This is a genomic window from Flagellimonas okinawensis (assembly GCF_029194005.1).
GTDB classification, from domain to species: Bacteria; Bacteroidota; Bacteroidia; order Flavobacteriales; family Flavobacteriaceae; genus Flagellimonas; species Flagellimonas okinawensis.
This window is the reverse complement of record NZ_JARFVA010000004.1, coordinates 57672-173014: the sequence shown is the minus strand read 5'-3', so window position 1 is coordinate 173014 and position 115343 is coordinate 57672. Positions and strand designations below refer to the sequence as shown.

103 protein-coding genes, 1 tRNA gene and 2 riboswitches (2 of these 106 cut by a window edge) are annotated in these 115343 nt (G+C 41.7%); of the genes, 34 read left to right on the top strand and 70 right to left on the bottom strand.

What is annotated here, in order from left to right; all coding sequences use genetic code 11:
• Together PY091_RS12810 and PY091_RS12805 are read right to left on the bottom strand one after the other, a co-directional pair.
• Positions 1–88, bottom strand: the beginning of a protein-coding gene (locus tag PY091_RS12810; protein WP_275650056.1) for a DinB family protein. Its footprint begins 398 nt before the window's first position; only the first 88 of its 486 coding nucleotides appear in the window; it begins with the start codon at positions 86–88; its stop codon lies off the left edge, out of view.
• A 66-nt stretch (positions 89–154) separates the two neighbouring features.
• The gene (locus tag PY091_RS12805; RefSeq protein ID WP_275650055.1) at positions 155–598 is read right to left on the bottom strand and encodes a YHS domain-containing (seleno)protein; all 444 of its coding nucleotides are present in this window, start codon (positions 596–598) and stop codon (positions 155–157) included.
• Positions 599–806: 208 nt separating this feature from the next.
• Between PY091_RS12805 and PY091_RS12800 the strand changes: the two genes are divergently transcribed.
• On the top strand, positions 807–3203 hold the full coding sequence (locus tag PY091_RS12800) for a hybrid sensor histidine kinase/response regulator (RefSeq protein ID WP_275650054.1): 2397 nt from the start codon (positions 807–809) through the stop codon (positions 3201–3203).
• Between the two features lie 249 nt (positions 3204–3452).
• Here the strand turns inward: PY091_RS12800 and PY091_RS12795 are convergent, their stop codons facing one another.
• The 3 genes from PY091_RS12795 to PY091_RS12785 all read right to left on the bottom strand — a co-directional run bounded on the left by PY091_RS12795 (position 3453) and on the right by PY091_RS12785 (position 7130).
• Complete coding sequence (locus PY091_RS12795) at positions 3453–6125, bottom strand: TonB-dependent receptor (RefSeq protein ID WP_072878800.1); 2673 nt, start codon at positions 6123–6125, stop codon at positions 3453–3455.
• Positions 6122–6826 carry a GLPGLI family protein gene (locus tag PY091_RS12790; RefSeq protein ID WP_163636617.1) on the bottom strand — a complete coding sequence of 235 codons (705 nt, stop codon included), beginning with the start codon at positions 6824–6826 and terminating at the stop codon, positions 6122–6124. The genes PY091_RS12795 and PY091_RS12790 overlap by 4 nt, the downstream gene beginning before the upstream one ends.
• 91 nt (positions 6827–6917) lie before the next feature.
• Positions 6918–7130, bottom strand: coding sequence for a hypothetical protein (locus tag PY091_RS12785; RefSeq protein ID WP_072878802.1), 213 nt, complete (start codon positions 7128–7130; stop codon positions 6918–6920).
• Positions 7131–7282: 152 nt separating this feature from the next.
• Here PY091_RS12785 and PY091_RS12780 point away from each other — a divergent pair, with 152 nt between their 5' ends.
• The gene (locus tag PY091_RS12780; protein WP_275650053.1) at positions 7283–8452 is read left to right on the top strand and encodes an IS4 family transposase; all 1170 of its coding nucleotides are present in this window, start codon (positions 7283–7285) and stop codon (positions 8450–8452) included.
• A gap of 381 nt (positions 8453–8833) precedes the next feature.
• Here the strand turns inward: PY091_RS12780 and PY091_RS12775 are convergent, their stop codons facing one another.
• Positions 8834–9031, bottom strand: coding sequence for a hypothetical protein (locus PY091_RS12775; RefSeq protein ID WP_072878803.1), 198 nt, complete (start codon positions 9029–9031; stop codon positions 8834–8836).
• Between the two features lie 20 nt (positions 9032–9051).
• Here PY091_RS12775 and PY091_RS12770 point away from each other — a divergent pair, with 20 nt between their 5' ends.
• Positions 9052–10791: a vitamin K epoxide reductase family protein gene (locus tag PY091_RS12770; protein WP_072878804.1), complete on the top strand. Its 1740-nt coding sequence runs from the start codon at positions 9052–9054 to the stop codon at positions 10789–10791.
• Here PY091_RS12770 and PY091_RS12765 read toward each other — a convergent pair.
• From PY091_RS12765 to PY091_RS12755, 3 genes are read right to left on the bottom strand one after another with little or no spacing between them, the layout of a single operon-like run.
• Positions 10761–11591 carry a carboxypeptidase-like regulatory domain-containing protein gene (locus PY091_RS12765; RefSeq protein ID WP_275650052.1) on the bottom strand — a complete coding sequence of 277 codons (831 nt, stop codon included), beginning with the start codon at positions 11589–11591 and terminating at the stop codon, positions 10761–10763. The two genes, PY091_RS12770 and PY091_RS12765, sit on opposite strands and share 31 nt — an antisense overlap.
• Positions 11592–11599: 8 nt before the next feature.
• Positions 11600–11752 (bottom strand): hypothetical protein, encoded by a 153-nt coding sequence (locus tag PY091_RS12760; RefSeq protein WP_275650051.1) that lies wholly within the window; start codon positions 11750–11752, stop codon positions 11600–11602.
• Positions 11753–11807: 55 nt separating this feature from the next.
• On the bottom strand, positions 11808–13289 hold the full coding sequence (locus PY091_RS12755) for a carboxypeptidase-like regulatory domain-containing protein (protein WP_072878806.1): 1482 nt from the start codon (positions 13287–13289) through the stop codon (positions 11808–11810).
• A 361-nt stretch (positions 13290–13650) separates the two neighbouring features.
• Here PY091_RS12755 and PY091_RS12750 point away from each other — a divergent pair, with 361 nt between their 5' ends.
• The gene (locus PY091_RS12750; protein WP_072878810.1) at positions 13651–15840 is read left to right on the top strand and encodes a peptidase domain-containing ABC transporter; all 2190 of its coding nucleotides are present in this window, start codon (positions 13651–13653) and stop codon (positions 15838–15840) included.
• Positions 15841–16911: 1071 nt separating this feature from the next.
• On the opposite strand, the gene PY091_RS12745 is transcribed toward PY091_RS12750, so the two are convergent.
• Positions 16912–18072, bottom strand: a complete 1161-nt coding sequence (locus tag PY091_RS12745) for an erythromycin esterase family protein (RefSeq protein ID WP_083569616.1) — start codon at positions 18070–18072, stop codon at positions 16912–16914.
• Between the two features lie 929 nt (positions 18073–19001).
• On the opposite strand from PY091_RS12745, the gene PY091_RS12740 reads away from it, so the two are divergent.
• The 5 genes from PY091_RS12740 (at position 19002) to PY091_RS12720 (ending at position 22611) form a co-directional block, all read left to right on the top strand.
• Positions 19002–19349, top strand: a complete 348-nt coding sequence (locus PY091_RS12740; protein WP_275650050.1) for a plasmid mobilization protein — start codon at positions 19002–19004, stop codon at positions 19347–19349.
• Positions 19339–20388, top strand: coding sequence for a relaxase/mobilization nuclease domain-containing protein (locus tag PY091_RS12735; RefSeq protein ID WP_275650049.1), 1050 nt, complete (start codon positions 19339–19341; stop codon positions 20386–20388). Before PY091_RS12740 ends, PY091_RS12735 begins: the two co-directional genes overlap by 11 nt.
• An 11-nt stretch (positions 20389–20399) precedes the next feature.
• Positions 20400–20690 carry a hypothetical protein gene (locus tag PY091_RS12730; protein WP_275650048.1) on the top strand — a complete coding sequence of 97 codons (291 nt, stop codon included), beginning with the start codon at positions 20400–20402 and terminating at the stop codon, positions 20688–20690.
• A gap of 134 nt (positions 20691–20824) precedes the next feature.
• Positions 20825–20998, top strand: coding sequence for a hypothetical protein (locus tag PY091_RS12725; RefSeq protein WP_275650047.1), 174 nt, complete (start codon positions 20825–20827; stop codon positions 20996–20998).
• Positions 20995–22611: a recombinase family protein gene (locus tag PY091_RS12720; protein ID WP_275650190.1), complete on the top strand. Its 1617-nt coding sequence runs from the start codon at positions 20995–20997 to the stop codon at positions 22609–22611. Before PY091_RS12725 ends, PY091_RS12720 begins: the two co-directional genes overlap by 4 nt.
• On the opposite strand, the gene PY091_RS12715 is transcribed toward PY091_RS12720, so the two are convergent.
• The 15 genes from PY091_RS12715 to mraZ form a co-directional block, all read right to left on the bottom strand.
• A tRNA-Arg gene (locus PY091_RS12715) sits at positions 22565–22638 on the bottom strand. The genes PY091_RS12720 and PY091_RS12715 overlap by 47 nt on opposite strands.
• 10 nt (positions 22639–22648) lie before the next feature.
• A complete protein-coding gene (locus PY091_RS12710) occupies positions 22649–23101 on the bottom strand; it encodes a GatB/YqeY domain-containing protein (protein ID WP_275650046.1) in 453 nt (150 codons plus the stop codon).
• Positions 23102–23201: 100 nt separating this feature from the next.
• Positions 23202–25184 carry a cell division protein FtsZ gene (gene ftsZ / locus PY091_RS12705; RefSeq protein WP_275650045.1) on the bottom strand — a complete coding sequence of 661 codons (1983 nt, stop codon included), beginning with the start codon at positions 25182–25184 and terminating at the stop codon, positions 23202–23204.
• Between the two features lie 27 nt (positions 25185–25211).
• Positions 25212–26543 (bottom strand): cell division protein FtsA, encoded by a 1332-nt coding sequence (ftsA, locus tag PY091_RS12700; RefSeq protein WP_275650044.1) that lies wholly within the window; start codon positions 26541–26543, stop codon positions 25212–25214.
• 3 nt (positions 26544–26546) lie between these two features.
• Positions 26547–27266, bottom strand: coding sequence for a cell division protein FtsQ/DivIB (locus PY091_RS12695; RefSeq protein ID WP_275650043.1), 720 nt, complete (start codon positions 27264–27266; stop codon positions 26547–26549).
• A complete protein-coding gene (murC, locus tag PY091_RS12690) occupies positions 27256–28605 on the bottom strand; it encodes a UDP-N-acetylmuramate--L-alanine ligase (protein ID WP_275650042.1) in 1350 nt (449 codons plus the stop codon). The genes PY091_RS12695 and murC overlap by 11 nt, the downstream gene beginning before the upstream one ends.
• On the bottom strand, positions 28602–29690 hold the full coding sequence (murG, locus tag PY091_RS12685) for an undecaprenyldiphospho-muramoylpentapeptide beta-N-acetylglucosaminyltransferase (RefSeq protein ID WP_275650041.1): 1089 nt from the start codon (positions 29688–29690) through the stop codon (positions 28602–28604). The genes murC and murG overlap by 4 nt, the downstream gene beginning before the upstream one ends.
• On the bottom strand, positions 29677–30882 hold the full coding sequence (locus tag PY091_RS12680) for an FtsW/RodA/SpoVE family cell cycle protein (RefSeq protein ID WP_275650040.1): 1206 nt from the start codon (positions 30880–30882) through the stop codon (positions 29677–29679). The genes murG and PY091_RS12680 overlap by 14 nt, the downstream gene beginning before the upstream one ends.
• 3 nt (positions 30883–30885) lie before the next feature.
• Positions 30886–32220, bottom strand: coding sequence for a UDP-N-acetylmuramoyl-L-alanine--D-glutamate ligase (gene murD / locus PY091_RS12675; protein ID WP_275650039.1), 1335 nt, complete (start codon positions 32218–32220; stop codon positions 30886–30888).
• A 1-nt stretch (position 32221) separates the two neighbouring features.
• Positions 32222–33442: a phospho-N-acetylmuramoyl-pentapeptide-transferase gene (gene mraY / locus PY091_RS12670; RefSeq protein WP_275650038.1), complete on the bottom strand. Its 1221-nt coding sequence runs from the start codon at positions 33440–33442 to the stop codon at positions 32222–32224.
• Positions 33443–33450: 8 nt separating this feature from the next.
• On the bottom strand, positions 33451–34914 hold the full coding sequence (locus PY091_RS12665; protein ID WP_275650037.1) for a UDP-N-acetylmuramoyl-L-alanyl-D-glutamate--2,6-diaminopimelate ligase: 1464 nt from the start codon (positions 34912–34914) through the stop codon (positions 33451–33453).
• Positions 34911–36920: a penicillin-binding protein gene (locus tag PY091_RS12660; RefSeq protein ID WP_275650036.1), complete on the bottom strand. Its 2010-nt coding sequence runs from the start codon at positions 36918–36920 to the stop codon at positions 34911–34913. The genes PY091_RS12665 and PY091_RS12660 overlap by 4 nt, the downstream gene beginning before the upstream one ends.
• Positions 36920–37240, bottom strand: a complete 321-nt coding sequence (locus PY091_RS12655) for an FtsL-like putative cell division protein (protein ID WP_275650035.1) — start codon at positions 37238–37240, stop codon at positions 36920–36922. Before PY091_RS12655 ends, PY091_RS12660 begins: the two co-directional genes overlap by 1 nt.
• 41 nt (positions 37241–37281) lie before the next feature.
• Positions 37282–38184, bottom strand: a complete 903-nt coding sequence (rsmH, locus tag PY091_RS12650) for a 16S rRNA (cytosine(1402)-N(4))-methyltransferase RsmH (RefSeq protein ID WP_275650034.1) — start codon at positions 38182–38184, stop codon at positions 37282–37284.
• On the bottom strand, positions 38177–38632 hold the full coding sequence (gene mraZ / locus PY091_RS12645; RefSeq protein ID WP_275650033.1) for a division/cell wall cluster transcriptional repressor MraZ: 456 nt from the start codon (positions 38630–38632) through the stop codon (positions 38177–38179). Before mraZ ends, rsmH begins: the two co-directional genes overlap by 8 nt.
• A gap of 264 nt (positions 38633–38896) precedes the next feature.
• Here mraZ and PY091_RS12640 point away from each other — a divergent pair, with 264 nt between their 5' ends.
• The 5 genes from PY091_RS12640 (at position 38897) to PY091_RS12620 (ending at position 42403) form a co-directional block, all read left to right on the top strand.
• On the top strand, positions 38897–39661 hold the full coding sequence (locus PY091_RS12640; RefSeq protein WP_275650032.1) for an alpha/beta fold hydrolase: 765 nt from the start codon (positions 38897–38899) through the stop codon (positions 39659–39661).
• Positions 39662–39663: 2 nt separating this feature from the next.
• Complete coding sequence (gene yihA / locus PY091_RS12635; RefSeq protein ID WP_275650031.1) at positions 39664–40278, top strand: ribosome biogenesis GTP-binding protein YihA/YsxC; 615 nt, start codon at positions 39664–39666, stop codon at positions 40276–40278.
• Positions 40279–40386: 108 nt separating this feature from the next.
• The gene (locus PY091_RS12630) at positions 40387–41115 is read left to right on the top strand and encodes a pirin family protein (RefSeq protein WP_275650030.1); all 729 of its coding nucleotides are present in this window, start codon (positions 40387–40389) and stop codon (positions 41113–41115) included.
• A 100-nt stretch (positions 41116–41215) separates the two neighbouring features.
• On the top strand, positions 41216–41878 hold the full coding sequence (locus PY091_RS12625; RefSeq protein WP_275650029.1) for an SH3 domain-containing protein: 663 nt from the start codon (positions 41216–41218) through the stop codon (positions 41876–41878).
• A gap of 27 nt (positions 41879–41905) precedes the next feature.
• A complete protein-coding gene (locus tag PY091_RS12620; protein WP_275650028.1) occupies positions 41906–42403 on the top strand; it encodes a hypothetical protein in 498 nt (165 codons plus the stop codon).
• A gap of 4 nt (positions 42404–42407) precedes the next feature.
• Here the strand turns inward: PY091_RS12620 and gldC are convergent, their stop codons facing one another.
• Together gldC and gldB are read right to left on the bottom strand one after the other, a co-directional pair.
• A complete protein-coding gene (gene gldC / locus PY091_RS12615; RefSeq protein WP_275650027.1) occupies positions 42408–42743 on the bottom strand; it encodes a gliding motility protein GldC in 336 nt (111 codons plus the stop codon).
• The gene (gene gldB, locus PY091_RS12610) at positions 42744–43733 is read right to left on the bottom strand and encodes a gliding motility lipoprotein GldB (RefSeq protein WP_275650026.1); all 990 of its coding nucleotides are present in this window, start codon (positions 43731–43733) and stop codon (positions 42744–42746) included.
• A 66-nt stretch (positions 43734–43799) separates the two neighbouring features.
• Here gldB and nadE point away from each other — a divergent pair, with 66 nt between their 5' ends.
• Together nadE and PY091_RS12600 are read left to right on the top strand one after the other, a co-directional pair.
• The gene (nadE, locus tag PY091_RS12605) at positions 43800–44588 is read left to right on the top strand and encodes an NAD(+) synthase (protein WP_275650025.1); all 789 of its coding nucleotides are present in this window, start codon (positions 43800–43802) and stop codon (positions 44586–44588) included.
• Positions 44589–44747: 159 nt separating this feature from the next.
• Complete coding sequence (locus PY091_RS12600; RefSeq protein WP_275650024.1) at positions 44748–45377, top strand: response regulator; 630 nt, start codon at positions 44748–44750, stop codon at positions 45375–45377.
• Between the two features lie 68 nt (positions 45378–45445).
• On the opposite strand, the gene dnaG is transcribed toward PY091_RS12600, so the two are convergent.
• Positions 45446–47419, bottom strand: coding sequence for a DNA primase (gene dnaG, locus PY091_RS12595; protein WP_275650023.1), 1974 nt, complete (start codon positions 47417–47419; stop codon positions 45446–45448).
• A 131-nt stretch (positions 47420–47550) separates the two neighbouring features.
• Between dnaG and PY091_RS12590 the strand changes: the two genes are divergently transcribed.
• From PY091_RS12590 to PY091_RS12575, 4 genes are all read left to right on the top strand, one after another.
• Complete coding sequence (locus PY091_RS12590) at positions 47551–49380, top strand: Xaa-Pro dipeptidyl-peptidase (RefSeq protein ID WP_275650022.1); 1830 nt, start codon at positions 47551–47553, stop codon at positions 49378–49380.
• A gap of 1 nt (position 49381) precedes the next feature.
• Positions 49382–50092: a hypothetical protein gene (locus PY091_RS12585; protein ID WP_275650021.1), complete on the top strand. Its 711-nt coding sequence runs from the start codon at positions 49382–49384 to the stop codon at positions 50090–50092.
• Positions 50093–50174: 82 nt separating this feature from the next.
• Complete coding sequence (locus tag PY091_RS12580) at positions 50175–50708, top strand: flavodoxin domain-containing protein (protein ID WP_275650020.1); 534 nt, start codon at positions 50175–50177, stop codon at positions 50706–50708.
• 10 nt (positions 50709–50718) lie between these two features.
• Complete coding sequence (locus PY091_RS12575; protein WP_275650019.1) at positions 50719–51030, top strand: phosphoribosylpyrophosphate synthetase; 312 nt, start codon at positions 50719–50721, stop codon at positions 51028–51030.
• Here PY091_RS12575 and PY091_RS12570 read toward each other — a convergent pair whose 3' ends face one another.
• Positions 51031–51660, bottom strand: coding sequence for a 2OG-Fe(II) oxygenase (locus tag PY091_RS12570; RefSeq protein ID WP_275650018.1), 630 nt, complete (start codon positions 51658–51660; stop codon positions 51031–51033). It lies immediately after the preceding gene.
• A gap of 107 nt (positions 51661–51767) precedes the next feature.
• Between PY091_RS12570 and PY091_RS12565 the strand changes: the two genes are divergently transcribed.
• Entirely contained in the window at positions 51768–52010 is a 243-nt protein-coding gene (locus PY091_RS12565; protein WP_275650017.1) for a zinc-ribbon domain-containing protein, read from the top strand.
• Positions 52011–52059: 49 nt separating this feature from the next.
• On the opposite strand, the gene PY091_RS12560 is transcribed toward PY091_RS12565, so the two are convergent.
• The 13 genes from PY091_RS12560 to rsgA form a co-directional block, all read right to left on the bottom strand.
• Complete coding sequence (locus PY091_RS12560) at positions 52060–53130, bottom strand: hypothetical protein (RefSeq protein ID WP_275650016.1); 1071 nt, start codon at positions 53128–53130, stop codon at positions 52060–52062.
• A gap of 87 nt (positions 53131–53217) precedes the next feature.
• On the bottom strand, positions 53218–53931 hold the full coding sequence (locus PY091_RS12555; RefSeq protein WP_275650015.1) for a hypothetical protein: 714 nt from the start codon (positions 53929–53931) through the stop codon (positions 53218–53220).
• Positions 53932–53935: 4 nt separating this feature from the next.
• Entirely contained in the window at positions 53936–54511 is a 576-nt protein-coding gene (locus PY091_RS12550) for an RNA polymerase sigma factor (RefSeq protein ID WP_275650014.1), read from the bottom strand.
• Between the two features lie 110 nt (positions 54512–54621).
• Entirely contained in the window at positions 54622–55596 is a 975-nt protein-coding gene (locus PY091_RS12545; protein WP_275650013.1) for a polyprenyl synthetase family protein, read from the bottom strand.
• A gap of 185 nt (positions 55597–55781) precedes the next feature.
• Positions 55782–56822, bottom strand: a complete 1041-nt coding sequence (gene rlmN / locus PY091_RS12540) for a dual-specificity RNA methyltransferase RlmN (protein WP_275650012.1) — start codon at positions 56820–56822, stop codon at positions 55782–55784.
• 74 nt (positions 56823–56896) lie between these two features.
• Entirely contained in the window at positions 56897–57946 is a 1050-nt protein-coding gene (queA, locus tag PY091_RS12535; protein WP_275650011.1) for a tRNA preQ1(34) S-adenosylmethionine ribosyltransferase-isomerase QueA, read from the bottom strand.
• A gap of 87 nt (positions 57947–58033) precedes the next feature.
• Positions 58034–59263 (bottom strand): 3-phosphoshikimate 1-carboxyvinyltransferase, encoded by a 1230-nt coding sequence (locus PY091_RS12530; protein WP_275650010.1) that lies wholly within the window; start codon positions 59261–59263, stop codon positions 58034–58036.
• A gap of 69 nt (positions 59264–59332) precedes the next feature.
• Positions 59333–59659 carry a nucleotide pyrophosphohydrolase gene (locus PY091_RS12525; protein WP_090293531.1) on the bottom strand — a complete coding sequence of 109 codons (327 nt, stop codon included), beginning with the start codon at positions 59657–59659 and terminating at the stop codon, positions 59333–59335.
• A 44-nt stretch (positions 59660–59703) separates the two neighbouring features.
• Entirely contained in the window at positions 59704–61665 is a 1962-nt protein-coding gene (locus PY091_RS12520; protein WP_275650009.1) for a DUF3857 domain-containing protein, read from the bottom strand.
• Between the two features lie 10 nt (positions 61666–61675).
• Positions 61676–63685 carry a transglutaminase domain-containing protein gene (locus PY091_RS12515; protein ID WP_275650008.1) on the bottom strand — a complete coding sequence of 670 codons (2010 nt, stop codon included), beginning with the start codon at positions 63683–63685 and terminating at the stop codon, positions 61676–61678.
• Positions 63682–65583 (bottom strand): DUF3857 domain-containing protein, encoded by a 1902-nt coding sequence (locus PY091_RS12510; protein WP_275650007.1) that lies wholly within the window; start codon positions 65581–65583, stop codon positions 63682–63684. The genes PY091_RS12515 and PY091_RS12510 overlap by 4 nt, the downstream gene beginning before the upstream one ends.
• Before the next feature lie 80 nt (positions 65584–65663).
• The gene (dtd, locus tag PY091_RS12505) at positions 65664–66116 is read right to left on the bottom strand and encodes a D-aminoacyl-tRNA deacylase (RefSeq protein WP_275650006.1); all 453 of its coding nucleotides are present in this window, start codon (positions 66114–66116) and stop codon (positions 65664–65666) included.
• On the bottom strand, positions 66117–67055 hold the full coding sequence (gene rsgA / locus PY091_RS12500; RefSeq protein ID WP_275650005.1) for a ribosome small subunit-dependent GTPase A: 939 nt from the start codon (positions 67053–67055) through the stop codon (positions 66117–66119).
• Between the two features lie 95 nt (positions 67056–67150).
• Here rsgA and PY091_RS12495 point away from each other — a divergent pair, with 95 nt between their 5' ends.
• Positions 67151–67591 (top strand): hypothetical protein, encoded by a 441-nt coding sequence (locus tag PY091_RS12495; RefSeq protein ID WP_275650004.1) that lies wholly within the window; start codon positions 67151–67153, stop codon positions 67589–67591.
• A 68-nt stretch (positions 67592–67659) separates the two neighbouring features.
• Here the strand turns inward: PY091_RS12495 and PY091_RS12490 are convergent, their stop codons facing one another.
• The 5 genes from PY091_RS12490 to PY091_RS12470 form a co-directional block, all read right to left on the bottom strand.
• The gene (locus PY091_RS12490; protein WP_275650003.1) at positions 67660–68334 is read right to left on the bottom strand and encodes a head GIN domain-containing protein; all 675 of its coding nucleotides are present in this window, start codon (positions 68332–68334) and stop codon (positions 67660–67662) included.
• A gap of 131 nt (positions 68335–68465) precedes the next feature.
• Entirely contained in the window at positions 68466–69548 is a 1083-nt protein-coding gene (locus tag PY091_RS12485) for a bifunctional 3-deoxy-7-phosphoheptulonate synthase/chorismate mutase type II (protein WP_275650002.1), read from the bottom strand.
• Positions 69549–69556: 8 nt separating this feature from the next.
• Positions 69557–70417, bottom strand: a complete 861-nt coding sequence (locus tag PY091_RS12480; protein WP_275650001.1) for a prephenate dehydrogenase — start codon at positions 70415–70417, stop codon at positions 69557–69559.
• 3 nt (positions 70418–70420) lie between these two features.
• Positions 70421–71563 carry a pyridoxal phosphate-dependent aminotransferase gene (locus PY091_RS12475; RefSeq protein WP_275650000.1) on the bottom strand — a complete coding sequence of 381 codons (1143 nt, stop codon included), beginning with the start codon at positions 71561–71563 and terminating at the stop codon, positions 70421–70423.
• A complete protein-coding gene (locus tag PY091_RS12470) occupies positions 71563–72390 on the bottom strand; it encodes a prephenate dehydratase (RefSeq protein WP_275649999.1) in 828 nt (275 codons plus the stop codon). The genes PY091_RS12475 and PY091_RS12470 overlap by 1 nt, the downstream gene beginning before the upstream one ends.
• A gap of 376 nt (positions 72391–72766) precedes the next feature.
• Between PY091_RS12470 and gldA the strand changes: the two genes are divergently transcribed.
• Both gldA and PY091_RS12460 read left to right on the top strand, forming a co-directional pair.
• Positions 72767–73660, top strand: coding sequence for a gliding motility-associated ABC transporter ATP-binding subunit GldA (gene gldA, locus PY091_RS12465; RefSeq protein ID WP_275649998.1), 894 nt, complete (start codon positions 72767–72769; stop codon positions 73658–73660).
• A 96-nt stretch (positions 73661–73756) separates the two neighbouring features.
• A complete protein-coding gene (locus PY091_RS12460; protein ID WP_275649997.1) occupies positions 73757–75208 on the top strand; it encodes a pyridoxal phosphate-dependent decarboxylase family protein in 1452 nt (483 codons plus the stop codon).
• Here the strand turns inward: PY091_RS12460 and PY091_RS12455 are convergent.
• From PY091_RS12455 to metK, 18 genes are all read right to left on the bottom strand, one after another.
• A complete protein-coding gene (locus tag PY091_RS12455; RefSeq protein ID WP_275649996.1) occupies positions 75205–76290 on the bottom strand; it encodes a serine hydrolase domain-containing protein in 1086 nt (361 codons plus the stop codon). The two genes, PY091_RS12460 and PY091_RS12455, sit on opposite strands and share 4 nt — an antisense overlap.
• Positions 76291–76364: 74 nt before the next feature.
• Positions 76365–77168, bottom strand: a complete 804-nt coding sequence (locus PY091_RS12450; RefSeq protein ID WP_275649995.1) for a head GIN domain-containing protein — start codon at positions 77166–77168, stop codon at positions 76365–76367.
• A gap of 7 nt (positions 77169–77175) precedes the next feature.
• Positions 77176–78276 (bottom strand): acyloxyacyl hydrolase, encoded by a 1101-nt coding sequence (locus tag PY091_RS12445; RefSeq protein ID WP_275649994.1) that lies wholly within the window; start codon positions 78274–78276, stop codon positions 77176–77178.
• Positions 78277–78295: 19 nt separating this feature from the next.
• Positions 78296–79249 carry a methylenetetrahydrofolate reductase [NAD(P)H] gene (gene metF / locus PY091_RS12440; RefSeq protein ID WP_275649993.1) on the bottom strand — a complete coding sequence of 318 codons (954 nt, stop codon included), beginning with the start codon at positions 79247–79249 and terminating at the stop codon, positions 78296–78298.
• 3 nt (positions 79250–79252) lie between these two features.
• Positions 79253–81931 (bottom strand): methionine synthase, encoded by a 2679-nt coding sequence (metH, locus tag PY091_RS12435; RefSeq protein ID WP_275649992.1) that lies wholly within the window; start codon positions 81929–81931, stop codon positions 79253–79255.
• A gap of 9 nt (positions 81932–81940) precedes the next feature.
• Positions 81941–82942: a homocysteine S-methyltransferase family protein gene (locus PY091_RS12430; protein WP_275649991.1), complete on the bottom strand. Its 1002-nt coding sequence runs from the start codon at positions 82940–82942 to the stop codon at positions 81941–81943.
• A gap of 108 nt (positions 82943–83050) precedes the next feature.
• Positions 83051–83164: riboswitch (SAM riboswitch) on the bottom strand.
• 112 nt (positions 83165–83276) lie between these two features.
• Entirely contained in the window at positions 83277–84338 is a 1062-nt protein-coding gene (locus PY091_RS12425; RefSeq protein ID WP_275649990.1) for an NAD(P)/FAD-dependent oxidoreductase, read from the bottom strand.
• A 70-nt stretch (positions 84339–84408) separates the two neighbouring features.
• Positions 84409–85185 carry a uroporphyrinogen-III C-methyltransferase gene (gene cobA / locus PY091_RS12420; protein WP_275649989.1) on the bottom strand — a complete coding sequence of 259 codons (777 nt, stop codon included), beginning with the start codon at positions 85183–85185 and terminating at the stop codon, positions 84409–84411.
• A complete protein-coding gene (locus PY091_RS12415) occupies positions 85178–87268 on the bottom strand; it encodes a HEPN domain-containing protein (RefSeq protein ID WP_275649988.1) in 2091 nt (696 codons plus the stop codon). Before PY091_RS12415 ends, cobA begins: the two co-directional genes overlap by 8 nt.
• A 73-nt stretch (positions 87269–87341) precedes the next feature.
• Entirely contained in the window at positions 87342–88589 is a 1248-nt protein-coding gene (locus tag PY091_RS12410) for a sulfate adenylyltransferase subunit 1 (protein ID WP_275649987.1), read from the bottom strand.
• Positions 88590–88603: 14 nt separating this feature from the next.
• Entirely contained in the window at positions 88604–89515 is a 912-nt protein-coding gene (gene cysD, locus PY091_RS12405) for a sulfate adenylyltransferase subunit CysD (protein WP_275650189.1), read from the bottom strand.
• 93 nt (positions 89516–89608) lie between these two features.
• Positions 89609–90232 carry a phosphoadenosine phosphosulfate reductase domain-containing protein gene (locus tag PY091_RS12400; protein WP_275649986.1) on the bottom strand — a complete coding sequence of 208 codons (624 nt, stop codon included), beginning with the start codon at positions 90230–90232 and terminating at the stop codon, positions 89609–89611.
• Between the two features lie 11 nt (positions 90233–90243).
• Positions 90244–90507, bottom strand: a complete 264-nt coding sequence (locus PY091_RS12395) for a DUF2061 domain-containing protein (RefSeq protein ID WP_275649985.1) — start codon at positions 90505–90507, stop codon at positions 90244–90246.
• Between the two features lie 179 nt (positions 90508–90686).
• Positions 90687–91094, bottom strand: a complete 408-nt coding sequence (locus PY091_RS12390) for an RrF2 family transcriptional regulator (RefSeq protein WP_275650188.1) — start codon at positions 91092–91094, stop codon at positions 90687–90689.
• 56 nt (positions 91095–91150) lie between these two features.
• Positions 91151–92323 carry a trans-sulfuration enzyme family protein gene (locus PY091_RS12385; RefSeq protein WP_275649984.1) on the bottom strand — a complete coding sequence of 391 codons (1173 nt, stop codon included), beginning with the start codon at positions 92321–92323 and terminating at the stop codon, positions 91151–91153.
• The gene (thrA, locus tag PY091_RS12380; protein WP_275649983.1) at positions 92320–95706 is read right to left on the bottom strand and encodes a bifunctional aspartate kinase/homoserine dehydrogenase I; all 3387 of its coding nucleotides are present in this window, start codon (positions 95704–95706) and stop codon (positions 92320–92322) included. The genes PY091_RS12385 and thrA overlap by 4 nt, the downstream gene beginning before the upstream one ends.
• Before the next feature lie 81 nt (positions 95707–95787).
• A riboswitch (SAM riboswitch) is annotated at positions 95788–95890 on the bottom strand.
• A 111-nt stretch (positions 95891–96001) separates the two neighbouring features.
• Positions 96002–97936, bottom strand: a complete 1935-nt coding sequence (locus PY091_RS12375) for a CocE/NonD family hydrolase (RefSeq protein WP_275649982.1) — start codon at positions 97934–97936, stop codon at positions 96002–96004.
• A 103-nt stretch (positions 97937–98039) separates the two neighbouring features.
• Positions 98040–99293: a methionine adenosyltransferase gene (metK, locus tag PY091_RS12370; protein ID WP_275649981.1), complete on the bottom strand. Its 1254-nt coding sequence runs from the start codon at positions 99291–99293 to the stop codon at positions 98040–98042.
• A 324-nt stretch (positions 99294–99617) separates the two neighbouring features.
• Here metK and PY091_RS12365 point away from each other — a divergent pair, with 324 nt between their 5' ends.
• From PY091_RS12365 to PY091_RS12355, 3 genes are all read left to right on the top strand, one after another.
• Positions 99618–100235, top strand: coding sequence for a deoxynucleoside kinase (locus PY091_RS12365; protein ID WP_275649980.1), 618 nt, complete (start codon positions 99618–99620; stop codon positions 100233–100235).
• A 17-nt stretch (positions 100236–100252) separates the two neighbouring features.
• Entirely contained in the window at positions 100253–101005 is a 753-nt protein-coding gene (locus PY091_RS12360; RefSeq protein ID WP_275649979.1) for a phosphatase PAP2 family protein, read from the top strand.
• Between the two features lie 139 nt (positions 101006–101144).
• Complete coding sequence (locus PY091_RS12355) at positions 101145–101864, top strand: energy transducer TonB (RefSeq protein ID WP_275649978.1); 720 nt, start codon at positions 101145–101147, stop codon at positions 101862–101864.
• Positions 101865–101914: 50 nt separating this feature from the next.
• Here PY091_RS12355 and PY091_RS12350 read toward each other — a convergent pair whose 3' ends face one another.
• The 4 genes from PY091_RS12350 to PY091_RS12335 form a co-directional block, all read right to left on the bottom strand.
• A complete protein-coding gene (locus tag PY091_RS12350; protein WP_275649977.1) occupies positions 101915–104317 on the bottom strand; it encodes a sodium-translocating pyrophosphatase in 2403 nt (800 codons plus the stop codon).
• A 116-nt stretch (positions 104318–104433) separates the two neighbouring features.
• Positions 104434–104961 carry an inorganic diphosphatase gene (locus PY091_RS12345; RefSeq protein WP_275649976.1) on the bottom strand — a complete coding sequence of 176 codons (528 nt, stop codon included), beginning with the start codon at positions 104959–104961 and terminating at the stop codon, positions 104434–104436.
• 78 nt (positions 104962–105039) lie between these two features.
• Positions 105040–107535, bottom strand: a complete 2496-nt coding sequence (locus PY091_RS12340; protein WP_275649975.1) for a DUF5686 family protein — start codon at positions 107533–107535, stop codon at positions 105040–105042.
• A gap of 154 nt (positions 107536–107689) precedes the next feature.
• Positions 107690–108670 (bottom strand): pyruvate dehydrogenase complex E1 component subunit beta, encoded by a 981-nt coding sequence (locus PY091_RS12335; RefSeq protein ID WP_275649974.1) that lies wholly within the window; start codon positions 108668–108670, stop codon positions 107690–107692.
• 167 nt (positions 108671–108837) lie between these two features.
• On the opposite strand from PY091_RS12335, the gene PY091_RS12330 reads away from it, so the two are divergent.
• The 7 genes from PY091_RS12330 (at position 108838) to PY091_RS12300 (ending at position 115090) form a co-directional block, all read left to right on the top strand.
• Entirely contained in the window at positions 108838–109584 is a 747-nt protein-coding gene (locus PY091_RS12330; protein ID WP_275649973.1) for an electron transfer flavoprotein subunit beta/FixA family protein, read from the top strand.
• A 16-nt stretch (positions 109585–109600) separates the two neighbouring features.
• Positions 109601–110569, top strand: a complete 969-nt coding sequence (locus tag PY091_RS12325) for an electron transfer flavoprotein subunit alpha/FixB family protein (protein WP_275649972.1) — start codon at positions 109601–109603, stop codon at positions 110567–110569.
• Positions 110570–110658: 89 nt separating this feature from the next.
• On the top strand, positions 110659–111288 hold the full coding sequence (locus PY091_RS12320) for a bifunctional nuclease family protein (RefSeq protein WP_275649971.1): 630 nt from the start codon (positions 110659–110661) through the stop codon (positions 111286–111288).
• 12 nt (positions 111289–111300) lie between these two features.
• Complete coding sequence (locus PY091_RS12315) at positions 111301–112761, top strand: NupC/NupG family nucleoside CNT transporter (protein ID WP_275649970.1); 1461 nt, start codon at positions 111301–111303, stop codon at positions 112759–112761.
• A 324-nt stretch (positions 112762–113085) separates the two neighbouring features.
• A complete protein-coding gene (locus PY091_RS12310; protein WP_275649969.1) occupies positions 113086–113910 on the top strand; it encodes a thymidylate synthase in 825 nt (274 codons plus the stop codon).
• 54 nt (positions 113911–113964) lie between these two features.
• Positions 113965–114387 carry a Dabb family protein gene (locus tag PY091_RS12305; protein ID WP_275649968.1) on the top strand — a complete coding sequence of 141 codons (423 nt, stop codon included), beginning with the start codon at positions 113965–113967 and terminating at the stop codon, positions 114385–114387.
• Between the two features lie 46 nt (positions 114388–114433).
• Entirely contained in the window at positions 114434–115090 is a 657-nt protein-coding gene (locus PY091_RS12300; RefSeq protein WP_275649967.1) for an HAD family hydrolase, read from the top strand.
• A gap of 70 nt (positions 115091–115160) precedes the next feature.
• Here the strand turns inward: PY091_RS12300 and PY091_RS12295 are convergent, their stop codons facing one another.
• A protein-coding gene (locus PY091_RS12295; protein ID WP_275649966.1) for an isoamylase early set domain-containing protein crosses the window boundary here: on the bottom strand, positions 115161–115343 show its 3' portion. 114 nt of this gene lie beyond the right edge of the window; the window shows 183 of its 297 coding nt (coding positions 115–297); its start codon lies beyond the right edge, outside the window — the gene reads right to left on this strand; the stop codon is at positions 115161–115163.

The window sequence follows — 115343 nt, the reverse complement described above, 5'->3', positions numbered from 1 at the left end:
TATCGCAAGATCGGGAATAACAATCTAAGGGCAGATCGGACAGCACTTGCTTAAACTGCTCCAAAGTTTCCAAGGAAGATTTGAACATGATGTTTAGTTATTGGGTTATTTTATTCGCTTTTTGATGAATTTGAGTATAAGATAGAAAGAATAATCAATTCTTTAATTTCTCCCAGTTTTTATCCGCTTCCAAAACCAGGTCTTCTGGTGAACCTTTGAGCCAAAACTCTAAGGTGTTGTTTTTTCCTTTATTATAAAACAGGTAAAGTTTACCGTCCCTGATTTCAAAAGTTTCGGGATCGACATTCACCTTTCGACCATTTATGGCCACGGCATACGCACAATAACCACCATACTTGGGCAAGAAATTAGCAGGTCTTTCCTTGAACCTCTCCAAGTTGGTTCGACTAAAAAACTTAAACTTGGTCCCATCATATGTCGCAGTGAACTCGCTTTTCCCTTCCAAAGGGGAACCTTCAAAATAGGACACTACATCGTAGCCATGTACAGCATAACCATTTTTGGTGTTATAATCAGTGTTTTGAGCAAATCCCAATGTACCCATCACCAAAAATGTCATCCAAACATATCTCTTCATTGCCGTTTATATTATTTACAACTTCAGCTTTAGTCCATAATATTTGGAGTTCCTTTCAACAATAGGTGTCTTTCATCGAAGATTTTCTGGATTACATCCAAAGATCGGACTGGCCAATACCAAACCCCATGTAGTGACGTTTATAAACCAAACCAACTAACAAAAGGTTCCGTTTTCCCAAAAAAACGGTTCCAGTAATACCTACTTAATGTGCAACACTCCCCCATTAAGGCCATATCTATGGTCAATCGTTTTATTATTTTTTTTTCCATTTTTTTCCATTGCTCAAATTTCTGCAGACGGCAATAGCCATGAGGTCATTTCGCTTAGACCAGTGACATCTGTTTTGCTTGCAGGCCAAAAAGATTACAGCTTGGAAGAAATTAGGAACAACCCGGACTTGGACTTTGTTCCATTGACCAGTTTAAAGGAGAACCTCGGATTTTCAAGTGACAACTACTGGCTCACCTTTAATTTGGAAAACAATACTGAGAGCTACAAACAGTATTATTTGGAAACTGCACGCCCGATAACGGATGTGGTAAACCTCTTTCTTATAGATGAGGACAGCCAAGTTGAAAAACAAATAAGCGGGGACAGGATTCCCTTTTCCAAAAAAACAATACAGCATAGAAAGTCAATCTTTGACATAGACCTTAGACCGGGACAAAAACTACAGGCATATATAGAGCTCAAAAGTGATGGAGAAGTGGTGATGCTTCCCATGAATCTGTACCAGGAGACCAGTTTTTTCAGGCTCACCTACAAAGAGCAGGTATTTTACGGCTTCTTTTATGGCATTTTGATTTTAGCCTCTATTATCTACCTGTTTTTCTTTTTTGCACTCAAGGACAAGGCCTTTGTGTACTATGCACTTTATGTGCTTTTTATTGCGGCCATGCAGTTTTCATTGGATGGATTCTTTCACCAATATTTTACTCCACAAGGTGGCTGGCTGTCGGATAGGGCTGTTTTGCTCACCGCTTTTGTTTCACTGCTCTTTTTTGGCAATTATGGGGATACCTTCCTAAACCTTAAAAAAAACAGTCCCATCTTACACCTCATCAACAAATTATTAGGTGCATCAATAGTGCTGGGTGTTATCATATTAGCGGTTTCCCAAAACTTTGAATATTGTTATCCTTTGGCCAATGCCATCGGAATTCTTGTGTTGGCACACATGATTACCTCCTTGGTCGTCATGAAAGCTAAAAGACAAAAAGTAGATCTATTCTTTATCATTGGTATTTCATTTTTGATATTAGGGTTTGTGGTCTTTATACTGAACAACTTCAATACAATAGAGAACTCATTCATCACCAGTAATGGTGCCAAATTCGGCATCGGGTTTGAAATTATTTTCTTATCCATATCGATGAGCAATAGGATTCGTGATCTACGGATGGAGAATGAGCAAAACCAAATGCTCGCCCTTCAACGAGCCGAGGACATGAACGAGATAAAATCCTCATTTCTATCCAATATAAGCCATGAACTTAGGACACCGCTTAACCTGATTATGGGCGTAGCTACCTCTCTTCAAGAAAATAAAGAGGAAGAAAACTTGGATGAAAAATGCAAGATGCTGTTGAGCTCCTCGAAAAACCTATTGGGTTATATTGAGGATATTTTAGACTTTACCGTAATTGAAAAAGGGGACCAAGAGTTGAAAGAAGTGCCTTTTGACCTAAAATCGACTTTGCAAAAGATCTTGAACCTTCAGGAAAAGAAAGCGACTTCAAAAGGGTTAGAGTTCAATATAAATTTATCGGACGATTTACCTTCCAGGATAGTTGGCGACAAAGCAAAACTGGCCCAAATCCTTAACCACCTCTTGGACAACGCAATTAAATTCACCAGCAAGGGCAGTGTAGCTATAGACATTGATTGCACCAAAAAGAATGATCGAGCTACGATAGGATTTACGATCAAGGATACAGGAATCGGTATTTCAGCAGAAAAAATGAGCACAATCTTTGAATCCTTTACCAAAAAGTCCTTTATGGATAAGCGCGAATTCAGTGGTCTGGGTTTAGGACTATACATCGTTAAGACTTATGTTGACCTACAAAAAGGAACAGTGAATTTCAAAAACAACCAAGGCAAAGGCACCATATGCGAACTTAGTCTGGGTTTTGAAATAGATGAAGATAAAGAACTTAGCGCCAAAGAATCCGATTCAGTCAATTCCGATATTAGATCCACGGCGGGCAACATACTTTATGTTGAGGACAACAAAATGAACCAGACCGTAGTAAAGTTGTTGTTCAAAAAGAACTGGAAGGATGCCAATCTTACCATTGCCAACCATGGCAAGGAAGCTTTGGAAATCATGAAAGAGAAGTCATTTGATATGATTCTTATGGACCTTCAAATGCCTGAAATGGACGGTTTTGAAACCACCACGATGATCAGGGAAGGAAAAGCCAGGTGCAATGCCCAAATTCCAATTATTGTGGTGACCGCGGACAATACAAGTAATACAAGAAAAAAGATCTTCGAGTTGGGAGCCAACGATTTGGTAACAAAACCCGTCAACGGTCCGCTTCTTTTCGCTAAGATGAACAAAAACGCATATGGTCAAGCTTCAGCAAAGGTGGCTTGATCAGCAATGGGTATTAAAAAAGCACGCTGATCAAAGCGTGCTTTTTTAAGTGACCTCAAGAGGACAAGGTTCTAACTTTTTGAAGGAAGATATCGAAATCATTATCAAAGAATCATTTCATATTAGAAGCACTTGATTCTCTTTCAATAATCCTTTTCAGAGTATTTTTATTCTTTCCTTTTCACCTCTAGTATTTACTCAGACGGACACCTCCTAGTTTGAAACTGTCATACTCTGTATGAACATAGATTAAAATTTATAAGCAATCTTGAACATAATAATTCGGGGCACAATATAGATACTCCTTTCTTGAACTATAAAATCGGAAAAGGAACTTTCCCGTTTTGCATTCACATTGAACAGATTTGTAGCCTCCATTTCAAAACTCCATGGGCTATTCTCTTTATTGTAGTAAATAGAAGTATTTGCTAGGTCAAAAAGATTTTGGATCCTATTTTCCCGATTTAGGAACCGATTCTTGGAGTATTCAACAGTGAATTTGAAATCATCGAAAAATCTGAATTCCGAACTTACGAACAATTCGGAAGATAGGTATCTTGTTCTTCCATCCTTTCCCCCGTAATTTGAAGGAGAATGTTCGTATGAGATTTCAAAGTTTGGACCCTTTTCAAAATAAGTTTCGGCCCTGATTTTCCCCGATAGGTCAGTCAAAAAAAAAATTGACGCCTCTGAATTGAACACCTGAAAGAACTCATCATAACTGGCCTCTCCTTGAAAATGGAATTTTAGGTTGCTTATTTCTTTGCTCAAATTAAAGTTTCCGGCCAAACTGTTTTCTGGAGAATAAAGTATTAGAAAGGTACTTGATTGATCGATTCCATTCAATACCACATTTTTCTTGATGTTTTGGGCTCTTCTTAAATATACCAGAGAGGTATCAAAATATAACCCCTTGAAAAAGTTTAGCTTATAATAATTCAAGGAAAGGGAATGGCTTTTCATTGGACCCATACTCGGATTACCTTTTGTAACGACATTGAAATCGACAATTGAGTAATTTTGGGAAAATTGGGAAGTATCGGGAAACCCAACATCAGTATCATATTTGATGATCAATTTTTCACTGTCATTAAACTCCACTCTCAGTAAAAATTGAGGCAAAATTGTTGAGGAACTGTTTGTAAAGATGTTCGTTGTCTGTCTGTTTCTCCAAAAATACCTATGATAAATAAGGCCAGGTTTAAAAATTAATTTCCCTATTAAGAATTTATATTCAAGACCTATGAAGATATCATTAAAGTTACGATCGAGATCATTGGAAAAACTATCTTTTGGGAAGTCGATACTGTCTTGATCTGTAAGTGCTTGACCCGAACTGGACAAATAATTGTCAAAAGATATGCCATATCCCAGTGTAGTATACAAGTGATTGTAATTGTTCAATATCCAATAATCTTTTAAAGCAAGGTCAAAACTGGTTTTCCTTAATTCCCTCTTTTGGTTTATGCTGTATGGCATATCAATTTCCAAAGGTAGCAGGTCTTCTAAAAACGACTCATTGGATATCCAATCCCCAATGGACTTATTTTGAGAATGACCCAGAGTAGCCTCTACACTAAGAGTCTGGGCTTTGGAGAACTTCTTATTATAATCAATGTTTTGTTTTAGGTCTAAGTATTCAAAACTATTAAAAGTCTGGAGACTATTGTTCTGGTATGGATTGATTGAGATCAAAGAGCCAAAGGAGTCATTCTTTCCTAATTTAACCAAAGTATTGGCTGAGATGTTTAAGTTTTGCTTCGAATGATGGCCGATGGATAGTTTGCCTAGAAGGAAGGAGATGTCATTTGATTCCAATTCCTGTCTATTTTCGATGAAAGGTTCATCGGCAAGGTAATTATTGACCGTTTGGGTTTCTGTTTCTGATTTGCTATTGGTTATAATGGCATAGGAGTTTATCTCTGTCGTGGGGGAAATGGACTGTCTAAGGTTAAATGCCCCAAAACTATTTGAATTTTCCTTGAAATCCATGTTGTTCAAATGGGAAGCAAAATCATCGTTATAAAGAGAGACAAAGTTTTTGTTATTGGACATAAGTTTTCCAAACCCTCCTTCAAAATCAATGTAGTCCGTAATAGAAAATCCTTTCTCACCAATATTGTTCAGGTCTCCAATAATATTGACATTTGTCTTGGGGCTATAATAAAAAAGGGCAGGGTGTGCCAAGTACCTTTCCTCCAATCCATAACCCAATTCGATGTCACCGAACACAAACCTTTTCTTTTCTTCTTTCAATTTGATGTTCAAAGCCTTTTCCTGGCTATCTTCCAGCCCTTTTAAAAATCCGATGGCACTGTAATTGTCCAAGATTTCAATTTGGTCGATGACATCTACGGGAATATTGTTCACGGCAAGTTTGCTGTCCCCGGTAAAAAAGGTTTTTCCCTCCACCAAGACCTTCGTTATTTCTTTTCCCTGCGCACGGACATTACCCTCTCTATCGACTTCTATCCCCGGTAATTTATTTAGGAGTTCCTTAAGTTTACGTTCTTTACCGGATGCAAAGGCAGTAACATTATAAATTGTAGTATCCTTTTTGATCTGGACAGGAAGTTTATAAGTTAAAAGGACTTCATCCAATTCTTGGACCAATGGAAGTAGGGTAAAGTCCTTTTTGGCACTATTTTCAGCAATCAATGAAAACACCAGTGGGCGGAAACCAAGATAGCTCACTTGGATTTCATAAGTAATATTTTTTTTTAGGGTCAATGAATATTCCCCCTTTTTATCTGTGATTGCAAATGGGGTTTTTTCTGAATTAGAATTTGGGAATGCAATAATATTTGCGTTGGACAAAACAACACCACTGGAATCCTTTACCTGACCAAAAATTTGGATCTCTTGTCCTAGAGCTATAGTACTGCCCCATAAAAAAGCAATAAAAAAACAAATCTTCTTCAATAACCTTTTTTCTTTATATCCGCCACTTCTTTTTCCAGCATAATATAATATTCTTGGTAGGATATTTGATTGTTTAGTTTCGGTTTTTTGATTTTTACGTTCGCTTTTTCAATCTTGTTCAAGGTATAGATCATTTCCTCGAATTTAAGTTCAACAATGAATCCGGGAAGTCCTCCAAACCCCAGAGGCCCAAAACTGTAGGGCAAATCAGAGGTAAACCATGCTTCAACTGGGGTCTTGACCGTCCCTTTTTGCCGAACTGTGGTAGCTTTGTAAACTTTATAATCTCCAAAATTCTTTGATTCTTTGGTAATGTCCCATTCCAATTTTTCATCAAGTAGTAAAGTCATTGGTTTTGAATCGTTCTTCTCAACAATCTTGGTACCTTCCAAATCATTGACATACCAAGTTTTATCTCCTTGGGAGAATACCAATGCTTGATAATAAATATAGGGGGATATATCATCGGGCTTCAACTGTTCCTTCCGATTGAACAAAGACTCATGGTCCGATATCAACAATTCAAATTCAAAATCTTTCAATACAGAAGCTATTGAAATCATTATATTTTTTACTTCAAAGTTTTCCATATCATCAATGTTCTTTGCAGATTTGACCCCATACAACGCCCTAACACCATCTTGTTGGGCATAGGTTGTATGAAAAACTAACATTAAAAGGTATATTATATGCTTGTTCATTTTGATATATTTTTTCATTAAAAATCCCCAAAGTTTGTTTCTTTGGGGAGAATAATATTGGGGGCCAGAATTCGCCTTCTGAATCAAGTCCTCATTCGTATTTGGCCCTCAATTCGATGCATCCAACATACGCTGCCCTAAATGCTTCAACACTTTGTCCCCTAGTGAGTTCCGTTGCGATTGCAACACATGAAAGATAAGCCTCATCGGAAGCTTTGGTGCATGAACAGTCGTTTTCTTCAATAGCATTGGCATTGGTAGTAAGAATTAGGGCCAATGCAAAAATCCCAATGATTTTTTTCATAATAAAATGGTTAGAGTTAATATACATGTCTCAACACTAGTGGGCACTATAAGTTAATATAAGTTCTTTGAAATTCTTTGTATATCGCACCTGAGAGGATTTTTCGTGGCGTGACGATTTGAACCGGAAGTTGGATTTTTGCAATAAAATCCATGAACCAAGGCAAATATGTGTTCGCCCAACTTACCGAGTTCCTGCCGCGCCGGGCCTTCGACCGTATTGTCAAGGAACATGGCGGCAACAAATACGTGAGAAGCTTTACTTGTTGGAACCAGATGTTGTGCATGGTCTTCGGGCAACTGACCTCTAGGGACAGTATGCGCGATTTGATGTTGAGCCTTGAGGCGCACCGCCCAAAATATTACCATTTAGGGTTTGGCACCACCGTAACAAGGCGCAATCTGGGCAAGGCCAACGAAAAAAGAAGCTACAAGATCTTCGAGGAGTTCGCCTATGTCCTTATCGGCGAGGCCAGGAAAAGCTGTTACCGGGGAGATTTCGAGATTGACATCGAGGGCAACGTGTACGCCCTTGACTCGACCACGATCGATCTTTGCCTGAGCGTGTTCTGGTGGGCGGAGTTCCGAAAGGCCAAGGGAGGGATAAAGCTCCACGTACTTTACGACGTGATGACCTCGGTCCCCAGCTTCGTACACATCTCGAATGCGAGCCTGCACGATGTCAACGTTCTGGACATAGTACCTTATGAGACTGGAAGTTTTTACGTCATGGACAAGGCATATATCGACTTTGCCAGATTGTACGCCATCCATCTGCAAAAAGCCTTTTTCGTTACCAGGGCCAAGGACAACCTACGTTTTAAGAGGATGTATTCCCGGGCCGTCGATAAGGCCAAAGGGGTCAAATACGACCAGTTGGGCGGACTCGAAGGGCATTACTCAAAAAAGGGCTATCCTGAAAAACTCCGCCGCATCAAATATTACGACGGCGAGACCGGAAAGGAATTCGTCTTTTTGACCAACAACACCAATCTCGATGCGACCGAAATAGCACTTCTGTACAAGAAACGATGGGAAGTCGAGCTGTTCTTCAAATGGATGAAACAGCACCTGAGGATAAAATCCTTCTGGGGGACGAGCATGAACGCAGTCAAGATACAGATCTATTGCGCAATCATCGCATACTGTCTTGTGGCAATAGTCGGGAACAAATTGAAATCCCAGCGAAGAATCTACGAAATATTACAGATATTGAGTATATCGCTACTCGATAAAACCCCTGTAAGAGAGATACTTACGCATTACGATTACAAAGATGTCAAAGAACTAAAAAATAAACAACTGAAAATCAATGGGTTTTAAGTACCCACTAATGATGTCTCAATATAGATAAATTTTTCATAAAAATGAAAAAACTTACATTGTAAGCAAATAATATCCTTAGTAAGTGTGGTCTGTTTAAATCAGGTTTAAGATTTGTTTATGTTCCCTTCGGGCACAAAATGGCTACCTGTCAATGCCATTTATGATAATATCCCTGTCCTGAATCCTTCAAGTGTCTAGGTATAGTTCCTTTGCATCATGGAACTGGCTAAAAAACTGAAAACAAGGGATTTATCCTCTTTGTCTTCCAGAGATATTGATGCCGTGTGTCAATGCAGAATCATGTCGAGGGTCTTGAAAATTTCCCCCAATGGAGCTATCCCATATTCAGTTTATAGCAGTATTGATGAAATCGCTGGGTTATTCGATATCCCTTTCCGGTTGCTTTTTTTCCACCAAACGATCCGTTCTTTGTTCTGTTATATGGGCATATACTTCTGGGTTATAAATTAGATATTTGACTCCATTTGGTTCAGTACCTCTAGGATTTTCTCTTAATTTGCCTGTAAGTTGTGCATCAATAATGTTAATGATTATTGCTTGCAGTAGTTTGCACATTTTTTTAACGTATCATAGGCATGGGTAATGTAAAAAGCAAAAAGTGGGTTAAGGAATCGACGGAATATTCTAATACTAAAGTTGCGCTTGAAAATCTTTTTATAATTCAGGGGGAGCAAATTCCTGTAAACGAAATAGAAAGAGACCCTAAGTATCCAAGAATTGAATCTATAGTGAATTTTCTGAACAGAAACGGTATAGAGAACTTGGTAGTTGAATTAGGGGAAGATTCATTACGAAAAATCCCATTCCCTTGCTTAGCTCAAATTATAGAAACCGATGATAAAAATCTTGAAAAAGGACAGGTTCGTTTCGTAGTATTAAATTCTCTTAATGGCAGACTCTGTAATTATTTAGATTCAAAAAAGGGGTGGGTAGAAATAGAGGTGGATACTTTTCTCGATATCAGCACGGGAATCTTTGTTTTGGTCTCCAAGCCGGAAAATGATGATGTGGACAGTATATCAAACGTCGTGACTGATGCTGAGGACGTTCCAAGTATGTTCTCAGTGGGGACTTCAGCAGCTATTTTCTTCATTTTATTGATAGGCTACATTTTTTTTGCTAAGGTCGGAGTTTATGGAAAAATAAGCTTTGCTTTTAGTCTTATGGGGGTCATTTTAAGCTTTTTATTGGTGAAAGAAGAACATAATTTCAAAACCGGCAATGGGAGTAAACTTTGCGGAATATTGTCCTTCAAAGGAAAATCATCGAATTCCTGTTCAGAGGTAATCAATTCAAAAGCAAGTAAAATTTTTGGGCTCAGTTTTAGTGATGTGGGATTTATTTTTTTTGGATTTATTGTGATGGTTCTAATCCTTAATACCACATCATATCCCGGCACAGAATTATCCCTTGGATTGATTAAATTATTAAACACAGCCGCGCTTCCTTTTACCTTTTTTTCCCTTTTTTATCAGGGGGTCGTCATAAAAAAGTGGTGTGCATTATGTGTCTGGACACAAATAATCATAGTCGTTAATTTTATTCTATCACTATTTCTGATCGAAGGTTTCAATGTCGATTTTTTATTCAATGGTTATCCTGTGTCCATTATTTTTACTCTTTTATTGGTTTTTATAATCTGGAAATTAATAAGAAAGAACTATTCACTAAGCAATTCTTTAATGGATACAGAGCAGAAGCTATATGTTTATGAAAATGATACGGTTGTCTTCAATGGGTTGCTTAAGGAAGAGAAAAGTGTGCCGCTAAGCACCAATGAGTACGATATAGTTCTTGGGAATCCGGATAGTGAAAATATTTTGCTTATTTATACAAACCCGTTATGCCCTTCTTGTCGGAAAGCCCACCAATACATAGACCAAATTTTAAAGAGAAACCAGCGGTATTTCAGGATAGTCATACGATTTTTAGTGGCTGAAATATCAGAAAATGATTTTACAAAATCGCCCGACAACCTAGATACCGCCCTTGCTGTATCGGCTTTTCAAATATATCGGCGAGAAAAGTCAAGTAAGGATAAATTGGGGTTTTTAAAGATAATGGAGGAAATTTATTCCATGGAAACCATAAATGAGAAATCTATTGACAAATGGATATCTGAAAGGGTTGGGACAATCGATGGCCTGGAATATATAGAAAAGGCCTTAAGAAATCACAAAAGAGTTGCGGTCGATAATGGCATTGAAGATACACCAACCATTTATATTAATGGTATATATTATAGGTACGGGATTTTGTATCTAAAAAATATTTTGAACAATGCCTATCGATTAAAGGAAGAAGTGGCTGAGTAATTTGTTGGGGTCAAAAATTCTTTACTTTTTTTCTCAAAAAAAGTAACAAGCTCCAAATCATTACTGTTTTCAATAATTTGCACTAAGTTTTCATCTTCGCAACAGTATATAATAAACCCGTCTATATTATTGGGGGGGATGTTTAAGTGATCAATAAAGAAGCTATCATTTAATTTGGATTTAACGCTATCGAAATATCCCGCAACTTTCTCCGCCTTAATTTCTTTCTTTACTTGCTTCAACCTCCCGGTAAGGACATTGATCAGTAAATTAATGGCGCCTGTAGATGAGTGTTTCAGTTCCCTTTCGGCATAGCTCAACCTTCGTATTTGTGGATTGGGTAGGCCTAAATCCTCATTGGACAACACTTTTTCCAACTTTAAAGAGTTTATATCATATAATAAATCGCCTGTTAAATAATGATTAGACACCACCACTTCCTTTAATTCTATTGGGGTCTCCTGTAAGTTGATTTTAACAGGGTCCGGTTGGTGTAAAAAATTATTGACCGGAACAATTTTCAAACCGTACTGGATAGAGCTGATTAACAATGTATCATTCTGTTCGACCAATATCGAAAACCTTCCATTTTGGTCTGTTATGGTACCTCGTCCACTTTTCTTGCTGATTACGTTCAGTCCTACAACGTCCCCATTATTGGATTCAACGAATCCAGACAGTTCTTTTGTCTGAGAATAAGAGGTATAAGGGATAAGAAATATTATAAAAAAAACACAAAGAAAGGGATTCAAAAGAACCCCTTCCAATCTTCGTTTTAATAAGAAAGTGCTAATCTGCAAATTTTCAATTACTGATTCCCACATTTACAAAAGAAGCAAAGACGTGTATTCTTTTTAATACCGTCCAAAACCCCTGTTAGACATATGATTGCTCCGCCAACCACACTTTCCAAATTTTTTACTTCAAATTTTTTAAATTGATTTAAAGAAGATGTTTTCATAATAAATTTTTTAGTTAATGGAAAAATTAAATTTGCTGTAAGTTAAAAAAAAGACTTAATACTTTCCCGCTTTTTTAAAATTAAATAGCGTTTTTTCTGGTTCTATTATGTCGTAATCCCTCCAAATCTCGAAGCTATATTCTTTCGGATATATAACTTCGACGGCCGATTTACCAACATTGGAGGCTTTATTTTCTTTTCTTTTGGTAACGTTTGGATTACCAAAACTTGCTTCTTCTATATAATGTTCCAAGATATTGATGTCGGCCTCAAATGAAACAAGTTTCTCTTTTCCATTATCAGAAAGACTTTTAATTTGCATATTTCGGTTGATTCTTAATTCTTCCTTCGTCTCAACTCGGGCATATTTCGGAAAATAGCCTTGTGAATTGTGGAGTTTTTGGAAATAAATACGATAAGAATGGCCGTTCATGGTCGAATGAATCCCCAATAGGCCAAACATTTTCTCAGATACCCCAGCTATAGTATTCACATCCAATTTATGGATACCGAAGTCCTGCACATCAATAAAAATTTGACCTTCATATTTTGCCTTATCGTCCTTTGGCACTATTGAGATAACATAAACACTATGTTCACCATAGCTGATCTCACCTTTTAGGTCAAACTCATAATACTTGGGCTTCTTTAAAAAATCAAATTGGTCTGGATTGTTATATAACAGATCGTTTATAAAATTTGACCCGAGGTATCCACTGCTGTTAATGGCCTTGTCCCTGTTGATGTCCGTTTTGTCATTTTGCGGTCCATCTCCATTTATATCTATATCACTGCCTAGTTTGAAGAGACCGGACTTAAACCGAATTTGTGTGGATCCCGGTAAATGTTTCTTTAACAATGATATCAAATCAATTTTAATGGAGTCCAAAGCGGATGCCTGGTTCTTTTCTTCATGCTTGACTATCCGGATAGGATTTAGTATGAAATCTGATTTAATTCCCGACGGTTCGTTAAAATCAAACAAAACTTCGGTATATTTCGTAATGGTCTTAGGTATTTCTTTGGTCAGACTATCCAATTTTACCTGGGTAAACTCACTGATGTTGGATTTTAATTTTTCAGTTTGAACCTTTGTAATATTCTCGTTTAGGGTCTGTCGTAAAAAAAAGTCGCTCTTTGTATGTTGTTGGGCGTAATTGTCTTCAAGATGTTCGATGGCCTTGTTGACAATCTCAATGGGGTCAAGGCTTACATTGCTGACCGTTACCCCACTTAAACGTACAATCTCAGGGGAGAGAAGAATTTTTTCATCTATTATTTCCTCTAACAATACTGTTTTTGTTTTATATCCAATACAAGAAATTTTGATTTCTTTATTGTCCAACCTCTCGTTTTCCGGCAAACTAAAATTGCCATCTTCGTTTGTGATCACTCCAGAATTTGAATTTAAAACTATGTTAGCATAAGGAATGGGGAATTTCGTCAAAGAATCGGCCACTGTATAGGTTATGCGTTGGGAAAGACCAATATAGCTTATCAATAAAAAGAAGAACACCATGTTCCTTTGAATATTCATAGACACCAAAATATTTTAAACATTATAATTTGTCACAAAAAATCTCATTGGAGAAAAATAACCAAAAAGAACATTGAAACTTCACACAAAAAAGTTAATATTTGATTATCACAAAATTTTTTGCCAAAAGACCTCCTTTTATTGGCAGAGGTCAGGGGGGCTTGGTTATGAGTACAATCTTCGATAGGGTCGATTTCATTCAAGGATTATTTAATGCTCTTACGGAATATTTTTTTCTAAGCTCCTCAAATTCAATAGAACAGCTAAAAACTCAATTGTTTGTGTTTCATCGAAATATGAATAAAAAACAAGGGAAAAAGTTTAAACTCATCCAATTGTTACTTTTGAAGTAAAGCAAAATATGAAGAATTTTCCTTTTTATAGACAAATAGATTTTAAGGATTGTGGGCCAACTTGTTTGAAAATGATTGCCGAGTTTTATGGGAGAAAGATTTCCATTGAACATTTACGTGGGTTGTCCGAGACCAGCCGAGGCGGGACCAATTTAAAAAAACTCAGCTTTGCTGCTAAAAATGTTGGCTTTGATGTGATCGGGGCAAGACTGAGCCTAGAAAATTTGGACAAAGCCCCGTTACCCTGTATCCTATTTTGGGACAATAATCATTATGTGGTCCTTTATCAAAGAGTAAATGAAACCTATCATATTGCCGATCCAGCAGTTGGATTGATCAAATATAAAAAAGGTGCGTTTGTTAAACATTGGGCCAGCAGTGTCAATAATAGTGACAATCCCTCGGAAGGAATAGCCCTGTTGCTTGAAAAAACTGAGTATTTTGATAGTGTAAAATCAGAGCCCCCAAAAAAAAAGTCAGGATACAAACATCTTCTGCCGTATATACTTAAATATAAATCTCTTTTTCTTCAATTATGTGTTGGGCTTTTGGCAGGGAGCTTGTTGCAACTCGTTTTCCCTTTTTTGACACAAAGTATAGTTGATGTGGGAATAAAAAACGAAAGTGTACAATTAATATATCTCCTGTTGCTCGCCCAATTGTTCATCTTTTTGGGGAAAATAGCATTGGAACTGATAAAAGGGTGGGCACTTTTACATCTTAGTACAAGAATCAACATCTTGTTGGTCTCAGATTTTTTTAAAAAGCTGATGAGTCTCCCTATTTCTTTTTTTGACACTAAGATAACAGGGGATATTTTACAGAGGATTGACGATCATTCGAGAATCGAAAAGTTAATAACAACATCGTCACTAAACATTCTTTTTTCCATTTTTTCCATTTTGATTTTTGCCTCTGTTATAGCCTATTATGATTTTTATGTGTTCCTTCTTTTTGCGGTTGGGTCTGTGGTTTATGTGGTTTGGATCCTGTTTTTTTTAAAAAGGAGAGAACTAATTGACCATGAAAAGTTTAGACTTATGTCCCAAGAACAAAGTTTGGTTGTTGAACTTTTAAACGGAATGCAGACAATCAAAATGAACAATGTCGAAAAAGAGCAAAGATGGGCCTGGGAAAACAAAAGAGTGGAACTTTATAATGTATTGATAAAGGGAACTCGTTTGGAACAAACGCAGGATGCTGGTGCAGCATTGATCAATGAACTGAAAAACATACTGATTACCTTTTATTCTGCGTTATTGGTGATTGAAGGAAACATGACCATCGGGGCCATGTTGGCCATTTCTTATATAATAGGGAGCTTAAATGCGCCCTTACACGATTTTGTGGGATTTGTTAAAGAATCACAGGACGCTAAATTATCCTTACAAAGACTTTCTGAAATCCAGAATAAACCCAGTGAGACTGACAATGGAGAGACAAAACAGCTCCCAAAGTCATCTCATGATATAGAAATTAAAAATTTAAATTTCAGGTATCCTGGTTCAGATGTTTTGGTGCTTAAAAACATTAATCTCTTAATCCCCCAGCTAAAGACCACGGCAATTGTGGGTGCAAGTGGGAGTGGCAAGACCACTTTGCTAAAAATGCTTTTACGGTTTTATAGACCGGATGAAGGAACTGTTTTTGTCGGAGACCAAAATCTTAGCTCCATCGATTTGAAGGCTTGGAGAGATCATTGTGGAGTGGTCCTTCAGGAAGATTTTATTTTTAATGATACTATATTAAAAAATGTAGTGATCAGCAATATAGAGCCTGATAAAGAGCGGTTTTTAAATGCTATTAAAATGGCAAATATTGAAGATTTTATTATGAAATTGCCCCAAACCTGGGATACGGTCCTTGGAAATGAAGGCATGGGATTAAGTACAGGCCAGAAGCAAAGAATTCTCCTTGCCAGAGCAATTTATAAAAATCCCAAATTTTTAATTTTGGATGAGGCCACTTCTGCCCTTGATGCCGATAACGAGAAAATAATTGTCGACAATTTGGAGCGTTTTTTTGAAGAAAGAACGGTTTTAGTCGTCGCCCATCGGTTGAGCACGGTAAAAAATGCCGACCAGATAATTGTATTGGAAAATGGAGCCATTGAGGAAATTGGGTCGCACGTTGAATTAGTCCAAAAAACGGGCAAGTATTATAATCTTATAAAAAACCAATTGGAGCTTGGTGATTAATTTATGGTAAACTCTAATGATTCAAGTCCAAAATTGATTTCAATAATTGAGAAGCCATTTCACTGGACATTAAGGTTTGGGGCATCTGTTTTGATGCTTGTTATAGTCATTTTTTTAATTTTTCTGTACAATTTTGAGGTTTTCGACACCTATAGTGTTGAGGGAAGGGTTTTAAAAGTCACCAAAAAAAAAGTCGGAAAATTGGAGTTGACCGCAGCCCTATACACAAATGAGCATCCGTTTAAGACAGGGGACACCATATCCGTGCGGCTGGCAACCGACGAAAAACGTTATCCGGCCATAATCTCTTCTGAAAGCTGTGATGGGACTTGTTGTTCCAACTGTATTTTGTCAGTCGTTTTTAATACACCCCCCAATCTTATAAATATTCATAAAAAAAACACAAAAATCAGCTTGTCTAAATTAGAGAAGAAAAGCCTCCTACCCGGGTTGAGAGTAGGTGAGAATTAGGTCTATTTCAAATGAACAATCTACAATCCTTTATATCAGCTTATCTGCAAAAAGGATGTCAGGCATTTTTTTGAACTTTTGAAAACCAAAATGCAGGGAGAATCCAGCGTAGCAGTTTTTCTTAAAAGTTTTTTTATTGGTCTGTTTTACTTCCCCTCTATTTACCACAAAAATTATTACATCGACGTGTTGAAAGGTCATCCTTTTTTTTTACAAAATTAACACAAATATTTTGATGATAATCTAAAGGCGGAAATTGAAAAATCATTCCCTTACATTTATTCGACCGCTTCGAAAAATACTTTCAATCCTGTAAATCCCATCAAAATTCGTTGATGCCCACAAAGAGCCATTACATTTCGGTCAATGGGGTGAGTATCTGTCGGGTGCTATTCTTGCGGGAAAAGAAGAAAAGGCAGGTTATTTCCTTAGATTCCACTGTGGTTTCTGCCATACGGCCGTTGTGTCAATTGGATTTTAGGCAATTGCAATACACAAATAATATTTGATGATTTGTATGATCGTACATTTAATGATTTAGATAAATATGTACATGAAAAATGGAACGGAATCAGGGGCGAAGTTTAATGTAATATTTTTCTAATCGATTCGTTTTATTTCTTCTCCATTTGTCACAAAAATAATAGCATCAAAGTGTTGAAACCATTTGGCTTTGGAATTATTCAAATTAAATATATCGTTATCATTGTAAACTGCGTTTGCAATTTCTGGTCGTTTCTTCCTTATTTCAATGACATCAATAAAAAAATTTTCATTCAGTGCAGGAAGAAAGTGAACTAGACTTCCTCTATCCCTGTGGGCCTTGATGATATCTTTTTCCGTTCGCGGGGGCAAAATTAAGGAACCCACTGCAATGCTATAGGAAGAGTTAGGGTTCATTCTAGCATACTGAAAGCCCATTGTCTTACCTTTCATAAATTTTTCGTTGCAATTGGACATATGCGCATTGGCCAACCAAACTATCACCTTTCTATTTTCCAATCTTTTAGTAATAAAATTTAAATTTTTAGCCATTTGGGCATCTCTTATGGGTACTGCTTTGGATAAACTATAATGGGTGGTATATATGAGCAATGCGCTTCTGAAACTATCTAATATCTGATACCACAGAAGGTCATCCTTGACTTTATCATTGTTCAAAAGAATTTCCAAATTTTTGTGTACATATTCAACATCAGTCTTGGTCAAAACTTCCTTTGTATTATAATAGTTTTTTGCAACTTTTCCTGTCAATTCCAAAAACCTATCTTCAACTAAAATTCCATGCGACTTCAGAAACTCTTTCAGCTTAGCGTCAAAATGATTCGCAGAATACTTGGAGTGGAGCTGGTTATCAAATCCCCAAAGGTTCACATTTTCTTTTTCAACAATATCAAAAAGCTTTTGACATTGAACGGATTTTGACCAGTGAGGAAAGATATTTAATTTACTATGGTCAAAAAAAAGTCCAAAAAAATCACTTTCAAAAGCAATATCGGTAAACTGTAATTCTTTGACGAGATATTCGACCACCTTTGTTTTAGCCAAAAAATCCGAACCACTATAATGTACAGATTCACCGATAAAAACAACGCTCTTATCTTTGACGTTATCCCGAATAATTTTTTTCACATCATCTGAAAGTCCTTCTCCAGAATCAAATTTGTATATGTTGGGGTCAATCTGACCTTGGAGATTGAAAAACGTTAAAAACAATAGACAACGTAGGACACTGTGCAAAAAGAATGAATACTTAATCATGATATTTTTTACATTGTATGTATTAAATCATTTAAGATAAAAATTCAAAAGTAAATACCACATACTCCAAAAAAATGCAAAAAGATTTCTTAGTAAATTCTTTCCTACATTATTTCAAAAAGAAAAAAATCCATGTAGACGCTTCCAAGTGCAAAAAACGGACTTTGTATACCACTTTAGACGGAAAACAATGAGCATAGTGAAATAGATCATAAGGTTCATATATACAATATGTTACAATAAAATAAGATGGATTAATTTAGTGGTTCTCAGTATCCGTCCTTTCCATGTACTCACCGTTTTTTCACTTTGACACAAAATTAACGCATTATCATATAACACAATACATGTACCATATTGCCATGTGAGAGTGCACCCTCCGGGTGCCCTTTTGTGGAAAGGGAGAAGGAAGAAAAAGTTGGATATTTCCTTGGATTCCATAGTGGTTTTGCCATACGGCCGTTGTTGCAATTGGATTTTTGGCAATTGCAAGACACAAATAAATATTTGATGATTTGTATGATCGTACATTTAATCATTTAGATAATGAAAAATGGAACGGGATCAGGGGGCGAAGCGAACCTTGCGATGATGATTTAAAGCCGATGATGGTACTTTTCTCCCTTTCCATTTTTAGTCCATACAGGCATTAAAATCGATTTGGACAATACAAATCGGCCGTTTTGCCCCTGTCCATTGAAATACCAAGTTCAAGTTCAGTGTGGTTTTTGATTTTTCTCTTCTGAAATGACCCTTCAATGATTTGCCGTACAAAAGTCCATGTACGGCAAATCCCTTGCAAACAATCCATAGGCCATAGGTTTGCCATATAGTTGATGGGGGGTCACGAAGCAAGTTGTGTTTTTGTAAACAAAAACTGCGCACTTCGTTTACAAGTGACCTTTAGAACAATACCAAATTCATGGCAAATGGCAAGACCTAAAAAGGACATATCAAAACAAAGGACGATTGTCATCGCCTTTAGGGTTTCACAAAGTGAACACGCGATCATTTCCAACAATGCGGAGACAATTGGATTATCCACAGCTGAATATATCCGAAGAAAATGTACGGGAAAATCCTTGCCGAATAAAAAGGTAAGCCCATTGGACCGAAAACTGTTTGTCGAACTGAGCCGGATGGGAAACAACCTGAACCAACTTGCCAGGGTATCGAACTCTGGCATCCATGCCCCGTTCAGTATATCTAAACAATTGGAGGAGGTAAAAATGTTGTTACAGCAGCTCAAAACAAATATCTCGAACAATGATAGGTAAGATAACAATAGGGAAAGACTTCTATGGTGTTCTTGCCTACAATGAAAAAAAGGTAAGCGAAGGGGTCGGATATGTGATCGATTCCAATATCGAACAATCCACAGCGGTAAACATGACACAGGAATTCAATTTGATCCGGCAATTGCGTCCGGGACTTGGGAATGCGGTCCTTCATGTTTCCTTGAACCTGCCGTACTCTGATCAATTGGACGATAAAGAATTTGCTTCATTGGGATGCGACTATCTACTGAAGATGGGGTTCGACAACAACCAGTTCATCATGTACCGCCATACGGACACGAAGCACGAGCACATCCATATCGTGGCCAATAGGGTCAGGTATTCGGGCAGGACAACAAGTGACAGCAACATTAAAAGAAGGAGCCGGGAAGTGCTCAATGATCTGGAAAAGAAATACGGGCTGTCCCAAATTTCTGTAAAGACTGGTGCCGAAAAACCGCTTACCCAGAAAGAGATCGAGAAAACCCTTAGGACTGGAAATCTGCCCATCAAACTTATCCTTCAGGATAAAATTGGTTTAGCAATCTCAATAGCTGCGGATACGTCCGAATTTATTTCAATGCTCGAATCGAACGGTATTTCGCCCAAGTTCAATATAAGCAAGACCACGGGCAGGGTCTCGGGCATATCGTTCAACCATCAAGGCGTAGTGTACAAAGGCAGTACGCTTGGCAAAAAATATTCATGGAACAGTATCGTAAAACAAATCGATTATGGGCAAGACAGAGACCGTTCAGTTATACTATCAACTAATGGAAAAGAACGGGGAACTGATAGAGTTGGTGAAAGAAACCTTGGAACAGCAATCAAACCTGAGCCAAGAAGTGAGGGAGTTACAAAAGGCACTGAAAATCCTTCTGAACAATCAAAAAGTTATGTGGGAGAAATTAAGGGAAATGGAATGACCGGGCCTTTGGCAAATGAAACGGATTGGACTCCCTTTAAACTGGAACTCATTGACCATGGTGCGAGGAAAAAGTCCAAAGGAAAGAAGAAAAGAAAAGGGCTGGGCCTCTAGAACTTGAACTTATGGAAAATAACAACAAGCAAAAACCTTCAGGAATGACCCCCTCCGAGATCCAGGTATTGGAGATGATACGTAGCAAAAGGTTCCTATCCATCAAAGTGATCATCAAGAACGGGGAGGTCGATGCCATTGAAGGTCTGGAACGATTGGACACAGGGGAGCGTATCATCGATATGTTGAAGCAGCACGATTTTCAAAATCTGGAGATCAAACAAAGTAATGGTAAGATCGTCTGTGTGAACAGGATCTTTAGAAAAAAGATCGACCCTGTCGCAAAAACCAAAAGTTGTTGACCGACAACTCATAAGTATGGAATAAAACAATGGTCCCACAAGGGATCAGATCAATTAAAAAAGGTAAATTAAAGCCTGCTTTACAAATACGGTAGTGACCTTCAAGATAAAGGAGCTACTGCTATTTAATGGAAATGTCAAACCCGATAATCGAGCTAAAGCGGAAAAACAGAACATTCAACAGTACATGGCTCAGAACGTATAAAGGTTTTGAGGACTGCCCGGAGAAAGAAGCGAAAAAGATCGTGGAACAACTCAGGGAACTCGCCAACATAGTTTGCCGCCATGTCCAAAAAGGGAACATATGAACTTAGAGGTATTCAGTCAATTTGCGAAAAAGGAAAAAGGAAGGATCATAGGAAAGAACAACACGGCGGTCATCTACACCCGTGTTTCCAGTAAGGAGCAATTTGACAACAATGCCAGTCTCAGCACCCAACTTAAATATTGCCAGGAATACGCAATTCGAAAAGAATTGGAAGTATTGGAATATTTCGGGGGAACCTATGAATCCGCAAAGAGCGATGAGCGCAGGGAGTTCCAAAGAATGCTCAGCTATGTCAAAAGGAGAAAGAACATCGGCTATATCATCGTCTATTCCTATGATAGATTTTCCAGAACTGGCGCGAACGGTGCCTATATCAGCGAACAGTTAAAAAAACAGGGAGTGGCCGTTATATCGGCAACCCAAGAAATCGATGTGACCACAAGTGCGGGTACGTTCCAGGAAAATCTCTACCATATGTTCTCCCATTTCGACAACCAGATCCGTAGGGACAAATCCATTACTGGAATGCGGGAAAAACTGCGAAGGGGCCATTGGACTGGTGCCTATCCATTTGGATATACCAATACGAATCCCGGGAAAGGGAAGATCCCGAATTTTGTGATCTCGGAGAAAGGAAGATTGCTGAAACAGGCTTTTTTATGGAAGGCAAATTCCAATATGTCACATGTCGAGATTGCAAAGCGTCTGAAAGAAAAGGGTCTGGACATACATGCAAAAAGGTTAACGGACCTTTTCAGGAACCCGTTCTATTGTGGGCTTATCGTGAACAGTCTTATTCCCGGAGAAGTGATCCAGGGGAAACACGAGGCCCTCATATCGAAAGAAATGTTCCTTAAGATCCACAATCTGCTCCATGCAGGTGAGCCACCGAAGAAATATTCGTTCGATGACGAAAACCTGCCATTGAAGATGTTCGTCAGATCTTCGGTCTGTGGAACGCCCTACACTGGATATATTGTCAAGAAAAAGGGACTGTGCTATTACAAGAACAGACGTAAGGGCAGCAAGGAGAACAGAAGCGCCAATAAGCTCCATAAAGAGTTCCTGAACGTATTGAACAGGTTTACACTGGCCGACAAAAAGTATATAGAGCCTTTGACCGAGATGATTCATGATACCTTAATTGTCAAGAATCAAGAAGCACTTCATGACCAAAAGCGGTTGGCCAAAGAACTCGGCCAACTTAAAGAAAGGATTGATACATTGGAGAGAAGATTCGTCGTTCTGAACGAGATCACAAAGTCCCAGTACGACCTTTTCATGCCGGAACTGAAAGCCAAACAGAGGGAACTGGAGGTGAAAATGGAAAATGTGGGAATAAATAGTTCGAACCTTAAAAAGTCCGTAAAATTGGCACTCGGTTATGCCTGTAACCTACCATCACTGTGGAAGTTAGGGGATTTGGAAACCAAACGGGCCATCCAATATATGGTGTTCCCCGACGGGATTGGGTATGACTTCAAAAACAAGCGAGTTCGAACTTTTCGGGTCAATGAGATTTTTGGTGCAATCTCTATATTGGCGGGGAGTTTGAAGGGTAAAGAAAAAGGGGACTTCCACTCGATTTGCAGAAAATCCCCTTTAGTGACCGCGGAAGGATTCGAACCCTCAACCCTCAGAGCCGAAATCTGATATTCTATCCAGTTGAACTACGCGGCCCAATATGTTATTATGAGCTTAATTTTGCTTTTACAATGGCGGAAATGGTCTTTCCATCAGCTTGACCTGCCAATTCTTTGGAAACGATTCCCATTACTTTACCCATGTCCTGCATACCCGAGGCCCCAATGGAGTCAATGGTCTGAACCACGACCTTCTCAATTTCCTCTTCGGTAAGCTGCTCAGGCAAGAATTTTTCGATAACGGCTACTTGTGCCAATTCCGGTTCTGCCAAATCCTCCCTGCCCTGCTCTTTATAGATAGCGGCAGAATCCTTTCGCTGCTTTACCAGTTTCTGAACCAACTTGACCTCATCTTCTTCGGACAATTCCGCTCCACCACCTTTATCGGTCTTGGCCAATAATATTGCCGACTTTACGGCTCGCAAAGATTCCAAGGCAACGGTGTCCTTTGCCTTCATTGCGGCCTTCATTTCTGTCATCACCTTTTCTTGCAAACCCATTAGAATATATTTAGGCCGCGAAGATAAAAAATAAACCCGAAAGTTTTTGCACTTCCGGGTTTATGCTTTCCATTAAAAATGGATGTTAATTTAAACACTACTAATCAACATTATCGTGCAAAAAAGAGTTATTGGAACGCAACTGTAAATCATCGTTGCTATCCTCCCCCAAGGTTGTCCTGGATACTTTTTGTTCCTTTGGAACATCGTTCAGGTCCACACCTTGGCGTTTGTATGCTGGCTCTTTTTCAATATCATCTATACTGCTTCTGTTGTTTTGGAACTTATAATTGAAGTTCTTAAGCTTTCTCCTGCGTTCATCGGCACGGTTTTTCAAAATATCGCTAATGGAACTGTTCATAGGATCCAAGCTACTTTGAGGTTCTTCTTGTTGATTGGAACCTTCTTTTTCTTCAACCCTTACCGTTTTCTTTTCAAAAACAAGTTCGTTCTCGACCATTTTAGGCTCATGGGTCTCAGCTTTTGATTTAGCCCCCGTTAACCGCTCTTCCAATTCCATGTATTCTTGAAGGTCATATCGGGTCTCACCTTCTTTTTTATACTCCAAGACCGGCTTCACCTCAACATAATCGTTCACTTCCACATCCCCAAGGCCATCATCGTCCAAGTTAAAGGTTACGGTATGTTCCTTTTCGTCATCCTCCTCTACATCATTGTTCAAAGGCATATCGAAACTTAAGGTAAATTGGTCTTCATTGCTTTTTGCAGATACCTCTTCCGCATCAATTACATCAATGTTGTTGATTACGTTCTTCGCTTCGATAATAACGAAGTCATCTTCTACTGGCTCAGCGACCACTTCTTCATAGAACACATTGAAGTTTCTGATATAACTTGTTGTTGGAATCAAATCAGGATCCTTAGCTTCAACTTTGGGTGCTACTTCCTCAACCTCTTCCATTTCCAAAGTATGCTTCACCACGGTCGGCTCTGGCTCTGGTTCGGGAACCGGAGTATTTTCAACTTGGATTTCCTGAACCGTAGTAGATTCAGGCGTTAGGTCCTGCTCTGCGGTCTGTTCATCCTCAAGGGTATAAAAAACCTTTTTGGACTCGGTATTTACAATATTATCCTGTTGGTCTACATTGAAACCTGTGGCTATTACCGTTACGGCTATGGCCTCGCCCAAGCTTTCATCTTCTCCCACACCCATGATAATGTTGGCTCCGTGACCTGCTTCAATCTGGATATGATCATTGATCTCCCCGATTTCATCAATCGTGATTTCTTGAGTTCCTGATACAATGAGCAACAATACGTTTTTGGCCCCATTGATTTTATTATCGTTCAACAATGGGGAATCCAAAGCCTTCATAATAGCTTCGGTGGCCCTTGAGGAACCTGATGCTGCCGCCGACCCCATAATGGCGGTACCACTGTTGGAAAGTACGGTTTTGGCATCCCTAAGGTCAATGTTCTGTGTGTAGTGATGGGTTATTACCTCTGCGATACCCCTTGCCGCAGTGGCCAATACTTCATCTGCTTTGGAGAAACCGGCCTTAAACCCAAGATTACCGTATACCTCCCTTAGCTTGTTGTTGTTGATCACGATCAAGGAATCCACATTGGCACGTAGCTTCTCTATCCCGATTTGGGCTTGTTTGTTACGCATGGCACCCTCGAACTGGAACGGCATGGTAACGATACCTACCGTAAGAACATCCATCTCTTTGGCAAGCTTAGCCAAAACGGGAGCTGCCCCTGTTCCGGTTCCACCGCCCATTCCCGCAGTAATGAAAGCCATTTTCGTATTATTGTCCAACATGGCCTTTAGATCCTCCATGCTTTCCAATGCGGCTTGCTCACCAATATCTGGGTTGGCACCTGCACCCAATCCTTCGGTCAGGGATACGCCCAACTGTATTTTATTTGGTACGGCACTATTTTGCAAGGCCTGTGCATCGGTGTTACAGATTACAAAATCGACTCCGTTGATACCGGCCTGGAACATGTGATTGATAGCGTTGCTACCGCCACCTCCAACTCCGATAACCTTAATTACGTTGCTCTTGTTCTTGGGCAAATCAAAAGCGATGTTGTCAAATTCAGTGTTCTTACTCATGACAGTTGTGTTTCTCTTATGGGGTTATTATTCTGCATTGTCCAAAAAGTCCTTCAACTTTTCCGACCATTTATCAAAAATGGATTTTCTCTCCGTATGCGTCGCCGTTGCATTAGCTTTGGCGCCCATATCGTTTTCCTGACCGACCAATAATTCTTCTTCGTGCACCTCTTCTTGGTGAACTTCTTGGTTCTTATTGTTGGCCCTAAGGGAATTCATCAATAATCCAACGGCCGTGGCATACAATGGACTTGCGATTTCCTCGTCGGAATCACCGGCCAAATGTTCGTTTGGATATCCAATCCTGGTGTCCATTCCGGTAATGTACTCTACCAATTGTTTCAAATGCTTCAATTGGCTTCCACCTCCGGTAAGCACTATTCCAGCGATCAATTTTTTCTTTTGTTCCTCGTGTCCGTAGTTTTTGATTTCCACATACACCTGTTCCACGATTTCCACTACTCGCGCGTGAATAATCTTGGAAAGGTTCTTTAATGTGATTTCCTTTGGTTCACGACCTCTAAGCCCCGGAATGGAAACAATTTCGTTATCCTTGTTCTCCCCTGGCCAAGCGGAACCAAATTTTATCTTCAAGAGTTCGGCTTGCTTTTCAATGATCGAGCAGCCCTCTTTGATATCTTCTGTGATTACATTACCACCAAATGGGATAACAGAGGTATGACGGATAATACCGTCCTTAAAGATGGCCAAATCAGTAGTTCCACCACCTATATCGATCAAAGCAACACCAGCTTCCTTTTCTTCCTGGCTCAAAACTGCATCAGCAGATGCCAATGGCTCCAACGTAATGTTCCCAAGGTCCAGACCAGCGCTCTTTATGCACCTTCCAATATTTTTAATGGAAGAAACCTGCCCTACCACTACATGAAAGTTGGCCTCCAGACGACCACCGTACATACCTACAGGTTCCTTTATTTCCGATTGACCGTCCACTTTGTACTCTTGTGGCAACACATGGATGATCTCCTCTCCGGGGAGCATCACCAATTTGTACACTTGGTTGCACAATTTGTCCAAATCCTCATTGTCTATTACCTCTTCGGAATTGGGCCTTGTGATGTAGTCGCTATGGTGCAAGCTACGAATATGCTGACCTGCAATACCCACGACAACAGAACCTATCTTAAGGCCAGAATTTAATTCTGCCTGTTCCACCGCTTGTTGTATGGACGAAATGGTCTGTGTGATATTGTTGACCACTCCACGGTGAACACCCAAACTCTTTGATCGTCCGGTGCCCAAAATTTCAATTTTCCCATACTCATTTTCCCTACCTATGATCGCTACGATCTTGGTAGTTCCAATATCCAATCCAACTGAATAATTACCTTGTTCCATAATTTAAATTTTGGTGCAAACCACTTGATTGTTGAATTCCAAACTAACTGTTGCATAATCCTCCAAGGAATTGTCCTTGGCCGCCTTCGCATAAAAGGCCATAAAATTTTTGAACTTTAAGTTCAAATTATCCACTCCGCCCAGGTTTACCACAAAGTTTTCCATGCGGAACTTGAGCTGATATTTTCCTTCTTCCTCGATATGTATCCCAATAATGTTTTTTCTCAAAAAATCATCATTGTTGATATAGTCCAATATTACATAGGCATCCTCAAGGGTCTTCCCGGTAATTTTTCCAGTAATTATCGGAACCCTTGCCGAATGATATCTAGACAATGGCATACGTTTGCCCTGATCATCCAAATAAAATTTGGAGACACCCTCTATTCTTCCAATTGGCTTTCGCTGAACAATCTTGGATACAAGTTCCCCGTTTACAGTAAGATAGACCTGGGCATTTTTGACCATATCATTGGATAGTATAACCTCCTCTATGGTATTCAAAACTAACTGTTCTTTGGGCCTGTTCTCTAGGGGTCCGTAATTTTGTATTAACAATTTATTAACCGCATCCTCAGTTAAATACAAATTGTTTTCACCAACGAATTTTACAGTGACTTTTTCCACCATTTTTCTTTGGTTTCTTTGATCGGCAAATCCATAGAGCGCAACTATGGATACCGACAAAAATGCCAGTTTAATGTATTCCCAATTAATGCGCATTGCTCAGTTCTTTTTTGATTTTTGGTACTTCCAGTCCAATATCACCTGCTCCTAGGGCGACCAACACCCCGGTTTTGCAGTTCTTTACTTCCTCCAATAATGCTGATTTTGAAATCAGTCTTTTATTGGGATTTTCAATTTTATCCAAGAGCCACTGCGAGTTCACACCTTCAATGGGCTCTTCCCTGGCAGGGTAAATATCCAATAGGATGATTTCATCAAAATCCGAAAGACTTGAGGCAAAATCATCGATAAAATCCTTTGTACGTGAAAAAAGATGGGGCTGAAAAATCACTGTCACTTTTTGTCCCGCATGCATTTCCCTAATGGCCTGATGTACCGCACTGATTTCCGTGGGGTGATGGGCATAGTCGTCGATAAAGACAAAATTCTCTTCTTTTATCTGATAGGAGAACCTACGCTGCACCCCTTTAAAAGTACCGAGAGCTTCGGCAAGGCGGTGTGGTGGGCAACCCGTTTGCACCGCCATCGCAAAAGCAGCTAATCCATTGAGTAAATTATGCCTTCCCGGCTTGTTGAACTTTACGTTCTTGATGACCTCGGAAGGCGTTACCAGATCAAATATGTAGGCTCCATGTTCAATTTCAATATTTTCTATGCAGTAATCGGCACCATTCTCAATACCAAAGGTGATTCCCTCCAAGGGCAGGCCCTTGTTAACGAACAACTTTCCCCCGGGCTTTATTTTATCCACGAAATCCCTGAACGAATGCTGAAGTTCCTCTTTTGTCCCATAAATATCCAAGTGATCGGCATCCATTGAGGTTACACAGGCTATGGTGGGACTCAATCGTAAAAAAGAACGATCGAATTCATCCGCTTCCACTACGGAATACTCTGTTCCATCAAGCACAAAATTACTATCGAAGTCTTCCGAAATACCACCTAAAAATGCAGTCATTGGCAAACCACATTCTTTGAGCAAATGTGCCAAAATGCAAGTAGTGGTGGTTTTGCCATGTGTCCCGGCAACCGCCAAACAAAATGAATCTTTGGTGATGATACCCAAAACTTCGGAGCGCTTTTTCAAGTCAAATCCTTGTCTCTTGAAATACTGAAGTTCCGAATGTTTAGAAGGTACGGCCGGTGTGTAAACCACTAGGGTTTGTGGATGCTTGAACGTATCGGAAATCAAATCGACATTATCTTCAAAATGAACTGAGATTCCTTTCTCTGTCAATCCATCCGTAATGGGTGTAGGTGTACGGTCATAACCCGCCACTTCTTTACCCACAAATTTGAAATAGCGAGCCAAAGCGGACATCCCTATGCCACCTATACCGATAAAATAAACGCTATGTATATCCTTCAAATTCACTTCAACAACTTTTCAATTTCGTCCACAATATGTTCGGTAGCCTTTGGCATTGCCATTTTTTTGATGTTTTTCCCAAGGTTTTCCTGCATCTCCTCTGATTCAATCAACTCAGAAAAGCGTTGTTCAAATTCCGAATCCAATTCATTTTCACGAAGCATAATAGCGGCATCCTTGGCCACCAGAGCTTTTGCATTCTGGGTTTGATGGTCTTCGGCCACATTGGGCGATGGAACAAAAATCACCGGTTTGCCCACCAAGCATAGCTCGGAAACGGAACCGGCACCAGCCCTTGAAATGACAACATCGGCTGCTGCGTAGGCAAAATCCATCCGGTTAACAAAGGCCAAGACCTTTACCGAACTGGAATCATATTTTTTATATTCCTCGTTGTACAACTTGCCACATTGCCAAAGCACTTGCCATCCTTTTTCTTCAAAAAAACCAAGTTCCTTTTCAATCAATTGATTGATTCGTCTTGCTCCCAGGCTACCGCCCAGAACCAAGACCGTCCTTTTATCGCCATCAAGTCCAAAAAAGGCGGCGGCCTCTTTTTTACCTTCCTTTAATTCCACTAAATCCGTTCGGATGGGGTTTCCCGTCTTCACGATTTTCTCCTTCGGAAAAAATCGATCCATACCATCATAGGCCACACATATTTTTTCCGCCTTGCCCGCCAATAGTTTATTGGTGATTCCAGCAAAGGAATTCTGTTCTTGCAGCAAACAGGGCACACCTGAGCTTTCGGCCATTTTCAACAAAGGTCCGCTAGCAAACCCCCCGGTACCAATGGCCACATGGGGTTTAAATTGCTTCACTATTTTTCGTGCTGCCAACAAACTACTTATCAGTTTAAATGGAAACATGAGATTCTTCAATGTCAGTTTCCGTTGTATTCCACTTATCCACAAGCCTTTTATCTCGTATCCGGCCTGCGGTACTTTTTCCATTTCCATTTTATCCTTTGCACCTACGAACAAAAATTTAGCTTTAGGATATCTTCTCTTCAGCTCGTTCGCAATGGCCACGGCAGGATAAATATGTCCTCCAGTCCCTCCTCCAGAAAGTATAAACCTATAATTGCCCACTCAATACTTCTAAAGGGTTCGTATCATCTATTCCTTGGGATTGCTCCTCCAAATTTTCCTTTTTATTACTGGCACTCAACACGATTCCAATGGCCATACAGGTCATCCAAATAGATGTCCCCCCCATACTGATCAACGGCAAGGGCTGTCCCGTTACGGGAAACAACTGCACCACCACGGCCATATTGATAAAGGCCTGGAATACAATAGGCAGTCCTACGCCGATCACCAATAATTTTGAGAATACCGTTTTGGCCGAATGCGCCACGACCACAATGCGAAACAGCAATAAGAGGTAGAAAAAGAGCAAAGCCCCTCCACCCAATAATCCATATTCTTCTATAATGATGGCAAAAATGAAATCCGAGGTACTCTGGGACAACATGTTCTTCATCACACTTTTTCCGGCACCCTTGCCCACAACACCACCTTCGGCCACGGCAATCTGTGCCAAGGTCAATTGGTGCAGATCATCTTTGTCCGCCTGTTCCGGGTGGATAAAGGTCTCTATCCTTGATTTCCATGTCCCTGCACGTTGTGGCAATACTTCTGGCGCCTTGAACAGTACGAACAAGAACATTCCGGCCAAAACAATACCGGTTCCCACCATTGCAAATAGATATTTTAATGGATATCCACCTAGAAAACAAAGTACCAACGCCATAAAGCTGATGATGGCTGCGGTTGAAAAATTTTCGGGCAAAATCAACAATACCACCAAAGCAACAGGGAGCCACAACGGCAAAATACTTTCTTTAAAAGTGATTTTGGTTTCCTTGATTTTGGTTAGATACCTAGCAATCCAAATCATTAAAACCACAGCAGCCAATGTTGATGTCTGAAAATTGACTCCGACCAAGGGAATCTTTATCCAACGATTGGCCGTGACCCCTCCAATCCGCGTTTCCACGGTCAAAGTATAGATCAACAATAGTATGACTATGGGCATGGCTATAATGGAGAGCCCTTTGAAATAATGCGTCGGTATCCTATGTACAGCATATATAATGCCGAAGCCCAGAAACAACAGCACAGCATGCTTTACCAAATGGCCCAAAGTGGTCCCATCACCATTGACGTATACCAAATTGGTACTGGCGCTGTACACCGGCAAAAATGAGAAAAGTGCCAATAGGGCCACTACGCCCCAAATAGCTTTATCACCTTTCAGATTTTTGAATATTGCGAACACCTTTTACAAATTTTTTACAGCGTTTTTAAATTGGTCTCCCCTATCCTCATAATTTTTAAAGAGGTCAAAACTGGCACATGCCGGAGAAAGCAAGACTGCATCACCTCTTTCCGCAACCTTGTAGGCCACTTTTACCGCCTCTTCCATCGAATAGGTTTCCACCATAAGGTCAATGACGTTGCCAAAGGCATCTATTAACTTTGAATTGTCGACGCCCAAGCAAACAATGGCTTTTACCTTTTCGCGCACCAACGGCATCAGTTCAGAGTAATCGTTCCCTTTGTCAACACCTCCAACGATCCAAACAATGGGCCGTTTAATGCCGTCCAAGGCATAAAAGGTCGCATTCACATTGGTTGCCTTGGAATCGTTGATGTATTCCACATGGTTTATTTTCAGTACGTTTTCCAATCTGTGGGGAACTCCCTGAAAAGACTGTATACTCTGGCGAATGGTCTCTTTTCTGACCTTAACCAGCATGGCCGCCATACTTGCCGCCATTGAATTCTTTACGTTGTGCTGACCTTCCAAGGCCAAAATATCTTCACTCATTTCCAAGGTTTTATTTTCTAATTTTATTTTAATCGTTCTGTCTTCCAGCCAAGCTCCCTCAGCCAGTTTTGTTTTTACCGAAAAGGGCAACAATTTGGATCGAACTGGGTGTTTGTCTAGCCAATCACCTATTACTTCATCATCTGCGTCATAAATCAGGTAGTCATTTTCATCCTGATTAATGGCAATCCTGAATTTGGAGGCGATATAATTTTCGAATTTGTAATCATATCTGTCCAAATGATCAGGTGTGATATTGGTGATCACGGCAATGTGCGGCTTAAACCCCTCAATACCGTCCAATTGAAAACTGCTTATTTCCAACACGTAATGATCGAAGTTTTGCTCAGCTACCATTTTGGCATAGCTATCTCCAATGTTCCCGGCCATTCCCACATTCAACCCACCATTCTTTAAAAGGTGGTTGGTCATCATAGTGGTCGTGGTCTTGCCGTTGCTCCCTGTTATCCCGATCAAAGTAGCATCCGTATATTTTGATGCGAACTCTATCTCAGAAATCACTGGAATCCCTTTCTCAATGATTGCTTTCACCAAAGGAACCTTATCTGGAATACCTGGACTCTTCATCACCATATCGGCATTTAGAATCTTTGACTCGGTATGCTCACCGGACTCCCATTCAATCTCAAAATGTTCAAGAACCTCTTTGTATTTTTCCTTTATTTCACCTTTGTCCGAAACAAAGACTTCAAATCCTTTTTGCTTTCCCAAAATGGCGGTTCCAACGCCACTTTCTCCTCCTCCAAGTATCACCAAACGACCCATTCTATCTTATTTTAAGCGTAACAATACTGATGATGGCCAGCATGATTCCGATAATCCAAAAACGGGTCACTATTTTGCTCTCGTGATATAATTTTTTTTGATAATGATGGTGTAATGGGGCCATCAAGAAAATTCGTTTCCCTTCCCCGTATTTTTTCTTTGTATGCTTAAAATAGCCTACCTGCAACATTACCGACAGGGACTCGGCAAAGAAGATTCCGCAAAGGATAGGAATCAAAAGCTCCTTTCTTACGATTATGGCGATTACTGCAATAACCCCACCAATGGTTAAACTGCCTGTATCCCCCATAAAAACTTGAGCTGGAAATGTATTGTACCATAAAAAGCCAACCAACGCCCCAACAAAGGCAGCGATAAAGACCACTAGTTCGCCCACTCGAGGCAAGTAAAAAATATCTAGGTAATCCGAGAACTCGATATTTCCGGACACCCACGCAAAAATCCCCAAGGTGAGAACAATTATTGCGGACGAACCTGCTGCCAGACCATCTATCCCATCGGTAAGATTGGCACCATTGGAAACTGCGGTCACGATCAAGATCACGACCGGTATAAATATAAGCCACGCATAATCCTCGGCACCTTCCCCCATCCAGGAGATAAAATCTGCATAATCGAGTTCGTTGTTCTTAAAGAATGGCACGTTGGTACGCACTGCTTTGGTCTCCTCGCCAAACACCCTTTCCACTTTAAAATTTTCTGTAATGGTGGATGAATCCTTCTCCTTAATGGTCACCGCCGGATGGAAATAAAGGGTCAATCCCACGATCAGTCCCAATCCTACTTGACCCATCACCTTGAACCTCCCCTTAAGTCCTTGCTTGTCCTTTTTGAAAGTCTTGATGTAGTCATCGATAAACCCGATGATACCCATCCAGATGGTGGTCACGATCAACAGGATGACATAAATATTTTTGATGTCCGCAAAAAGGATAACAGGCAACAAGGTGGACACAATAATGATCAACCCTCCCATAGTTGGGGTTCCCGCCTTTTGTTTTTGTCCCTCAAGACCAAGATCGCGGATGCTCTCCCCAATCTGTTTCTTCTGCAGGAACAATATGATTCGTTTTCCATAGACCATGGCAATCAATAGGGACAACAACACGGACAAGGCCGCCCTGAAGGTAAGGAACTGAAAAAGTCCCGCGCCAGGCAGTTGGTATTGCTTCTCTAAAAATTCGAACAAGTAGTATAACATGGACTACATTATTTTTTAAGGCTCTCCAGAGCTTCTTTAACTTCTTTAAAATCATCAAAATCGACCCTAACACCATTGGTCTCCTGATAGGTCTCGTGACCTTTTCCCGCCACAAGGATAATATCTTGTGCCATTGCAAGCTTGCAAGCTGTTTTTATGGCCTGTTTTCTATTCTCTATGGACAATACTTTACGAACATTCTGGGCTTCTACGCCCGCCTCCATTTCTTCAATAATGGCTGTTGGTGATTCCGTTCTGGGGTTATCCGATGTAAATATGGCCTGATCGCTCATTTCGGAAGCGATATGACCCATAACCGGACGCTTTGACTTATCACGGTCACCACCACACCCCACTACGGTGATGACGTTTTCATTTCCAGTCCTCAATGCATTGATGGTTACCAACACATTTTTGAGTGCATCCGGCGTATGGGCATAATCAACAATAGCCGTTATCTTGTCTTTTGATATATAATATTGAAACCTGCCATCCACATTTTCCAGCTCGCTCATCAGCCTTAAAATCTCCATCTTCTCCAAGCCCAAAATAGCTGCCGTGGCATAAATGGCCAGGAGGTTATAGGCATTGAAGTCTCCAATGAGCCTGGACCACAATTCATTGTCGTCAACCTTCAGCAATTGACCATTGAATTGTTTCTCCAGAATCTGTGCCCGGTAATCGGCAAAGGATTTTAACGCATAGGTATATTTTTTGGCTTTGGTGTTCTGAAGCATCACCAAACCGTTCTTGTCATCGATGTTCACCAGGGCGAATGCGTTTTTTGAAAGACCATCGAACAATTTTTTCTTGGTATCCCTGTACGCTGCAAACGTTTTATGGTAATCGAGATGATCATGCGACAAATTGGTAAATATGGCCCCTTCAAAATGAAGTCCTTCCGTTCTCTTTTGATGGATTCCATGAGAACTAACTTCCATAAAACAGAATTCAACGCCGGCTTCGTTCATTTTGGATAAATATCCATTTATGGCAATGGCATCCGGTGTTGTATGCGTGGTCTTATACTCTTGATCATTCACCAAAACCTTTATGGTGGATATCAAACCCACTTTGTAACCCGCTTTCTTAAAAAGGTTGTACAGCAAAGTGGTTACAGTGGTCTTACCATTGGTACCTGTGACACCGATCAGTTTCAAATTTTTGGATGGAACCCCATAAAAATTCGATGCTATCACCGCCAAGGCACTGTTACAATCGTCTACTTGAAGATAGGTTACACCATTGACCATAAGCTCTGGAAGCTCTTCGCAAACAATGGCCCTTGCTCCGGAATCAACGGCCTTTTGAATGTATTGATGTCCATCGGTAAGGGTTCCCCGAATGGCAACGAAAACATCATCCATCTCGATTTTTCTGGAATCAAAATGGACATGGTTCACCATTACATTGGTATCCCCGCTTACCGCGGAAAGGCTCACACCATATAATATGTCCTTCAATAACTTCATGAAAGCTCCAATACTATTTTTTTCACCTGTTTGATATTGGTCCCTTGATTGACCGATTGATTCTTTACTTTTCCATTACCGTGCACTTCCACCTCAATCCCCAGATTTTCCAAAAGGGAAACAGCGTCCATTCCGCTCATACCCTTCAAATTGGGCACCGTGCTATAACTTTTTTGAACCTGGGCAAAGTATTGTTGGTATTGCGCATCTAATTCTTCATTCTCCAAGACCTTATCCTCGACCTCGTCAACCATTGGTGAAATAGCATGTATTTTTTGCGCCATGGATTTGAATACTGGTCCGGAAACATCCGCTCCGTAATACCCTTCGTCCTTATCTGGCTCGTGAATCACTACTATACAGGAGTATTTAGGATTATCCGCAGGAAAGTATCCCGCAAAAGAGGAGATATATGCCAATTTATCCGGGTTCTTTTCAACGTAGTTCTTTTGTGTGGTCCCGGTTTTCCCAGCCATGGAAAAATTCTTGGAATACATTCGGTGCCCGGTACCATAATCCTTTTCCACAACATCCTTTAACAATTGTTGCGCCTTTCTCACGGTTTCCTTGGAACAGATGGAGGGGTTCAAAACCTCTCTATCAAAACGTTTCAACACCTTGTTTCCTTCACGCACCTCTTGGATCAAACGAGGTTTTACATACTCACCATCATTGGCTATGGCATTATAAAAGGCCAAAGTTTGAATCGGAGTCAAGGAAACTTCATAACCATGGGACATCCAACCCAAGGAAATTCCCGACCAACCTTTATCTCCCGGATAACGAATCACAGGGTCACCCTCCCCGATGATGGGCAACCCCAATTTTTTATGGAGACCCATGTTCATAAGGCGATTGACAAACTTCTCTGGCTGCTCCTTATAGTTTTCGTTGATAATCTTGGCAAAGGCCGTATTGGACGATACTGCAAATGCCTTGGAGAGGGAAATCTCACCATACCCACCCCATTTGGAATCCTTAACAACACCGTCATATATGCGGTACCTCCCCTTTTCTGTATCAATGACCGTACTGGTGTCTACAACTTTATCCTCCAAAGCGGCCACCATGGACATCAATTTGAAAGTGGAACCGGGCTCATGGGATTCCCCGACAGCATAATTCAATTTTTCGTAATATTTTCCATCGGAAGTCCTTCCCAAATTGGAAATGGCCTTGATTTCACCTGTTTCGGTTTCCATCACCACTACACAACCATGGTCTGCTTTATATTTTTCGAGTTGCCTCAACAATTCATGATGGGCTATATCCTGAATATTGACATCAATGGTGGAAACAACGTCCAATCCATCTTGGGGCTCGACAATATTGTCCAGACCAACGGGCTTCCACTGTCCCTTGGCTATCTTTTGTTTTAACCGCTTTCCTTCCTTGCCCCGCAGATAAGATTCACCGAATGCGCCATCCAGACCTACACGGGTATAATAACCGTTCTCATCCACCCGCTCATAACCTATGCTCCTTGCTGCCATCTTACCCAAAGGATATTCACGGACTACCCGGTGGGTTTCAATGAAACCACCTTTGTACGGACCAAGATTGAACAATGGGAACTGCTTGATACGAACGTAATCCAAATACCCTACGTTACGTGCCACCAATTTGTAGCGATTTCCATTGGCGCGTGCCTTACGGAACAATTGTCGATAATAAGATGAAGGTCGATCGAACATTTTGCCCAAAGAATCGGACAATGCCGCAACATTGTTCTCAAAATTTTCCTGCGAAACGGTTTGGGCATCAAACCTGACCTCGTATTTTGGCACAGATGCCGCCAATAAACTACCATCTTCTGAATATAGATTCCCGCGATTGGGCTCAATAGTGAACATTTTCTCGGTTTTGCTCAGGGCAAGTTCCTTATACTTTTCTCCCTGCACCATTTGTATATCCACCAACTTTACCACCACGGCAATGGCCAACACAAGAAGACCTCCCGCTACGAGGTAAAGTCTATTCATGATATTTTTTTCGGTAATGGCCACTATTGTTCCGCTGATTTAACTTTTATTTTTTTTGGTGGGTTTTGGGAGGGCGCCAAGCCTTTTTCGGCCACCACTTCCCTTAAGGTCGATTCGAGCTTTAATTGTTGAACACTGGAACGAGCCTCAAAAAACTCGCTTTTAAGTTTTCGCACCTCTTCGTTAAGCTCGGCGATTTCCAATACTTTTTTATCGGCATTGTGACTACTGGAAATCATTAAGGCCGCCAAGAAAGAGGCAAACAACAAAAACATCCAGTTCTTGGGAGCATCTCCGCTCACCAAAAACTTTCCTTTTAGTATGTCCAGTAATCCTTTTCTCATTTTGTGTTCATTTGCTGGTATTCCACTTAAGCGGAAACCTTTTATAAGCGCTCCGCAATGCGGAGTTTTGCACTTCTTGCCCTAGTGTTGTCGGCTATTTCTTCTGCTGATGGAACAATCAAGCCACCTACCTTTTTAAGGGGCACATTAATGTTTCCGTAGAAATCCTTTTCAGGCTCGCCGTCGAATTTACCCGCACGGATAAAACGTTTTGCCAGACGGTCTTCCAAGGAATGGTAACTGATCAAGCTCAATCTCCCTCCCTCATTTAATACCTCTGGGACTTGCTCCAAAAATTCCTTGAGCACTTCGATCTCTTGGTTCACCTCGATCCTGATCGCCTGATAGATTTGCGCCAAAATCTTGTTCTCCTTCATCTTGGGCAAAAACTTGCGCAATACACCTTTGAGATCATCTGTGGTTTTTATGGGCTCTTCCGCCCTTGCCGCAACAATGGTCTTTGCCATGGCGTTTGCGTTTCGCAATTCGCCATATTGAAAAAGAACCGACGCTAAATCTTCTTGGGAATAGGTGTTTACCACCTGATAGGCCGACAATTCGTTTTTTTTGTCCATCCGCATATCCAGATCCGCATTGAAACGAATGGAGAAACCGCGATCGGCTTCATCGAACTGATGGGAGGAAACCCCAAAATCCGCCAAGATTCCATCAACTTTCCGAATGCCATAGAACTTTAAAAACTGTTTGAGGTAGCGAAAATTCTGATTGATCAATTGAAACCTGTCATCCTCCAATGCATTTTGAAGGGCATCTTCGTCCTGATCAAAAGCGAACAATTTTCCGCCATCGCCCAATCTTTTCAAAATTTCTTTGGAATGCCCTCCGCCACCAAAGGTGACATCCACATACACTCCATCTTCTTTTATATTCAACCCGTCCACTGACTCCTTCAGTAATACCGGGTTGTGATATGCACTACTCATCGTCGTCAAAAATCTCCTCGGCCAGATCGGCATAATCCTTCTCACTTTCCGCCAAGACTTTCTCGTACATATCCTTGTTCCAAATCTCGATTTTATCAAAAACCGCATTCAGAACCACTTCCTTTTCGATCCCTGCGAACTCCACCAAGTTTTTTGGGATCTGCAATCTTCCCGAATCACCGTCAATGCCCACCTCCTTCATTCCTGCAACAAAATTCCTCACAAAAGCATCGTACTTTCGATTGATTTTGCTTTTCTTCATCACTTTCTGCATGAGTACATCGAACTCTGCTTTGGGATACAATTCCAGACATTGCTGAAAAACGGACCGCTTGATTATAAACCCATCCTTGATTACGGGCAACAACTGGTTCTTCAAAGAAATGGGCAATAACACCCTTCCTTTGGAGTCCGCTTTGCAATCATGTTGTCCTATGATATGGGTCACTAGAAATCAATTGGTTACTTAATACAACTCAAATATATAGATTTTATTTCCACATTTCTCCACTTAATACCACTTTTGTTAATAAATTCTCCACTTTTGGATAAAAAACCATTATTCGGAATGTGATTTAGCGTGTTGGACAATCTCCTTATTATGGTATAGTTTTAACTCAAATGAAAAAACTTGTGCCCGATATGATAAAAGCTAAATTCTTTGTGATATGAAATCCCTATATTTGCGCCTCTTACTACCAACTAACTATTGATGGAAGAGCATTTAATCGAAGATGGCAAATACCGGTATATAGAAAAAGGGGAAGGAACCCCTATGATCATATTGCACGGTTTAATGGGAGGCCTTAGTAATTTCCAGGGTGTTTCCGAATATTTCCCATCCAAGGGCTACAAGGTTTTAATTCCCGAGCTGCCCATTTATGATATGCCCATCTTAAAAACCACCGTAAAGAACTTTGCCAACTTTTTGGAAGGTTTCATCGAGCACAAGGGCTTAAAGGATGTTATCTTACTTGGAAACTCACTTGGAGGACATATAGGTCTTTTGCATACCAAAATGTTCCCGGAAATGGTCAAAGCACTAGTAATTACAGGGAGCTCTGGACTTTATGAAAGTGCCATGGGCGATGGTTACCCTAAGCGAGGCGATTATGAGTTCATAAAAAAGAAGGCCGAGGATGTTTTTTACGACCCCAAGGTGGCAACCAAGGAAATAGTGGACGAAGTTTTTGCCACGGTGAACGACCGAATGAAGTTGGTAAAAACCTTGGCCATAGCCAAGAGTGCCATAAGACACAATATGTCCAAGGACTTGCCTCATATGAACACGCCTACATGTATTATATGGGGTGAAAACGATACCGTGACACCGCCAAACGTGGCCAAGGAATTCCATGAACTGTTGCCGGACTCCGATCTTTACTGGATAGAAAAATGTGGACACGCACCAATGATGGAGCATCCCAACGATTTTAACCACATCCTCGAGGCCTGGTTGAAAAAGCGTAACTTCTAGACATGAAAATTACTTCGGCAGAATTTGTGATGAGCAACTCCAACGTTGCCAAATGCCCCAATGAACCCTTACCGGAATATGCCTTTATCGGCAGGTCCAATGTGGGCAAATCATCCTTGATCAATATGCTAGTGGACCGCAAGGGACTGGCCAAAACCTCTGGGAGACCTGGAAAAACACAGCTCATCAACCATTTTAAGATCAACAATAATTGGTTCTTGGTCGATTTGCCAGGGTACGGCTATGCAAGGGTCTCCAAAAAGGACAAAAAAACATTTCAGAAATACATCACGGAGTATTTTCAAAAAAGAAAACAATTGGTCTGTGGTTTTGTTTTGGTGGATATCCGTCACGAACCCCAACCGGTGGACTTGGAGTTTATGGAATGGCTCGGCACCAATCAGATTCCTTTTGCCATTATTTTCACAAAATCGGACAAGTTAAAGCCCAAGGCCATAGAGCGACAGGCAAATGCCTATCTGCAAAAATTACTGGAGGGCGCATGGGAAGAAACGCCCCCACATTTCACCACTTCGTCCACCAGCCGGATGGGAAGGGAGGAACTTTTAGGGTTCATTGATGGCATTAATCAAGAATTTTTCCAGAACAAGAACTGATCGTATTATATATCCCCAGCATCAATCAACAGGTAAGATTCCATAAGTTTTAACGACTATTGGAACACCTTAATAGCTTAGACAAGTATTAATTAAAGATTGATTAAAATGAAATCCGTATTGCACAAAGCAGCAACCCGCGGCCATGCGAACCATGGCTGGTTAAATTCACACCATACTTTCAGTTTTGCCGGTTATCATAACCCTGAACGCATGCATTTTGGAGTTTTGCGAGTATTGAACGACGACCAAGTTGCACCAGGGAGGGGATTTGGCACCCATCCCCATGACAACATGGAGATTATATCCATTCCCTTGGAAGGGGACTTGGAACACAAGGACAGTATGGGCAATACCGCCACTATCAAGGAAGGTGATGTTCAAGTGATGAGCGCAGGTACTGGGATCCAACATAGTGAATACAACAAAAACACGGATCAGGAGGTCAAGTTTTTACAGATTTGGGTATTCCCCAACAAAAGAAATGTAACCCCTAGATATGACCAGATTTCGATTCGGGACATCGAAAAACAAAATGCCTTTTACCATGTACTTTCCCCTAATCCCGATGACGAAGGTGTTTGGGTCCATCAAGATGCCTGGTTCCATTTGGGAAAATTTGAAGCTGGGTCCACAGACTCCTATCAAGTAAAAAAGAAAGGAAATGGAGTCTACGCCTTTATCCTTGAGGGAGAGGTTGAAATCGATGGGCAAAAATTGGAAAAAAGAGACGGTTTTGGCGTTTGGGAAACCGATTCCTTTACCTTAAAATCGGTATCCGAAAGCAGGGTGTTGCTCATGGAGGTTCCCATGAGCCTCGAGCATATTGGTCAATAACCCCATGAATCCCTAATTAAAAAAGCCCTGAAAACAGGGCTTTTTTAATTTTATTTGTTGGGTTTATGTAATTTTAGAAAGCTCTAATTACCGATCATCAATGAAGAACCTTTTATTTACACTTATCTGTTTTTCAACAGTGAACCTATCTGCCCAAGGGGAATTCCTTCCTCCCAAAATGGAAATATCGGATTATTCCCTTTCCAAATTCTTGACCGAGCTCACCTTGGCGGTCGGCAAACAGGACAAACAATTCATAGTTGATCACTTGGACCCGCATATATTGAACAACTTTGGGGGTGATGGTGGCATTGATGAATTTAAAATGCAATGGAACTTAGAAGGAGACTCCACCAATCTATGGGAAATCTTGGAAAACATTCTATTGATCGGTGGCCCCGGCCATATTTCTTCAACCTATGAAAACAGTTACACCCTCCCGTTTACTTTTTCCGACTGGCCAGAGGAATATGATGCCTTTGAACATTATTATGTTTTGGGGAACAATGTGAATGTAAGGGATAAACCCACCACCGAAAACTCAGAGGTAATCGGTCAGCTGAGCTATCAGATCGTGAAGATTTCCGATATCGAAGAAAATAGAATTTCAGAAGAAACAAAATGGCTCCACATAACTACAGTGGACAACAGCTTGTCCGGATTCGTATATGGCAAATATTTGGTCTCCCCGATTGGTTATCGAATGGGTCTTATTAAAAGGAACAATGGATGGATGATCAATATGTTGGTCGCCGGGGATTAAGTACATAAACTTCACCAAAACCGAACGATGCAAAACAACAGCAACAAACTCACTCCTGGAGGATTTCTAAAGACCATATCCTTTTTACATATAGGCATCTCGGCAACTCCAGTTGTCCTTGGAGCACTCTTTTATTTTAGGGCTTCCAAAATGGAACTGACATTGACCGATACAGACGACATGTTCTTGGCCATTGTACCCATGGTCGCTTTGGCCGGTATATTTTTGGGCGACTTCATATTTAAAAAAATGACGGGCTCTCTACCCAAGGACATGGATTTACGGACCAAGCTCAACAGATTCCAATCCGCATCCATTTTAAAGTACGCCCTTTTGGAGGGAGCAGCGCTCTTTTGCATCGTAATCTTTGCCAATACTGCTAACCTCACCTATTTGATCATAGCTGTATCACTCATTTTCTACCTATTCTTTCAGAAGCCCACCAAACAAAAAATTGAAAATGTTCTGGACCTAAGAGGGGAAGAAAAATCAAAATTCAACCGCACAAACGAGCCGTTGGAATAGCGGTTTACTTTTTCAGCTCCAACTTTTCCGCAAAGTAATCGCAGAAATCCTTCATGGTGGCCGTCATTTTTTCGTCCTGGGTGGCCTTAAAAAATGTATCCGCCATGGTCACCAAAGTCTGATGAAAAAAGACTTTCATCTCGTCCACTGGCATATCCTTGGTCCAAAGGTCAATTTTGAGCGATTCTTGGTTTTTGCTGTCCCAGACAGAGAGCAGCATGGCCTTCGCATCCTCTTCATTAATACCGCCATCTTGTGCCGACCATGTTAGTTCTTCGGGCACTCTGTTCTCATCCAATCCAACCTTTAAGGTTATCTCCGAAGTATGTTCTACTGCCATTTATCTTTTTGGTTTGTAATTTGATTGTTTTAAAATTTCATCAGCGGGCAAACGCAACATTTGCTTCAAATCCATGTCGGTTTTCTCCATAAAGGCCCTGACTATCTGCCATCCCATGTATCTGCCCAGTCGTGGGGGTGATTCATTGTCCAGCTCCAATCCGAATTTAGAAAAGGGTGCCGGATCCAAAAACTTTCTATCCAGACCCGTATCGGTACTATATAAGAGTTCCCGTTCCACAAAATACTTCCACATCTGTTCCTCATTGGCCCTTGCCCATTCAAGTTGATCTTCGGAATATCCGATTTTCTGTGCATCCGTTACTGACGGAATCAACACATCCTTTAGGTAAAGTTCCTTTCCATAATACACCATTCTAGAAAGAAGGGTCCTATTTCTGGGATAGGGCAATACTTTTTTGGCAAAGGCACTTGCCACATCCGAAGTAAGAAACTTTCTATCCAAAGATGCCGCCACATATCGTTGCATACCTTCGTAAAAATGATGGTCCGCACCTAAATAATTATCCAAGCCGATAAGTAACAACGAATCGGTAAGTATGATTCTATTTTCGTACCTCACATCCGATGTTAGGGTCACCACATGAGGGGTTCCAGTTTCCGGAAAATAAAATTCAATATGTTTAAAGAGGGCTTCCAAGTCATTGGACTCCTCTTCAAAATCACCAAATGTCCTTTCTACCTCATCCGATAATTCCATTTGGATGGTATCGGTAAGCTTAGCGATCCAAACACTATCCGGAAACTGTTCGGGAAACAAGTAGGGATATTCGGATTTTAAGCCAGGGATATCTTTTGAAGTTGTCTTGGCAAACTCCCGGTCGAACCTGGATATTTTCAAATCGATGGCAACTTTGTCGATTTCCTCTTCTGTCCTATCGGTTTCACCACAGGAAGAGACCAGTAAAATTATCCCGATTACAAAGATTCTTTTTACCGGCATCACAAAGTATTTCAACAACCGCTTCATTTTTAAGGGCACAGGGTTTAAATTTACAGGGCACAAAGGTAATTTATAGAATCTAAATAGTAAGATATGCAAACAGAAAAGGTTATCGCCCATATTGTAGAATGGTTAAAGGAGTACGCCGAAAATGCAAAATGCAAAGGTTTTGTCATAGGGGTTTCCGGTGGAATTGATTCTGCTGTGACCTCCACACTCTGCGCCAAAACGGGATTGGACCTTTTGTGCCTAGAAATGCCCATTCACCAAGGTGAAAACCAAGTAACTCGTGCAGATAGGCATATTGATTGGCTTATGGACAACTTCCCCAACGTTTCCAGACAACCCGTGGACCTTACACCGGTCTTTGATAGTTTGGTAGATGCTTTCCCAAAGGTGGACAATGAGGAAGAACGTTTTATGTCCCTTGCCAACACCAGGGCCAGGCTTAGGATGACCACATTATATTACTTTGCAGCACTGAAAGGATATTTAGTGGCAGGAACCGGAAACAAGGTAGAGGATTTCGGTATTGGCTTTTACACCAAATATGGGGATGGCGGTGTGGACCTGAGTCCAATTGCCGACTTGGTGAAAACCGAGGTCTACGAACTTGGCCGTGTGCTGGGAGTTAACCAAGATATTATGGACGCCGCACCCACCGATGGACTTTGGGGCGACAGCAGAACAGATGAAGATCAAATTGGCGCGTCCTATCCAGAGCTGGAATGGGCTATGGAAATGGACGATCAAGGTAAAACCGCGGATGACTTTTCTGGCAGGGAAAAAGAAATATTCACCATATATAAAAGGTATAATACTGCCAACAAACATAAGATGGTTCCCATACCTATTTGTGAGATTCCAACCGAGCTGAAGTAGCTGTTTGTCTGGAAAAACCCAAACTAAGACGAAAAAAACCCCAGAAAAACTATGGTTTTAAGAAAAAAGTTACAGTTTTACATGATTAAATTGTTATCTTGCTCGCTATATACTTTAGGTATTTAGCAGCTAACCATTCACTAAATAAACCGTTTCATAATGATTAAAGTATTGATTGCTGACAACCATCCTATTGTTAGGCTTGGTATAAGACAGGTACTTGAAACGAGCTCGGACATTGAAGTCATCGCAGATGTATCAACCACGGAAGAGCTTTTTAAAACTTTAAAAACAGTAACTCCAGACGTCGTCATCCTTGAGATGGATATTCCTGAAATTAACGGAATTGCCACCCTAAGAAAAATGAAATTGGAATTTCCAGACATCAAAACCTTGATGTACAGCGGACAATCCGAAGACGTTTATGCCTTGAGCACCATACGGGCCGGTGCATTTGGATACCTATCCAAAACTGCCGACCTCGATTACATAGTTACCGCAGTCAAAAAAGTAAGCGAAGGCAATATGTTCATTACCAATGAGCTTGCTCAACGCCTTGCTTTTGATGAAGGCACACAAAAACCAAGAAGATTCTTTAGAAAGCTTTCTTCCAGAGAGGTCGAAGTACTGAAACTTTTGGCCAGTGGAAAAAGGAACAAAGAAGTTGCAGAAGGTTTGAATCTGAACGAAAAAACCGTAAGTACATACAAGGCCCGTTTAATGAAAAAATTGAACGTGGACAATTTGGTGGACTTGTTGCAACAGGCCAAGGCCTTAGAACTTTATTAAGAAACTACCCAACCAAACTAACTATTGTAAAAACCCCTTTCAATCAAAATTGAAAGGGGTTTTATATATTAAGAAAGTACCCGGTTCAGTTTTGCGTTCAACAACTTATTCAACTGCAGGTAATTCATAATTTCTTCCAATACCTCGGTGTGGTCCTCTTGGCTATCCTCGGTCCTTTCCTTTAATTTTTCGATGCGGTTTTTAATGAGGTTGCACCTCAAGGTCAGGATGGTCTCCCCTACCAATTGTGAAATCCCTATTTTTTTCTCTTTTGGATAAATGTCCCTTCGCTCCCAATCATGCAACACGTATTGCTCTTCTTCCATAAGAATGGAGGAGACCTGCGACACGGTTTCCTGATCGAGTTCCGACAAAAACGCACTTACCGAAAAGTCTGCGTCCTCATTCAACCTTTCGATCAACTTATAGTAGATGGTCTTGAACTGCTGATTGGAAAGTTCTATCTCATCATCTTGAAGATCCAGATATACTTTTTCATATACTTTGGCCTCCACCACTTCAGGTTCCAGCACCAATTCGCCCTCCTCATTTTCCTTTAGCACCAAATCTTCAAACTCCTGCTTTTGGTTCCCGTACAATAAAAGAACTTCGATGATCTTTCGTTCCAATTCATACTGTACATCGACCTTTTCCACTACAGCATCGTTCTTGACCACCTCAAAGGTCTTTCGCTCCTGCTTTTCCTTTTTTGCAGCATCCGTTTGATGCTTTTTATCTATTTGCGCCAGGGTATTATAGAGTACCTCTTCAGAAATCTGCATGATCTTTGCACACTCCTGTACATAGATTTCCTGTCTGATACGATCGGGAATCTTGCTTATACTGTTAACTATATCACGAACAGTATCGGCCCGTTTTATGGGGTCGTTTGCCGCCTCCTCCGCTAAAAGTGAAGTTTTGAATTGGATAAAATCCTTGGCATTCTCTTGTAGGTACTGTACTAAATCTTCATAGGTGTTGTTCTTGGCAAAACTGTCAGGGTCCTCACCTTCGGGAAAAGTACATACCTTCACATTCATTCCCTGTTCAAGAATCAGGTCTATACCCCTTAAAGAGGCCCTTAATCCCGCGGCATCACCATCGAAAAGAACGGTAATGTTTTTGGTAAGCCTGTTAATGAGTCGGATTTGCTCCGGCGTCAAAGCTGTACCGCTCGAGGAAACCACATTCTCCACTCCTCGCTGGAACATCTGAATGACATCCGTATATCCTTCTACCAAAAAACAGTTATCCTCTTTGGCTATGGCCTGTTTGGCGTAGTAAATACCATACAGCACCTTGCTTTTATGATAGATCTCACTCTCTGGGGAATTCAGGTATTTGGCCGCCTTTTTGTCGTTCGTTAAAATACGGCCACCAAAACCAAGTACCCTTCCGCTCATGGAATGGATCGGGAACATCACCCTTCCCTTGAACCTATCAAACCTCCTGGCCTCACCTCCCGATTGGTCTTTTACGATGGTAAGACCTGTTTTTTCAAGGAATTCCAACTTATAGCCATCACCTAGTGCCTTTTGGGTAAAAGCTTCCCATTCATCCAAGCTATATCCAAGTCCGAACCGCTTTATCGTTTCATCCGTAAACCCGCGCTCCTTAAAATAGGTGAGTCCAATTGCCTTGCCCGGCTCACTGTTCCATAGTGTCTTGGTAAAATATTTTTGGGCATATTCGGAAACCAAGTACATACTTTCGCGCTCATTGGCCTGCTCCTTCTGTTCATTGGTCTGCTCCGTCTCCTCTACTTCGATATTGTATTTTTTGGCCAGATACTTTATGGCCTCGGGGTAAGTGAAATGTTCGTGCTCCATCAAAAAAGCGACAACGTTACCACCTTTACCACTACTAAAATCTTTCCAGATCTGCTTTACGGGAGACACCATAAAACTTGGGGTACGTTCATCCGTAAATGGACTTAAACCTTTAAAATTGGACCCCGATTTCTTCAATTGCACAAAATCACCGATCACCTCCTCCAATCGGGCAGTCTCATATACTTGGTCTATGGTGTTTTTTGAAATCAAGTTGTTCTGTTAAAATAGCTGTTAAAGGTAAATAAAAACAATGTTTTGATGAATTCAAAAACCAAATCCCTCTATTAGTTTTAGTATCTTGGGAACACTTAAGATTAGAATAAAAAAATTAAAATGATTCCATGATATTAAGAGATTCCAGAAGTTATAGGTGCTTGGTTGCGATTTTTATGTTCACCACTCTTGCCGTTCAGGGACAAATGGCAAATAAAGTCGGACCTGTGATCAAAAATGGAGAAGCCCAAGTGGTAGAAGCCTTTTCCGACCCCGGGACCTGGATACGCCATGATCTTTGGGTGGAAACGGAATTTGATTCCGATGGCGACGGGAAGCCTGACCGAATGCATGTGGATGTCACCAGACCAGGTCAGACAGATACCCAAGGACTAAAACTTCCCATTATTTACGAATCCAGCCCTTATTACGCAGGTACAGCCGGACTGGACAAGGGTATATTTTGGGATGTGAAACACGAACTCGGCGAGCCCGGAAAACCAAGAAAGCATCCAGATGTCACCCGCGTGGGAGAACGCCCTATTATTTCCAACTCTCAGGTTCGGACCTGGGTCCCCAGGGGCTATATCGTTGTCCATTCCTCCTCTCCGGGAACCGGTCTTTCGGATGGAGCCCCCACCGTTGGCGGAGACAATGAGTCCTTGGCTCCGAAAGCAGTTATCGACTGGCTGAACGGAAGGGCCAAAGCCTATTCGGAACGCAACGGTAACGAGGAGGTCAAGGCCTTTTGGTCCACGGGAAAAGTGGGCATGACGGGCACCTCCTATAACGGGACCATTCCACTTGCTGCGGCAACCACAGGAGTCGAAGGTCTGGAAGCAATCATCCCCATTGCCCCCAATACATCATATTACCACTACTATCGTTCGAACGGATTGGTTCGGTCACCTGGGGGTTATCTGGGCGAGGACATTGATGTGCTTTACGACTTCATACACAGCGGTGATGAATCAAAAAGAGCAAGAAACAATAAAGTTGTTCGCGATACGGAAATGAAAAATGGTCAAGACCGGATTACCGGTGATTACAATGACTTTTGGGCTGGAAGGGATTACCTTAACGACATGAAACCTATGAAGGCCGCCCTTTTAATGTCCCATGGTTTCAACGACTGGAATGTAATGCCCGAACACAGCTACCGCATTTACAAAAAAGCCAAGGAAATGGGAATACCTGCACAGATCTATTATCACCAAAACGGGCATGGTGGCCCACCACCGATTTCCATGATGAACAAATGGTTCACACGCTACCTTCATGGGGTGGAAAATGGAGTGGAAAACGAACCAAGGGCATGGATCGTAAGAGAAAATGAACAGAAGGATAATCCGACACCCTATGAGGATTACCCTAATCCCAAAGCCAAAGAAGTAACCCTATATCTAAATCAAGGTGCGCCTTCGAAAGGACAATTAAGCTCCGTCAAGCCCAAAAAACAGGGAACGGAAACCTTGATAGACAATTACAATTTTCCAGGGGCGGACTTAGCCAAAGAAGACGTCTCTGAAAATCGTTTGCTCTACGTTACGCCACCTTTAAAAGCGGATGTCCACATTTCTGGTGTGCCAACAATAAATATAAGGTTGGCCAGCAGTAAACCTGCTGCAAACCTATCTGTTTGGCTGGTTTCCCTGCCTTGGACGGAAGCACTGGATTCCAAGATCACGGACAACATTATCACACGAGGATGGGCCGACCCTCAAAACCACGAATCATTGTCAAAAAGTGCTCCTTTGGTCCCCAATAAGTTCTACGAATTGGAATTTGAACTTATGCCGGATGATCAAATCATTCCAGAAGGACAACAAATCGGACTCATGATTTTTTCAAGTGACAAGGAATTTACCCTTTGGCCAGAACCGGGAACCGAACTCACCGTGGATCTTGACGGCACAACGCTAACACTTCCAGTGGTAGGAGGAAAAATAAAGCTATAGGATGTCAAGACTTAGTTTATTGATTTGTTGTGCGTTTCTTTTTGGGTGCCAGCCAAAAAAGAAAGATGTAAAAGTCCAAAAGGCTGAAAAGCAAGATTCCATCGAAAAGGCATCAATTCCAGAAAGTCATTCCCTGATTCCCATTTTTGAATCATTGGACTATCTTGTTTTGGCTAAAGAACCTAAGGAAATTATGGTGACCAAAAGGGAAAGGGCCAATGACAGTTTCCCGATCTACAATCAATTGGCCGGTTATGGTGAAGACATCATTATGGGAAAAGATCTTTCTTTTGAGGATGTGATCATCTACAGAAAATATGGACCAAATTCAACATTTGAGGATTATCCTGTTGACGTATATCAAGGAGAATTGGCCGAACCTGATTTTTCCACCAACCCGGCAGCAAAACAATTCATCACCCGAATAACCGAGGGATGTGCGAATGGCGTCAATTTTTCGGGACATTACACCTTTGTCTCTTGGGGTTGTGGATCTCCCTGCCAAACAGGTGTGGTAGTTGACCGGATTACAGGGAAGATCTTCGATGGCCCCGTTACCTCACTTGGCTCGGAATTTAGAGAGGACAGTAAACTCCTTATAAAAAATATTGGGGCCCTGGACAAAAAAACAAACCTGATCGAGGTATGCTCATACTGTGAAGTGACCCATGAGGTATGGAATGGAAATTCCTTTGAAACAGTATACAAATAGTCCATTTTAACTGACCAATATCATTGGATTTACCATGATATTTACGTGACTTTAGGCTAGTCTAACCATTAAGCTTTTTGTCATGAAAATTTTAATCATTTATGGTACAGTTGAAGGCCAGACACGAAAGATTTCCAGATTTATGGAGAATGTTCTGCAAGAAAACGGGCATCAGGTGGTAGTTTCCAATGCATCGGAAGACCCTCCGTCTCCAGAAGCTTTTGATGCCGTACTGGTGGGCAGTTCAATTCATATACACAATTACAATCCGTTGATCAAGGATTATGTTCATGAACATATCCATTCCCTGAACAATAAACCTGGAGCATTTTTCTCTGTAAGCATGGCTGTGGCATCTTCCATCAAAGAAGAACATGAAGAGGCAGAACAGATAGCTGAAAACTTTTTAAAAGAGACCGGATGGAACACAAGGAACATATGGCATATTGCCGGTGCTTTGAAATACACAAAGTATAATTATTTCAAAAAGTTGATCATGCGCTCGATCGCAAAAAAGGAAGGGGGCTCCATTGATACCGATAAAGACCATGAATACACGGATTGGTCCCAGATAAAATCGAAAGTCCTTCAATTTATTGCTAACTTAAAGATCTAAGAAAAAACCTATGGACAAATACAGTTTTGAAACACTTTCGGAAGCAGTGAACACACTAACCCAGAAAGAAGGTTACAAAGAAGATTTTGAAGCGGATGAAAATTGTATAAAGGCGTTATATTCCAAAAAAGAATATCAACCCAAAGATTTGGTCATCATCAATTCGTATCGTTTTGAAGGCATGACCAATCCAGCGGACGAATCTACCGTTTTCACCATTGAGGCCACAGATGGCACCAAAGGCACTTTGGTTATGTCCTATGGTGCAGCTACAGCACAGAACGAGGACCTTATCCGACAGATACCCTTAAAGAAAGATTGATCAAACAAAGAGCTTACCAACAGCCGATGGCTGATACAACAACCAACCGGTAAGACTGAACCTACTTTTGTTGGCTTCCAATACAGCATGGGGCACATCGGCACTTTTGAACATTACACAGCGGGAGGCAAAGGGTTCCACCAAGAAACTCGTCCCGTCCTTTTCAAAAATTTCGAGTTCCCCGCCATCTCCCTGTTTCCAGTCATCATTTAAGTAAATGATCATGGAAATCATACGGTTATTGCGATTTTCGAACTGATCTAAATGTTTATCGTAGTGTCCACCGGATGGATAGTGTGCCAAATGAAACTCATAGCCCGACAAGCTCAAGTAACAATATCGGTTAAAAATGTGAATGGTCTCGTCCAACAATTCCCAGTAGCTTTTTAAATGGGCATCTCGATCTCGGTCCAACCAATAGGTAAAATCCCCGCGGACCTTGCTATCGATTTGATTATCCGAATGGGCACCTATGCCTGCTTCCTTAAAATTGGGAAGTTTACCAAGAAAGAAGGATTTGATCTGGGTATAAAGTTCGTCCCTAAGAAAGTTATCGATAATCACATAATCCTTACTGGAGATATCGTCCATCCAGGACAACCAATCCTCCAAATCGTGGTAGGCGTTCAATGTTTCTAAAATGTGGGCGAATGTAGAAAATATTTAAAAACAAAAATCATTTTTTTCATTCGCCCTTGAAAGCTCTAAATTTGGGATGGAACAATATTATTTGTGGAATGATACTTTTTTTTGGAACAAGACCGGGTAAAAAAGAAACCAGACTACTCCGTCATGTTACCTGTTCGCACTGTGGCCAAACAGGAACAATCACCGCGGTGGCACAGCCCAACTACGCCCATTTGTTCTGGATTCCAATGTTTACGATCAACAACATCCGTTACGCGGAATGTTCCCATTGTAAAAAAGTCTATTATAAAGAGGATTTTACTTTGGAAATGGAACGGGCATTATCTGAATAAAATACGGCCAGGAAAACCCTGACCGCATTTATAAATGGTTCTTGAATGGTTAAATATCGAACCGAAGACCCAATGAAATATTGTTTTGTTTTACATCTGCATCCTTAAAAATTGGATTAAGATCATATTTAAGATATAATAATACGCCATCAAAACCCATGTACCCGCTTACACCATAAATTAGGTCACTGGTGTTGTAATCACGTTTAAGTTTATCTTTTACATCTTCTCCCTCACGATTGTATTTTAACTTTTGACGTGTACCTAAATTAAACCCTCCATATCCTCCAAAACCAAGTCTAAATTGATCTCGGATTGAATAACGAATGGTCTGCTCCGTTTTTTTAAAACGGGAAGGGCCGACTTCAAAATGAATTGGGAAAACAAGGTTGTCCATTCGTAACTTGGCCTTATCCAAATCATAATCGAATTGCTCGAGTACTGTTTGGTCCCCTTCCTGTACAAAAATCCGGTTTCCGTCAGGTTTAAGTCCATTGAACTGAAAAGAAAATCCATAATTAAACCTGAGCCAATTGGAATTTCTGAATACTCTGGTCCTCCATTGCCATCCCATTTCAAAAAAGCGACTTCCACCAATTTTATAGGGAGAATCGGAAAGTGACTGTCCTTCTATCAAAGCATTGTTCAAGCCAACTGCCATCACAAAGTCGGAATAAGTACGCCTATCATATTTGATTTCCTTCTTATGGTGCTTAGAGTTAAATATAATGGCAGGTTTGCCATCAATGAACAGGTCCAGCCGCATTCTATCCCCATAAATGGTATCTATTTCGCTCAGTGAAAGTACATCTCCCTTGTTGCGTTCCAACAATGCGATTCTATTCTCAATAATAGCCACACGGTTCTCAATATTTAAAGCCCTTTGTTTGGCCACGTCTTCCTTTAAAACTCGAGCCTCACCTTCAGAAATGTCCCCATCCTCCAAACGCTGGTTAATTTTTTTCACTTCTAGTTTAAGAGCTTCTTTTTCTTGCTCTACTATGCGTTGTTTTTCAAGCTTCAACGCTTCTATTTTTTTCTGATAATCCTCTTGTCCAAAAGCCGCTTGGGAAACGAGAAACAAGAATAAAACTGCTGAATAAAATGTAATTGTTTTCATGATTGTTTTTGATTTATAACCCTCCCACCTTCCTGCCCCCATCGAGTGCAGGAAGTTGTAGAAGGTTGACTTGATTGATGAATAATTTTATTGATTTCGGTCGGCCACCGCTGTACGTACTTTAAGGTATCCGGATTTTAGGGCATCGAATATTTGGTCCCGGAACGATCCGTCCAGTTCATCCTCTACTTCTGCCAATAGTGACATGGCATCTACGGAACCACCTTCGGCGAACAGCTTGTCCGTGAGGATTTGTCGTTGGGCGGCTCGTAATAGCGAGTCCACTTCTGCGTCGGAAACATTTTCATGGACACTTTCCATAAGCTCGACTTGTGCCACGACCTCCTCAACCTTTTGGGCAATCAATTGGTCGGAATTCAATTGGACCTCATCCTGTAGCGGCTCCTTGATTTCTTGTTCTGCAATCAAATTGTTGGAAGTCGGCTCCGAAAACTGTTCATTATCTTCGGTCTTTATGGGCTCCATATCCACTAGATCTGTTTCCTTGGATGGAACAATTTCCAAGGTCTCATCATCCGGCAATTGGGTTTCCGTTGCTTCCTCTACATTGGTATCCACAACTTGTATTTGCTCCAGATTACTGTCCTTATTTGTAAAAAAGAAAATAGACACGAACAAAACACCAACGATACTTGCAGCAATGGCATATGGAAACCATGTATTTCCTTTTCGCTTGATCGGTTCTTTGACCTGCGAAGCAATTTTGTCCCAAGCATTGGCAGAAGGTTCAATGGTTCGCTCCTCCAGCTTTTCCTTGATATGTTTTTCCAGTTTATCCATACCGTTATTTTTTGGTCGCCGATCGTAATCCCGGTGACATTCCCTTTAAATTTAAATTCTCTTGAAGCATTTTTCTGGCCTTGAACAATTGTGATTTGGAGGTTCCTTCCGAAATTTCCAATAACTCCGCAATCTCCTTGTGACCGTAGCCTTCTATGGCATTGAGCAAAAACACCGCCTTATAACCTTCCGGCAGTCTATCAATGAGGTCTTGCACGTATTCCACATCCAAGAGGCCATCACCAGGTTCTGAAATCTTACCATTTACTTCAATGGCTTCGTCATCATAAACCACAAATTGTCTTTTACGTAAATAAGAGATGCTCTCTCGTACCATGATGGTCCTGATCCAACCCTCAAAACTCCCTTTATTTTGAAAAGAACTCAAGTGGTTAAATACTTTTACAAAACCGTTGATCATCACATCCTCGGCAAAATGAAGGTCCTTGATATATTGCCTACAGACACCTAACATTTTTGGTGAAAATTTATCGTACAACAACTTTTGAGCATTTTGGTCCCCTTGAATCGATTTTTTGATCAATTGCTTTTCGTTGTTATGTAGCGTGATAATCTTCAATGGTTTGGTTTATAAAGTGCTTCTATTTTAATAGACGGAATATAAACGCGAATAGTTGCCTGAAAAATAAAACATTTCAGCAACTATCTGTTTTTCATTGTTTTAAAAACTTATTTTTTTCGGTCCACCACGTAATTGACCATAAGTGTGAGGGCACTTTTGTATTCAGAGTCCGGGTAATTGTCCAAGATGGCCAATGCTTCGTCCTTAAACTCCAGCATTTTTACTACGGCATAATCCAGACCGCCTTTTTCTTTGACGTACTCGATCACTTCCTTTACCCGTTTTTTGTTCTTGTTGTGCTTTTTGATGGAGTTGATCAACCATTTTTTCTTTTCCTTGTCACTATTGTTCAAGGCATAGATCAATGGAAGCGTCATTTTCTGTTCTTTGATATCGATTCCAGTGGGCTTTCCAATTTTCTCGGCACCGTAATCAAATAGGTCATCTTTAATTTGAAATGCCATACCACAAAGCTCACCGAACTTCCTAAAGGTTTCCACCTCATCCGAATCAGGTCGAACTGAACAGGCACCCATACTGCAACAGGCGGCAATTAAAGTTGCCGTTTTCTGTCGGATGATATCATAATACACATCTTCGGTGATATCCAGCAATCTTGCTTTTTCAATTTGAAGAAGTTCCCCTTCGCTCATATCACGTACCGCATTGGAAATAATATGAAGAAGATCGTAATCCTTATTTTCCAAGGAAACCAAAAGCCCTTTGGAGAAAAGGAAATCGCCTACCAAAACGGCTATCTTGTTCTTCCAGAGTGCATTGATGGAAAAGAAACCCCGGCGCTTGTTACTATCGTCCACAACATCATCGTGCACCAAGCTCGCCGTGTGTATCAATTCAATGATGGATGCCCCGGTATAGGTGCGCTCATTGACTTCACCGTTCAACAATTTTGCCGTTAAAAAAACGAACATCGGACGCATTTGCTTGCCCTTTCTATTAACTATGTAATAGGTAATCCTATTGAACAATGCGACTTTGGAGGACATGGATTTGAGGAATTTCTCCTCAAAAAGCTGCATCTCATTTTCTATGGGTTCCCTTATCTGCGAAACGATTTTCAACGTAACGGTGTGGTGTTTGGTTTTGAGACCCTAAAAGTAGGGAAAATGCAAGAGTTGTAGGAATGAAATCGAAGTTTTAAGATACAGGTTCAAAAGTATCGATGATTTACAGGGAATGTGATTGTGGGTTTAGGATTTAGGAAGAAACATATTTCATATAACTCCTGTATCCTGTATCCTAGATGTTAGCTCTTATTGGCCAATTGTCCGCAAGCGGCATCAATATCCTTTCCTCGCGACCTACGTACGGTAACAGTTATCCCATTCCGTTCCAAAGTATTTTGGTACATTTCCACTGCACTGCTCGACGCTTGCTGGAACTCCCCATCATCAATGGGATTATACTCAATAATATTGACCTTGGACGGTGCAAACTTGCAAAATTTCACCAAAGCATCAGCTGCCTCTTGGGTATCATTGATGCCCTTCCAAACCACATATTCATAGGTTATCCTGTTTTTGGTCTTACTGTACCAATATTCCAGGGCCTCGCGAAGGTCCTTCAAGGGGAAAGTTGAATTGAACGGCATAATTGATGTACGCACCTGATCGATTGCAGAGTGCAAAGAGACGGCCAGACCGAACTTAACCTCTTCATCGGCCATTTTCTTGATTATCTTGGGCACTCCCGAAGTGGACACCACAATTCTTTTGGGCGACATCCCCAATCCCTCAGGGGAAGTGATTTTATCAATAGCTTTCAAAACATTGTTGTAGTTCATCAAAGGCTCTCCCATGCCCATAAAAACGATATTGCTCAAGGGCCTGTCAAAATACAGACGGCTTTCATTGTCAATGGCCACTACTTGATCATAGATTTCATCCGGATTCAGGTTCCGCATACGTTTTAAACGTGCGGTGGCACAAAATCTACAATCCAGGCTGCAACCAACTTGACTGGAAACACAGGCAGTTGTTCGGGTCTCCGTGGGAATCAATACGGACTCGACCACTAAACCATCGTGCAATCGAACAGCATTTTTAATGGTACCATCGGAACTACGCTGCATTTGATCTACGCGAATATGATTGATGACAAAATTGTCCTCCAACATTTTTCTGGTTTCCTTGGAGATATTGGTCATGGCATCAAAATCATGGGCTGACTTCTGCCACAACCATTCGTATACTTGATTGCCACGAAATGGCTTGTCTCCTTGCTCCACAAAAAACTGACGGAGTTGGTCCTTTGTCAATGCCCGTATGTCCTTCTTTTTGGTTTCCATCACTTAAAGATAAGCAAGAAAAAATCCCGCTGGCCATAAAGCGAACGGGATTTCTCTTCTATGAAATTATGCTTTTATAGAATCAACATTGCATCCCCGTAGGAATAAAAGCGATAGCCTTCCAAAATGGCCTGCTTGTACGCCTTTTTAATAAGATCGTGACCTGCAAAAGCCGAGACCATCATCAACAAGGTAGATTTTGGCAAGTGGAAGTTCGTAATCATACAATTGGCAATACTGAATTCGTAAGGAGGAAAGATGAACTTATTGGTCCACCCTTCAAATGTATTTAATGTATGCTCCGAGGATACGGCACTTTCCAATCCACGCATAACTGTTGTACCTACCGCACAAACTTTTCTTTTGTTTGATTTTGCGTTGTTTACAATTTCGGTTGCCTTTTCATCTATGACCAATTCCTCACTGTCCATTTTGTGCTTGGACAAATCCTCGACCTCAACCGGGTTAAAGGTTCCCAATCCTACGTGAAGTGTTACTTCGGCAAAATTGATTCCCTTGATTTCCAAACGTTTCAACAAGTGCTTGGAAAAGTGGAGACCTGCTGTAGGTGCTGCAACCGCACCTTCATGTTTGGCATAAATGGTTTGGTAACGTTCCTCATCATCAGGGGTAACCTCTCTTTTGATATATTTTGGAAGTGGAGTCTCTCCCAATTCCCTGAGCTTTCTTCTAAAATCGGTATAGGAACCATCATATAGGAAGCGTAATGTTCTCCCTCTTGATGTAGTATTGTCGATCACCTCTGCCACCAAACTTTCATCCTCACCAAAATACAATTTGTTCCCGATTCTTATTTTTCTGGCTGGATCCACCAAAACATCCCAAAGGCGTTGTTCCTGGTTTAACTCCCTCAAAAGGAAAACTTCAATTCTAGCTCCCGTCTTTTCCTTATTTCCAAAAAGTCGGGCAGGAAACACCTTTGTATTGTTCAAGACCATAACGTCATCTTCATCAAAGTAATCTACTAGGTCTTTGAACATTTTATGTTCAATTTTTCCGCTATCACGGTGAACCACCATTAGTTTGGATTCGTCCCTGTGTTCCGCAGGATATTCTGCCAATAACTCTTTAGGCAATTCAAAATTGAAGTTTGATAATTTCATGTGGACTTTTTTTCGATTTTTTAAAAGAGGGGCAAATATACAACCTACCAATAGCGGATGTCAAGTAATTTGATGATTAAATGTGAATTACAGTTCCTCCACAACAAACCCAAGCGCTTTTAAATCGCTCCAAAAATCGGGGTATGACTTGGATACGACCTCGGCATCATTGACCACAAATCCTATTTTTAGTGCCAATGGGCCAAAGGCCATGGCCATTCTGTGATCGTTGTAGGTATCAACAGAAACATTGCTATTCAGCTGGGACTGTTCCGTTAGCGTTAAACTTTCCGAGTCGATATCAACGTTGCCGCCAAACTTGCCCAGCTCGGTTTGCAATGCTGCCAAGCGATCGGTCTCCTTAATTGGAAGTGTGTGCAGTCCCGTTAAATGACAGCCAATGCACAATCCAAGGCAGGTCACGGCAATGGTTTGCGCAATATCCGGGGCATTGGACAGGTCATATTCCAAATGGTCAGACTTTGCTCCTCCTATTTTTTTGAGGCGAATACTATTGTTTGCAAACGTGGTCTCTACTCCAAAATCCTTATAGATGTCGGCCAAAACACTATCCCCTTGCAGTGAATTTTGTTTGTAGGACGACAATTGTATTTCCGTACCCACCTCGCACAGGGCGACGATACTGTAAAAATAACTCGCCGAGCTCCAATCCGACTCTACCACTAAAGTAGTCGCCTTTACCGTAGCCTTGGGTGCAACTTTAATAATGTTCCCTTCAAAAGAAGATGGTACTCCTATTTGCTCCAAGAGCGCCAAGGTCATTTTTATGTAGGGAACGGATGTAATCTTACCTATCAGCTCCAATTCAAGGCCATTTTCCAAACTAGGCGCTATCAACAACAATGCGGAAATATATTGGCTACTGATGTTCGCGGGCAATGAAACTTTACTTTTTTCGAGTTTCTTGCCTGTTATTTTTAGGGGTGGATACCCTGCTTCTTTTTCGTATTGAATATCGGCACCAAGTGATTGTAGCGCTTCCACTAGAATTTTAATCGGGCGTTCCTGCATTCGATTAGACCCCGTGAGCGTGACTTGCTTTCCCTCTTGTGAGGCAAAATATGCCGTTAAAAATCTCATGGCTGTTCCAGCATGATGAATATCCACCACACCCGTTGATTTTTGCAATCCCTTTTGCATCACCTCCCCATCATCTGAATTGGAAAGGTTCTCAATCTTGATATTCGGAAAAAGGGCCTGTAACAAAAGTGAGCGGTTGGTTTCACTTTTGGAACCGGTAATCGCAATTGTCCTTTGTATTTTATTATCGCTGGGCGAGGTAAGCTGGAGTCTCAAATCTTTGCGGTTTGAATGAATTGTCAAAACTAGAAAAAACAGGCCTAACGACCCTTTAGGCAAACAACTTTATTTGAGCTTTTTGTTATTTTGATGACGGTCATGGTCGCGTTTGGTCTTCAAATCCAATTTTTTATCGAAAGCTTCTTGTAGGTCAATTCCGGTTTGGTTTGCCAAACAAAGAACTACAAAAACCACATCTGCGAGCTCTTCGCCCAAGTCCTTGGCCTTATCCGATTCCTTTTCACTCTGTTCCCCGTAGCGCCTTGCGATAATACGTGCTACCTCGCCTACCTCTTCGGTAAGTTGGGCCATATTGGTGAGTTCGTTAAAATAACGGACGCCATGGTTCTTGATCCACTCGTCTACGGCTTTTTGTGCGTTTTCAATGTTCACCTTAACTGTATTTGTGTTTTGAGACAAAGATAAGCAGAACAGCATCATTCCTTTTCAAGAACTATATAGCTTTGATTTTGGCTGGCGACCGCATTGCGAAATAATTCCTTTATATAGTGGTATCCGGCACTTTTATAGTGGGCAGACTTCAGTTGTAATGAAAAAACTACCATAACCTTGCCTTGTATCTCGTTAGTATTGAAACGCAATATTCCGCTTCCATCCGGTAATGCCATATTTATGGATTCTGGTAAATCTTTCACCAAATATCCTTCAGGAATCTCGATACTGGCCATATAATCAAACCTCTTCGAGTAACCAAAATCGACAGGATAACTCCTTTTTTCAGCTTTAAAAGGATTATTCTTAAAGAACCGAATTAAAAAAGGATTAAAATAAATAGTACCGGTCGGCTCCAGATTTTCCAATTCAAAAGAAAAATGTTCAACCAAACTTTTTTCGTTTGATTTTTCCCTGACGATTTCATATTCCTTTACAAAAAAACCATCCATATTCTCCTTCTCAATTTCTTCTAAATATTCCTCTTTGGACAATGAAGCTATCTTACTTCTTTTAAAATAAGCATCATATCCCAGCGAAGTTTCATCGCAGACCCCAGTGACCAACCCATTCTCGACATCCAGTTCAACCTGAACCCTAATTGACCTGACATTTAATTTCTCTGGTGCAATGTCATACCAATAACTAGCTCCATCCAGGTCCATTACCCTGCCATAATAGTTTAAACAACGATATGGCAGCATTCCAAAGGGCAGCTCCTTCTCAGTGGCGTCCAATAAATAAGTGGTTCCCTCAATTTCCAATTTCGCGATGACATAATTAAAGTCGGACATTATGGGATGTGATTTCTTGGGCAAACCATGCATTCTGGTCGATAAAAGCATAAGATCAGCATCAATACCTGATGCATTTAGCAAATTGATCAACGTGATATTAATTTCCGCTACATTGCCAATAGCCTCGTCGAATGCCTTTTTTACATTATTATCCCTAAAAATGCCATACTTTCCGTTCCAGCGGTAGTGGGACTTGACAAAGTTGTAGAGGTTCACGGCCCTGGTCAGATCATCTTCCTTTCCAGTAATGAGTTCTAATGGAAGATTTCGTTCAAAATAGTTCTTTTTACGGAGCTGCCCTCCGATATCCCGATCTGTTCGAAACTCTTTGTCAACATCTTTCCATGATTTGGTAAATTTCTCCCTTCTCCCATCAAATCCTTCAAACTCGGATAGCTCAAACTCCAATCTGGACCTGTAATTGGACGGGGCCAGCATATATTCTTCATCGCCTTTGAAAGCGGGCACATCCTTCATCACATACTTCAACACTTCACAATCGGCCTCTGCTGAAACACCGGGTATGCTAAAACAATTGGACTTAATGGTGGCATCGTTTACGTTCAATGCCAAATTTCCTAAAAGCGACCTGTTATACCGATAATTCCCGGGTATTTTAGCGTTGTACTCCGTGTATAGTTTGGGTATGTGATCTTGGAATTCCCATCCGTGAAGATTGTAGAAAAAAGGCGACTGGACTTCATAAGTGTATTCTAAAACAGATCCTTCTTGCACATTCGAAAAAGTAAACCTTTTTTCCGACCATCTTTCACTGACCTCAACATCATAAATATTGCTATCCATCACATTGTACTTAACCCCATTGGTATGTGATATTGCCTTTATATCGTTCACCCTTTCAGTCTTCCCATCCGAATGATAATAGGGTATGGTAATATCTGCTTCGGAAAAACCCTCCTTGTCCAATATTTTTATCTTGGCATGGTATGTAGTAATCAACCAAACATAGTTTCTCCTTACCTCAAAATAATTTTCCCCTTTTTCGTAAAGGTAAATTGCATGGGCGGTGGTATCCTTGTCATAATTCCTAAATTCAGACTCAATAATTGAAAGTTCCCCAAATTCGAGATCTTGACCGATTGCCAAAATACTGTTTACTAAAACAAGGAACAACAGGATTCTTTTCATTCCAAGTCCACTATGATTTTGTCAAGACTATTTTCTGTGATTCCTTCTCGATAATATGACGGTAAAATTCCTTCAGATCGCCATAATAATGAGCTGGAATCACAGGATTGTTGAATGCTGTCTCTATACGGGCACTTATGACATTGTTATTTGCGGATATGTTGTATTTAAACTGCCCCATATTATCCGGAAGTGCAACGGCTATGGGCTCCGGAATAGATTCGACCACATAGCCCTCCGGAACATTTATATTGATAATATACTTGTCTTCCCAAGGATAACCATAATCTACTGGAAATGCTCTTTTTTCCGTTTTAAATGGATTCTCCCTAGTGGTCAGGTGAAAAAGAGGTGAAAGATATAGTTTACCTGCAACTTCCTCAAAAGCCGCCTCTTTACTATAATTAAATGATTGCACTACCGGTTTGGCAGGGTCTTCCGCATTGATCACTTCATATTCTGAGATTTCCAAATCACCATGTCTTTTTTCCAGTGCATCCAAAAAGGAGTCCTCTGATCCTTTATCATAGTTATTTCTAAAAACAAAGGCGTTATTCGCTGTATATTGCTGTCTATACCGTCCATTAATGGAACCATCCTCGTTTAATTCCACACTCATCATTATGGCATCCAAGGATTTGGTCTTCGGCATTAAATTTACTTGGCTGGAGCTACCGTCCTCACGAATTAATCTTCCAAACCAATTCAAAGCACGCATTGGTAGTACATCGGGAAAAGCATTTTTTTCCGTGGCATCAAACAAAACAAGATCATTTTGTATTTGAAGTCCCGCAACTACATAGTTGAAACCATCGCTCGTAGGAAATAAAGGTATTCCATGAGATCGTGTACTCACCAAGATAGGGTTTGCATTTAAACCTGCATACTTAAACATTGAAGTGAGCATCAAGTTGATTTCCGCTACATTTCCGGTTCCCTCCTTATATGCACGTCTAACACCTTGGTCACTACACCCGACACCGGTGTACCCATCCCAGTTCATTTTAGATTTGACGTAATGGAAAATAGCCATAGCTTTCTCTTCATTCGAAGTTAAACCTGAAATCAGTTGGTCAATATCGTCATCGAAATAATTCTGTTTGTTCAATTCTCCCCCGAAATCATCATATTCATATATTGATTTTGCAACATCTTCCCAGGTTAAGCTATAATTCTTAAAAGGTTGGTTGGGAAAACGTGTGGAAGCTAGTTCAAAATTCACGGCAACCCTAAAATTGTCGATATTGCTAGTGTATTTTTCATCCAATAGTGGAGGAAGGTTGGAAGCTTCTATATTGTAAATATTTTCAAAAAACTCAAGTGTTCCGTTTTTACGGCTTGTACTGCCCAAACGGCCCATTTCATCAGAACTTCTATAAGAAACATTAATAGACCTATTTTCCCTGGTCTGGGAAAAATCTATATTATGAAAGCCTTTACTGTACTGCTTGAAGATAAAATATTCTGGAATTTCCAACCGTACTTGTGCCTGGTCAACTGGAATATCGTACTGGAGCTTAAACTCATCAATATGCCAGTACAAAGGCGAGATAATTTTGTACTCGATATCCAACACACTTCCTTCCTTGACCTCTGGCATGGTTATAGAGGCTTTGTTCCTATACTTGTTGACCTCTTCTTCAAATACTCCATCATTCCTTAGTTTTTGACTCACTACTTTTCCGTTTTCCATATTGAAGGTGAAACCTTTTACCCCGGAAATTTCCTCCTTGTTTCCACTGGCAGCATATAACGGAACCTGTAAAGTTGCCCAATCAAAGCCTTCTTTATTGTAAATTTTTATTCTATAATGTACCTCCCTGATCACGGACCAACCGATTTGATATTGATATTCGTAACGGACCCACTCATTTTTATACAATATCGCCGCATTGGCTTCTGGGAAATTTTCGTGCTGCACAGAAGCGACTTCTTCCTTGGAAACCTTTCCAAACTTAATTTGATTGGAACTAGCAACCTGCTGAACAAACAAGAACAATAAAAACAGACCTAATCTCATGACTCTTTTCTAGTTAAAACAATTTTGGCATTATCATATCTGGCAACTTTCTTTCGAAAATCACGATATAGTTTATAGTCTTCTTTTGGGTATTGACCGGATTTTATAAGAAGCCTCCTTTTGTAAAGGATTACTCCCGGCTCTTTGGACTCAATTGATATGGCATAAGAACCAAACTTGGTTTCTTCCTTTACCGGTAGCATCCAAGTTTCTGGTAAGTATCCGTCAGGAAGGTGTATTATGAACTCGTCCTCATCCAAATAACCGCGCCTGATCAACAAGGGCAGTTTCCTATTTCTAGATCTATCGGGCACACCCAAGTTTCTGTTCGACAAATTGGGGGCCAATAGTAATTTATCCCCAGCACTCGAAAGATAATTCTCCGCGCTAAACTCAACTTCCTCCACAAACTCAATATTATCTACATCGTTATGGAAATCAACGTTGCCCAAACTAATATTCTGTACATAATTCCAATATCCTTTATAAAATTCCTCTTGTTCCGATCGGGTATTGTTTGCCCGCCAATATTTATTATCATACTGGGTACCCTTGGAAACTATTTTTACTTTACCACTGATTTTTTTATCAATTCCAACCTTGAATTCCGCAGCTGTAAATTGATAATTGTCCTCATCCCTATACTTTTTGGTCCGGACCAGTTCACCTCCCTGGGGTGTGACCTTCAAGACATTTCTATTATCTGTAAACGTACCTAGATGATTTACCGGAGTAGTTTGGCTTGTGCACTCCAACCATATGTCAGAGCCTTCCAAAGGAACGTTCAAAAACACGTGGTTGCCCTGCATCGAAGGAAAATTGGGATCTAAGTTTACTTGTTGACTTCCGGCATTTACCACCGTATAATAGGAGTCTACACCCACCGCATCCAATAAGGCCTTGGTATAATTGGTAAGTCCTTTACAGTCGCCATATTTGACACGATCAACATCAGAAGCACTTATCGGCATCCACCCCCCTATGCCCAATTGTACACTTATGTACCTTGTATTTTCTTGTACATAATTATAAATTTTCCTTGTTTTTTCAAGTGGATCGGTCAACCCTGCCACTAATTGTTTAGCCCGTGCGATGGTAGCTTCATCCAATTTATCCCTACCAGAAAGCAATTCATTGTTGATCCAACTTCCCAACTCTTTCCAGGTAGTGGCTTCACCATCTACCCCCTCTAAATGAAACTTGTCAAGAGCGACTTTAACAATAGGGGTGAAATCCTGGAACGAAGGAGACAAAGGTTCACGCTCCAATGCGACCAAATGTTTGGCCTTGTATACAATCCCATTCGTAATTTCAGTCACATCAATATTATAGGGACCAAAATTTTCTTCCTGATGCCTAAATGGAATTCCACATTCCACTACAAAAGAGAACTCACTGTTTTCCGTACTTACTCTGTAATTGTCCAAAAAACTCCAATTTGGAGCAAAAGCAGTGTTGGGTGTAACATATTCTTTCGTGAATTCTATAGTATATGGATATTGGGTTGGGGTATAATTCAATATCAATACCCTGGAATCGGAATATAAAGTACCCCCACCTATAGCGCTTTGATCTAAAAAATCACGCTTTTTGATCTTTTTTATCTCTTGCCCTTTGGAATTGTAAACCACTGCCTCCAATTCGGCAACCTTATCCTTCTTCTCATAGTATGTATATGCCTCAACAAGTCGATCGCCATTTTCATTGAGAACAGTGACCACCCTTTTCGCGTTTATTTTCATTTGGTCCCTTGCGGTTACAACGACATCCATCTTGTCCAAACGCACAACGGCATCTGCATTATCAAGTAATTTCTTTGGTATGGAATCAAAGCTATATTCTTGGGAAAAGGTAATACTAGCCCAGAGAAAAAGAAGAATCGAAAAAGATAAGCGCATTCGTTTAGGAAATGGTTAGTTGTGCAGCAACAAGGTGCTCAATTTCCTACAATTAAAACAATTTTTTCGACAAAAAGTAATTATTCCTTATTTTTTGTATCCATGGTAATGGTCACTGGACCATCATTAAGTAGTTCGACTTTCATGTCTGCACCAAATATACCCGTCCCTACTTTTTTGCCGAGTTTTTTTTCCAAAACCTCGATAAACTCTTCATACATGGGAACCGCAACATCAGGCTTGGCAGCTTTGATATAGGATGGCCGATTGCCCTTTTTGGTTAATGCGTGCAAGGTAAATTGACTGACAACGATAATATCTCCATCAACATCCAAGACAGAATGGTTCATCACTTCATTTTCATCATTGAAAATCCGAAGGTTTAAAATTTTATTGGTCAACCAGTCTATATCCGCATTTGTATCAGCATCTTCTATGCCCAAAAGCACTAAAAGGCCAGTATCCATGGAGGAAATTACTTTACCATCCACGGTTACACTGGCGTTGGATACTCTCTGTAATACTGTTCTCATTTATCGTTCCCTATAAGGATTATCTTCATCACCTGTTAACATTTGAACGTAACTACGATATCGGCTTGCCGCGATTTCATCATTTTCCAATGCTTCCTTTACAGCACACTTGGGTTCATCCAAATGAAGGCAATTATTAAACTTACATTCCGATTTCAATGCGAAAAACTCGGGAAAGTAGTCCCCTATCTCGTGTTTTTCCATGTCCACGATGCCAAACCCCTTGATACCTGGTGTATCTATGATCTGGGCATCAAAAGAAAGATCGTACATTTCCGCAAAAGTTGTGGTATGCTGGCCTTGCATATGCTGCTCGGATATTTCTGCCGTTCTTAACCTAAGACCGGGTTCCAACGCATTCACCAAAGTGGATTTTCCTACTCCGGAATGTCCAGCGAACATACTAGTTCGGCCCAGCATCAGTTCCCTTACCTCATCAACATTCTTCCCCTGTTTGGCCTCTATTCGTATACATTTATAGCCAATCTTGGTGTACAGGTCCATCAAATAATCCACTTCAAACCTTTCTTCATCCCCGTAAACATCCATTTTGTTGAAAAGAAGCACTACAGGAATATCATAGGCCTCTGCTGTAACCAAAAACCTGTCTATAAAACTTGTAAAAGTGGGTGGGTTGTTCAAAGTGACCAATAAGAATACTTGGTCCAGGTTAGAGGCGATGATGTGGGTTTGCTTGGATAGTTTCACCGATTTACGAACAATATAGTTTTTACGTTCCCCAATTTCAGAAATCACACCGACCGTTTCATCTCCAATATTTTCCAAACTAAACTCTACATGGTCCCCCACTGCAACCGGATTCGTGCTTTTTATTCCTTGGGTACGGAACTTGCCTTTTATGCGACACTCGTAAAATTCTCCATCCGAGGACTTTACGGTATACCAGCTTCCAGTTGATTTATAAACAGTTCCGTTCACTATTTGTTTATATTTTGATTGCAAAGAAACAATATTCCTTGTTTTTCGTTGTATATCTTTAATAAGAGTTTTAACAATCAATAACTTAAAGTAGTATGAAAAAATTTGTTTTGGCAACAGTAGTGCTTTTTGCAGCTACATTGACCATGAGTGCACAGCAGTACCATGTTATTACCAGTGTGGAATCGATCGTACCCAACGGACTGGGAAGATCTCGAATCATCAATGCCCTTGAGGACAAGGATTACAAGGAATATACCAGTGTCCAAACGGAGGATGACAACTCTCGAAATAAATCCAGCAGGAGTGAGATCAGAGTAAAGAACTTCGAAGAGACGAAACTTTTAAACTTCTACAATATCGGCGGAATCCGTTTCCAGAACATTGCGGCCAATGATGCCATGATCACTTCCATGATCAATGATATGGTTTCCAACGGATGGGAACTGGCCTTTGTAGTAAGCGGAGTTGAAAGTGAGGCCGGAAAAGGCGATGGACAAGGAATTTTTATCACGAGATACATCTTTAAAAAGTAAACTCGATTTCTTTCCCGAAAAAAAAGGCCCTCCAATATTGGAGGGCCTTTTTTTGGCAACAAGTTTCATTAATCCTTAATATAGACTCTTCCGCCCACAAAGGTTCTTTTATTCACTTTTTCCGGATTTCCGTACACGTATACATCTCCTCCGGCCCTTACATTTATGTCTACCATTTCCGAAGCAAAGACATCGGCTTCGCCCCCGGCTGAAATTTTAACATCGGTTGTAGTGGTCCTTAATTCCCTTCCCTCAAAAATACCTCCTGTATTCAGCACAACACTTTGGTTTTTGGCCAATCCGGATGCCCTTACAATACCTCCGGTAACCGCTCTGACCTCCGCATAGTCCACATCCATGCCAATATGGATCATGGCACCTTCTTGGGCACGAAGCTCTATCTTACTTTTTTGAACCATTTCGTTACAGGTAATCTGAGCACCTTCGTTGCTATCTATGACATCCAAATTGGTATAATAGACTTCGATCATGGTGTCCTCTCCCTGAAATTTTTTATCCAATTGCATTCTCAGTTTCAAGGTCCCATTTTTGTTGGACCATTTAATGTCATCTACATTCCAGCCTTTGATCATGATCTTATTTTCATCGGATTGGATCAGATTGACCTCGATAAGATCAAAAACTTTGATTTTGTTGAATTCACCGACTTCCGTATCAATGATTCGCTGCGAGAACATGAACAAGGGAAGCAAGAGAAGACTTAGTGTGTATATTTTTTTCATGATAGAGTGTTTTTACTTTTCAAAGATGACCCTGTTACCATTTTGTTACAGTTTAAAACAAAAAAACTATTTGCAGCCCATATTTATTGGGACCACAAATAGTTCTTGAATCAGCCTAGCTAAAAATCAGCTTATGCGTTGATGATCTTTTCTTGGTGGTTGATGGATTCTTGGTGAATTGCCTTGAACATTTTCAAAACAAACTCTTCGCTCAATCCTCTTTGTTCACCTTCCAAGATCATATTGCCCAAAATGGCGTTCCAACGGTTACTTTGAAGGACTGCTACGTTCTTTTGTTTTTTCAACTCTCCAATTCCGTCGGAAACCTTCATTCTTTTTCCCAAAAGGTCGATCAGTTGATTGTCCAAAACATCGATCTGTGCTCTGAGATTGCTCAAATTGTTATTGTATTCCGCCTCCTCATCAGTCTCCTTCCTAATACGCAAATCCTTCATCATTTGAATCAAGGTTTTGGGAGTTACTTGCTGGGCTGCATCGCTCCATGCATTATCCGGATCGTAATGCGTTTCGATCATCAAACCATCAAAATTCAAATCCAGCGCGGTTTGGGACACATCGAACACCATATCGCGCTTTCCTGTAATGTGACTAGGATCGTTGATAATAGGTAGATCGGGGAACTTGGTCTGTAGCTCAATGGCCAACTGCCATTCCGGAATATTACGGTATTTTGTTTTCTCGTAAGTGGAGAAACCCCTGTGAATCACACCCAATTTTTCAATATTGGCAGAGTGCAAGCGCTCCACTGCGCCCAACCAAAGCGATAGGTCCGGGTTAACAGGGTTCTTTACCAGAACAATTTTATCCGTTCCTTCCAAAGCATCTGCAATTTCTTGAACGATAAATGGACTTACCGTGGAACGTGCTCCGATCCACAACAGATCGACATCGTGCTCCAAGGCAAGATCTACGTGCGCTCTATTGGCAACTTCGGTAGCTGTTTTAAGACCGGTTTCTTCTTTTACTTTTTGCAACCACTTCAATCCGATGGCTCCTACTCCTTCAAAATTACCTGGACGAGTTCTTGGTTTCCAGATTCCAGCGCGGTAATAGCTTACATCGGTATCCTTTAGCTCATGTGCTATTTTCAACACTTGATCTTCGGTTTCAGCGCTGCATGGTCCAGCCACAACCAATGGATGACCTAAATCCATGTCATCCAACCATTTCCTCATTTCCTTTTTGTTTTCCATAATACTCTCTATTTTTTTGTAAGTGGTATTCCTTTTAGTATTTGTTTTATTTTATTGGTGTTACTCATTTCTTGGTGGACATTTTCAAAATCATTGTCCAAAATCAATTGCTTAAACGTGGTAAGGTTTTGAATGTATTCTTCCAATGTTTCCACAACATTATCTTTATTCTGTTCAAATATTGGCGTCCACATATCGGGTGAACTTTTTGCCAAGCGAACAGTGCTCTCAAAACCACTCCCCGCCATGTCAAAAATATCACGCTCATTTTTTTCTTTCTCGATAACTGTCTTTCCCAACATAAAAGAGCTAATGTGTGATAAATGAGATACGTACGCTATATGTTTATCGTGTGCCTCGGGATTCATGTACCGAATACGCATCCCTATATCTTGAAAAATGGCCAAAGCTCTTTCTTGAAGCTTGAAAGCTGTTTTTTCCACTTCGCAAATAATCATCGTCTTACCTGTATACAAGCCCTGAAACGCTGCGGCCGGTCCAGAAAATTCAGTACCCGCAATGGGGTGACAGGCCATGAAATTCCTTCGGTTCGGATGTTCAGCAACTTGCTCACAGATTAATCGTTTGGTGGAACCGGCATCCATTACCACGGTTTCATCTCCAACCGCATCCAATATGTTGGGCAATTCGGTGACCAAAACATTGACCGGGATTCCCACATAAACCAAATCCGCATTTGACAAAGCCGAGTAATCCCCTTTTTTATCTATGATTTGTAGCTGAAGGGCTTCATCCAAATGCTCTTCACTTTTGTCCACACCGATAATTTCAGCATCAGGATGTAACTTTTTTACATCCATGGCAAAAGAACCGCCGATCAGTCCAACTCCTATAATCACTACTCTCATAAGCTAAAATCTTTCTATGGCCTCTTTGATTTTTTCTTCGCTTACACAAAGTGAAAAACGGATATAGCCCTCTCCATTGCTCCCAAATATGGTCCCTGGGGCAATAAAAATATCTTTGTCGTATAATACGTTATCAATAAATTCTTCAGATGGTGCTGCTCCATTTGGCAGTTTGCACCAAACAAACATTCCTACCGCATTTTTATCATAGGTACAGCCCAATTTATCTGCCAATTGAAACATCAACTCGCGTCGTGTTTTGTACACCTTATCCAATGCTTCAAACCATTCTGGGCCGCTCTTCAATGCGGCAACTGCACCTTTCTGTATTCCGTAGAACATTCCAGAATCCATATTGCTTTTCACCTTCAACACTGCGTTGATGTGCTCTGCACTCCCTAGTACCATCCCAACACGCCAACCCGCCATATTGAATGTTTTGCTCAAACTGTTCAGCTCTAAAGTGCAATCTTTAGCTCCTTGAATAGACAGAATACTGGTTGGATTAGTGGACAGCACAAAACTGTATGGATTGTCGTTGACCAAAAGGATTTCATTCTCCTTGGCAAAATTTACCAAAGACTTCAATTGCTCTTTTGTCGCTGTAGCTCCGGTTGGCATATGCGGATAACTGATCCACATTAACTTTACTTTGGACAAATCTTTCTTGGAAAGTTCCTCTAAATCAGGGAACCAACCATTTTCTGCTTTTAGGTCGTAAGTGACAGGCACCCCACCTACCAAGTTTGTTACGGACGCATAGGTCGGGTACCCAGGGTTGGGCAAAAGCACCTCGTCCCCTTCATTTAAAAAGGCCATACTGATGTGCATAATCCCTTCTTTAGAACCCATTAAAGGTAAAATCTCGGAATTTGAGTCAACCGACACATCAAACTTCTGCAAATAAAAATCGGCAATTGCGGTCCTTAATTCAGGTAACCCTTGATAGCTCTGATACTGATGGGCACCGGCTTCTATGATGGAATCCCTTAAAGTTTCCAGGACCTGTGGCGAGGGTGCCAAATCGGGACTGCCAATTCCCATATTGATGATTGGTCTGCCTTCGGCCATCAATCCCCTGACTTCCCTTAACTTTTTAGAGAAGTAATATTCCTGTATGTTATTTAATCGATCTGCTGTAATCATTACAATAATGCATTTTTATATTCGCCCAACACCTTAAAATCCTCTGCCATGATATGCATCAAAGATTTGGTTTTGGCAAAGTGCTCGTATTTATCAAAAGTGACATCCACAAAAAAGGCATACTTCCATGGGGTTTCGATGACGGGCAAGGACTGAATTTTGGTAAGGTTCATATTGCAATCGCTCATCACGTTGAGCACCGTGGCCAAACTGCCTCTTTTGTGATCTGTTATAAATCTCAAGGATGCCTTATTGATCTCCTCTTCCGGCAGTACCTTGTTCTGTTTTTTCAAGATGATGAACCTGGTGGAATTGTTCACAATGGTCTGAATGTTGTCAGCAATAATCTCCAAATCATATAGTTCAGCGGCCATTTTAGGTGCTATCGCGGCAATATGCCCCAAATCTTCCTCTTTGATTCGTTTCGCCGTCTCTGCCGTGTCCACACTTTCTACCAACTTGATCTGTGGGTGCGATTTAAAGAATTCCTTGCACTGCAACAATGCCATGGGGTGTGAATGCACCTCTTGGATGTCCTCAAAAGTTTTGCCCCGCATAACCATAAGGTTATGGTGAATGTTCAGATAATGTTCCCCTATTACGTGGATATTATTGTGGTAGACCAAATTGTAATTGGGAATTATTGAACCGGCAATTGAGTTCTCTATAGCCATGATACCCTTGTCCGCGGCACCTACCATCAAACTGTCTATAACGGCATCAAAGGAACTACATTCAAGCAGTTCTATATTTTCCCCAAAAAAGTCCGTGGCAACCTGGTGGTGGTTGGAACCCTTTATTCCTTGTATGGCAACTTTTAATTCCATTGCAAAAAAAAAGTCCCGATGTATCGGGACTTTATAAATTGGTTATACTTTAAACGTATCTATAACAGTCCCGCTTCTCTCCCAAAAAAGAAGTAAAAATAAAAACGGTTCCAGAAATACGTGTTTGTCATCATTCCATTAATTGGTGGCTAATTTAGCTATTCAATTGGAAACACACAGAGATTCCCAATTTTTTTTTGATTTTTTTTGAAATTGATCTTTTTGCTGCGTTTTATTTTACGAAAACGACACTTTATTGTGAATTCCCCTTAAATGGTTTTTTTAAAAAAGATGAAAAGAATAATATCCTTGATATTGAAAGTCAAGGATTAAAACCGCTAAAAGTGTATTTTTGGAATCATTAAAAAGATTTTGAATGTCCATTACAGTACAGAACATCACCAAAACTTTCGGCACCCAAAAGGCATTGAACAATGTATCCTTTACCATCAACAAAGGGGAAGTAGTTGGTTTTTTAGGTCCTAACGGTGCAGGAAAATCAACCATGATGCGCATCTTGACCACTTATTACAAAGCAGACAATGGGGAAGCTACCGTTAATGGATTTAATGTTTTGGAAGCGGAAAAAGACGTTCAAAAAAGTATCGGGTATTTACCAGAGCACAATCCATTGTATTTGGAGATGTACGTTAAGGAATACCTATCCTTTAATGCGGATGTTTATAAAGTGGACAAGTCCAAAATCAATGCGGTTATCGAACAAACGGGATTAACCCCGGAGGCGCACAAAAAAATTGGTCAGTTGTCCAAAGGTTATCGCCAGCGTGTAGGTCTTGCGGCAGCTCTTTTGCACGACCCGGAAGTTCTGATTCTTGATGAACCAACGACAGGTCTCGACCCCAACCAGTTGATCGAAATAAGAAAGCTCATCCGTACCATAGGCAAGGAAAAGACCATTTTGCTCTCCACACATATTATGAAAGAGGTTGAAGCCGTGTGCGACCGTGTGATCATCATCAATAAAGGCGAATTGGTTGCCGACAAAAAGCTGGAAGAACTTCGTGAAGCTGAGGAACAGATCATTGAGGTGGAATTTGATTATCGCGTGGAAGAACAGTTGCTAAATCAAATGCCCAACGTTACCAAGGTAAAGAATACCGGGGGATTTGTCTACGAGATTACCTTTGGCACTTCCAAGGACATGCGACCTGCCGTGTTCGATTTTGCCCACGACAATAAACTAAAAACACTACAGCTGAGCAGAAAGAACAAAAACCTGGAAAGCCTTTTCACCGAACTCACGGCTTAATATCCCTATTGTTAAAACTAATGGAACAACCATCCAAAATGGGATGGAAAACCGTTCCAAATATGGTACTTTTGCCATACAGAAGAAAACGGTTATATGAAGAAGAACAACGCCAGATTGGAACTCTCCAAAGAAGAGATGAAAACCTATGGGCATCAAGTTGTGGATGCCATTGTTGAGCACCATGCGACCCAACACGAAAAATTACCGGTCGCTCTTGGATCGCGGGAAGAAATGGACTCACTCTTTTTGGAGGAAGCCCCTGAAGAAGGCTCCGACCCGTCCAAGGTTCTTGAATTTGTACTGGAAAAAGTGATGACCAACAGTGCCAATATGGCCCATCCCAAATCATTTTCTTTTGTTCCCGGACCCAGCAATTATGTCAGCGTAATGGCGGATGCACTCGCCACGGGATACAATATCTTCTCTGGTGGTTGGGCCGCAAGTCCTGCTGCGGCAGAACTGGAGATCGTGACCATTCAGTGGCTGTTGAAGATTTTTGGTTTTCCCAAGAAAAAAGGAGGAGGCATTTTTACCAGCGGTGGTTCTATGGCCAACCTTACCGCAGTGGTAACCGCTCGCAGAATAAAATGCGGGGATGATTTCTCAAATGCCGTAATCTACCTTTCCGATCAGGCCCACTCGTCCAACATTAAAGCAATTCGGGTATTGGGCTTTAAAAAGGAGCAGATCAGAATTATTCCCACGGACAGCGAACTTAAGTATTCGGTGAACAAGTTGAAAAACTGTATTGCCAAGGATAGACTGGAAGGTCTATATCCATTTTGTTTGATCGCCACTGCGGGAACCACGAACACAGGAACCGTAGATCCATTGGTGGAACTGGGAAAAATATGCAAGAAAGAGGATATCTGGTTCCATATTGATGGTGCCTACGGCGGTGCCGCCATTTTGTCCCAAAAAGGAAAACAGGCCATGAAAGGAATTGAAAAAGCGGATTCCCTCACGGTCGACCCCCATAAATGGTTCTTTCAACCTTATGAAATGGGATGTCTATTGGTAAGAAACCACAAAAACCTAAGCCACACCTTTACCGAAAAACCTGAATATTTAAGGGATATCGAAGGAAATACCTCCGAGATCAATTTTTACGATCACGGCATACAATTAACGCGAAGGTTTAGAGCCTTGAAGTTTTACATGTCACTAAAAACCTTTGGTTTAAAAGAATTCCGTGATGCCATCACCTACAACATTGATTTGGCGGAAGAGGTGGAAACAATGCTGCGTGGCAGTAAAAGTTGGGAAGTGGTATTCCCTGCCACCCTGGCGGTGATCAATTTTAGGTACAATCCGATAAATAAAAAATATTCCGAAAAGGAATTGGACAAAATCAACCAGTATATTTCGGGAAAAGTGATGGATTCTCGGCAGGCCATGCTGGTGACTACCATTTTAAATGGACAGATCGTACTTCGAATGTGCCTCATTAATCCTAGGACAACAATGGAAGATATCACCGATACGTTTGACCTTTGTAAAAAATATGCACTGGAATTCGAGGAAGGGGCAGTAAGCAAGGCCTAAGTAACGGCCTCAAATATTGAAGTAATGGCAAGATCCAATTCTGTTTGGATTTTTGGGTCCGTACAATTGATGAGGATAACGATTACTATTTCCTGTTCTGGGTATATAAAAAGGTTGGTATAGGCCCCAACGCTGCTTCCAATGTGCCCTATAAATTTTCTGCCATGGAAGTCCCGGCTCACCTGGAATCCAAGACCATAATACGTGGGCTCTCCTTCTATAATTTGGGAAGCAAGTAACTCCTCGTAGGTTTCGTTCTTAAGTAATTTTCGCTCTAAAATGGCCTGTCCCAAAATGGCGATGTCCTCGCAAGTCGACAGGTAACCGCCCCCTGCCAATTTATAGGCGTTGTTAACCTCAACTGCTTTTAGGAAGTTACCCGAACGCCTTGTGTAAAACTGAGTGTTGCTCTCCAATGTGCATGAAACTTTGCCCATATCCTTGGGAGAGCAGGTGTTCTTTAACCCCAGGGCTGTCAAAATATTATCATTCACATATTGTGGAAAGGATACCCCACTGGCTTCTTGCATGGCCAAGGACAACAGCACAAAATCAAAACTATTGTACAAATAACCGTTCCCAGGTTTAAAAAACAAGGGGTCGTCCTTAAAAACCTTTATACCATCCTTGATGGATAAATCTTGGTTCAATGCAAATTCCTTGCCCCGGTACCCGCGAATACCGGCGGTGTGACTCGCTAATTGACGGAGTGTAAAATCGTATTTCTTTTGAGGGTAGTATGGCACATAAGTATAAAAAGATTCGTCCAGATCGATCATGCCGTCTTCTACCATTTTACCCAAGGCCAGACCTGTGATACATTTGGAAATGCTCGCAATACGGAAAACCGTTCGTTGTGCATCCGCCTCGATTTTTCTATCAAGATCGGCAAAACCGTATCCTTTCTGGAGCACCACTTGCCCTTTATTTAAAATAGTAACTGCCAAACCAGGAACCTTGTCTTCCGCAATCAGGTTATTAAAAATAGTTTCGGCCTTTTCCTGCCCATGAAGTCCTTCCAATGGTTTTACTTCTGGAGGACCAAAGAGCATTTTTTTGATATGTGAGAGAAGAGTTCCCAATAGCTCGATTTGAATATCGAATTTACTGAGAAAATGAATGGCCGCCACAAACCATTGTCATAGTTTGTCCACCGTCAATCCTGATAGATCAATTTACCGTTAAAAAGTTCCTCGACGTTAACTTCTGGGGGTGTATTGACACTGATTACATTACCTGTTCCTCGAATCACCCCGCTCAACCGTTGTTGTGGATTCACAAAAACATCATTGGACCCCCTATGGTTTACGGCCACATTTGTAGCAACCAGGTTTTCCGCTTCCACCCTGGAATCCCCTGCAGCCACTGACACGTTCAGGTTTTCTGTATTTCCCTGCAGCTTGAAGTAGGCTATGCCGTTCACTGTAATTCTGATCGTAGTCGAATTCAGGTTCAAATCAAAAGAACCATCGGTTGTTTCCGTATCGGGATTGATGAAACTTTCCGCCAATAGGTTTAGGCTTGGATATGACAGCACCCCATCACTGGAAATCAGGAGCCCTGTGCTGCTTCGTATTTCAGTGAGATTTGGTGAAGTGATGTATACTGTGGTCAAGCCGTAATCGCGAACATAATTACAACTGTTTTCATTTCTCAAGATCAAACGGTTATTTTCGACAGTTGCGGAAACATCGTTCCAGAGGAACTCCCCTGTTTCAATCTCCACTATTTGTTCATCGCCCTGCTTCAACACTACGTTCAGGTTTTCGAATACGGTTAGTGTATTGAAGTCAGAAACCTCAATTGGTCGTCGCACAATGTCACCAGCATTTTGAAAACAATCGGGAACATTGTCGCCGTTACAGGAAAGCAATAATAGAAAAATAGCCAACGTAAAGCATCTTTCGACTGTGCCCGAGATGACATCCTTAAACCTATATAAACTTCTGAATTCCAGCATCTAAATTCTATAATCTTACTCCTATTCCAAATTCAATGGCCTCTGCCTTGGCCCCGTGGGATTTTAAAGTTACAGCTCCGAATATTCTATCACCAAAATATCGTTTCAAGCCGATCCTGTTATACATTCTACCCTCAAAATCAAAAGGATAATATACATAATAACCCAATTGAGCCACTACGCTCAATTTGTTCACAAACAATTCATGCCCCAAAAATAGACCTACCCTTTTATAATCCGTGTCTGGTTCAACATTCAGTTCCGGAAATGCAATGGATTGATAACGTATCAATTCCTTCAAAAAATTGGAAAAGAAAATATCGGTTCCCAATTGAATCGCACTGCGGTTCCCCAAACGCTTATCTGCATATGCGGACACAATGGCAAAACCATACTGCCCCATATTGATCACATCACTTTCGTTGGCACCACCGCGAAGTACCAGATTATATCGAATAGGTTCCTTGATTTTCTCCTTTGCTTCCGGGGTCAGATACTCAGGGTCCACATCCCTGTTAAAATCGTAGGTGAGCCCAAGATTAAATGCCACTGTGTTGGTAGAAGTATTTGGGGCCTTAAAATTAGCATTGGAATAATGTATTAGGGCAACACCGGCCTTCAACCCAATACCCGCCACTATATTCTCCCTGTTATAGTTGAACATGAGCATGGTGGAGCTCAGTAGGTGACTGCCATAGGCATTGTTCCTGAAATTATTGTCCCTATCATAAGGATTTGTATTATAGGACACTCCTTGAGCGACCCTGAATTGCAGGTTCCTTTTAAAAAAGTAGAAATTATAATGCGCGTACAGCCCATAATGCCTTCCAAGGGTGGCATTGTTCATGTCCTGATAAACGAAGGAAAATCCAGTGTCCGGATAGCCCAGATCAGCCTCCCAATCTTGGTGGCCGTAACGTTTCCTGTTAAAACCAAGGATAATTCCTCCAGGGTGATTGGTTATCAGGTGCGAAATATCGGGGTTGTGCAGAGCAACCGAACCATAAAATTGACTGAAATCCAAAGAGTATTTTTTTGGAACATCCCCATCTTGGGAAAATCCAAAAAAACAAGCGAACAGAAATAATGAGCAAAGTAGGTGCCTCATGGGGCGCTAATGTAGGAAATTAAAAAAGTTCCTTGGCAATGGCCTTCACATTATCTGATTTACCCATGGAATAATAATGCAATACGGGTACACCGGCCTCCCTTAATTCCTTGGATTGTTGAATGGCCCACTCTACCCCAACTTGACGTACCGCCTTGTTGTCCTTACAGGCCTCAACCGAGTCGATCAAGTCCTGTGGAATATCCACCCTAAAAACTTGGGGCAAGAGTTGCAGGTGACGTTTAACGGCAATCGGCTTAATTCCTGGAATTATGGGTACATCAATTCCCATATCCCTTGCAGCCTTCACAAATTCAAAGAATTTTTGATTATCGAAAAACATTTGGGTCACCACATAGTCCGCTCCCAAATCGACCTTTTCCTTTAAACGTTTTAAATCGGACTGAAGCGACGGGGCTTCCATATGCTTTTCCGGATAACCTGCAACCCCGATACAGAAACTGCTCAAATCACTGGACTGTATCGTATCGTGCAAATAATTTCCTTCGTTGATATCTTGGATCTGCTTCACCAATTCAGTTGCATACTGATGTCCACCTTTGGTGGGCGTAAAATATTTTTCCTCTTTACGGGCATCGCCGCGCAAAGCCATAACATTTTCAATCTCCAAATACTGACAGTCCACAAGAAGATACTCGGTCTCCTCCTTGGTAAACCCTCCGCACAATACATGAGGCACCGTATCCACATCGTACTTATGTTTTAAAGAGGCACAGATACCCAAGGTCCCGGGTCGGGTACGGGTCAGTTTTTTATCCAACAAACCATCTTTTTCCTTGTAGATATATTCTTCCCGAGAGGTCGTCACATCAATAAAAGGTGGCTTGAACTCCATCAACGGGTCGATATTGTTATAGAGTTCCTGAATGCTCTTGCCCTTTACTGGTGGTACAATCTCAAAACTGAACAAGGTTTCCCCTTGGGCTTTCTTTATGTGATCGGTAATTTTCATTTGCTATTCGTCAACTATGTTGGGAGCCAACCACTTTTGGGCTTCCTCCAATTTAATATTTTTTCGTTCAGCAAAGTCATGGACTTGGTCTTGTTCTATTTTGCCCAATCCAAAATACTTGGCCTCTGGGTGGCCAAAATAATAGCCACTTACACTTGCTGCTGGCCACATCGCCAAACTTTCGGTGAGTCGAACCCCTATTTTTTCCTCCACGTCCAACAGATCCCAAATGGTCAATTTTTCTAAATGGTCCGGACAGGCTGGATAACCCGGGGCGGGTCTTATTCCCTGGTATTTTTCTTTGATCAATGCTTCATTGTCCAGATTTTCATCCACGGCGTAGCCCCAGTATTTGGTTCTCACCTCTCTATGAAGATATTCCGCAAATGCCTCAGCCAACCTGTCGGCCAAAGCTTTGATCATAATGGAATTATAATCATCGTGGTTTTTCTCATATTGCGATGCCAATTCCTGCGTCCCGAATCCTGTGCTTACACAAAAGAAGCCCATGTAATCATCAATTCCTGAATCCTTTGGAGCGATAAAATCCGCCAGTGCTATATTTGGGACTCCTTCACGTTTTTTTAGTTGTTGGCGAAGCGTTCTAAAAATGAAAGTTTCTCCTTCCTTATCAACTTCAATATCATCCTCATCGATTTGATTGGCAGGAAACAATCCAAAGATAGCCTTACCCTTTAACAGTTTTTCATCCAAGACCTGTTGCAACAGTACCTTGGCATCCCTGAAGAGTTCCTTAGCCTGTTCACCAACAACACTATCCGTCAGAATATCAGGATATCTACCGTGTAGGTCCCAGCTTCTGAAAAAGGGGGACCAATCAATATACTCTTCCAACCGCGTCAAATCAAAATCCTCCAAAACCTGAATCCCCAATTGGTTCGGCCTTTTGATATCGGACGATTTCCACTCGATTTGAAATTTATTCTTTCTGGCCTGCTCCAATGTCAAATATTCCTTTTGCTTGGAACGGTTCAAAAATTTATCCCTAAAACTCTCGTAATCCAGCTTAATCGATTTTTTATATGTTACCGAAGTCTCCTCCTGTAACAGGTCGCCCACAACGGTCACGGCCCTGGATGCATCGTTTACGTGTACTACGGCATTGCTGTATTGAGGATCAATTTTAACCGCTGTATGGGCCTTACTCGTTGTGGCCCCACCGATTAAAAGGGGTACCTCAAAGTTTTGGCGCTCCATTTCTTTGGCCAAGAATACCATTTCGTCCAAAGATGGGGTAATCAATCCGCTGAGACCAATGATATCGACTTGCTCTTCTTTGGCCCTATTGATGATTTTTTCCGGAGGCACCATCACACCCAAATCCACGATTTCGTAATTGTTACAGGCCAGAACCACACTCACGATGTTCTTTCCAATATCGTGGACATCTCCTTTTACCGTGGCCATCAATATTTTTCCGGCTGCTTTCGCATCCTTATCTTTTGATGCTTCAATATATGGGGTCAGATAAGCTACGGCCTTTTTCATCACCCTGGCTGATTTTACCACCTGAGGCAAAAACATTTTTCCACTACCGAACAAGTCCCCGACCACGTTCATTCCCGTCATCAGGTTGCCCTCTATAACTTGTAAAGGCTTCGCAGCCTGCTGGCGTGCCTCCTCAACATCTTCAATGATGTATTGATCAATTCCTTTAACTAGGGCTCGGGTGATCCTATCTTGAAGCGGCTCTTTCCGCCAAGACAGATCAACTTTACTTTCCTTTGCCGTACCCACCACGGTTTCTGCAAACTCCAACAAACGCTCAGTGGCATCTTCCCTTCTGTTGAGCAAAACATCTTCTACATGTTCCAACAAATCCTTGGGAATATCATCGTACACCTCCAACATCGTCGGGTTTACGATTCCCATATTCAAACCCGCTTTGATGGCATGGAACAAAAACGCAGAATGCATGGCCTCACGAACGGGATTGTTCCCCCTAAACGAGAACGAAACATTGCTCACCCCTCCACTGACACTACAATAGGGAAGGTTCTCACGAACCCATCGTGTTCCTTCGATAAAATCGATGGCGTTGTTCTTATGCTCGTCCATACCGGTCGCCACTGGGAATATGTTCAGATCAAAAATGATGTCCTCTGGCGGAAAATTCACTTCATTTACCAGAATATCATAAGAACGTTTCGCTATTTCCTTTCGACGTTCCAGGGTATCGGCTTGCCCCACTTCATCGAATGCCATGACGATTACCGCGGCACCATATCTTTTTATCAGTTTGGCATGATGGACAAACTCTTCCTTGCCTTCTTTAAGGCTTATTGAATTAACCACACATTTGCCTTGCACTACCTGCAAACCGGCCTCGATAATCTCCCATTTGGAGCTATCGATCATAATGGGCACTCGGGCAATATCCGGTTCGGATACGATTAGATTCAAGAACCTGACCATCGCTACCTTTCCATCGATCAGACCATCATCCATATTGATGTCGATAATCTGCGCACCACCTTCCACCTGCTCGCGAGCGATGTCCAATGCCTCATCAAACTTTTCCTCCTTGATCAGCCTTAAAAATCGTTTGGACCCTGCCACATTGGTTCGTTCCCCCACATTGATGAAATTGCTTTCCGGGGTTACCACCAATGGTTCGAGACCACTCAGGCGTAAAACTCGTTGTTGATTACTCGTTGCCATAAACTTAAACTATGCTGGTGTCAGAAGTTTTCTTGGTTGATAATCCTTTACCACCTCTGCTATTGCTTTGATGTGTTCAGGTGTTGTCCCGCAGCATCCGCCTACAATGTTGACCAATCCTTTTTCTACATATTCCTTGATCTGAACTGCCATTTGCTCCGGGCTTTCATCATATTCACCAAAGGCATTCGGCAATCCTGCATTGGGGTGGGCTGAAATGGCAAACTCCGCCTTTGCCGAGACCACTTCCAAATGGGGCACCAATTGTTTGGCTCCCAAGGCGCAATTGAACCCTACCGATAATATAGGGATATGAGAGATGGAAATTAAAAAGGCTTCGGCCGTCTGTCCTGATAAAGTCCTTCCCGAAGCATCGGTAATGGTACCACTGACCATTACTGGAACTTCTATATTTCTTTCATCCTTTACTTCCTCAATGGCAAAAAGAGCTGCCTTTGCATTGAGTGTATCAAAAATGGTTTCCACCAAAAGTATATCGGCTCCACCATCCAAAAGTGCCTCTACCTGTTGTTTGTAGGCAATTCGGAGTTCATTGAACGAGATTGCACGAAAACCTGGGTCGTTCACATCAGGTGACATACTGGCGGTTTTATTCGTAGGACCGATACTCCCTGCCACAAATCTTGGTTTTTTGGGGTCCTTTTCTGTGAACTCGTCCGCGACCTCTTTTGCGATCTTGGCCGATTCATAATTCAGTTCGTACACCAGCTCTTCCATACCGTAATCGGCCATTGCAATGGTAGTGCCCGAAAATGTATTGGTTTCGATTATATCGGCACCTGCTTCCAAAAATTTGCGATGGACATCTTTTACGGCCTCCGGTTGGGTCAAAGACAACAAATCGTTATTACCTTGCAAATCACTTGGCCAATCCTTGAAACGCTCGCCCCTAAAATCCTCTTCCTTGAATTTATGGCGCTGTAGCATGGTGCCCATGGCCCCATCCAGCACTAAAATCCGTTCCTTCAAAATATCTTCAATCTTTCCCATAGTAATATTTGCCTTAAAAAAGGATGTAGTGAGATCAAGAAAAGTGCATGGATACTGTGATGTATTCGTTAGTTATCCGTCCCCTTTTACTTAATGGCAGGTATGAATACTCCATCAGGTCCTAAAACAAGTTCAGCACAGGGGTAGAATGTAGCACCTTCTCGAAGTCGAGGGTTGCTAAGGCTTCACAGGGTCCAATCCCTCCACCTTTCTTGATAACACTTTCAATTTATAAATGAACTGAACCGCAAAGAAACGGCACTCCTAAGTGAAAAGCAAAAAAACCTTCCAAAATTGCTTCTGGAAGGCCTTTTCTCTTCAAAAAACTTTTTTTTTAACTGATGCTCTGCACCACTTCTTTCTTCGCTTCCTTTTTGGAACCGTCAAATCCCTGTACTCCGCCAACAGTGGTGTACTTCATCACAAACCTTTTGTCCGGATTGATAATTTGATAGGCATACTGGCACATTACGGCAGCTTCATGGAATCCTGAAAGGATTAATTTCAACTTGCCCGGATAGGTATTCACGTCACCTATGGCAAATACGCCCGGAATATTAGTTTGATAATCTTTGGCGTTGTTCACCTTTATGGCATTTTTCTCGATTTCCAAGCCCCAATTACCCAATGGTCCCAATTTGGGCGACAGTCCGAACAAAGGAATAAAGTAATCGGTTTCCACGTAGGAATCGTCTTTTGCGTCGTCATTATATTTTATGACTACGGCATGCAATTCGTCCTTACCATGAATTTCCTTTACCTCTGCTTCCGTGTACAATTTGATCTTACCGATCTTGGCGAGTTCACGTGCCTTCTCTACCGAGTCCAATGCTCCTCGGAACTCATTTCTTCGGTGTACCAGGGATACCTCGGAAGCTACATCGGCCAAGAAAATGGCCCAATCCAATGCGGAGTCACCACCACCGGATATCACCACTTTTTTATTACGGAACTGTTCAGGGTCCTTCACCATATACTCCACTCCCTTGCTTTCAAAGAGCTCTATATTTGGGATCAGTGGTTTTCTGGGTTCAAAAGAACCAAGTCCTCCCGCAATAACCACGACCGGTGCATGGTGCTTTGTCCCTTTGTTCGTTGTAACAATGAACGACCCATCTTCTTGCTTATCCAAGGTTTCTGCTCGCTCTCCCAAGGTAAAGCCAGGCTCAAACGGTTTGATCTGCTCCATTAGATTATCCACTAAAGTACCTGCCAAAATCTCTGGGTAGGCAGGAATATCGTAAATGGGCTTTTTTGGATAAATCTCCGAACATTGTCCTCCGGGCTGTGCCAAGGCATCTATCAAATGGCATTTTAGTTTGAGCAATCCCGCTTCGAACACGGTAAATAACCCAGTGGGCCCTGCTCCGATTATAATGATATCTGTTTTTATCATAATTCTACTTTTAATTCGTCTTGAAAGTCCCTTTGGCTTCGCTCAGGGGCCTAACGAGCTGACATTTGGTTTAAACTTTTTCTTGCAATTTATTTCCCTGTACTTGGTATTCACGTTGAATATCCAATATGCTTTTTCGGTGGTTGACCACCTCCCCGATTACTATGATCGCTGGATTGGACAACTGCTGCTCCTTTGCCCTGTGCTCAATGGAAGCAACAGTGTCAATACCAATTCTTTCTTTTTCCGTTGTTCCATTTTGTATGATGGCCACCGGAGTTTTTTCTTTTCCTTCTTCTTTAAAGAGCTCCATGATCTCCCTGAGCTTGGACATGCCCATAAGAATAATGACGGTGGCATTGGACTTTGCCGCCAAAGCCACATCACTGGACAACTTGTGCTCCTTGGTCGTTCCGGTGATTACCCAAAAACTCTCCGCAGCACCTCTTTTGGTAACCGGTATGTTTTGTGATGCCGGTACGGAAACTGAGGATGAAATACCCGGTACCACGGCAACTTCAATTCCGAATGAAGCGGCATGCTCCATCTCTTCGGCGCCTCGCCCAAATACAAATGGATCACCACCTTTTAACCGCACAACCTTTAGTCCTCTTGCAGCTCGCTCAACTATTAAATCATTGATCTGTTCTTGCTGATAGGCATAGCAGCCCTTGCGTTTGCCAACAAAGACTTGTTCGGCCTGTGGTGCATGATCTAATAATTCCTTGGACACCAAGGCATCATACAAGACCACATCCGCGTTCTGCAAAGCCTTTATACCTTTGAGGGTTATCAAATCCACGTCACCTGGACCCGCTCCTACTACCGTCAATTTTCCACTATACATGTTCCAACTCCATTTTTCTGAACGCTTCCAATCGCTGCAGCACTGTTTTGGCATCTTCCACATAGCTTTTTGCAAATGATTCAGACGGTTCGTTTTTATTCAGTTGAAGGGCAACTTGTTCAAACCCTCCTTCGAAGGCTATTTTATTTGATTCCACATATAGTTTATCAAAATCCTTGATGATACTGGCATGTGTATTGGTCTTTACCTTTTCTGCTGTCAACAATGCCTTGGCAGAATTCACGATGGATTGATACGAATAATAGATACTTGCTGCCCATTTGCCTTCTTTAATGGCCTCCTCGGCATTTTCTATCTTCTCTTGGCTTTCGAAGAACAATGTGGCCACTAAATCCACTATGACCCCTGCACATTCTCCGACACCTATCTCTTTTTTATATTTTTCCTCATTGCCCCAGTCGATAAAATCTTCTTGGGTAAGATTGTCCACATCCGTCAAAGGTTTAAGGAAGTCGTAAAAATAAATCTGCCCCTTATCCTCATAATAGTCGGTAAATGATTTCCCGTTTCCGTTGGCTTCAAAATCATCTAAAATAAGACGGAGTGCCTGTGGTCCCCTCCTACTTGGAATCTTGGCAACTTTATCGGCAAATCTCGCCCTACCATCGCCATAATTCCCTCCTCCCAACAACACTTGAAGTGCAGGAGCTACCAATTTATCCTTGGTTCTAACAGACATGCCCTGAAAGCCTATGTGTGCCATATTGTGCTGCCCACAAGCGTTCATACATCCACTGATTTTGATTACAACATCCGGATTCTTGATGTACTGTGGGTATTCGGCCTTGATCACTCTCTCCAACTCATCTGCGATTCCCGTACTGCTCGCAATACCAAGGTTACAGGTATCGGTCCCTGGACAGGCCGTAATGTCCAATGCCTTGTTATAACCTGCTTCTGCAAATCCAAGTTTTTTCAATTCTTGATAAATGAAAGGAACCAAGTCCTCTTTTACGTAAGGAATCAGTATGTTTTGTCTGAGCGACAAACGAATCTCTCCTGCGGCAAAATCCTTTACCAATTTGGCGAGCTCACGGGCTTTATCGGTATAAAAATCACCCAAAAGCACTTTAATACCGATGGCCACATAGCCTTCCTGTTTTTGAGGCACCAAGTTGGTCGATTTCCACTGTTCAAAAGCTTCTTGGTCTTCGATGGAAACCTCAGGGGTTTCAACCGTAGCGACCTTTACTTCTGGGTAATCATCAACATTAATGGAAAAGGTTTTATGTGGAATGGCGGTTTGTTCTTCTTCCAGCAAAGCTTTGAAGCCTTCCAGTCCCAAATCCTTCAACAAAAATTTCATCCTGGCCTTGGCCCTACTTTTACGTTCACCGTATCTGTCAAATACACGGATCACACCTTCCATCAGTGGAATAATTTTATCTGTGGGCAAAAACTCATAAAGCTCGTCGGCATGCCGTGGCTGTGATCCCAGACCTCCGGCCAACATCACTTTAAAACCTCTTTCACCATCTTTTTCCTTTGCAATAAACCCAAGGTCGTGCATGTAGGACAAACCCGTATCCGCATCACTGGCCGAAAAAGAAACCTTGAACTTTCTTCCCATCTCCTGTCCGATGGGGTTTCTAAGGAAGTATTCGAACACAGCTTGGGCATAGGGAGAAACATCGAAAGGTTCGTTCACATCGATTCCAGCAGTTTCACTAGCGGTCACATTGCGTACCGTATTACCACAGGCCTCGCGAAGTGTCACCTGATCTTTTTCCAATTGGGCCCATAATTCCGGCGTCCTCTCCAAATCCACATAATGTATCTGGATATCCTGGCGGGTAGTGATATGCAAACGTCCTCTGGAATATTCATCCGAAACATCGGCGATTCTCAGTAATTGATTGGAAGTCACTTTACCATAGGGCAGCTTGATTCGAATCATTTGAACTCCTGGTTGGCGTTGTCCGTATACCCCACGTGCTAGTCGGAGGCTACGAAATTTTTCCTCATCCACTTCCCCTCCTTTGAACTGGCGAATTTTTTTCTCCAATTCGATGATGTCCTTCTCTACAACCGGGTTTTCAATTTCTGTTCTAAAACTTTGCATAATCTAGTTTTCCTATCTTTTTAATAGAGTTAAATAAAATAAACTCCCCTTCTTCCAGCTAAATGGAAGAATACTAATCAATAAATCCTACGCCTGCAGTATTGTTTGTTCTACTATCGATAATAATGAACGAGCCATTGGTTCGATGATCTTTGAACCTATCATAGAAAATAGGCTTGTTCAACCTTAGCTTTACCTTTGCTATATCGTTCATCTGAAGTGCGGTCACATTCTCCTCGATCCCAGAATAATCCGGGTGGATCTTGTGTTCGATGGCATCCACCTTGGCCAGTACTTTGTTTACTCCGTGTTGAAGCACATATTTACCCCCTGGCACAAAGTTGGCACTATCCATCCAAGACACCGTTGCGGTCAATTGTTTGTCCACGGTCGGTAGGTCACCTACCTTGACCAACATATCCCCTCTGCTCACATTTACCTCATCTTCCAAGGTGATGGTCACGGAAGACCTTCTTGGTGCGGTCTTATATTGTTCGTTATAAAAATAAATGTCCTTGATCTTGGAACGCGTCATTGAGGGCAAAACCACTACTTCGTCGCCGACATTCAACTCACCACCATAAACTTTTCCGGCAAATCCACGAAAATCATGGAAATCCTCAGTTTTGGGTCGGATTACATATTGTACGGGGAAACGGGGTGTCCCTGTATTGTAAATATCTTTTTGGTCCAAGGCTTCCAAATGCTCCAATAAGGTCTGTCCTTCGTACCAAGGTGTATTCTCGGAGCGGTTGACCACATTGTCTCCTTTTAGGGCACTTACCGGAATAAAAGTAATGGTCTGGTCCTGGTAATCCCTTTTTCCCATCAATTCCTCGAAATCGGATTTGATTTTATTATAGGTCTCTTCCGAGAAATCAACGAGATCCATTTTATTGATGGCCACTATTACATCTTTGACCCTTAAGAGGTTATTGATGAAAAAGTGACGGTGTGTCTGCTCTATCACTCCCTTTCGGGCATCTATCAAAATTATCGATGCTTGTGAGGTCGATGCACCGGTCACCATGTTTCGTGTATATTCCACATGTCCGGGAGTATCGGCAATAATGTAGCTTTTGGACGGTGTAGAAAAGTAGATATGGGCCACATCGATGGTGATTCCCTGCTCTCTTTCCGCCACCAGACCATCGGTCGCCAGTGAAAAATCAAGATAATCATATCCTTTTTGTTTGCTGGTTCGCTCAATGGCCTCTAATTTATCATCGGTCATCGACTTTGTATCATAAAGCAATCTTCCGATCAAGGTACTTTTACCATCATCTACACTTCCTGCTGTTGCTATCTTTAAAACTTCCATTCGTTTTTTTCCCTTTAAAAATATCCTTGTTGCTTTCTTTTTTCCATGGCCGCTTCGGAGCGCTTGTCATCAATACGTGCACCACGTTCCGATATTCTGGAGTCCCTGATCTCTGCCACCACTTTATCAATGGTATCGGCATAAGATTCAACGGCAGCCGTACAACTCATATCACCGACGGTTCTAAAACGCACCATTCGTTCCTCTACTTGTTCATCATCGGCCCTGAATACGACATCGTCCTCTGCCGACCAAATCAATCCATCCCTTAGGAAGGTGTTTCGTTTGTGCGCAAAATAAATGGATGGGATCTCAATATTTTCTTTTTGGATATAGCTCCATACATCCAATTCGGTCCAATTACTGATAGGGAAAACCCTAACATTCTGGCCTATTTCTATTTCTCCGTTCAACATATCGAACAATTCCGGTCTTTGGTTTTTTTCGTCCCATTGTCCAAAATCGTCCCGCACGGAAAAGATGCGCTCCTTCGCCCTTGCCTTTTCTTCATCTCTTCTTGCTCCGCCGATACAGGCATCGAACTTGAATTCTTCAATGGCATCCAATAAAGTCGTGGTCTGGAGCATGTTCCTGCTGGCATATTTTCCGGTCTCCTCCACTACTTTACCCTCATCAATGGAGTCCTGCACATTTCGTACGATCAACTCAACCCCCAATTCCTCTACAAGTTTATCCCTGAACTCGATGGTTTCGGGAAAGTTGTGACCTGTATCGATATGCATTAATGGGAAGGGTATCTTGGCGGGCCAAAATGCCTTTTGTGCCAAACGCACCAATGTTATGGAATCCTTTCCTCCTGAAAATAGCAGGACTGGTTTTTCAAACTGTGCCGCTACCTCGCGCATAATGTAAATGGCTTCGTGCTCCAAAGCATTTGCACCCGGTCTTTCTGACTGACTGGCGATTTTCGGCTTTTTAATTTCTTCTGCAAGTGTGCTCAAGGCTATATCTTTTAGTTGAGATCACCCCATAGAGAGGCGAATATTCATTATCGTTGATTAGGTGTGCAAACCGCATTCACGGTTGGCCAATACTTTTGTGGGATCGAAGTATTTGTGCTCATTGGGCAATTGACGCTCCTTTAAATAGGCATCCAGTTGGGTATCGCTCCAATGATAAAACGGACTGACCTTTAATACACCGTCTTTGCTCAAGCTCAATACATCCAGGGAATCCCTGTGTGCAGTCTGTCCTTTTCTTAAATTGGTAAACCAAACATCAGGTTTATACTCCTCCATGGCCCTGCGGAAAGGTTCCAGCTTAACCTGCTCGGTGAACTCTTTGTGCATGGGGTCATCTATTTGTGGTATACCCATTACCGCATCCCTGTGGGCAGTTGTCTGCTTGGGAACGAACAATTTTATGTTCAGGCCCAATCTTGCGATCAGTTCCTCTGCATGTTTATAGGTTTGCGGGGTATTGTATCCGGTATCGCACCAAATGACAGGAATTTTATTGTCCACCTCGGTCACTGCACTGAGGATAGCTACCTCATAGGGTCTAAAATTGGTGGTGACCACAGGTAATTTCCCATGGTTGATGGCCCACGAAATAATCTCTTCCGGAGGAATGCCTTTAAATTGGCGATTCAAATTTTGTATTTCTTCTTGAGTCAATGCCATATCCAGCTATTTTATTTACCCCATTTTATGGAGTTCCATATTCTTTCGTGAAAAAAATAGAGTACCATTTTGGTCACCAGCTCCACCAAACCGATGGAAAATGCCAACGACAAGGTTCCTGTTACGAGCCATGAAATAATAATGGTATCCAAGGTGCCGACCACTCTCCAACTTATGGATTTCACAATACTCCTTTTAGGGCTTTCGGATGTACTGTCCTTTTCATAAGTACCCTGCTCCTTTTCCCTTTTCACCAATAATTGCTCCGTGATCATTTTTTATTCTTTTTTTACCCTATCGATTTAGTAGGGTTTTCAAAAGTAAAATTATTTTTTGGAACGAAAAGCAAATGGCAACATAAAATTACTTTTATCCTATAGTTTTAGTAGATTAACGAAAAATAGGGCTGATTTTTTTCAATAATCAACTAGAAAGCAATAAAACCTTGATTAGTTTAGAGTAGATCTTCCAGGGTATTGTTCCTGTACACCTCAAGTGCACTATCCCGGACCTGTAACATTAATTTGTGCACGGAGCACTCCCCTTCATCGGGACAGTCGTCACATTTTTCATAGAAATTCAAACTGACACATGGGACCATGGCAATAGGACCCTCCAATACCCTCATTACCGTGGTCATGAGAATATCTTTTGGCTCCTTGATTAGGTAATATCCTCCACCTTTACCTTTTTTTGAGCCCAACAGACCGTTTCTTCTTAAAGTAAGTAAAATACTTTCTAAAAATTTTTGCGAAATATTCTCGTGCTTCGCAATCTCAGCTATTTGAATGGGCTGATTGTCCGACACCTTAGCGAGGTAGGTTAAGGCTTTGAGTCCGTATTTTGTCTTCTTGGAGAGCATCATACGAATATAGGGAAAATTAACAACCTACCTCCCTAATTTCAGGTATCAAAATATTATCCCAGAGCTTGCTCGATATCAGAAATAATATCATCGATATGCTCCAAGCCTACGGACACCCTAACCATGCCATCCGATATACCAACGGCCAGGCGCTCCTGCGTAGTGAGCTTACTGTGGGTCGTGGATGCGGGGTGGGTCACAATACTACGGGCATCCCCCAAATTGGCGGACAGTGACAACAATTCGATACTATCGAAAAACTTCCTTCCGGCATCGAGACCTCCCTTAACCTCAAAAGCTACCACACAACCTCCGGCCTTCATTTGTTTTTTTGCAATTTCGTGCTTTGGATGTGATTTTAAGAATGGATATTTAACCCATTCAATTTTATCGTGACCTTCCAAAAATGTAGCCAACTTTAGGGCGTTCTCGCAATGCCTATCGACCCTAATGGCCAATGTTTCCAAACTTCTGGACAACACCCACGCATTAAAGGGAGATAAGGCCGGTCCGGTAATCCTTGAAAAACGATATACTTTGTCCATCAATTCACCACTACCTACCGTAATACCGGCCAGCACCCTTCCCTGACCATCCATAAGTTTGGTGCCTGAATGAATGACCAAATCAGCCCCAAACTTTATGGGCTGCTGTAAATAGGGAGTGGCAAAGCAATTATCCACTACAAAAATAAGCCCGTGCTTCTTTGCAATTTGCCCCAATACTTCCAGGTCCAATACATCCACCCCGGGATTGGTAGGTGTCTCCACATAAAGGATCTTGCTATTGGGTTTTATAAGTCCCTCTATTTCCGAAAGATCATTGGCATCAAAATAACTGGTCTCTATGTTCCATTTTGGAAAAAACTGGGTAAACAGCGTATGTGTGGAGCCAAAAATACTCTTGGAGGATATCACATGGTCACCCGAGTCCAACAAAGCTGCCAATGTGGAAAAAACTGCGGCCATGCCAGAGGCATAAGCGAACCCATTCTCCGCACCTTCCATTTTGCATACACGATCGATCAATTCGGATGAATTTGGATTGGAATACCTGGAATATATGTTCCGCTCCTTTTCCTCCGCAAAAGATGCCCGCATATCTTCAGCATCCTCGAATACAAAACTGGATGTCATATAAATGGGGCTTGAATGCTCCAAATTATGACTGCGTTCCATCTGCGTCCGTATTGCCTGTGTCTCAAATTTCTTGCCTTGCTTGCTCATATCTTTTCTGCTATTCTTAAAATGTCACCAAATACTCCTCTTGCCGTTACAGCGGCTCCTGCACCGGCGCCTTGAATCACCAATGGATGCTCACCATAGGACTCCGTATAAATTTCAATTATGGAATCGGAACCTTTTACATGTCCCAATGCACTTTCCTTGGGAACCGGTATCAATTTAACGTCCAACACACCCTTATCCTGTTGAAGGTCTCCATGAAGATCACCGACATAGCGCAATACATGCCCGGCTTGTTGACCAGCCTTGATTTTCTCATAAACAGCATCCATTTCACCTATTCGCCCCATGAAATCATTAAAATCCAATGTGCGCAGATCCTCCGGGATCAGATTGTTCACAGTGATATCGGAAAACTCGTTCTGTAAGTCCAGTTCCCGGGCCAGAATCAATAATTTTCTTCCAACATCGTTCCCTGAAAGATCTTCCCTTGGGTCGGGTTCGGTAAACCCGCTCTCCATAGCTTCCTTGACAATTTCGGAAAAAGAAACATCTTTCTCTGAAAAGGTGTTGAATATATAGCTCAATGAGCCAGAGAATACTCCTTTTATCCGTGTAATGTTCTCCCCGGATAAATGTAACAGCTTAATGGTATCTATTAACGGAAGCCCTGCCCCCACATTGGTCTCGTACAAATACTGCTTTTGATTGGACTCCAAACATTTCCTTAGACTTTTGTAAGTATCAAAACTCAAGGTATTTGCAATCTTATTTGAAGAAACAAGGTCAAAACCATGTTTTACCAAAGGTTCATAGTTCTCAACAAATGTATTGCTTGCGGTATTATCGACTGCGATCAGGTTTTCCAGGTGGTTTCTTTTGGCAAACGATATAATATCATCCACTTGATAGGGCACCCCCTCCTTTTCCAAACGCTCTTGCCAATCCGCCCCTATTCCTTTGGCATCCAACAATACTTTTCTGGAATTGGATACGGCAAAAATTCGAAGATCCAAGCTTTTTCGCTCTTCAATACTCCTTTCGGAATCCAGAATCTGATCTATCAATGTACCTCCAACGGTTCCATGGCCGAACAGGGCCAAATTGATTTTCTTGGCGATTCCAAAAATTTGTCCATGAATTACATTAATGGCCTTATGCAGGTCGGATTTCTTTACCACCATGCTCACATTCTTTCCTGTCACCGTATTATTGAACAGCAAGGGAATGACCTGATTTTTGGCCAAGGCATTGAACGGTTTGTGAAAACTGCTCAAGTCCATTCCAACAATGGATATGACCGAAACATCTTTGACCACTGTAATCTGGTTGATATCCTTTGATGAGTAATCGGTCTCGAATTCTTGGTCCAATACTTTCTTGGCCTTATCTGCTTTGGATCCATCCACGACCAGTCCGATACCTCTTTCCGATGACCCCTGGGAAACAATACCTACACTGATGCCATTTTGACCCAATGCCCTAAAAATTCTCATGTCTACCCCAACTTTTCCCAGTAAGCCCCTACCCTCTAAATTAATAAGGGCCATATGGTCCAATACCGATAGTGATTTTATGCCACCATTATCCGTTTTAGGACCGATCAATGTACCTTCGTTATCATCGTTGAAGGTATTGCAGATTCGCAATGGTATGTTCTTCTCGATCAAAGGTATAATGGTCTTTGCATGCAGTATGTTTGCACCAAAGTTGGCCAGTTCGTTCGCCTCACTGTACGATATTACATCTATTAATTTAGCGTCGCTCACCAAATCAGGGTTGGCGGTAAATATACCGTCCACATGGGTGTAATTAATCAATTCGGAAGCATCCAAATAATTGGCCAATAAGGCAGCGGAATAGTTACTGCCGTTTCTTCCCAAGGTGGTTGTGGACCCATCCCTATTGGAACCGATGAATCCGGTTATCACGGGAATGGTGCCCGAATCCAATTCGTGGAAATAACGAAGTACGTTTTCCTTGGATGTACTTTGATCCACTTCGGCATTACTATAATTGTCATCGGTGGTTATCAATTTCCTTGAATCGAAAAGCTTTGCGTTCAATCCGGTTGCATTCAGGGAGGCGGTTACATATTTGGCAGACAACAATTCACCATAAGACAATATTTCGTCCTTCGTTTTTAAGCTGTAGTCCCCTGTCAAGGAAACCCCGTTCAATATTTTTTCTATAGCGTTCAGTTCTTCTGAAATATCTATATCAAAATTATTTTTCTGATAGGATGCAAACTTCTTCAGCTCTTCCTCAAAACCCTTTCCCGAGGCAGCTTTGTCGAGCAGATTTTCCAATTGATCTGTAGCCTTTCCCCTAGCGGAGACCACAACTGCAAACTGTTCATTTACCACTGCTCTTTTGGCAATGATCTTGAGTACCCTTTCAATACCCTCTCCATTGGCCAGTGATTTACCTCCGAACTTCAATATTTTGATTCGTTCCGTCTTACCCTCGGGTTGGAAAACAGGCTGTAGCAATTTTTCCAATTGTTCAAACTCCATTAAAAAAGCATCGTGGCCATGGAGCGACTGTACTTCACCATAAGTAACATTGGCATTGGCCTGCGCCAACCGCTTAAAGGTCTCCTTATTTTCCTCGGCTGTAAAGAACAGATCGGAATTCACCCCAATGATATGTATTTTGGTGTTACTTTCCTGTAAAGCCTTGAAAGCGGCATCACCATTTCTGGTAATATCTATCGACTTTAGCAGTTGGTTCATCAACTTATATGCGGATAACTGAAAGCGCTCCTGTAGTTTTTTCCCGTGGTGCATCAACCAAGATTCCACATTGAACACTTTAAGCTCCTCATTGGTACTTCTTTTGAACCTTTCCTTGAAGGATTCCGGCGTACGGTAGCACAACATGGCGTGCATACGTGCATCGTGAACGGGCTGTTTTGAATTCACCAAAAACTGTTCTTGAATCTGACAATTGGCAATCAACCAATCTGTCGATTTCCAATCGGATGCCACGGGAATCAAATGCTCCGTAATGTTTGGGTTGATAGCGGTCATTTCCCAGGCGATACCACCGCCTAGAGAGCCACCGATAATGGCGAACAGTTGATCAATATCCAACTGCTCGAGCCCCCAAAGAAATATTCTGGCAATATCACCAGCTACAAAATCCTTGTAGTTTTCGATGACAAATCCATCAAAACCGTTCCCTGGAATATTAAAGGATAAAATCGTGTACTTCTCGGTATCGATACATTTTCCGTCTCCGATCAAATCGGACCACCAACCTTCTTTGCCCGCCACATTGGAGTTTCCCGTAAGTGCATGGTTCACCAAAATAATGGGGGCCGTATGCAACGGTTTGCCAAAAACTTGATATGACAATTCCAAGTCCTGAACGGACCCGTTCAATGTCTTAAAATCCGATATGGCCAAATGCCTTAAATCCATATAAACAACTGTAGACCCAATGGGTCGAAAAATTAATAAATAGTAAAGGTTATAAGAAAGAAGGGGCAGAAACTACCTGTGATGTTATCTATTCCCAACGGGATAGAATGTAGCACCTTCTTGACTGGGCCAAGGGTTGCTAAGGCTTCAACGGGTCTATTCCCTCCACCTTTCTTGATAACTGACAATACGTGTTTGAACTTCGTGGGACAAATATACTGATGGAAAGGTCGATTTTCCTAATCTTTTGGAAAATTTTCATCAAGCGGGTTTGCCCCACGAACTCCTGTTTTTTTTATTTCAATACCGTAAACTCAATATTGGAATCGGTAAATACGGTATGTGTCTGTGTTTTGAAGTCGGATTCATCCGCCTTAAAGATATTGTCCACATAGGTCTGCGGATTTAGATCGATAAGCGGGAACCATGTACTTTGAACTTGAATCTGCAGTTTGTGCCCTTTTTTTATGGTGTGGAATACATCCTGAAGTTTAAGGTCCACATCCGTCTTTTGGTTGGGAGTGAACGGTTCCGGGTCGGAGAAGCTATTTCTGAACCTACCGCGGAGCACCTCGCTCCTAACCATTAAATGGTAATTGCTCATTTTTAGGTGGTCTTGCATTTCCTCATTGGTCTCGGCATCCGATGGATGCACATCGATCACCTTTACGATCCAATCTGCAGCTGTACCGGTCGTGGCCACTTTCAATTTAGCCAAGATATCGCCCGCCAAGGTGAGGTCCTCTTCCATCACATCGGTTTCAAAAACCAGAACATCGGAACGGCGAGCAGCAAAGCGCTGATCGTCGGTCATGTATTTTCTAGGTGTAAAAACAGTCTTTACATCTTCGGAATAGGGCACTGGTTTTTTTATATCGCTTATAAACTGGATTCCTGTAGTTCCCTTTTGCTCTGTTGTCAGTTCTTGATCTTCGGAAAGGTACATGGTCTGTTTCACTGCATTTGTGGGCGGCCACGCATCATATCGTTTCCATTCCTTTTTTCCCGTATCAAATACATAGGCCTCCGGCAGTCCGGTATCCTTATCACCTTCCCCTTTTAGGAAATGATTGAAGAACTTGGTTTCAATATCCTTTTGAAAGAAAAGTGAAATAGAGTCCCCGAAATAGTAGTTGCCCACTACATTGCGCTCCTTGTCGCGGGCCCAACCTCCATGGTCCCATGGCCCGAACACCATGGTGTTGTAATTACCTTCGTTGTACTTTTCTATGTTTTTATATGTTTCCAACGGTCCGTACAGGTCCTCAGCATCAAACCACCCTCCCACGATCATGGTGGCGACACTGCTCTTTACATTTTTCAAATGTTGGATCAGTCCCCTACTCTGCCACATTTCATCGTAATTGGGATGTTCCTTGAGCTCGTTCCAGAAATAATCATCGGTCACACCCTCGGGACGCATTGTAGGGGTATCCGCGGTTTCATACTCGAAAAAGTAATCTAGATTTTTCAATGGTCCTGCCTCCAAAAAGAACTGATACTGGTCTTCGGTGGGCAGGTTCGGCAAAGTGTACCATGCCGTATCGATCGGCGCATCTCCGTTGGGTCTAGGGGTTCCAAAAAGCGAGGTTGCCCTAAAGTAACTCAACAGATAGGCCCCGTTGTGATGAAAATCATCAAAAAAGAAATCCCCTATACATGCTTGTGGGGAGGCGGCCTTTAGCGCAGGGTGCGCGTCCACCGTGGCATATGTGGCATAATGACCAGGATAGGAGATTCCCCAAATACCCACGTTACCATTATTGTTTTCCACATTGTTCACCAGCCACTCAATGGTATCATAGGTATCCGAACTCTCGTCCACCTGATCATTTGATGTTTTGTTGGGTATATAGGCCCTCATATTCACATAATGGCCTTCACTGAGCCATCTTCCCCTAACATCTTGGTAAACGATGATATTCCCTTCTTTCATCAAATGCTCGTTCGGCCCGATCTTGGTCCTAAAATTCCCCTCACCGTAAGGTCTGGAACTATATGGGGTGCGCTGCATAATGATGGGATACTCCCGTGAAGTATCCTTGGGAGAGTAAATGGTCGTATGCAGTTTTATCCCATCACGCATTTCAATGTCCACCTCTTTTTTGGTATAATTGTCGGCCACATAGGTGTCGACTTCTTGCACCTCGGTCTTGACTGTTTTTTTACAACTGACGGAGACCGTCAACATTAAAGCGCTTAGTAATAGGATTCTAACCGAACTTCTCATTTTAATACTTTTTGATTTGCTAAAGCTACTAAAGTTCATGGGAGTATACCAATAAAAAAAAGGAGCTCTTGGAGCCCCTTTTTAGTACTGTTTATTTTTTGCCCTACAGGTCAAAGGCCTCCTTCACCTTATCCACCATATCCAATTTTTCCCAGGTAAATAGTTCCACTTCCTTTTCAATCCTACCATTATATGGGGATTCGAACACCTTGGTTACGGTTCTTGGGTCTTTGCCCAAATGTCCATAAGCGGCTGTTTCCAAGTAAATCGGGTTACGTAGTTTTAGACGCTCCTCGATGGCAAAAGGCCTCATATCAAAAAGTTCTGCTGCTTTTTTTGCTATCTCACCATCGGTCATCTTCAAATTGGAAGACTTGTAGGTGTCCACAAAAATCGATGTGGGTTCCACTACCCCAATGGCATAGCTTACCTGTACTAAAATTTCACCTGCAACTCCGGCGGCCACCAAGTTTTTGGCCATGTGCCTTGCTGCATAGGCAGCACTTCGGTCCACCTTGCTCGGGTCTTTTCCACTGAAGGCTCCTCCCCCGTGGGCACCCTTTCCACCATAGGTATCCACAACTATTTTTCTTCCGGTAAGGCCGGCATCACCGTGAGGACCTCCGATCACAAATTTTCCAGTTGGATTGATGTGATACTTGATGTTGTCCGTAAACAATTTTTGAATACTCTCCGGAAGTAAATTTTTCACCTCTGGAATCAAAATATTGATGATATCCTCCTTGATTTTGGCCAACATGGCATCATCCGAGTCAAATTCATCGTGTTGGGTCGAGACCACTATCGTATCGATTCGTTGCGGGACATTATCATCCGAGTATTCGATGGTAACCTGGGCCTTTGCGTCCGGGCGCAGGTATGGAATTCGTGTTCCCTCTCTCCTTAAGTCCGCGAGTACCTCCAATATCTTATGGGAAATATCCAATGCCAAAGGCATGTAATTATCGGTCTCCGTAGTGGCATAGCCGAACATCATTCCTTGATCACCAGCACCTTGTTCTTCCTTGCTTCCTCTATCAACGCCTTGGTTGATGTCCTGTGATTGCTCATGGATCAAAGAAATCACTCCACAGGAATCACCGCTAAACTTATATTCCCCTTTGGTGTAGCCAATATTGTTGATCACGTCGCGTGCTATACTCTGCAAATCCACATATGTATGGCTCTTAACTTCTCCTGCCAAGACCACTTGGCCCGTTGTCACCAAAGTTTCACAAGCTACTTTGCTTTCAGGGTCAAAGGCCAAAAAATTATCCAATAGTGCATCACTTATCTGATCTGCTATCTTATCCGGATGTCCCTCACTAACGGATTCCGATGTAAACAAATACGCCATTTCTCTTTTTTAAAATCATAGACTTGACAGAATTGCGAAGAAGTTCCTTACCCTTGATGAAGAGATGCCAATTTTGGTCGGCACGAACTGCTTTAGCATTTTTCGTATACCTTGAAAGGTAACAGAGGTTGCAATCAGTCAAATCTTTCCTCGTTTTGAAGCGCAAAAGTACATATTTGCCCGATAATTTAAAACTTTGTCGGGAGCTAATATTCAACGCCTCATTTGAACCAGTTTTTTTTCGATAAGCGGATATACTTTGTATATTGCGGCGATTAGAAATTCCCTCATCCATAAACACCAACTTAAAAACAATCACATCCCATGCATATTGCTGTAGCAGGAAATATTGGCGCTGGAAAAACCACTTTAACAAACTTACTTGCAAAACATTATAAATGGGAGGCCCATTTTGAAGATGTAGTGGACAATCCATATCTGGATGATTTTTACACCCAAATGGAGCGTTGGAGCTTTAACCTACAGATTTACTTTTTGAACAGCAGGTACCGACAGATCCTAAAAATCAGGGAAAGTGGCAAAAACGTGATACAGGACAGGACCATTTACGAGGATGCCCATATTTTTGCTCCGAACCTTCATGCCATGGGATTGATGACCAATAGGGATTATGAGAATTACAAAGGGCTCTTTGAATTGATGGAATCCTTGGTCCAGCCCCCAGACCTAATGATCTACCTACGCAGTTCCATCCCCAATCTGGTCAGCCAGATCCATAAAAGGGGGCGGGATTATGAAAACTCCATTTCCATTGATTACCTGAGTCGATTGAATGAACGTTATGAAGCTTGGGTGAATACCTACGAAAAAGGCAAGTTGCTCATTTTTGATGTGGACAATTTGGATTTTGTCGACAATCCAGAAGATCTTGGAGAGGTCATCAATCGGATTGATGGGGAAATTCATGGTTTATTCGAATAGGTTCCTTTTTGTCGGAAATGAAGCATTTCAAAAAAATTCTGATTCTCCTATTTGTTTTATCCACCCATATTTTTGCCCAGAAAAGCAAAACAGATTCGCTTCAAAAAGGCAAAGCCCTAAAACCGAAATTACAATCTTTAATAATTCCTGCTTCCCTGATCACATACGGAATCGTAGGTTTGGAAAGCCATCAATTAAAATTTCTCAATGCCGACATCAAAAACGAACTCAGTGAGCATATAGACACCAAGTTCACTATTGACGATGTTTCCCAGTACTCACCGTTTTTATCCGTTTATGCATTGAATGCCCTGGGCGTCGAGGGCAAGCATAATTTTAAGGATAGAACCATAATTTTGGGGACGGCCTACTTGATTATGGGTGCAACGGTCAATACCATAAAAAAGACATCCAATGTAGAACGACCGGATGGTTCTTCCAACAACTCATTTCCTTCGGGACATACAGCAACAGCATTTATGGGGGCCGAGTTTTTATTTCAAGAATACAGGGATATTTCGCCGTGGTACGGTGTTATGGGCTATGCGGTTGCCACAGGAACCGGATTTTTTAGAATGTACAACGATCGCCATTGGCTCACCGACGTGGCAGCAGGTGCCGGAATTGGAATATTGAGCACCAAAATAGCCTATTGGGTGCACCCTTATATCAAAAATGCATTTTTTAAAGACAGGAAAACAGCGGATGGAATGGTAGCCCCTTTTTATAATGGAAAACAAATGGGCCTTGGAATTTCCATGTCATTTTAAATAACATTTCCATTTTACTCATTCAAACAACCTGTTCACTCATTGGCAGTTTAATACGGTAATTTTTCGAGGTAGTTTAGGACTGGGACGAGCCCACAGCTATTAACTACACCTTTTGTAAGGTAAAAACTTGAAAATTATGGAACCGAAAAAGAATCCAAACTTAGAGGTCAAAAGAAATAGCCTACTCTACTTCTTTGTAGGGATGACCTTGGTATTGCTCATGGCCTACTTGGCCTTGGAATGGAAAAGCTATGACCCAATTTCCGATTGGGATACGGGGCAAATGGACCCAAGAACACTTCTGGAGGAGGAGCCACCGATAACTTTCCACAAATTGCCCGACCCCCCAAAGCCACAAGTACAGACACCTCCGGTAATAGATGTGGTAGAAGATGAAGAGGACGTAATTGAAGACGTTATCAAATCATCGGATTCCGATCAGAATACGGAGATTGCGCCCATTGAAAGTATTGAGGTAGAAGAAGAGGAAATTCCTGACGAGGTCCCCTTTATCCTTATAGAGGATGCTCCCATTTTTCCGGGATGTGAAAATGAAAAGACTGAAAAAGGGAAAAGAGCTTGCTTCCAAGAACAGATGCTAAAGCACATACGCAAAAATTTCCGTTACCCGGAAATGGCCCAAGAAATGGGACTTGAAGGAAGGGTCAGTGTCATATTCACTGTTCAAAAAGATGGAAGTGTAGGAGACATAAGGCTTCGTGGACCACATGAAAGCTTGGAAAAGGAGGCTGCACGGATTATCTCCAAGTTACCCAAATTCCAACCCGGAAAACAAAGAGGCACACCAGTTAAGGTACCATACTCGATCCCCATAACTTTTAAATTAAATCCATAAAAAAACCACGCCAATTGGCGTGGTTTTTCCAGCTTTCAAAAAAGCGCGAGCTAATCCTTTGCCTCGGCACTCTTATATTCTTGAATTTTTTTCTCCAATTCTTCTTTTGTATCGGCAGTAAACTCTTTGGTCTCCTCCACTAGTTCACCATTTACATTGGTACTGGAAATCACAACTGCTTTAAAGGAACCATCTGCTGTATTGCTCACCTCTACACGGATTTGCTTTTCAACAGACTTGGTTTCTTTCATCCCTTCCTCTGTTATTGTAATCATTGTTCCATCCTGTTTCACCATCCCCACCTCATCGGCTGGAGCAAGACTTACAAGACTTGGAGCTATGACCAATGCCACAACGGACATCAATTTAAGCAAAATATTCAAGGATGGACCCGAAGTATCCTTAAAAGGATCGCCAACGGTATCACCTACAACTGCGGCCTTATGTGCATCACTACCCTTACGACCTTCACTTTCGATAGTTTTTTTGGCGTTGTCCCATGCACCACCAGCATTGGATTGGAAGATTGCCATAAGTACACCTGCTGTTGTTACACCGGCCAATAATCCTCCCAACATTTCGGCACCTCCGATAAAACCTATGGCCACGGGTACGGCTATAGCCAAAAGGCCAGGAAATACCATTTCCCTAATGGATGCCTGAGTGGAAATCTCCACACATTTCTCATATTCGGCCTTTCCATCTGCAGCTTCAAAGATTTCCATATCTTCTTTACTTGCCTTTGAAAGGTCGGAATTGTGCTTTCTCATAATTTCCAAGGCCGCCTTTAATTCAGGTATATCCTTGAACTGTCTACGTACTTCTTCGATCATGGACATGGCTGCGCGCCCAACGGCATTCATGGAAAGTGCGGAGAATACAAATGGAAGCATTCCTCCAACAAGAAGCCCTGCCATGATATCTGGCTGAGAAACATCAATGGATTTGACCCCGGCGGTCTTCATAAAGGCCGCAAATAAAGCCAAAGCCGTCAGTGCGGCAGAGGCAATGGCGAATCCCTTACCAATGGCGGCAGTAGTATTTCCTACAGCGTCCAATTTATCTGTTCTATCACGTACTTCCCCTGGAAGTTCTGCCATTTCTGCAATACCACCAGCGTTATCGGAAATTGGTCCGTAAGCGTCTACTGCCAACTGAATACCTGTATTGGCCAACATCCCAACAGCTGCAATTGCAATACCGTAAAGACCTGCAAAATAGTGTGAAACCAAAATGGCGGCAGCGATAAGTATGATCGGAATGGCAGTGGACATCATCCCTACGCCGAGTCCTGCGATAATATTTGTTGCGGAACCAGTTTCTGATTGGCGCACTATGGAGTTTACCGGTTTGGTTCCCGTTCCCGTGTAATATTCAGTTACTTTACCTACCAGTAGACCTGCTACCAAACCAGCGATCGTCGCTAAGAAAACACCTAGAGAAGTATATTCCCTTCCGGCTTCGACCCAAGATTCTGGAAGCATTCCAGTTATCAGAAAATAAGAAGCTATCAACATCAGTCCCGCAGAACCGAACTCTCCAATGTTCAAAGCAGTCTGTGGGTTCCCACCATCCTTGACGCGAACAAAGAAGGTACCTATGATGGACATAATGATTCCCACCGCGGCGAGTGCCAAGGGAAGGTAAACTGCTCCCAAACCATCAAATGCCGATTGAAACTCGGGCAGACCGGCAAAAACTGCACCTAATACCATGGTACCTATAATGGAACCGACATAGGATTCAAAAAGGTCAGCACCCATACCGGCCACATCTCCAACATTGTCCCCAACATTATCAGCAATGGTCGCAGGGTTTAACGGATGATCTTCAGGAATCCCCGCTTCTACCTTACCTACCAAATCGGCTCCTACATCGGCAGCCTTTGTGTAGATACCCCCACCCACACGGGCAAAAAGAGCAATAGAAGAGGCACCCAATGAAAAACCGGACAATACGTTCAGTACTTCACCGATTTCCCAGCCCTGTCCGCTATACACCATAAATAGTCCGCTGAGCCCCAATACCCCAAGTCCAACTACTCCCAATCCCATAACGGCACCACCTGCGAAAGCTACCTCAAGGGCCTTTCCCAAAGATGTTCGAGCAGCATTGGTGGTTCTGACATTCGCTTTTGTCGCCACCTTCATACCAATAAATCCGGCCAAGGCGGAACATATGGCCCCAACAACAAAGGAAAGTGCAACCATACCGTTTGAGCCGGTTTCATTGCTTCCTTTAAAGTAGAGCAGAATGGCCACACAGATTACAAAAATGCTCAGTATTTTATATTCAGCCTTTAAAAAGGACATTGCACCATCTGCAATGTTCTTGGCAATCCTTGCCATTTTTTCGTCCCCGACCTCTTGCTTGGTTATCCAAACGTTCTTGACGAACACATAAAGGAGGGCTAAAAGACCAAATACGGGCAAAAATTTTACGATTAAATCCATAGGTTAGATTGTTTAGAATTTTTTAATGCCAGCTAATGTAATAAAATACGAAGTAATAAAAAAAATGCGCCTTTAATTATTAAAAGCGCATTTTTTTAAAGTTATTATTATGTAATCTATATCGTGTATGCTCTGCGTTTTTTATGCTCGCTATCTTCGTAACGTTGAACGCATTCATGATAGATTTTTACGGCCTCATTGACATCTCCCCAGCCACCAACATCTACTTTCTTCTCTTCCAAATCCTTATACACTTGGAAAAAGTGTTCAATCTCTTTCAAACGGTGTGGATTTAATTCACTGATGTCGTCCCTTTTGCTCCAGATAGGATCGGAAACCGGTACGCAGATTACTTTTTCATCCGGACCTTTTTCGTCGGTCATATGAAAAACCCCGACTGGCTTAACCTCAACAACTACCATAGGATAGGTCGGCTCGGTACATAGAACCAATACATCCAGTGGGTCGCCATCCAAGGCCAAGGTCTCAGGGATAAAGCCATAATCTCCAGGATACATCATCGAGGAAAATAAGGTTCTATCAAATCGGATCTTGTTAAGGGTAAAATCGTATTCGTACTTGTTTCTGCTACCTTTGGGGATTTCTACCAGTACATCAAAGGTAATACGTGGTTTTTTAGACATGTTAGTGATATATATTTATTATGCAAAAATAACCAGTATAACTGGAATAGACGGCATAAATTGCCTGTTTCGTGCTATTTAAAAGCTAAATCCGAAAGTTCCGGTAATCCCAAATGCTCTTGCATCTGGATTTTCTAGGTAATTACCCCTAAAATTGAAGTCGATCCGAAGTATTTTGAAAATATTGCCCACACCTAACGAGTACTCCCAATAGACTTGGTCCTCGGGCGCCATCAAAGGAATGTTGGTCGGAGCACTCAAGGCAATGTTCTCTTCGGACAATTGACCCCATGCCCCTCTTACCCCTACAATCTCACGGAGATTGAGTTTACGCAATAGGGGGATTCGCGAAAACAGACGGCCATTAAAGTTATGTTCCAAATGGACCGTAGCGTAGGTGTCCGTAACAAACTCATAAAAATCCAAATTGGGAAATACATTGTACAGAGAGAACAGTGTTTGATTTCCCGGGATCACACTTAAAAGACCCAATGGCACAGTGCCGAAGGTTTTACCAAGTTCCACGCTACTGGTCAACCGGCCAAACCCGCCGATTTGCCATGGCTGTTGATAAGAAAACTGGAGCTTTTCGTAATCAAAATCACTTTCCAGGAAACCATCCACACCTTTGGTATATTTCAAGACCAAGGTACTGTAGTCGTCATTGATATTGGAACGCTCCACACCATAACCAATAGTCCGTTTTCCCGGAGTATAGATCAAGGTTGTACTTAGGTCGAATTGTTTTACCTCGGAAGCTATTCCTGTTGGTGAATCCACATCCACATAATCCAAACTGAATGCATCAGGTAGAGCAGAGCTTAAAGTCCTAAAGGACCCGCCTAAATCTATTCTGAAATTCTTAACCGGTTCCATCTCAAAATTGAGGGTGGATAGGTTTATGTTGGTCAACCTATTATTGGAACCCACGGTGACCAAAGAGGACGAGGCGATACTCCTGCCCATGACATCATTGGTACTGGTTAAACTCAGTCCCAACTGTTCAATATCCCGTCGGTTCCCTCCGGAAATAATAAGTCTATTCTTACGGTCCAGCAAAAACTTGCCCGAAAACCCATGCTTGAATTTCCGATCGTTGAAACCGTACGCCATGTAACCTTCCAATCGCCACATGTCGTTCTGCCCAAAATAGGTACGGGCCCCAGCCCTTAAACGAATACCTTCCGCATCGTTATAGCCGAAGGTGCTGTAGATATCCCCTATATCAATATTCCATTTATCGATTTCTATGTAGCCAGATCCCAAAACACTCACAATATCATAATAGGTCCGGAATTTGGGCACTGTTTTCAAGGTATCCAATAGTTTGAATATACCTGATTCGTCCTCGTTAAGACTTTCCAACCTGGCATTTTTCCAGAAAACACTGTCCTGGGAAAAAACACGTGGATCGTATGGATCGGCAACCGCTTTGTAAAATTCTTCGGTTCTTGGATTATTAAAGTTGTAATTATCAAAAACGGTGGTGCGTTTGCCATACACACCCCTTGAATCCTCTTTCTTTGAAAAGCTGAAATCGCTCAGCATATAGTCCCTCTTCAACAAAAAGACCGAATCGCTGACTACCTCGAAATCCTGCTCAATGTAGATTTCCTTTACCCAGTTAATGTTGGCACTTTTGGTGACCTGCATATTTATTTTCTTGATGGCAAAGGTGGTATCGTTCACCCAAAAATCACCTTTAAAGGTGAGTTCGTTCTTCCTTCTGGGGTAATAAATAATGTTATAACACCATTTATTGTCTATATAAGTACTGTCGGACAGTACATAATTATATACATCCACCCCTGTCTTGGACAACGGGCTAGTGAAACTTTTATCAAAAAACTTGAGGTAATTATCGTAGATATCATAATCGGAATAGAGATCTTCCACAAAAGCCGTTATGGACTGGTTGCCACTAAATCCAGAGTTTTTGTTTCCCAATACATCCTCCTTTTCCCTATCCAACTCGTTGTCTCCGTATACCTTGGAAAAGGTTTCGTTCAAGAACATGGGCAGATAGGTCTTTCCTGTGATGCGAGAAGTATCCAAATCCTCGAACATAAATTCCAATCCCTTGAACAACTTGCTCTTGATCAGTGCGCTATCGATGGTATTTAGATCGAACTCTATCTTCTCGTACTTGTCGTACTGATATTGCTTGAACTTGCGCACACCGTTCTCCCGCTTTTTTGCCCAGATCTTTCGCAGGATATCAATAGCGGGATTGTTCTTTTTTGACTGCTTTCCTGTATAAATGACCACCTCATCCAGTTGTTCGGCAGATTCCGCAAGTACGATTTCCATTCCATAGGTCACCTTTTGTTCCAAGGGTATTTCCATGGTCTCGTAACCAATAAATGATACCTTGATGGCATCATAGGTTTCATCCGACTCCATATAAAAGTGACCATTATCGTTGGTAATGGTACCTTCTGATGAATTAACAAATATGATGTTAGCGAAGGCAATGGGCATACCGGTATCATCGGTAACTACCCCCTCGATCTTGGTCTGCGCAGAAACACAGGCAATAAATAGTAGAAAAAAAACAGAAAGGATTCTTTTCATAGGCAGATGTAAGGGACTTAGGGAACAGCATATGCATTGATCCCGTTCAATTCAGGTCAAATTTGGTTCAAAGTAATTTCTAATCAAAAAATATTCCCTAAAAAAAGCCCCGTCAACTAGGTTGACAGGGCTAATATACCTTACAAATATGATTCTATAGCTTATATAACACTTTCTTAACAGCTTTGATTACATCATCGCTGTTGGGCAACCACTCTTCCAAAAGTACTGGCGAATATGGTGCTGGAGTATCGGCAGTGTTCAGTTTCACGATAGGTGCATCCAAGTAATCAAAGGCCTTATCCTGGACATGGTAGATAATTTCGGTAGCTACGTTACCAAAAGGCCAAGCCTCTTCCAAGATCACCATTCTATTTGTTTTCTTTACGGAAGTAAGAATAGCATCATGGTCCATAGGACGAACAGTTCTCAAATCGATGATTTCGCAACTGATACCTTCCTTTTCCAGCTCATCGGCAGCTTTATAGGCCTCTTTAATTATTTTTCCAAAGGAAACAATGGTCACGTCCGTACCTTCTCTCTTGATATCCGCAACACCCAATGGAATAGTGTACTCTCCTTCCGGCACCTCTCCTTTGTCACCGTACATTTGCTCAGATTCCATAAAAATTACAGGATCGTCATCACGAATAGCCGATTTCAACAAACCTTTTGCATCAGCAGGGTTTGATGGCACCACTACCTTTAATCCGGGCGTATTTGCATACCAGCTTTCGAAAGCTTGGGAGTGTGTTGCGGCCAACTGTCCCGCAGAAGCCGTAGGACCCCTAAATACAATTGGACAATTGAACTGTCCACCGGACATTTGTCGAATTTTGGCAGCGTTGTTTATAATTTGATCAATTCCCACCAAAGAGAAGTTGAATGTCATGAATTCTATAATAGGCCTATTGCCATTCATTGCAGAGCCTACACCGATACCGGCGAAACCAAGTTCTGAAATTGGGGTATCCAAAACACGCTCCGGTCCGAACTCATCCAACATGCCCTTGGAAGCCTTGTAAGCACCGTTGTATTCGGCCACCTCCTCGCCCATCAGGTAAATGTTCTCATCTCTTCGCATTTCTTCGGACATAGCCTCGGCTACTGCCTCCCTAAATTGTAATGTTTTCATTGAATCGTACTAAATAGTTATAGTCTGCTTAAAAACGCAAGCAAAAATAGCAAAAACTACCCGAAAATCAGTCGGGGCAAAACCAAAAAAAGAACAAAATTTATTATGCATGCATAATAAATTTCGGATTTTATATTTATATTTGAAGACATAAACCTTAAGTATATATGAAGATTTTAGTTTGCATAAGCAACGTACCGGATACTACTTCCAAAATCAATTTTACGGAAGGGGATACCAAGTTTGACACAAACGGGGTCCAATTTGTTATTAATCCAAACGATGAATTCGGATTGACACGTGCCATGTGGTTCAAAGAAAAACAAGGCGCAACCGTCCACGTGGTAAACGTGGGAGGCCCACAGACCGAGCCCACCATAAGGAAGGCATTGGCAATAGGTGCAGATGAAGCCATTAGGGTGAACGCTGAACCTATCGATGGCTTTTTCGTGGCCCAACAATTGGCCGAAGTGGTGAAAAACGGAGCCTACGACCTCATTATCGCAGGAAGGGAATCCATCGACTACAACGGCGGCATGGTTCCCGGGATGTTGGCAACCTTGTTGGACATGAACTTCGTGAACACCTGTATATCTCTGGATGTCGAAGGAGATACCGCAACTGCCATCCGTGAAATCGACGGAGGTAAAGAAAAGATAAGCACTTCCTTGCCTTTGGTAATCGGCGGACAAAAAGGATTGGTCGAGGAAAGTGACCTACGGATCCCAAACATGAGAGGCATCATGATGGCCCGTAAAAAAGCATTGAATGTTGTGGAGCCAGTTGATGCCACACAGGCAACACAGGACAAAAAATTCGAAAAACCGGCTGCAAAAGGACCAGTAAAATTAGTTGATGCTGGCAATGTCGGGGAATTGGTCGATTTACTGCACAACGAAGCAAAAGTTATCTAAACAAGATCAAAAAATTATGTCAGTATTAGTATATACAGAATCCCTTAAGGGAAAATTCAAAAAAAACGCCTTCGAAGTGGCCTCTTACGCACATAAAGTGGCCCAAGACCTAGGCACTACCGTAACAGCGGTTTCATTTAATGCAGAGGACGATGCTTCATTGGGAACCTATGGGGTCTCCAAAGTTCTAAAGGTATCGGATGACTCCTTGACAACTTTCAACGCCAAGGCCTATGCAGATGTATTGGCACAAGCGGCCAAGGCAGAGGACACAAAAGTAATTGTATTGAGCTCCAGTGCCGACAGTAAATTCCTAGCTCCTATCCTTAGTGCCAAATTAAGCGCGGGTTATGTGCCCAACGTAGTGGCAGCACCCGAAAGCACCTCTCCTTTTGTAGTAAAAAGAACAGCTTTCAGTAATAAAGGTTTCGCCTTGACGGAGATAACCTCGGATATTAAAGTCATTGGAGTTTCCAGCAACGCTTTCGGCGTAGTTGAAAGCAATGTTTCAGCTTCCGTTGAAAATTTTGGCCCATCATTGGCAGACGATGCCTTCAGTGTAAAATCTGTTGAAGTCGACCGTGTCGTAGGTAAAGCTACCATCGCAGATGCCGATATCGTGGTTTCTGGAGGCCGCGGTCTCAAAGGTCCGGAGAATTGGGGCATGGTAGAAGAGCTTGCGGATGTACTTGGAGCCGCCACGGCCTGCTCTAAGCCCGTTTCCGATATGGGGTGGCGTCCACATAGCGAGCACGTGGGACAGACAGGAAAACCTGTAGCGAGCAATCTTTATATCGCCATAGGAATTTCCGGAGCCATTCAACATTTGGCAGGGATCAATGCCTCCAAGGTTAAAGTGGTCATCAACAACGACCCTGAAGCTCCCTTCTTCAAGGCAGCGGATTATGGAATAGTCGGCGATGCCTTTGAGGTAGTGCCCGAGCTCATCGAAAAATTAAAAGAATTTAAAGCCCAAAACGCTTAAATTTTGTTAATTTGCCCATTGCAAGGGGCTGTTCAGATAACTGGTAAGGCCACTTATTTGAACGGCCCTTTTGCTTTAGGAGGAGATATATGAGTTTAGTACGATTAAAAATTAAGGGGATATCATACAGCCAAACACAAAATGGCGCGTACGCCCTTATTTTAAATGAAGAGGAAGGCGACCGTAAACTTCCCATCGTGATAGGAGCTTTTGAGGCACAGTCCATAGCCATTGCATTGGAAAAAGAGATAAAACCGCCCCGACCTTTGACCCATGACCTGTTCAAAAATTTTGCTGACAGGTTCAAAATTGTGGTCAAACAAGTAATCATTCACAAACTAGTCGATGGTGTATTTTACTCCAGCATTATTTGTGAGCGTGAAAACGAAGAGGAAATCATCGATGCGCGTACCAGCGATGCCATAGCCCTTGCCCTGAGGTTCAATGCACCCATCTTTACGTACAAGACCATCTTGGACAAAGCAGGAATCTTCTTAAAATTCTCGTCCAAGGAAAAGGAAGAAGATGAAGATGATAGCATTATGGTCGATGAGATTCTTCAAGAAGGTGAGACCGTGGAGATAGAATCCGGTTCGGACACCCATGGGTACCGAGAAATGTCCCTTGAGGAACTCAACACAGAATTGGACAAGGCAGTGGCCAGCGAAGACTACGAAAAGGCTGCCAAATTGAGGGATGAAATTTCCAAGCGCAAATAAACAACCACTTACATGGCGAAAAAGACCCAGAGTTTACTACTACTTTTATTCGTTTGTTCGGTCGCTTTCGGCCAAAATTCATTGCCAGCAGATTCCCTTAACGTAGCCATTGGTTCTACCATTGTGGAGGAAACGACAATTGCCCAAACAGCCGAAATCATTCCTAACCAAGGATTTACGTTCAGCACTTTCTTACGAGGCGCACTGGGTATGGCCGTACTTATTCTAATATCATTTTTGTTCAGTTCCAACAGAAAGGCCATCAACTGGAAAACAGTGGGCATAGGGCTATCCCTACAGGTTTTGATAGCTATAGGTGTACTTAAAGTTCCATTTGTTCAATACATATTTGAGCAGGTAGGCAGTATTTTTGTGAGCATTCTGGACTTTACCAGAGCAGGCAGCCAATTTTTGTTTGAGGGATTGGTCGTAGATATGGATACTTTTGGGTACATATTCGCTTTTCAAGTACTTCCCACCATCATATTTTTCTCTGCCTTGACCTCCGTTCTTTACTACTTGGGTGTGATACAGGTGGTGGTAAAATGGATGGCGTGGCTACTCTCCAAGACACTTGGTATTTCGGGTGCGGAAAGCCTTTCTGTGGCAGGAAATATATTTCTGGGACAGACCGAGGCACCGCTGCTGATCAAGGCCTATTTGGAAAAAATGAACAAATCCGAAATACTGCTGGTAATGGTAGGTGGAATGGCCACCGTAGCAGGAGCGGTACTGGCCGCCTACATTGGTTTTTTGGGAGGTGACGACCCAGAGCTCCGCTTGGTATTCGCCAAACACCTCTTGGCCGCATCGGTGATGGCCGCACCAGGAGCAATTGTCATATCCAAGATCCTATATCCACAGACCGAAAAGGTCAATACAGATGTAGAAGTCTCTTCGGAAAAAATCGGGGCCAATATCTTGGACGCTATCGCCAATGGCACCACCGAAGGCCTTAAGCTCGCATTGAACGTTGGAGCTATGCTGTTGGTATTTGTAGCTTTTATAGCCATGATCAACGGGATTTTGGGATGGCTGGGAGATATCACTACATTGAACACTTGGATAGCCGCCAATTCCCCATATGGCGAGTTTTCCCTTGAAGCGATATTGGGAACCGTGTTCGCGCCATTAATGTGGCTAATTGGGGTCGCCAATGAGGATATTATGCTTATGGGACAGTTACTAGGGATTAAATTGGCAGCCAGCGAATTTGTCGGGTACATTCAATTGGCAGACCTAAAAAATGTGGCAAGCGGTGTTCACTTCACCTACAACAAATCTGTTATTATGGCCACCTATATGCTTTGTGGTTTTGCCAATTTTGCTTCGATCGGTATCCAAATTGGTGGCATTGGTTCATTGGCCCCCGGTCAACGAAAAGTGCTTTCCTCTTTTGGTATGAAAGCCGTTTTGGGCGGGTCTTTGGCATCATTGCTTTCGGCTACCATCGCAGGAATGATTCTAGGGTAGAAAGGTAAAGTAAAAGATCCTTTTTCACCGTTAATAAAGTCTTCATAAGTCTTTTGAATTTCTATTCCATAAACTTGTTTATTGAAGTAATTTCGATGGATTAGTTTATTGTCATATTGAGCTACTACATTGAGCGTAGTCGATAGGGAGGTCGAGTTGTCTTGGATTTCTCCTCATTCCATTCGTTCGAAATGACAATTAAAAAACAAACATGTCAGTTTGAGTGAAATCCTAAAAGGATTTTGTATCGAAAACCGATTTATCGATACATTTTTCAACAAACGGAATACCACTCGATATAACACCGTTAACGAAACAAACAGCATGAAACAATACCATGACCTTCTAAAGCACGTGTTGGAGCAAGGAAACCAGAAAGGAGATCGCACAGGAACAGGAACGTTGAGTGTTTTTGGCTATCAAATGAGGTTCGACCTTGCTGAGGGATTCCCTATGGTGACTACAAAAAAGCTGCACCTTAAATCAATTATCCATGAACTTTTATGGTTTTTAAAGGGGGATACCAATATTGCTTATTTGCAAGAAAACGGCGTTCGTATCTGGAACGAATGGGCAGATGAAAACGGGGACCTTGGCCCTGTTTACGGGCACCAATGGCGCAATTGGAACAGCGAGGAGATAGACCAGATCCAAGAAGTGGTGGAAACATTGAAAAACAACCCGAACAGTCGCAGGATGCTGGTCTCGGCATGGAACCCAAGCGTATTACCGGACACATCGGTTTCGTTTGCGGAAAACGTCGCCAATGGAAAGGCGGCTCTCCCGCCCTGTCATGCATTTTTCCAGTTTTATGTGGCCGATGGCAAACTTTCTTGTCAGTTGTACCAACGTAGTGCCGATATCTTTTTAGGTGTACCTTTTAATATTGCCTCCTATGCGTTGTTCACGTTAATGATGGCCCAAGTATGTGGATACCAACCTGGAGACTTTATCCACACCTTTGGCGATGCCCACATTTACAATAACCATATGGAGCAAGTGGAACTGCAATTGAGCCGTGACCCCCGCCCCTTGCCCACTATGAAATTGAATCCTGAGGTCAAAGATATTTTTGACTTCACCTTTGATGACTTTGAACTCTTGAACTACGATCCGCATCCTCATATAAAAGGTGTTGTGGCCGTGTAGACCATTAAACAACTTCTCCAAATGAAAACGGCAATCTCTTAAAATCAAAGCTCTATGAAACCCTTCATCACCCTTTTTGCCGCTCTTTTATTCGCCAGCTGCGGGAACCAAACCAAAAAAGAAATCATCGAAAAAGAGGAAGTAACCGTGGAAACAACAGAAGATAAATCAGGCCCTATATTACGCCATGTAGTCTTGTTCAAGTTTAAAGAGACATCCAGTGATGATAATATAAAACAAGTTGAGGAGGCATTCAATCAATTGCCCTCGAAAATTTCCGAAATAAAAGGATATGAATGGGGAAAGAACAATAGCCCAGAAAACCTGAATAAAGGACTTACCCACTGTTTCTTTTTGACTTTTAATAGCGAGGCCGATCGCGACACATATCTTACCCACCCCGACCATGTCGCCTTTGGCGATATTGCCGGGCCACACATTGATGATGTCACTGTTGTGGATTACTGGACAAAATAGACCAAACTTGTCTTAACGGGCGGATAATTCATCAAATTTGAACTTTATGGCGATAAAAGGTGTGGTATTTGATTTTAATGGCACTCTGTTTTTTGACACCCACTTGCACAATCAAGCATGGGACATATTTTTAAATCGGCATTCATTTGCACTTACGGACGAAGAAAAAAACTTTAAAATCCATGGTAAAAACAATGCCGAAATCATGTCCAACCTATTTTCCAAAGATTTATCTGAATCGGATATACAAGCCTTAAGCATAGAAAAAGAGGATATTTACCAGACGCTCTGTTTAAAAGAAAAAATGGAGTTGGCCCCGGGAGTTTTGGACTTTTTGGATTATCTGGAAAAAATACAAATCCCATTCACCATTGCAACGGCCTCCGACCTTTACAATCTACAGTTCTATTTTGAACACTTAAAATTAGAGAAGTATTTTGACTTCGACCGAATCGTTTATAGCAACGGAAAAATAAAAAGCAAACCGCATCCAGAAATCTTTTTAAAAGCCATGGAAGTTTTAAAAATCGATGCAAGTGAAACATTGATTTTTGAAGATTCGACTTCAGGAATATTGGCTGCTGAAAATTCCAAGGCCAAAAAAATAATTATCGTGAATTCGGCCGAAAATGATTACAGCAAATGGAATTATGATGTAATCACCTCTTTTGATGAAATAGACACCTCCATTTTTTCAAAATAGCACCACTTCTGCCAACAAAAAAGAAAAACCGCCATTGGCTTTGGGGCAAACCAATGACGGATCAGGTAATTTATATTTCCAAAACGGCATTCTCGGTGCCGGCATAATCGTTCCACTGGTAACGATCGGCTTCACCATCATTGGAATAACTGCCGTCTATTAAATATCTAAACTCGTAGCTGTTCTCAACAGGTAGGTCGAACGTGCCTTTAAAAGTTCCGTTCTTCAATTTCTTCAAAGTGCTCTTTTTCGG

Coding starts and splice junctions, on each gene's coding strand:
- PY091_RS12805 (WP_275650055.1), bottom strand. CDS start 598: ATGAAGAGATATGTTTGGATGACATTTTTGGTGATGGGTACATTGGGA.
- PY091_RS12800 (WP_275650054.1), top strand. CDS start 807: ATGTGCAACACTCCCCCATTAAGGCCATATCTATGGTCAATCGTTTTA.
- PY091_RS12790 (WP_163636617.1), bottom strand. CDS start 6,826: ATGAACAAGCATATAATATACCTTTTAATGTTAGTTTTTCATACAACC.
- PY091_RS12785 (WP_072878802.1), bottom strand. CDS start 7,130: ATGAAAAAAATCATTGGGATTTTTGCATTGGCCCTAATTCTTACTACC.
- PY091_RS12780 (WP_275650053.1), top strand. CDS start 7,283: ATGAACCAAGGCAAATATGTGTTCGCCCAACTTACCGAGTTCCTGCCG.
- PY091_RS12775 (WP_072878803.1), bottom strand. CDS start 9,031: ATGTGCAAACTACTGCAAGCAATAATCATTAACATTATTGATGCACAA.
- PY091_RS12770 (WP_072878804.1), top strand. CDS start 9,052: ATGGGTAATGTAAAAAGCAAAAAGTGGGTTAAGGAATCGACGGAATAT.
- PY091_RS12760 (WP_275650051.1), bottom strand. CDS start 11,752: ATGAAAACATCTTCTTTAAATCAATTTAAAAAATTTGAAGTAAAAAAT.
- PY091_RS12755 (WP_072878806.1), bottom strand. CDS start 13,289: ATGAATATTCAAAGGAACATGGTGTTCTTCTTTTTATTGATAAGCTAT.
- PY091_RS12750 (WP_072878810.1), top strand. CDS start 13,651: ATGAAGAATTTTCCTTTTTATAGACAAATAGATTTTAAGGATTGTGGG.
- PY091_RS12745 (WP_083569616.1), bottom strand. CDS start 18,072: ATGATTAAGTATTCATTCTTTTTGCACAGTGTCCTACGTTGTCTATTG.
- PY091_RS12740 (WP_275650050.1), top strand. CDS start 19,002: ATGGCAAGACCTAAAAAGGACATATCAAAACAAAGGACGATTGTCATC.
- PY091_RS12735 (WP_275650049.1), top strand. CDS start 19,339: ATGATAGGTAAGATAACAATAGGGAAAGACTTCTATGGTGTTCTTGCC.
- PY091_RS12730 (WP_275650048.1), top strand. CDS start 20,400: ATGGAAAATAACAACAAGCAAAAACCTTCAGGAATGACCCCCTCCGAG.
- PY091_RS12725 (WP_275650047.1), top strand. CDS start 20,825: ATGTCAAACCCGATAATCGAGCTAAAGCGGAAAAACAGAACATTCAAC.
- PY091_RS12720 (WP_275650190.1), top strand. CDS start 20,995: ATGAACTTAGAGGTATTCAGTCAATTTGCGAAAAAGGAAAAAGGAAGG.
- PY091_RS12710 (WP_275650046.1), bottom strand. CDS start 23,101: ATGGGTTTGCAAGAAAAGGTGATGACAGAAATGAAGGCCGCAATGAAG.
- ftsZ (WP_275650045.1), bottom strand. CDS start 25,184: ATGAGTAAGAACACTGAATTTGACAACATCGCTTTTGATTTGCCCAAG.
- ftsA (WP_275650044.1), bottom strand. CDS start 26,543: ATGGAACAAGGTAATTATTCAGTTGGATTGGATATTGGAACTACCAAG.
- PY091_RS12695 (WP_275650043.1), bottom strand. CDS start 27,266: ATGCGCATTAATTGGGAATACATTAAACTGGCATTTTTGTCGGTATCC.
- murD (WP_275650039.1), bottom strand. CDS start 32,220: ATGGGTCGTTTGGTGATACTTGGAGGAGGAGAAAGTGGCGTTGGAACC.
- mraY (WP_275650038.1), bottom strand. CDS start 33,442: ATGTTATACTACTTGTTCGAATTTTTAGAGAAGCAATACCAACTGCCT.
- PY091_RS12665 (WP_275650037.1), bottom strand. CDS start 34,914: ATGAAGTTATTGAAGGACATATTATATGGTGTGAGCCTTTCCGCGGTA.
- PY091_RS12655 (WP_275650035.1), bottom strand. CDS start 37,240: ATGAGAAAAGGATTACTGGACATACTAAAAGGAAAGTTTTTGGTGAGC.
- rsmH (WP_275650034.1), bottom strand. CDS start 38,184: ATGAGTAGTGCATATCACAACCCGGTATTACTGAAGGAGTCAGTGGAC.
- PY091_RS12640 (WP_275650032.1), top strand. CDS start 38,897: ATGGAAGAGCATTTAATCGAAGATGGCAAATACCGGTATATAGAAAAA.
- yihA (WP_275650031.1), top strand. CDS start 39,664: ATGAAAATTACTTCGGCAGAATTTGTGATGAGCAACTCCAACGTTGCC.
- PY091_RS12630 (WP_275650030.1), top strand. CDS start 40,387: ATGAAATCCGTATTGCACAAAGCAGCAACCCGCGGCCATGCGAACCAT.
- PY091_RS12625 (WP_275650029.1), top strand. CDS start 41,216: ATGAAGAACCTTTTATTTACACTTATCTGTTTTTCAACAGTGAACCTA.
- PY091_RS12620 (WP_275650028.1), top strand. CDS start 41,906: ATGCAAAACAACAGCAACAAACTCACTCCTGGAGGATTTCTAAAGACC.
- gldC (WP_275650027.1), bottom strand. CDS start 42,743: ATGGCAGTAGAACATACTTCGGAGATAACCTTAAAGGTTGGATTGGAT.
- gldB (WP_275650026.1), bottom strand. CDS start 43,733: ATGAAGCGGTTGTTGAAATACTTTGTGATGCCGGTAAAAAGAATCTTT.
- nadE (WP_275650025.1), top strand. CDS start 43,800: ATGCAAACAGAAAAGGTTATCGCCCATATTGTAGAATGGTTAAAGGAG.
- PY091_RS12600 (WP_275650024.1), top strand. CDS start 44,748: ATGATTAAAGTATTGATTGCTGACAACCATCCTATTGTTAGGCTTGGT.
- PY091_RS12590 (WP_275650022.1), top strand. CDS start 47,551: ATGATATTAAGAGATTCCAGAAGTTATAGGTGCTTGGTTGCGATTTTT.
- PY091_RS12585 (WP_275650021.1), top strand. CDS start 49,382: ATGTCAAGACTTAGTTTATTGATTTGTTGTGCGTTTCTTTTTGGGTGC.
- PY091_RS12580 (WP_275650020.1), top strand. CDS start 50,175: ATGAAAATTTTAATCATTTATGGTACAGTTGAAGGCCAGACACGAAAG.
- PY091_RS12575 (WP_275650019.1), top strand. CDS start 50,719: ATGGACAAATACAGTTTTGAAACACTTTCGGAAGCAGTGAACACACTA.
- PY091_RS12565 (WP_275650017.1), top strand. CDS start 51,768: ATGATACTTTTTTTTGGAACAAGACCGGGTAAAAAAGAAACCAGACTA.
- PY091_RS12560 (WP_275650016.1), bottom strand. CDS start 53,130: ATGAAAACAATTACATTTTATTCAGCAGTTTTATTCTTGTTTCTCGTT.
- PY091_RS12555 (WP_275650015.1), bottom strand. CDS start 53,931: ATGGATAAACTGGAAAAACATATCAAGGAAAAGCTGGAGGAGCGAACC.
- rlmN (WP_275650012.1), bottom strand. CDS start 56,822: ATGGAAACCAAAAAGAAGGACATACGGGCATTGACAAAGGACCAACTC.
- queA (WP_275650011.1), bottom strand. CDS start 57,946: ATGAAATTATCAAACTTCAATTTTGAATTGCCTAAAGAGTTATTGGCA.
- PY091_RS12520 (WP_275650009.1), bottom strand. CDS start 61,665: ATGAAAAGAATCCTGTTGTTCCTTGTTTTAGTAAACAGTATTTTGGCA.
- PY091_RS12515 (WP_275650008.1), bottom strand. CDS start 63,685: ATGAGATTAGGTCTGTTTTTATTGTTCTTGTTTGTTCAGCAGGTTGCT.
- PY091_RS12510 (WP_275650007.1), bottom strand. CDS start 65,583: ATGCGCTTATCTTTTTCGATTCTTCTTTTTCTCTGGGCTAGTATTACC.
- dtd (WP_275650006.1), bottom strand. CDS start 66,116: ATGAGAACAGTATTACAGAGAGTATCCAACGCCAGTGTAACCGTGGAT.
- PY091_RS12495 (WP_275650004.1), top strand. CDS start 67,151: ATGAAAAAATTTGTTTTGGCAACAGTAGTGCTTTTTGCAGCTACATTG.
- PY091_RS12490 (WP_275650003.1), bottom strand. CDS start 68,334: ATGAAAAAAATATACACACTAAGTCTTCTCTTGCTTCCCTTGTTCATG.
- PY091_RS12485 (WP_275650002.1), bottom strand. CDS start 69,548: ATGGAAAACAAAAAGGAAATGAGGAAATGGTTGGATGACATGGATTTA.
- PY091_RS12480 (WP_275650001.1), bottom strand. CDS start 70,417: ATGAGAGTAGTGATTATAGGAGTTGGACTGATCGGCGGTTCTTTTGCC.
- PY091_RS12475 (WP_275650000.1), bottom strand. CDS start 71,563: ATGATTACAGCAGATCGATTAAATAACATACAGGAATATTACTTCTCT.
- PY091_RS12470 (WP_275649999.1), bottom strand. CDS start 72,390: ATGGAATTAAAAGTTGCCATACAAGGAATAAAGGGTTCCAACCACCAC.
- gldA (WP_275649998.1), top strand. CDS start 72,767: ATGTCCATTACAGTACAGAACATCACCAAAACTTTCGGCACCCAAAAG.
- PY091_RS12460 (WP_275649997.1), top strand. CDS start 73,757: ATGAAGAAGAACAACGCCAGATTGGAACTCTCCAAAGAAGAGATGAAA.
- PY091_RS12450 (WP_275649995.1), bottom strand. CDS start 77,168: ATGCTGGAATTCAGAAGTTTATATAGGTTTAAGGATGTCATCTCGGGC.
- PY091_RS12445 (WP_275649994.1), bottom strand. CDS start 78,276: ATGAGGCACCTACTTTGCTCATTATTTCTGTTCGCTTGTTTTTTTGGA.
- metF (WP_275649993.1), bottom strand. CDS start 79,249: ATGAAAATTACCGATCACATAAAGAAAGCCCAAGGGGAAACCTTGTTC.
- metH (WP_275649992.1), bottom strand. CDS start 81,931: ATGGCAACGAGTAATCAACAACGAGTTTTACGCCTGAGTGGTCTCGAA.
- PY091_RS12430 (WP_275649991.1), bottom strand. CDS start 82,942: ATGGGAAAGATTGAAGATATTTTGAAGGAACGGATTTTAGTGCTGGAT.
- PY091_RS12425 (WP_275649990.1), bottom strand. CDS start 84,338: ATGATAAAAACAGATATCATTATAATCGGAGCAGGGCCCACTGGGTTA.
- cobA (WP_275649989.1), bottom strand. CDS start 85,185: ATGTATAGTGGAAAATTGACGGTAGTAGGAGCGGGTCCAGGTGACGTG.
- PY091_RS12415 (WP_275649988.1), bottom strand. CDS start 87,268: ATGCAAAGTTTTAGAACAGAAATTGAAAACCCGGTTGTAGAGAAGGAC.
- PY091_RS12410 (WP_275649987.1), bottom strand. CDS start 88,589: ATGGAAGTTTTAAAGATAGCAACAGCAGGAAGTGTAGATGATGGTAAA.
- PY091_RS12400 (WP_275649986.1), bottom strand. CDS start 90,232: ATGGCATTGACTCAAGAAGAAATACAAAATTTGAATCGCCAATTTAAA.
- PY091_RS12395 (WP_275649985.1), bottom strand. CDS start 90,507: ATGATCACGGAGCAATTATTGGTGAAAAGGGAAAAGGAGCAGGGTACT.
- PY091_RS12390 (WP_275650188.1), bottom strand. CDS start 91,094: ATGCTCTCCAAGAAGACAAAATACGGACTCAAAGCCTTAACCTACCTC.
- PY091_RS12385 (WP_275649984.1), bottom strand. CDS start 92,323: ATGAGCAAGCAAGGCAAGAAATTTGAGACACAGGCAATACGGACGCAG.
- thrA (WP_275649983.1), bottom strand. CDS start 95,706: ATGGATTTAAGGCATTTGGCCATATCGGATTTTAAGACATTGAACGGG.
- PY091_RS12375 (WP_275649982.1), bottom strand. CDS start 97,936: ATGAGAAGTTCGGTTAGAATCCTATTACTAAGCGCTTTAATGTTGACG.
- metK (WP_275649981.1), bottom strand. CDS start 99,293: ATGGCGTATTTGTTTACATCGGAATCCGTTAGTGAGGGACATCCGGAT.
- PY091_RS12365 (WP_275649980.1), top strand. CDS start 99,618: ATGCATATTGCTGTAGCAGGAAATATTGGCGCTGGAAAAACCACTTTA.
- PY091_RS12360 (WP_275649979.1), top strand. CDS start 100,253: ATGAAGCATTTCAAAAAAATTCTGATTCTCCTATTTGTTTTATCCACC.
- PY091_RS12355 (WP_275649978.1), top strand. CDS start 101,145: ATGGAACCGAAAAAGAATCCAAACTTAGAGGTCAAAAGAAATAGCCTA.
- PY091_RS12350 (WP_275649977.1), bottom strand. CDS start 104,317: ATGGATTTAATCGTAAAATTTTTGCCCGTATTTGGTCTTTTAGCCCTC.
- PY091_RS12345 (WP_275649976.1), bottom strand. CDS start 104,961: ATGTCTAAAAAACCACGTATTACCTTTGATGTACTGGTAGAAATCCCC.
- PY091_RS12340 (WP_275649975.1), bottom strand. CDS start 107,535: ATGAAAAGAATCCTTTCTGTTTTTTTTCTACTATTTATTGCCTGTGTT.
- PY091_RS12335 (WP_275649974.1), bottom strand. CDS start 108,670: ATGAAAACATTACAATTTAGGGAGGCAGTAGCCGAGGCTATGTCCGAA.
- PY091_RS12330 (WP_275649973.1), top strand. CDS start 108,838: ATGAAGATTTTAGTTTGCATAAGCAACGTACCGGATACTACTTCCAAA.
- PY091_RS12325 (WP_275649972.1), top strand. CDS start 109,601: ATGTCAGTATTAGTATATACAGAATCCCTTAAGGGAAAATTCAAAAAA.
- PY091_RS12320 (WP_275649971.1), top strand. CDS start 110,659: ATGAGTTTAGTACGATTAAAAATTAAGGGGATATCATACAGCCAAACA.
- PY091_RS12315 (WP_275649970.1), top strand. CDS start 111,301: ATGGCGAAAAAGACCCAGAGTTTACTACTACTTTTATTCGTTTGTTCG.
- PY091_RS12310 (WP_275649969.1), top strand. CDS start 113,086: ATGAAACAATACCATGACCTTCTAAAGCACGTGTTGGAGCAAGGAAAC.
- PY091_RS12305 (WP_275649968.1), top strand. CDS start 113,965: ATGAAACCCTTCATCACCCTTTTTGCCGCTCTTTTATTCGCCAGCTGC.
- PY091_RS12300 (WP_275649967.1), top strand. CDS start 114,434: ATGGCGATAAAAGGTGTGGTATTTGATTTTAATGGCACTCTGTTTTTT.